107 protein-coding genes, 1 tRNA gene, 2 rRNA genes and 1 pseudogene (2 of these 111 only partly in view) are annotated in these 113,824 nt (G+C 67.0%); 67 read left to right on the plus strand and 44 right to left on the minus strand.

Translation table 11 applies throughout. The features are described 5' to 3' along the window. The 10 genes from ACW171_RS00065 to ACW171_RS00110 form a co-directional block, all read left to right on the plus strand. A 23S ribosomal RNA gene (locus tag ACW171_RS00065) occupies window positions 1-2,672 on the plus strand; it begins 110 nt to the left of the window's first position. 72 nt (window positions 2,673-2,744) lie between these two features. Then, a 5S ribosomal RNA gene (gene rrf / locus ACW171_RS00070) occupies window positions 2,745-2,859 on the plus strand. Between the two features lie 60 nt (window positions 2,860-2,919). Beyond that, window positions 2,920-2,996 (plus strand) — tRNA-Met (locus ACW171_RS00075). Window positions 2,997-3,367: 371 nt separating this feature from the next. Continuing rightward, on the plus strand, window positions 3,368-3,454 hold the full coding sequence (locus ACW171_RS00080) for a potassium-transporting ATPase subunit F (protein WP_492096566.1): 87 nt from the start codon (window positions 3,368-3,370) through the stop codon (window positions 3,452-3,454). Between the two features lie 12 nt (window positions 3,455-3,466). Continuing rightward, the gene (gene kdpA, locus ACW171_RS00085; RefSeq protein ID WP_492094784.1) at window positions 3,467-5,176 is read left to right on the plus strand and encodes a potassium-transporting ATPase subunit KdpA; all 1,710 of its coding nucleotides are present in this window, start codon (window positions 3,467-3,469) and stop codon (window positions 5,174-5,176) included. Window positions 5,177-5,195: 19 nt separating this feature from the next. Further along, window positions 5,196-7,250, plus strand: coding sequence for a potassium-transporting ATPase subunit KdpB (gene kdpB / locus ACW171_RS00090; RefSeq protein WP_492094786.1), 2,055 nt, complete (start codon window positions 5,196-5,198; stop codon window positions 7,248-7,250). An 11-nt stretch (window positions 7,251-7,261) separates the two neighbouring features. After that, a complete protein-coding gene (locus ACW171_RS00095) occupies window positions 7,262-7,420 on the plus strand; it encodes a hypothetical protein (protein WP_492094788.1) in 159 nt (52 codons plus the stop codon). 4 nt (window positions 7,421-7,424) lie between these two features. Beyond that, window positions 7,425-8,000, plus strand: coding sequence for a potassium-transporting ATPase subunit KdpC (kdpC, locus tag ACW171_RS00100; RefSeq protein WP_492094790.1), 576 nt, complete (start codon window positions 7,425-7,427; stop codon window positions 7,998-8,000). A gap of 1 nt (window position 8,001) precedes the next feature. Then, complete coding sequence (locus ACW171_RS00105) at window positions 8,002-10,704, plus strand: DUF4118 domain-containing protein (RefSeq protein WP_492094792.1); 2,703 nt, start codon at window positions 8,002-8,004, stop codon at window positions 10,702-10,704. Between the two features lie 8 nt (window positions 10,705-10,712). Continuing rightward, a complete protein-coding gene (locus tag ACW171_RS00110) occupies window positions 10,713-11,402 on the plus strand; it encodes a response regulator (RefSeq protein WP_492094794.1) in 690 nt (229 codons plus the stop codon). 55 nt (window positions 11,403-11,457) lie between these two features. On the opposite strand, the gene ACW171_RS00115 is transcribed toward ACW171_RS00110, so the two are convergent. Beyond that, on the minus strand, window positions 11,458-11,973 hold the full coding sequence (locus ACW171_RS00115) for a 2'-5' RNA ligase family protein (protein ID WP_492094796.1): 516 nt from the start codon (window positions 11,971-11,973) through the stop codon (window positions 11,458-11,460). Window positions 11,974-11,976: 3 nt separating this feature from the next. Next, window positions 11,977-12,744, minus strand: a complete 768-nt coding sequence (locus tag ACW171_RS00120) for a histone deacetylase family protein (RefSeq protein ID WP_492094798.1) — start codon at window positions 12,742-12,744, stop codon at window positions 11,977-11,979. 437 nt (window positions 12,745-13,181) lie between these two features. On the opposite strand from ACW171_RS00120, the gene ACW171_RS00125 reads away from it, so the two are divergent. Together ACW171_RS00125 and ACW171_RS00130 are read left to right on the plus strand one after the other, a co-directional pair. After that, entirely contained in the window at window positions 13,182-14,855 is a 1,674-nt protein-coding gene (locus ACW171_RS00125; RefSeq protein WP_492094800.1) for an MFS transporter, read from the plus strand. A gap of 90 nt (window positions 14,856-14,945) precedes the next feature. Then, window positions 14,946-18,332: a hybrid sensor histidine kinase/response regulator gene (locus ACW171_RS00130; RefSeq protein ID WP_492094802.1), complete on the plus strand. Its 3,387-nt coding sequence runs from the start codon at window positions 14,946-14,948 to the stop codon at window positions 18,330-18,332. A gap of 15 nt (window positions 18,333-18,347) precedes the next feature. Here the strand turns inward: ACW171_RS00130 and ACW171_RS00135 are convergent, their stop codons facing one another. Beyond that, window positions 18,348-18,965 (minus strand): response regulator, encoded by a 618-nt coding sequence (locus ACW171_RS00135; protein ID WP_492094804.1) that lies wholly within the window; start codon window positions 18,963-18,965, stop codon window positions 18,348-18,350. Window positions 18,966-19,129: 164 nt separating this feature from the next. On the opposite strand from ACW171_RS00135, the gene ACW171_RS00140 reads away from it, so the two are divergent. Then, window positions 19,130-20,476: a DcaP family trimeric outer membrane transporter gene (locus ACW171_RS00140; protein ID WP_492094806.1), complete on the plus strand. Its 1,347-nt coding sequence runs from the start codon at window positions 19,130-19,132 to the stop codon at window positions 20,474-20,476. A gap of 19 nt (window positions 20,477-20,495) precedes the next feature. Next, complete coding sequence (acs, locus tag ACW171_RS00145) at window positions 20,496-22,430, plus strand: acetate--CoA ligase (RefSeq protein ID WP_492094808.1); 1,935 nt, start codon at window positions 20,496-20,498, stop codon at window positions 22,428-22,430. A gap of 18 nt (window positions 22,431-22,448) precedes the next feature. On the opposite strand, the gene ACW171_RS00150 is transcribed toward acs, so the two are convergent. The 7 genes from ACW171_RS00150 to ACW171_RS00180 all read right to left on the minus strand — a co-directional run bounded on the left by ACW171_RS00150 (window position 22,449) and on the right by ACW171_RS00180 (window position 30,646). After that, window positions 22,449-22,883: a VanZ family protein gene (locus tag ACW171_RS00150; protein ID WP_492094810.1), complete on the minus strand. Its 435-nt coding sequence runs from the start codon at window positions 22,881-22,883 to the stop codon at window positions 22,449-22,451. 110 nt (window positions 22,884-22,993) lie between these two features. Further along, window positions 22,994-24,154, minus strand: coding sequence for a cell wall hydrolase (locus ACW171_RS00155; protein ID WP_492094812.1), 1,161 nt, complete (start codon window positions 24,152-24,154; stop codon window positions 22,994-22,996). A 92-nt stretch (window positions 24,155-24,246) separates the two neighbouring features. Further along, window positions 24,247-25,575, minus strand: coding sequence for an O-antigen ligase family protein (locus tag ACW171_RS00160; RefSeq protein WP_492094814.1), 1,329 nt, complete (start codon window positions 25,573-25,575; stop codon window positions 24,247-24,249). Window positions 25,576-25,616: 41 nt separating this feature from the next. Then, a complete protein-coding gene (locus ACW171_RS00165; protein WP_492094816.1) occupies window positions 25,617-27,893 on the minus strand; it encodes a GumC family protein in 2,277 nt (758 codons plus the stop codon). Window positions 27,894-27,927: 34 nt separating this feature from the next. Then, on the minus strand, window positions 27,928-29,229 hold the full coding sequence (locus tag ACW171_RS00170) for an outer membrane beta-barrel protein (protein WP_492094818.1): 1,302 nt from the start codon (window positions 29,227-29,229) through the stop codon (window positions 27,928-27,930). Between the two features lie 101 nt (window positions 29,230-29,330). Next, window positions 29,331-29,957, minus strand: a complete 627-nt coding sequence (locus ACW171_RS00175) for a hypothetical protein (RefSeq protein ID WP_492094820.1) — start codon at window positions 29,955-29,957, stop codon at window positions 29,331-29,333. 125 nt (window positions 29,958-30,082) lie between these two features. Then, the gene (locus ACW171_RS00180) at window positions 30,083-30,646 is read right to left on the minus strand and encodes a hypothetical protein (RefSeq protein WP_492094822.1); all 564 of its coding nucleotides are present in this window, start codon (window positions 30,644-30,646) and stop codon (window positions 30,083-30,085) included. A 160-nt stretch (window positions 30,647-30,806) separates the two neighbouring features. Here ACW171_RS00180 and ACW171_RS00185 point away from each other — a divergent pair, with 160 nt between their 5' ends. Further along, a complete protein-coding gene (locus ACW171_RS00185) occupies window positions 30,807-31,397 on the plus strand; it encodes a polysaccharide biosynthesis/export family protein (protein ID WP_492094824.1) in 591 nt (196 codons plus the stop codon). Here ACW171_RS00185 and ACW171_RS00190 read toward each other — a convergent pair. Together ACW171_RS00190 and ACW171_RS00195 are read right to left on the minus strand one after the other, a co-directional pair. After that, window positions 31,394-32,299 carry a transglutaminase-like cysteine peptidase gene (locus ACW171_RS00190; RefSeq protein WP_492094826.1) on the minus strand — a complete coding sequence of 302 codons (906 nt, stop codon included), beginning with the start codon at window positions 32,297-32,299 and terminating at the stop codon, window positions 31,394-31,396. The genes ACW171_RS00185 and ACW171_RS00190 overlap by 4 nt on opposite strands. 229 nt (window positions 32,300-32,528) lie before the next feature. Next, entirely contained in the window at window positions 32,529-32,708 is a 180-nt protein-coding gene (locus ACW171_RS00195; RefSeq protein ID WP_492094828.1) for a hypothetical protein, read from the minus strand. 197 nt (window positions 32,709-32,905) lie between these two features. Here ACW171_RS00195 and ACW171_RS00200 point away from each other — a divergent pair, with 197 nt between their 5' ends. Continuing rightward, entirely contained in the window at window positions 32,906-33,589 is a 684-nt protein-coding gene (locus ACW171_RS00200) for a sugar transferase (RefSeq protein ID WP_492094830.1), read from the plus strand. Between the two features lie 7 nt (window positions 33,590-33,596). Here the strand turns inward: ACW171_RS00200 and ACW171_RS00205 are convergent, their stop codons facing one another. Next, window positions 33,597-34,478 (minus strand): SDR family NAD(P)-dependent oxidoreductase, encoded by an 882-nt coding sequence (locus ACW171_RS00205; RefSeq protein ID WP_492094832.1) that lies wholly within the window; start codon window positions 34,476-34,478, stop codon window positions 33,597-33,599. 188 nt (window positions 34,479-34,666) lie between these two features. On the opposite strand from ACW171_RS00205, the gene ACW171_RS00210 reads away from it, so the two are divergent. From ACW171_RS00210 to ACW171_RS00230, 5 genes are all read left to right on the plus strand, one after another. Beyond that, on the plus strand, window positions 34,667-36,838 hold the full coding sequence (locus ACW171_RS00210) for a TonB-dependent receptor (RefSeq protein ID WP_492094834.1): 2,172 nt from the start codon (window positions 34,667-34,669) through the stop codon (window positions 36,836-36,838). Window positions 36,839-36,931: 93 nt separating this feature from the next. Beyond that, window positions 36,932-38,518, plus strand: a complete 1,587-nt coding sequence (locus ACW171_RS00215) for an AMP-binding protein (RefSeq protein ID WP_492094836.1) — start codon at window positions 36,932-36,934, stop codon at window positions 38,516-38,518. Between the two features lie 73 nt (window positions 38,519-38,591). Beyond that, window positions 38,592-39,296 carry a TetR/AcrR family transcriptional regulator gene (locus ACW171_RS00220; RefSeq protein WP_492094838.1) on the plus strand — a complete coding sequence of 235 codons (705 nt, stop codon included), beginning with the start codon at window positions 38,592-38,594 and terminating at the stop codon, window positions 39,294-39,296. A 57-nt stretch (window positions 39,297-39,353) separates the two neighbouring features. After that, window positions 39,354-40,700 (plus strand): spinster family MFS transporter, encoded by a 1,347-nt coding sequence (locus ACW171_RS00225; protein WP_492094840.1) that lies wholly within the window; start codon window positions 39,354-39,356, stop codon window positions 40,698-40,700. Further along, window positions 40,697-42,340, plus strand: a complete 1,644-nt coding sequence (locus tag ACW171_RS00230; protein ID WP_492094841.1) for a carboxylesterase/lipase family protein — start codon at window positions 40,697-40,699, stop codon at window positions 42,338-42,340. Before ACW171_RS00225 ends, ACW171_RS00230 begins: the two co-directional genes overlap by 4 nt. A 24-nt stretch (window positions 42,341-42,364) precedes the next feature. Here ACW171_RS00230 and ACW171_RS00235 read toward each other — a convergent pair whose 3' ends face one another. Together ACW171_RS00235 and ACW171_RS00240 are read right to left on the minus strand one after the other, a co-directional pair. Next, a complete protein-coding gene (locus ACW171_RS00235) occupies window positions 42,365-43,720 on the minus strand; it encodes a sigma-54-dependent transcriptional regulator (RefSeq protein WP_492094843.1) in 1,356 nt (451 codons plus the stop codon). Continuing rightward, the gene (locus tag ACW171_RS00240) at window positions 43,717-45,486 is read right to left on the minus strand and encodes a sensor histidine kinase (RefSeq protein ID WP_492094845.1); all 1,770 of its coding nucleotides are present in this window, start codon (window positions 45,484-45,486) and stop codon (window positions 43,717-43,719) included. The genes ACW171_RS00235 and ACW171_RS00240 overlap by 4 nt, the downstream gene beginning before the upstream one ends. Window positions 45,487-45,777: 291 nt before the next feature. On the opposite strand from ACW171_RS00240, the gene ACW171_RS00245 reads away from it, so the two are divergent. The 8 genes from ACW171_RS00245 (at window position 45,778) to ACW171_RS00280 (ending at window position 56,165) form a co-directional block, all read left to right on the plus strand. Further along, the gene (locus ACW171_RS00245) at window positions 45,778-47,136 is read left to right on the plus strand and encodes a dicarboxylate/amino acid:cation symporter (RefSeq protein ID WP_492094846.1); all 1,359 of its coding nucleotides are present in this window, start codon (window positions 45,778-45,780) and stop codon (window positions 47,134-47,136) included. A gap of 47 nt (window positions 47,137-47,183) precedes the next feature. After that, on the plus strand, window positions 47,184-50,321 hold the full coding sequence (locus tag ACW171_RS00250) for a TonB-dependent receptor domain-containing protein (RefSeq protein ID WP_492094847.1): 3,138 nt from the start codon (window positions 47,184-47,186) through the stop codon (window positions 50,319-50,321). 34 nt (window positions 50,322-50,355) lie between these two features. Beyond that, entirely contained in the window at window positions 50,356-51,693 is a 1,338-nt protein-coding gene (locus ACW171_RS00255) for an alpha/beta hydrolase family protein (protein ID WP_492094849.1), read from the plus strand. A 474-nt stretch (window positions 51,694-52,167) separates the two neighbouring features. Beyond that, window positions 52,168-53,088: a DUF4232 domain-containing protein gene (locus tag ACW171_RS00260; protein WP_492094851.1), complete on the plus strand. Its 921-nt coding sequence runs from the start codon at window positions 52,168-52,170 to the stop codon at window positions 53,086-53,088. Window positions 53,089-53,135: 47 nt separating this feature from the next. Further along, window positions 53,136-54,329 carry a glycine C-acetyltransferase gene (locus tag ACW171_RS00265; RefSeq protein ID WP_492094853.1) on the plus strand — a complete coding sequence of 398 codons (1,194 nt, stop codon included), beginning with the start codon at window positions 53,136-53,138 and terminating at the stop codon, window positions 54,327-54,329. Between the two features lie 2 nt (window positions 54,330-54,331). Further along, on the plus strand, window positions 54,332-54,652 hold the full coding sequence (locus tag ACW171_RS00270) for a barstar family protein (RefSeq protein WP_492094856.1): 321 nt from the start codon (window positions 54,332-54,334) through the stop codon (window positions 54,650-54,652). Then, window positions 54,649-55,701: an L-threonine 3-dehydrogenase gene (tdh, locus tag ACW171_RS00275; RefSeq protein ID WP_492094858.1), complete on the plus strand. Its 1,053-nt coding sequence runs from the start codon at window positions 54,649-54,651 to the stop codon at window positions 55,699-55,701. Before ACW171_RS00270 ends, tdh begins: the two co-directional genes overlap by 4 nt. Before the next feature lie 74 nt (window positions 55,702-55,775). Next, on the plus strand, window positions 55,776-56,165 hold the full coding sequence (locus ACW171_RS00280) for an opioid growth factor receptor-related protein (protein WP_492094860.1): 390 nt from the start codon (window positions 55,776-55,778) through the stop codon (window positions 56,163-56,165). Here the strand turns inward: ACW171_RS00280 and ACW171_RS00285 are convergent. Then, window positions 56,162-57,181, minus strand: coding sequence for a DNA topoisomerase IB (locus ACW171_RS00285; RefSeq protein WP_492094862.1), 1,020 nt, complete (start codon window positions 57,179-57,181; stop codon window positions 56,162-56,164). The two genes, ACW171_RS00280 and ACW171_RS00285, sit on opposite strands and share 4 nt — an antisense overlap. 4 nt (window positions 57,182-57,185) lie before the next feature. Then, window positions 57,186-57,341, minus strand: a complete 156-nt coding sequence (locus ACW171_RS00290; protein ID WP_492094863.1) for a hypothetical protein — start codon at window positions 57,339-57,341, stop codon at window positions 57,186-57,188. 85 nt (window positions 57,342-57,426) lie between these two features. On the opposite strand from ACW171_RS00290, the gene rlmJ reads away from it, so the two are divergent. Next, window positions 57,427-58,245 carry a 23S rRNA (adenine(2030)-N(6))-methyltransferase RlmJ gene (gene rlmJ, locus ACW171_RS00295; protein WP_492094865.1) on the plus strand — a complete coding sequence of 273 codons (819 nt, stop codon included), beginning with the start codon at window positions 57,427-57,429 and terminating at the stop codon, window positions 58,243-58,245. 133 nt (window positions 58,246-58,378) lie between these two features. Here rlmJ and ACW171_RS00300 read toward each other — a convergent pair whose 3' ends face one another. Further along, window positions 58,379-58,687, minus strand: coding sequence for an antibiotic biosynthesis monooxygenase family protein (locus tag ACW171_RS00300; RefSeq protein ID WP_492094867.1), 309 nt, complete (start codon window positions 58,685-58,687; stop codon window positions 58,379-58,381). A 58-nt stretch (window positions 58,688-58,745) separates the two neighbouring features. On the opposite strand from ACW171_RS00300, the gene ACW171_RS00305 reads away from it, so the two are divergent. Next, on the plus strand, window positions 58,746-59,474 hold the full coding sequence (locus ACW171_RS00305) for a type 1 glutamine amidotransferase (RefSeq protein WP_492094869.1): 729 nt from the start codon (window positions 58,746-58,748) through the stop codon (window positions 59,472-59,474). Between the two features lies 1 nt (window position 59,475). Here the strand turns inward: ACW171_RS00305 and hemF are convergent, their stop codons facing one another. Next, window positions 59,476-60,363 carry an oxygen-dependent coproporphyrinogen oxidase gene (gene hemF / locus ACW171_RS00310; RefSeq protein ID WP_492094871.1) on the minus strand — a complete coding sequence of 296 codons (888 nt, stop codon included), beginning with the start codon at window positions 60,361-60,363 and terminating at the stop codon, window positions 59,476-59,478. 103 nt (window positions 60,364-60,466) lie between these two features. Between hemF and ACW171_RS00315 the strand changes: the two genes are divergently transcribed. The 3 genes from ACW171_RS00315 to ACW171_RS00325 all read left to right on the plus strand — a co-directional run bounded on the left by ACW171_RS00315 (window position 60,467) and on the right by ACW171_RS00325 (window position 63,627). Next, a complete protein-coding gene (locus tag ACW171_RS00315) occupies window positions 60,467-60,961 on the plus strand; it encodes a hypothetical protein (protein WP_492094872.1) in 495 nt (164 codons plus the stop codon). A 59-nt stretch (window positions 60,962-61,020) separates the two neighbouring features. Beyond that, window positions 61,021-62,310, plus strand: a complete 1,290-nt coding sequence (locus tag ACW171_RS00320) for a M20/M25/M40 family metallo-hydrolase (protein ID WP_492094874.1) — start codon at window positions 61,021-61,023, stop codon at window positions 62,308-62,310. Window positions 62,311-62,379: 69 nt separating this feature from the next. Beyond that, on the plus strand, window positions 62,380-63,627 hold the full coding sequence (locus ACW171_RS00325; RefSeq protein WP_492094876.1) for a dipeptidase: 1,248 nt from the start codon (window positions 62,380-62,382) through the stop codon (window positions 63,625-63,627). Window positions 63,628-63,631: 4 nt separating this feature from the next. On the opposite strand, the gene ACW171_RS00330 is transcribed toward ACW171_RS00325, so the two are convergent. Further along, entirely contained in the window at window positions 63,632-64,096 is a 465-nt protein-coding gene (locus ACW171_RS00330; RefSeq protein WP_492094878.1) for a tRNA (cytidine(34)-2'-O)-methyltransferase, read from the minus strand. A gap of 197 nt (window positions 64,097-64,293) precedes the next feature. Here ACW171_RS00330 and petA point away from each other — a divergent pair, with 197 nt between their 5' ends. The 6 genes from petA (at window position 64,294) to ACW171_RS00360 (ending at window position 72,019) form a co-directional block, all read left to right on the plus strand. Further along, window positions 64,294-64,836 carry a ubiquinol-cytochrome c reductase iron-sulfur subunit gene (gene petA / locus ACW171_RS00335; RefSeq protein WP_492094879.1) on the plus strand — a complete coding sequence of 181 codons (543 nt, stop codon included), beginning with the start codon at window positions 64,294-64,296 and terminating at the stop codon, window positions 64,834-64,836. Window positions 64,837-64,847: 11 nt separating this feature from the next. Beyond that, window positions 64,848-66,176 carry a cytochrome b gene (locus ACW171_RS00340; RefSeq protein WP_492094881.1) on the plus strand — a complete coding sequence of 443 codons (1,329 nt, stop codon included), beginning with the start codon at window positions 64,848-64,850 and terminating at the stop codon, window positions 66,174-66,176. Between the two features lie 5 nt (window positions 66,177-66,181). Next, complete coding sequence (locus ACW171_RS00345; RefSeq protein WP_492094882.1) at window positions 66,182-67,036, plus strand: cytochrome c1; 855 nt, start codon at window positions 66,182-66,184, stop codon at window positions 67,034-67,036. Between the two features lie 147 nt (window positions 67,037-67,183). Beyond that, the gene (locus tag ACW171_RS00350; protein WP_492094883.1) at window positions 67,184-68,827 is read left to right on the plus strand and encodes a M28 family metallopeptidase; all 1,644 of its coding nucleotides are present in this window, start codon (window positions 67,184-67,186) and stop codon (window positions 68,825-68,827) included. A 945-nt stretch (window positions 68,828-69,772) separates the two neighbouring features. Beyond that, window positions 69,773-71,419: a M28 family peptidase gene (locus ACW171_RS00355; protein ID WP_492094884.1), complete on the plus strand. Its 1,647-nt coding sequence runs from the start codon at window positions 69,773-69,775 to the stop codon at window positions 71,417-71,419. Between the two features lie 102 nt (window positions 71,420-71,521). Then, window positions 71,522-72,019 carry a hypothetical protein gene (locus ACW171_RS00360; protein ID WP_492094886.1) on the plus strand — a complete coding sequence of 166 codons (498 nt, stop codon included), beginning with the start codon at window positions 71,522-71,524 and terminating at the stop codon, window positions 72,017-72,019. 6 nt (window positions 72,020-72,025) lie between these two features. Here the strand turns inward: ACW171_RS00360 and ACW171_RS00365 are convergent, their stop codons facing one another. The 13 genes and pseudogenes from ACW171_RS00365 to ACW171_RS00425 form a co-directional block, all read right to left on the minus strand. Then, window positions 72,026-72,877: a DUF6065 family protein gene (locus ACW171_RS00365; protein ID WP_492094888.1), complete on the minus strand. Its 852-nt coding sequence runs from the start codon at window positions 72,875-72,877 to the stop codon at window positions 72,026-72,028. A gap of 20 nt (window positions 72,878-72,897) precedes the next feature. Then, entirely contained in the window at window positions 72,898-73,992 is a 1,095-nt protein-coding gene (gene ychF, locus ACW171_RS00370; protein ID WP_492094889.1) for a redox-regulated ATPase YchF, read from the minus strand. A gap of 195 nt (window positions 73,993-74,187) precedes the next feature. Further along, complete coding sequence (locus ACW171_RS00375) at window positions 74,188-74,646, minus strand: copper chaperone PCu(A)C (protein WP_492094890.1); 459 nt, start codon at window positions 74,644-74,646, stop codon at window positions 74,188-74,190. Continuing rightward, entirely contained in the window at window positions 74,643-76,007 is a 1,365-nt protein-coding gene (locus ACW171_RS00380) for a PepSY-associated TM helix domain-containing protein (RefSeq protein ID WP_492094891.1), read from the minus strand. The genes ACW171_RS00375 and ACW171_RS00380 overlap by 4 nt, the downstream gene beginning before the upstream one ends. Further along, window positions 76,007-78,079, minus strand: coding sequence for a TonB-dependent receptor family protein (locus ACW171_RS00385; protein WP_492094892.1), 2,073 nt, complete (start codon window positions 78,077-78,079; stop codon window positions 76,007-76,009). Before ACW171_RS00385 ends, ACW171_RS00380 begins: the two co-directional genes overlap by 1 nt. Before the next feature lie 70 nt (window positions 78,080-78,149). After that, window positions 78,150-78,539 carry a DUF2946 family protein gene (locus tag ACW171_RS00390; protein WP_492094893.1) on the minus strand — a complete coding sequence of 130 codons (390 nt, stop codon included), beginning with the start codon at window positions 78,537-78,539 and terminating at the stop codon, window positions 78,150-78,152. 202 nt (window positions 78,540-78,741) lie between these two features. After that, window positions 78,742-79,356, minus strand: a complete 615-nt coding sequence (gene pth / locus ACW171_RS00395) for an aminoacyl-tRNA hydrolase (protein ID WP_492094894.1) — start codon at window positions 79,354-79,356, stop codon at window positions 78,742-78,744. 4 nt (window positions 79,357-79,360) lie between these two features. Then, on the minus strand, window positions 79,361-79,681 hold the full coding sequence (locus ACW171_RS00400) for a type II toxin-antitoxin system PemK/MazF family toxin (protein WP_492094895.1): 321 nt from the start codon (window positions 79,679-79,681) through the stop codon (window positions 79,361-79,363). Further along, window positions 79,678-79,917: an antitoxin MazE-like protein gene (locus tag ACW171_RS00405; RefSeq protein WP_492094896.1), complete on the minus strand. Its 240-nt coding sequence runs from the start codon at window positions 79,915-79,917 to the stop codon at window positions 79,678-79,680. Before ACW171_RS00405 ends, ACW171_RS00400 begins: the two co-directional genes overlap by 4 nt. Window positions 79,918-80,074: 157 nt before the next feature. Next, window positions 80,075-80,719: pseudogene (locus ACW171_RS00410) on the minus strand (50S ribosomal protein L25/general stress protein Ctc); the annotation flags it as partial. A gap of 147 nt (window positions 80,720-80,866) precedes the next feature. Next, window positions 80,867-81,934, minus strand: a complete 1,068-nt coding sequence (locus tag ACW171_RS00415; protein WP_492094898.1) for a hypothetical protein — start codon at window positions 81,932-81,934, stop codon at window positions 80,867-80,869. Window positions 81,935-82,069: 135 nt separating this feature from the next. Then, window positions 82,070-83,293: a hypothetical protein gene (locus ACW171_RS00420; RefSeq protein ID WP_492094900.1), complete on the minus strand. Its 1,224-nt coding sequence runs from the start codon at window positions 83,291-83,293 to the stop codon at window positions 82,070-82,072. A 78-nt stretch (window positions 83,294-83,371) separates the two neighbouring features. Further along, window positions 83,372-84,304, minus strand: coding sequence for a ribose-phosphate pyrophosphokinase (locus ACW171_RS00425; RefSeq protein ID WP_492094902.1), 933 nt, complete (start codon window positions 84,302-84,304; stop codon window positions 83,372-83,374). A 204-nt stretch (window positions 84,305-84,508) separates the two neighbouring features. Here ACW171_RS00425 and ACW171_RS00430 point away from each other — a divergent pair, with 204 nt between their 5' ends. The 6 genes from ACW171_RS00430 (at window position 84,509) to ACW171_RS00455 (ending at window position 89,691) form a co-directional block, all read left to right on the plus strand. Continuing rightward, window positions 84,509-85,369, plus strand: a complete 861-nt coding sequence (locus ACW171_RS00430; RefSeq protein ID WP_492094904.1) for an outer membrane protein assembly factor BamD — start codon at window positions 84,509-84,511, stop codon at window positions 85,367-85,369. Between the two features lie 35 nt (window positions 85,370-85,404). After that, the gene (locus tag ACW171_RS00435; RefSeq protein ID WP_492094906.1) at window positions 85,405-85,689 is read left to right on the plus strand and encodes a BrnT family toxin; all 285 of its coding nucleotides are present in this window, start codon (window positions 85,405-85,407) and stop codon (window positions 85,687-85,689) included. Beyond that, window positions 85,634-85,948, plus strand: coding sequence for a BrnA antitoxin family protein (locus ACW171_RS00440; RefSeq protein WP_492094908.1), 315 nt, complete (start codon window positions 85,634-85,636; stop codon window positions 85,946-85,948). Before ACW171_RS00435 ends, ACW171_RS00440 begins: the two co-directional genes overlap by 56 nt. Before the next feature lie 55 nt (window positions 85,949-86,003). Continuing rightward, on the plus strand, window positions 86,004-87,704 hold the full coding sequence (recN, locus tag ACW171_RS00445; RefSeq protein WP_492094909.1) for a DNA repair protein RecN: 1,701 nt from the start codon (window positions 86,004-86,006) through the stop codon (window positions 87,702-87,704). 12 nt (window positions 87,705-87,716) lie between these two features. Next, the gene (locus ACW171_RS00450) at window positions 87,717-88,526 is read left to right on the plus strand and encodes a helix-turn-helix domain-containing protein (protein ID WP_492094910.1); all 810 of its coding nucleotides are present in this window, start codon (window positions 87,717-87,719) and stop codon (window positions 88,524-88,526) included. 70 nt (window positions 88,527-88,596) lie between these two features. Continuing rightward, window positions 88,597-89,691: a serine hydrolase domain-containing protein gene (locus ACW171_RS00455; RefSeq protein WP_492094912.1), complete on the plus strand. Its 1,095-nt coding sequence runs from the start codon at window positions 88,597-88,599 to the stop codon at window positions 89,689-89,691. On the opposite strand, the gene ACW171_RS00460 is transcribed toward ACW171_RS00455, so the two are convergent. The 6 genes from ACW171_RS00460 to ACW171_RS00485 all read right to left on the minus strand — a co-directional run bounded on the left by ACW171_RS00460 (window position 89,688) and on the right by ACW171_RS00485 (window position 94,569). Then, window positions 89,688-90,089: a hypothetical protein gene (locus ACW171_RS00460; RefSeq protein WP_492094914.1), complete on the minus strand. Its 402-nt coding sequence runs from the start codon at window positions 90,087-90,089 to the stop codon at window positions 89,688-89,690. The two genes, ACW171_RS00455 and ACW171_RS00460, sit on opposite strands and share 4 nt — an antisense overlap. A gap of 79 nt (window positions 90,090-90,168) precedes the next feature. Next, window positions 90,169-91,074, minus strand: coding sequence for a cobalamin biosynthesis protein CbiG (locus ACW171_RS00465; RefSeq protein WP_492094916.1), 906 nt, complete (start codon window positions 91,072-91,074; stop codon window positions 90,169-90,171). 116 nt (window positions 91,075-91,190) lie between these two features. Beyond that, window positions 91,191-91,706 (minus strand): hypothetical protein, encoded by a 516-nt coding sequence (locus ACW171_RS00470; RefSeq protein WP_492094918.1) that lies wholly within the window; start codon window positions 91,704-91,706, stop codon window positions 91,191-91,193. Further along, window positions 91,706-92,500 carry an exodeoxyribonuclease III gene (xth, locus tag ACW171_RS00475; RefSeq protein WP_492094920.1) on the minus strand — a complete coding sequence of 265 codons (795 nt, stop codon included), beginning with the start codon at window positions 92,498-92,500 and terminating at the stop codon, window positions 91,706-91,708. The genes ACW171_RS00470 and xth overlap by 1 nt, the downstream gene beginning before the upstream one ends. A gap of 53 nt (window positions 92,501-92,553) precedes the next feature. Continuing rightward, window positions 92,554-93,435, minus strand: coding sequence for a hypothetical protein (locus ACW171_RS00480; protein WP_492094922.1), 882 nt, complete (start codon window positions 93,433-93,435; stop codon window positions 92,554-92,556). A gap of 171 nt (window positions 93,436-93,606) precedes the next feature. Beyond that, window positions 93,607-94,569, minus strand: coding sequence for a hypothetical protein (locus ACW171_RS00485; RefSeq protein ID WP_492094924.1), 963 nt, complete (start codon window positions 94,567-94,569; stop codon window positions 93,607-93,609). 167 nt (window positions 94,570-94,736) lie between these two features. On the opposite strand from ACW171_RS00485, the gene ACW171_RS00490 reads away from it, so the two are divergent. The 3 genes from ACW171_RS00490 to ACW171_RS00500 are packed head-to-tail and all read left to right on the plus strand — an operon-like array spanning window position 94,737 to window position 97,146. After that, window positions 94,737-95,831 carry an MBL fold metallo-hydrolase gene (locus tag ACW171_RS00490; RefSeq protein ID WP_492094926.1) on the plus strand — a complete coding sequence of 365 codons (1,095 nt, stop codon included), beginning with the start codon at window positions 94,737-94,739 and terminating at the stop codon, window positions 95,829-95,831. Continuing rightward, the gene (locus tag ACW171_RS00495) at window positions 95,828-96,595 is read left to right on the plus strand and encodes an enoyl-CoA hydratase (protein WP_492094928.1); all 768 of its coding nucleotides are present in this window, start codon (window positions 95,828-95,830) and stop codon (window positions 96,593-96,595) included. Before ACW171_RS00490 ends, ACW171_RS00495 begins: the two co-directional genes overlap by 4 nt. Before the next feature lie 59 nt (window positions 96,596-96,654). Further along, window positions 96,655-97,146: a GNAT family N-acetyltransferase gene (locus ACW171_RS00500; protein WP_492094930.1), complete on the plus strand. Its 492-nt coding sequence runs from the start codon at window positions 96,655-96,657 to the stop codon at window positions 97,144-97,146. Here ACW171_RS00500 and ACW171_RS00505 read toward each other — a convergent pair. Both ACW171_RS00505 and ACW171_RS00510 read right to left on the minus strand, forming a co-directional pair. Continuing rightward, window positions 97,143-97,439, minus strand: coding sequence for a HigA family addiction module antitoxin (locus tag ACW171_RS00505; protein ID WP_492094931.1), 297 nt, complete (start codon window positions 97,437-97,439; stop codon window positions 97,143-97,145). The two genes, ACW171_RS00500 and ACW171_RS00505, sit on opposite strands and share 4 nt — an antisense overlap. Continuing rightward, window positions 97,439-97,726 carry a type II toxin-antitoxin system RelE/ParE family toxin gene (locus ACW171_RS00510; RefSeq protein ID WP_492094933.1) on the minus strand — a complete coding sequence of 96 codons (288 nt, stop codon included), beginning with the start codon at window positions 97,724-97,726 and terminating at the stop codon, window positions 97,439-97,441. The genes ACW171_RS00505 and ACW171_RS00510 overlap by 1 nt, the downstream gene beginning before the upstream one ends. A gap of 128 nt (window positions 97,727-97,854) precedes the next feature. Between ACW171_RS00510 and ACW171_RS00515 the strand changes: the two genes are divergently transcribed. From ACW171_RS00515 to ACW171_RS00525, 3 genes are read left to right on the plus strand one after another with little or no spacing between them, the layout of a single operon-like run. After that, a complete protein-coding gene (locus ACW171_RS00515) occupies window positions 97,855-98,433 on the plus strand; it encodes a DUF1285 domain-containing protein (protein WP_492094935.1) in 579 nt (192 codons plus the stop codon). Beyond that, window positions 98,430-99,095, plus strand: a complete 666-nt coding sequence (locus ACW171_RS00520; protein WP_492094937.1) for a CoA pyrophosphatase — start codon at window positions 98,430-98,432, stop codon at window positions 99,093-99,095. The genes ACW171_RS00515 and ACW171_RS00520 overlap by 4 nt, the downstream gene beginning before the upstream one ends. Continuing rightward, complete coding sequence (locus ACW171_RS00525; protein ID WP_492094939.1) at window positions 99,092-100,291, plus strand: CCA tRNA nucleotidyltransferase; 1,200 nt, start codon at window positions 99,092-99,094, stop codon at window positions 100,289-100,291. Before ACW171_RS00520 ends, ACW171_RS00525 begins: the two co-directional genes overlap by 4 nt. On the opposite strand, the gene ACW171_RS00530 is transcribed toward ACW171_RS00525, so the two are convergent. Next, on the minus strand, window positions 100,266-101,219 hold the full coding sequence (locus tag ACW171_RS00530; RefSeq protein ID WP_492094941.1) for an endonuclease/exonuclease/phosphatase family protein: 954 nt from the start codon (window positions 101,217-101,219) through the stop codon (window positions 100,266-100,268). The two genes, ACW171_RS00525 and ACW171_RS00530, sit on opposite strands and share 26 nt — an antisense overlap. A gap of 67 nt (window positions 101,220-101,286) precedes the next feature. Here ACW171_RS00530 and ACW171_RS00535 point away from each other — a divergent pair, with 67 nt between their 5' ends. From ACW171_RS00535 to ACW171_RS00585, 11 genes are all read left to right on the plus strand, one after another. Further along, complete coding sequence (locus ACW171_RS00535) at window positions 101,287-101,748, plus strand: DUF4112 domain-containing protein (RefSeq protein ID WP_492094943.1); 462 nt, start codon at window positions 101,287-101,289, stop codon at window positions 101,746-101,748. A gap of 75 nt (window positions 101,749-101,823) precedes the next feature. After that, window positions 101,824-102,381: a sigma-70 family RNA polymerase sigma factor gene (locus ACW171_RS00540; RefSeq protein ID WP_492094944.1), complete on the plus strand. Its 558-nt coding sequence runs from the start codon at window positions 101,824-101,826 to the stop codon at window positions 102,379-102,381. Next, window positions 102,378-103,100, plus strand: coding sequence for an anti-sigma factor (locus ACW171_RS00545; protein ID WP_492094945.1), 723 nt, complete (start codon window positions 102,378-102,380; stop codon window positions 103,098-103,100). The genes ACW171_RS00540 and ACW171_RS00545 overlap by 4 nt, the downstream gene beginning before the upstream one ends. Before the next feature lie 276 nt (window positions 103,101-103,376). Further along, window positions 103,377-104,825, plus strand: coding sequence for a DUF2793 domain-containing protein (locus ACW171_RS00550; RefSeq protein ID WP_492094947.1), 1,449 nt, complete (start codon window positions 103,377-103,379; stop codon window positions 104,823-104,825). A 5-nt stretch (window positions 104,826-104,830) separates the two neighbouring features. Continuing rightward, a complete protein-coding gene (locus ACW171_RS00555; protein ID WP_492094949.1) occupies window positions 104,831-105,022 on the plus strand; it encodes a hypothetical protein in 192 nt (63 codons plus the stop codon). Continuing rightward, window positions 105,015-105,287, plus strand: coding sequence for a hypothetical protein (locus ACW171_RS00560; RefSeq protein WP_492094951.1), 273 nt, complete (start codon window positions 105,015-105,017; stop codon window positions 105,285-105,287). The genes ACW171_RS00555 and ACW171_RS00560 overlap by 8 nt, the downstream gene beginning before the upstream one ends. Beyond that, window positions 105,284-105,667 (plus strand): M15 family metallopeptidase, encoded by a 384-nt coding sequence (locus ACW171_RS00565; RefSeq protein ID WP_492094953.1) that lies wholly within the window; start codon window positions 105,284-105,286, stop codon window positions 105,665-105,667. Before ACW171_RS00560 ends, ACW171_RS00565 begins: the two co-directional genes overlap by 4 nt. Continuing rightward, window positions 105,664-106,107 (plus strand): hypothetical protein, encoded by a 444-nt coding sequence (locus tag ACW171_RS00570; RefSeq protein ID WP_492094954.1) that lies wholly within the window; start codon window positions 105,664-105,666, stop codon window positions 106,105-106,107. Before ACW171_RS00565 ends, ACW171_RS00570 begins: the two co-directional genes overlap by 4 nt. A gap of 442 nt (window positions 106,108-106,549) precedes the next feature. Then, window positions 106,550-107,383, plus strand: coding sequence for a flagellin (locus tag ACW171_RS00575; RefSeq protein WP_492094956.1), 834 nt, complete (start codon window positions 106,550-106,552; stop codon window positions 107,381-107,383). Window positions 107,384-107,457: 74 nt separating this feature from the next. After that, entirely contained in the window at window positions 107,458-107,787 is a 330-nt protein-coding gene (locus tag ACW171_RS00580; protein WP_492094957.1) for a flagellar protein FlaG, read from the plus strand. A gap of 138 nt (window positions 107,788-107,925) precedes the next feature. Further along, complete coding sequence (locus ACW171_RS00585) at window positions 107,926-108,762, plus strand: flagellin (RefSeq protein WP_492094958.1); 837 nt, start codon at window positions 107,926-107,928, stop codon at window positions 108,760-108,762. A gap of 3 nt (window positions 108,763-108,765) precedes the next feature. Here ACW171_RS00585 and ACW171_RS00590 read toward each other — a convergent pair whose 3' ends face one another. Next, entirely contained in the window at window positions 108,766-108,894 is a 129-nt protein-coding gene (locus ACW171_RS00590) for a hypothetical protein (protein WP_492094960.1), read from the minus strand. 130 nt (window positions 108,895-109,024) lie between these two features. Here ACW171_RS00590 and ACW171_RS00595 point away from each other — a divergent pair, with 130 nt between their 5' ends. The 4 genes from ACW171_RS00595 to ssb all read left to right on the plus strand — a co-directional run bounded on the left by ACW171_RS00595 (window position 109,025) and on the right by ssb (window position 113,676). Beyond that, window positions 109,025-111,844 carry an NHL repeat-containing protein gene (locus tag ACW171_RS00595; protein WP_492094962.1) on the plus strand — a complete coding sequence of 940 codons (2,820 nt, stop codon included), beginning with the start codon at window positions 109,025-109,027 and terminating at the stop codon, window positions 111,842-111,844. 90 nt (window positions 111,845-111,934) lie between these two features. Next, entirely contained in the window at window positions 111,935-112,636 is a 702-nt protein-coding gene (locus ACW171_RS00600) for a hypothetical protein (protein ID WP_492094964.1), read from the plus strand. After that, complete coding sequence (locus tag ACW171_RS00605) at window positions 112,636-113,073, plus strand: hypothetical protein (RefSeq protein WP_492094966.1); 438 nt, start codon at window positions 112,636-112,638, stop codon at window positions 113,071-113,073. The genes ACW171_RS00600 and ACW171_RS00605 overlap by 1 nt, the downstream gene beginning before the upstream one ends. Window positions 113,074-113,181: 108 nt before the next feature. Then, window positions 113,182-113,676, plus strand: a complete 495-nt coding sequence (ssb, locus tag ACW171_RS00610) for a single-stranded DNA-binding protein (protein WP_492094968.1) — start codon at window positions 113,182-113,184, stop codon at window positions 113,674-113,676. A gap of 22 nt (window positions 113,677-113,698) precedes the next feature. Here the strand turns inward: ssb and ACW171_RS00615 are convergent, their stop codons facing one another. Next, window positions 113,699-113,824: the 3' portion of a type II toxin-antitoxin system VapC family toxin gene (locus ACW171_RS00615; protein WP_492094970.1), read on the minus strand. It continues 267 nt past the right edge of the window; the window shows 126 of its 393 coding nt (coding positions 268-393); its start codon lies beyond the right edge, outside the window — the gene reads right to left on this strand; the stop codon is at window positions 113,699-113,701.

The following is a 113,824-nucleotide window of genomic DNA, read 5'->3' on the forward strand; positions in this document are numbered from 1 at the left end:
TTTCCGAATGGGGAAACCCACCTTTACGGTCTTCCAACTTTGCTCCCCTTCGGGGGTGCGAGGATTGGCGGATCGTTCAAAGGTATAATGACCTGAATACATAGGGTTCATTAAGCAAACCCGGGGAACTGAAACATCTCAGTACCCGGAGGAAAGGACATCAACCGAGACTCCCGTAGTAGTGGCGAGCGAACCGGGACCAGGCCAGTGCTTCTGTGACATAAAGCCGAACGATCTGGAAAGGTCGGCCATAGCGGGTGAAAGCCCCGTAGGCGTCAAACAGCAGAAGACTCGAGTAGGGCGGGACACGTGAAATCCTGTCTGAACATGGGGGGACCACCCTCCAAGCCTAAGTACTCCTCTACGACCGATAGTGAACAAGTACCGTGAGGGAAAGGTGAAAAGCACCCCGACAAGGGGAGTGAAACAGATCCTGAAATCGGAAGCCTACAAGCAGTCGGAGCCTCCAAGCGAGGTGACGGCGTACCTTTTGTATAATGGGTCAGCGACTTCATGTGTCGAGCAAGCTTAAGCCGTTAGGTGTAGGCGCAGCGAAAGCGAGTCTGAATAGGGCGCTAAGTTCGACGTATGACGACCCGAAACTAGGTGATCTATCCATGAGCAGGCTGAAGGTAAGGTAACACTTACTGGAGGGCCGAACCCGTGAATGTTGAAAAATTCTGGGATGACTTGTGGATAGGGGTGAAAGGCCAATCAAACCTAGACATAGCTGGTTCTCCGCGAAATCTATTTAGGTAGAGCGTCCGACGAATTCCTCAGGGGGTAGAGCACTGGATGGTTGCGGGCTGCGCGAGCGGTACCAATACTAACCAAACTCCGAATACCTGAGAGAACTATCGGGCAGACACACGGCGGGTGCTAACGTCCGTCGTGAAAAGGGAAACAACCCTAACCATCATCTAAGGCCCCCAAGTACTGGCTAAGTGGGAAACGATGTGGGATTGCTTTGACAATCAGGAGGTTGGCTTAGAAGCAGCCATCCTTTAAAGAAAGCGTAACAGCTCACTGATCAAGCGATCCTGCGCGGAAAATGTAACGGGGCTCAAGCCAGTCGCCGAAGATATGGGTTCACGTAAGTGAGCGGTAGCGGAGCGTTCCGTAAGCCGGTGAAGGTCAGGCGTGAGCCTGGCTGGAGGTATCGGAAGTGAGAATGCTGACATGAGTAACGATAGGAGTGTGAGAGACACTCCCGCCGAAAGACCAAGGGTTCCTGCGTAAAGCTAATCTGCGCAGGGTTAGTCGGCCCCTAAGGCGAGGCTGAAAAGCGTAGTCGATGGGAAGCAGGTAAATATTCCTGCACCAGCTGGAAGTGACGGATGGCGCAACTTGTCAGGGCTTATTGGATTGTCCTGGCAGGGAAGTTGTCCCTGGAAATAACTCCAGCAGAGACCGTACCCGAAACCGACACAGGTGGTCAGGTAGAGCATACCAAGGCGTTTGAGAGAACTATGCTGAAGGAACTCGGCAAATTGCACGCGTAACTTCGGAATAAGCGTGACTCTGCTTAGGGCAACCTTTGCAGAGTGGCACAAGCCAGGGGGTAGCGACTGTTTAGCAAAAACACAGGGCTCTGCGAAGCAGCAATGCGACGTATAGGGTCTGACGCCTGCCCGGTGCCTGAAGGTTAAAGGGAGATGTGAAAGCGTCGAACTGAAGCCCAGGTAAACGGCGGCCGTAACTATAACGGTCCTAAGGTAGCGAAATTCCTTGTCGGGTAAGTTCCGACCTGCACGAATGGCGTAACGACTTCCCCACTGTCTCCAGCATAGGCTCAGTGAAATTGAATTCCCCGTGAAGATGCGGGGTTCCCGCGGTCAGACGGAAAGACCCTATGAACCTTTACTATAGCTTCGCCTTGGCGTTAGCGACCGTATGTGTAGGATAGGTGGGAGGCTATGAAACCGGGGCGCCAGCTCTGGTGGAGCCATCCTTGAAATACCACCCTTACTGTCGTTGACGTCTAACCGAGGACCGTTATCCGGTCCCGGGACATGGCGTGGTGGGTAGTTTGACTGGGGCGGTCGCCTCCTAAAGTGTAACGGAGGCGCGCGATGGTGGGCTCAGACCGGTCGGAAATCGGTCGTCGAGTGCAATGGCATAAGCCCGCCTGACTGCGAGACTGACAAGTCGAGCAGAGACGAAAGTCGGCCATAGTGATCCGGTGGTCCCGCGTGGAAGGGCCATCGCTCAACGGATAAAAGGTACTCTAGGGATAACAGGCTGATTTTGCCCAAGAGTCCATATCGACGGCAAAGTTTGGCACCTCGATGTCGGCTCATCACATCCTGGGGCTGGAGCAGGTCCCAAGGGTTCGGCTGTTCGCCGATTAAAGTGGTACGTGAGCTGGGTTCAGAACGTCGTGAGACAGTTTGGTCCCTATCTGCCGTGGGTGTTCGAAGCTTGAGAGGATCTGTCCCTAGTACGAGAGGACCGGGATGGACATACCTCTGGTGTACCTGTCATGGCGCCAGCTGTGCAGCAGGGTAGCTAAGTATGGAATAGATAACCGCTGAAAGCATCTAAGCGGGAAACTAACCTCAAAACAAGGCTTCGCTGAGGATCGTGGAAGACTACCACGTTGATAGGCCAGGTGTGGAAGTGCGGCGACGCATGAAGCTTACTGGTACTAATAATCCGATCGGCTTGATCGTTTCTCAGCAAAACTCATTCGATATTCGAATACGACAATGTCTTCTCGCACAGTCTGATATCCGCTCGGTTGACCTGGTGGTTATGTCGGAGGTTCCCCACCCGATCCCATCCCGAACTCGGTCGTTAAGCCCTCCAGAGCCGATGGTACTATGTCTCAAGGCATGGGAGAGTAGGTCGCCGCCGGGTCTACCAAGCGGATATCAACTGTACCTCTTCTCGAACATCTTCCTTCACACTACCGTTTGCCGCGGGATGGAGCAGCCCGGTAGCTCGTCAGGCTCATAACCTGAAGGTCGCAGGTTCAAATCCTGCTCCCGCACCCAAAAATACCTCACGCCGGTGAGACACTGCAAAAGCCCCGCTGCCCCCCAGCGGGGCTTTTGTGCGTCTGTGATCCAGCCACGCTGGCGCGAGAGATCCGTAGTCCTTCAACCTGAACTTGCCCTGCTGCCCCAGCGGGTGTCGCCACGCCGCTTCTCCGTCCTAGCCGCAGCAACACTGAACCGGCGTCTTTACGCTGCCCTTATGCAGCGGCCCTCGTTCCGCATCGCGCCCTTACGGCCTTCTCTGGGAAAACTCCGGCTCGAACTGACCCCGGAGATCTCGGCATGGCCGATGTGATTTATCTGGCGATCGGCGGCGGGGCCTTTGTGGCCTTCGCCGTTCTCGCCGTTGCGCTGAACAAGGTGTGACGATGCTGCTTAATGTCCTTTGGGGCGTCGGCGCACTCGTCGTCGGCATCTACATGATCGTGGCGCTCGTGCGCCCCGAGCGGTTCTGAGGAGCCGCCGCCATGAACATTCAAGGTTGGGCCGAAATCGCCCTGACGCTGGGTCTGTCCGTCGCCATCGGCTGGCCGCTGGGTCTCTATCTGTCGCGCGTGTGGAACGGCGAGGCCACGTGGCTCGACCCGATGCTGCGTCCTGTCGAGGGCGTCTTCTACAAGGCCTCGGGCGTCGACCCGAGCCGCAGCCAAGGCTGGGTCGGCTATGCCGGTGCGCTTCTGACCTTCAACGCTGTCGGCTTCTTCCTGCTCTTCTCGATCCTGCGTCTGCAGGGCGGACTGCCGCTGAACCCGCAGGGTTTCGACGGCGTCTCGCCGCATCTGGCCTTCAACACGGCCGTCAGCTTCGTCACCAACACCAACTGGCAGAGCTATGGCGGTGAAACGACGATGTCGACCTTCACCCAGATGGTCGGGCTGACCGTGCAGAACTTCCTGTCGGCCGCCACCGGCGCGACCATCGCCGCCGCCCTGGCCCGGGCGTTTGTCGCGGATCGAGGGGAGGGGGTCGGAAACTTCTGGGCCGATGTCACCCGGACCACCCTCTACCTCTTGCTGCCGGCCTCCATCGTTCTGGCTGTCGTGCTGGCCGGTCTGGGCGTGGTGCAATCCCTCGACGCCTCGGTCACGGCGCGGACGCTGGAAGGCGCAGACCAGACCCTGTCTGTCTTTCCGGTCGCCAGCCAGCTGGCGATCAAACAGCTCGGCATCAATGGCGGCGGCATCTTCAACGTCAACTCGTCTCACCCGTTCGAGAACCCGACGGTGCTGACGAACCTCATCACCTCGGTGGCGATCAACGTGCTCGGCTGGGCCGCCTTCTTCGCCTTTGGACGCAGCGTGCTGGCCAAGAAGGAGGTGCGCGCGCTGGTCGCCGCCGCCCTGATTCTGCTGAGCGCCTGCACGGCTGGCATCTATGCGGCCGAAAGCCAGCCCGCGCCGGCGCTCGTCGCGGCGGGGATCGAGCAACCGATGAACATGGAGGGTAAGGAAACCCGGTTTGGAATTCCGTCCTCGGTCGCCTGGGCCGGACCGACGACCGGCGCCTCCAATGGCTCGGTCAACTCGATGCACGCCAGCTATATGCCGCTGTCGGGCGGTATCCAGATGTTCCTGATGCAACTGGGCGAAATCGTGCCGGGCGGGATCGGTTCGGGCATCTCGATCATGGTTGTGATGGCCGTGCTGTCGGTCTTCGTGGCGGGCCTGATGGTCGGTCGCACGCCGGAATACCTCGGCAAGAAGATCGAGGCGCGCGAGATTCAGTACGCCATGATCGCGGTGCTGGTGCTGCCGCTGGCCATCCTCGGCTTCACATCCGTCGCGGCGGTTTTCCCGACGGCGATGGAGGGGTTGCTGAATGACGGGCCGCACGGTCTGTCGGAGATGCTCTACGCCTACACCTCGGCGGCGGCGAACAACGGGTCGGCTTTCGCGGGACTGACCGCCAATGCGCCCTGGTGGAACACGACACTGGGCATCGGCATGCTGGTGGGTCGGTTCGTGCCGGCCATCGCGGTCCTGGCCATCGCCGGATCGCTGGTGAGGAAGCCCAAGCTTGCGCCGTCTACCGGCACCCTGCCGACCCACGGCCCTCTCTTCATCGGCCTGCTGATCGGGGTGATCGTTATCCTCGGCGGGCTGCAGTTCTTCCCCGCTCTCGCACTGGGACCCATCATCGAGCATTTCCAGATGCTCGCCGGTGCGGCACAGGCCTGAGCCGTCCGGACATCCTGAAATGACCTTCGCAAATCCTGAGATCGCGCCTGACAAGGCGCCGTTGGGCGGAACCCTGAACAGGGCTATGATCAGTCGCGCTCTGACCGATGCCGTCATTAAGCTGAACCCTGTTCATCTGCTGAAGAACCCGGTGATCTTCGCGACCTGGCTGGTCGCGATGCTGTCCACACTCTCGGCGGCGGTCGTCCTCGTCGGCGGCGGCTCAGCCGGATTCGCCATCCAGCTGGCCGTCTGGCTGTGGCTGACCGTCCTGTTCGCCAATGTCGCCGAAAGCGTCGCCGAAGGCCGGGGCAAGGCGGCGGCGGGCTCGCTCCGGGCCACTCGCGTCACGACGCCGGCCAAGCTGATCGATCCGGCCACCGGCGCGGTCTCATCGGTTCCAGCGAACGACCTGACGGTGGGCTCCATCGTCCTGGTCGAGGCTGGTGACGTCATTCCGTCCGACGGCGAGATCGTCGAGGGGGTCGCCTCGGTCAACGAGGCCGCCATCACCGGCGAGAGCGCGCCGGTCATCCGCGAAAGCGGCGGCGACCGTTCGGCCGTCACCGGCGGCACGACCGTGGTCTCGGACTGGATCAAGGTGCGCATCACCTCAGCTCCCGGCTCGACCTTCCTCGACCGGATGATCGCCATGGTCGAGGGCGCGAACCGGCGGAAGACCCCGAACGAATTGGCCCTTTCGGTGCTGCTGGCCGGGCTGACGCTGGTCTTCCTGATCGCGGTGGTGACTCTGTTGGGCCTCGGCGCCTATTCGGGGGTGACCCTGGATCCGATCGTGCTGGGCGCCCTGTTCATCACCCTGATCCCGACAACCATCGGAGGCTTGCTGTCGGCCGTCGGCATCGCGGGCATGGACCGTCTGCTGAAGGTCAACGTCCTGGCCACCTCGGGCCGGGCCGTGGAGGCCGCCGGCGACGTCGACACCCTGCTGCTCGACAAGACCGGCACCATCACCTTTGGCAACCGCATGGCGACCGAAGTGATCGCCGTCGCCGGGGTTCGCCCTGAAGCCGCCCTGCGCGCGGCCGTCATGGCGTCTCTGGCCGATGAGACGCCCGAAGGTCGCTCGATCGTCGAACTGGGCCGCAATGCCGGTGTCGCCGCCGAACTGCCGCAGGGCGCGACGGCCATTCCCTTCACCGCCGTGACGCGCCAGTCGGGGGTCGACGCGGGCGAGCAATCCTGGCGCAAGGGGGCGGTCGATGCCGTGCTCAAGTCGCTGGACAAGGGCGCAGTCGCACCGGTCGAGTTCACCGCCGCCGTGGACCGGATCGCCCGGTCGGGCGGCACGCCTCTGGCGGTGACTGAGAACGGCCGTCTGGTCGGGGTCATCCACCTGAAGGACGTGGTGAAGCCTGGGGTGAAGGCGCGGTTTGCCGAACTGCGCCGCATGGGTCTCCGGACCGTCATGATCACCGGCGACAACCCGGTCACGGCGGCGGCGATCGCCTCGGAGGCCGGAGTCGATGACTACCTCGCCGAGGCCACGCCGGAGGACAAGATGCGCCTCATCAAGGCCGAACAGGCGAAGGGTCGCCTGGTGGCCATGTGCGGCGACGGCGCCAACGACGCCCCGGCGCTCGCCCAAGCCGATGTCGGCGTCGCCATGCAGACCGGGGCCCAGGCCGCGCGCGAGGCCGGCAACATGGTCGATCTCGATAGCGACCCCACAAAGGTCATCGAAATCGTCGAGGTCGGCAAGCAACTGCTGATCACTCGTGGCGCCCTGACGACCTTCTCCATCGCCAACGACGTAGCCAAGTATTTCGCCATCATCCCGGCGATGTTCGTGGTCGCTCTGCCTGCGCTGGGCGCGCTGAACGTCATGGACCTGGGCTCTCCCGAAAGCGCGATCCTGTCGGCGGTCATCTTCAACGCCCTGGTGATCGTGGCCCTGATCCCGTTGGCTCTTCGAGGCGTCAAGTATCGCGCCATCGGGGCAGGACCCCTGCTGGGCCGCAACCTGCTGATCTACGGCCTTGGCGGGCTGATCGCGCCCTTCATCGGGATCAAGGCGATCGACCTGATCATCACCGGTCTGGGTCTGGCGTGAGAACCGCCGCCATGCCTCGCAAGTTAAAGGCCGCCGGTAAGAACGATCCCTGGTTCGCCCTCTTCTTCATCATCGCCATCCTGGTCGCCGCCCTCGTGCCGCACGATCGCGTCGCCGACACCTCCAGCCGACCCGCGCCGGTTCCGGCGAACGTCGCCCTCAAGGACTGAGATCATGGTCAATCAACTTCGTCCGGCGGTCGTGATGGTCGCCCTGTTCACACTGCTTCTGGGCCTGGCCTATCCTCTGGGGATCACAGGCTTCGCGCAGACGGTGTTTCCAGCCCAGGCGCAGGGTAGCCTGATCCGCGACGCCGACGGAACGGTGCGCGGCTCGGCCCTGATCGGTCAGCCCTTCGCCGAAGCTCGCTATCTGCACCCGCGTCCGTCGGCGGCGGGTGACGGCTATGACGCCGCCGGATCGTCGGGCTCCAACCTCGGGCCGTTGAACGCCGATCTGGCCACGCGGGTGGCCGTAGATGCGCACGCCCTGAGGGTCGAGGCGAATGGCGCGGCCATCCCCGCCGATGCGGTGACGACCTCGGCTTCGGGCCTCGACCCGGACGTGTCACCGGCCTACGCTCGCCTGCAGGCCGCCCGGGTCGCAACGGCGCGCGGCGTGGCGGTGAAAGAGGTGCAGGCCGTGATCGACGCGAACACCCGGCAACCGCTTCTGGGCTTTATCGGCCAGCCGCACGTCAATGTCCTGATGACCAATCGCGCGCTGGACCAGCGCGTTCCGGCCGCCTGATTTGCCAGAGCCGGACCTCTCACAGCCGACCTCGACCGCCCGACGAAAACGGGGTCGGCTGAAGGTCTTCCTCGGCATGTCGCCGGGCGTCGGCAAGACCTATGAGATGCTGCGCGCCGCCCGACGTCGAAAGGCCGAGGGCGGCGACGTCGTTGTCGGGGTGGTCGAGACCCACGGCAGGAAGGAAACCGAGAGTCTGCTGCGGGGGCTGGACGTCATGGCCCGAAATCCGCTGGAGCATCGCGACCGGACCCTGCTGGAGTTCGACATCGACGGCGCTATCGCGCGGCGGCCGGAGCTGTTGCTGGTCGATGAGTATGCGCATTCGAACGCGCCTGGATCGCGCCACCCCAAACGCTGGCAGGACGTGGAGGAAATCCTGGCGGCCGGGATCGACGTCTGGACCACGCTGAACGTTCAGCATCTGGAGAGCCTGTCGGACGTGATCCTGCGCATCACGGGCGTGCGCCAGAGAGAGGCGGTGCCCGACAGCGCCCTGAGCCGCGCCGACGACATCGAGGTGGTGGACATCACGCCCGAGGATCTTCGGACCCGACTGCAGGAGGGCAAGGTCTATGTGCCCGAAACGGCGCGGCTGGCGTCCGAGAATTTCTTCAAAATCGAGAACCTGACGGCCCTGCGAGAGCTGGCGTTGCGACGCGCGGCCCAGACGGTCGACGACCAGTTGGTGGCCACCCTGCGTGAACGGGGTGTTCAGGGGCCGTGGGCGGTGGGGGAGCGGATCCTGGTGCTGGTCGGCGGTGACGATATGGCCGGGATGCTGGTGCGGACCGGACGGCGACTGTCCGACATGATGATGGACGCGCCCTGGACCGTGGCGACGGTCGACCGGCCTTCCAGCGCCTCGGGCGACGTGGGCCGGGCGCAGAGCCTGGCCGAAGCGTTCAAGCTGGCGGAACAGCTAGGCGGACGGACCTTGCTGCTGAGCGGGGACGACGTCGTGCGGACGGTCACCGACTATGCGCACCGGAATAATGTGACCCTGATCGTGCTGGGGCGGTCGGTGGTGCAGGGCTGGCGCGCGCGGTTCAGCGAAGTGTTCGGCCGGTCGCTGGCCGCCGAACTGCTCAGGGCGGCGCAGGGTGTCGCGATCCATGTGGTCACCGATACCACCGCGCCGGAAGCCAGGCCTCGTCCCGTGACGACGCCCGGCGATTGGATGAGAGATCTGCGCGGTTATGGCATCGGCGCCGGGTTCATCGCACTGGCGACCGCAGCCGCTCTGGTGCTGGATCGCAGCTTCGAGCGTGTCGATCTGGGCGTCGTCTATATGGCGGCGGTGCTGGCCGCGGGCGTGCTGTACGGGCTGAAACCCGCGCTGGCGGCGGCGACCGTGGCCTTCTTGACCTATAACTTCCTGTTCCTGGAGCCGCGCTACACCTTTGCCATCGGCTCGCCGACCGACATCCTGACCCTGATCGTCTTCTGGGCCATCGCCACGGTGACGGGGGCGCTGGCGGGGCGGGTCAGGGAACAGGCGAGGCGAGCGCAGCGTAGGGCCTCCGCCGTGTCCGCCCTGCTGGTCGCCAGCCAGAGTCTGTCTGCCGCCGAGGACCGGGGGACCGCCGCACGGGTTCTGGGTGAACAGACGGCCGCCGCCGCCGGCGCCCGCGCCGTCGTTCTGCTGCCTGAGGGCGATGACATCGCCGTGGCCGCCATGGCTCCGTTGAAGCCCGGAAAAGCCGAGCCGCCTCTGACACTCGGCGCCGCTGAGATGGCCGCCGCACGCTGGGCCTGGGAGAAGGGTGAGGCGGCCGGCTATGGCACCGGCACCCTGCCGCAGACCCGCTGGACCTTCCGACCGCTGAACGGCGTGCGTCGCCGGTCGGGCGTCGCGGGGGTGGAGGCGGTGGGCCTCGCGCCGGGCTCCGACGAGGAACGTCTGGCATTGGCGGTCATGGATCAGGGCGCGGTCGCCCTGGAGCGGGCTGAACTGGCGGGCGAGGAACTGGAGACCCAGACCCTCAGGCGGACGGACCGGTTCCGGGGCGCGCTGATGAATTCGGTCAGCCACGACCTCAGGACACCGCTGTCGACCGTGCTGGGGTCGGCGACAACACTGATCGACTATGGAGACGCCCTGAAGCCCGAGGTGCGCGCCGATCTGTTGGGCTCGATCCGCGAGGAGGCGGAGCGTCTGAACCGCTATGTCGGCGACCTGCTGGACATGACCCGACTGGAGGGCGGCGGGTTGAACGTGAAGTCCGACTGGACCGATGTGCGCGACGTGCTGAACGCGGCGGCAGAGCGTGTCGGGCGACGTCTCGGCCAACGGCGACTGACGCGCGACTTCCCGGCTGAACTCAGTCTGGTGATGCTGGATCAGGGACTGCTGGAACAGGCCGTCGTCAACATTCTCGAGAACGCCGTCGCCTACAGCCCGGACGGCTCAACCATCGAACTGGCGGCCTATGAGGATCGGGGGGCGGTGGTGATCTCGATCGAGGACGAGGGCAGGGGCATCCCGACAGAAGCCTTGGAACAGGTGTTCGACAAATTTCGTCGCATGGACGAACCCTCTGACCGATCACAGGGCGCGGGGCTGGGCCTCGCCATCGCCAAGGGGTTCGTCGAGGCCATGGAGGGCCGTATCGCCGCCGCCAGCCCGATCCATGACGATCACGGCACGCGTATCCTGATCAGCCTGCCCAAGGCGATCGCGACGCACCACGAACTGCTCTAGAAAGTCTGATGTCCGCCAGCCGCACCTCGATCCTGGTCATTGACGACGAGCCGCAGATCCACCGGTTTCTGTCGCCGGCGTTGGACGCCGCCGGGTTTGATCCGAAGAGGGCGGATAGCGGTCAAGAAGGCCTGCGCGCCATCGCACTCTGGAACCCTGACGTCGTCGTGCTGGACCTCGGCCTGCCCGACATGGACGGCAAGGACGTCCTAGCCCGAGCGCGGGAGTTCTATGCCGGGCCGATGATCGTCCTGTCCGCCCGCGACCGGGAGGCGGAGAAGATCTCGGCCCTGGACCTGGGCGCGAACGACTATGTCGAGAAGCCCTTTGGGGTCGGGGAATTGCTGGCACGGATACGCGTCGCCCTGCGTCAGGTTGCGGGTGTAAGCGGTCCGGCCGGTCCGGTGACGACGGGCGACGTAGTCATAGATCTGGAGCGTCGATTGGTGACGCGGACGGGCGAGCCGGTCCGCCTTACGCCGAAGGAGTACGACGTCTGCGCCATGCTCGCCCGCCACGCAGGCAAGCTGGTGACGCATTCGGAACTACTGACCGCCGTCTGGGGCGCGGCCCACGTCGCGGATACCCAGTATCTCAGGGTCGTTATCGGCCAGTTGCGGCAGAAGCTGGAAGCCAACCCATCGGAGCCGACCGTCTTCCTGACCGAGCCCGGTGTCGGATATCGCCTGTCGTATTGATCGGGCGAGTGCGCCGGTCTGATCGACGATGCTGCATAGCCTTTTGTCTCCAGGCTCAGGGACCGTCGAACTCAAATCGGTCGACCAACGCCCATGGGCCTCCGAGATAACGCCAGAGCAGCAGACCTTCGGCAAAGATGTGAAAGGGCTCGAACTCCATTTGCAGGCGCTCCAGCAACAGGCGAGCGTCCTCCGGCTCGGCTTTGTTCTGGATTGTGATGTGCGGCCGATGCGGCGCCTGATCCTGACGCGTGAGCCAAGGCGAGAAAGCGGTGGCCAGCTCTTTCCGCAGATCGTCGAGCTCAGGGGAGGCAAGCCGATAGGCAACGCCTTGTCCCAATGACCAAGGGCTTCGAACCTCCATCTGGATTGGACCGCGGCATCGGCATGCCGCTTTCAGCGTCTCTACGACCACTCGCTCATGTTCGCCCGGGAGGGCGTGGAAGAGGGTGAGGTGGGCGGGCACCTTGTTTCGGTGACGCGGGAAGTGCGACTGGCGCAAATCCTCGAACCAATCGAAGGCCCCCTCATCGAGGGCGACCGTGACGATAAGGGGTGGTTGGTCAGCCATGACTCACCCGGCCCCGTGGGCCAGCCCTCTGCGCCAAGCGTCGGCGGCGGCTCGGTGCAGGATGGCATGGCGACGCGCCAACCGGTCGATGTCATCGTCGTAACCGCCGCCGATGACGCCGACGACCGGCGCGACGAGGAGGCAGGTCTCCAGAACATAGGCGTCGCGCGCGGCAAGTCCCGCGTCGCTGAGGCCGAGCCTGCCTAGGCGGTCACTTTCGTGCGGGTCGACGCCCGCGATGTAGAAGACGAGATCCGGCTGGACGCGGTGGAGCAGTCCAGGAAGGATCGCCCGCAACTCGGCCATGTAGGCGTCGTCGCCGGTGCCATCGGGCAGGTCGATGTCGAGGTCGCTCGGGCCGCGCCGCACGGGATAGTTCTTTTCGCCGTGCATCGAGAAGGTGAAGACCCGCGGCTCGTGCTCAAAGATCAGGGCGGTGCCGTCGCCCTGGTGGACGTCCAGATCGACGACGAGCGCCTGCCGGATCTCGCCGGCGTCGAGCATCACGCGACCGACCACGCCGATGTCGTTGAAGACGCAGAAGCCGGCACCGCCCTTTGGGTTGGCGTGGTGGCTGCCACCTGCGGTGTTGCAGGCCAGGCCATGGCGGAGCGCCAGCCGCGTTGCCATCAAGGTGCCGCCGACAGCCGCCTGCGCGCGATCGGAAACGCCTCGGTTCACCTGCATGCCGATGACCCGCTCCAGGTTCGGAGGCACGGCCGCGTCCAGCACCTGACGCACGTAGTCGGGATCGTGCACGGCGGCGAGCATCTCGAAGCTGGCGGGTTCAGGGGTGTGTGCAGCCCCTCTGGACCGATCAGTCCCTCTTCAGCCAGCACCTGGGCCAGCCGGGCGTACTTGGACATCGGGAAGCGATGACCCGGCGGCATCGGAGCGCTGTAGGCCGGGTGGTAGACGACCGGGGGAAGGGGGGGCGGTGTAGGCATGTTCATTATTGACAACACCTTGGCGGCTGGGCGGCTGCATTGGCCTTCCCCCTCCATCGAAATACAGCCTGGGTCACGGCGTCACGCGATCAGCCATGAAGCGCCGCCTCGGGCCAGGCCGCGGGTTGCATCATCAAGCGGGGCTTTTCGACGAAAGTCGGGCTGCCTCAAGCGAGCGATCGCTGTCACGATCGGGATCGACGCGCGTGGCCGCGGCGACAGAACGGCCGATCAACGGCCATGACTTTTGGGAGGAATTCTATGACCGACAGCACCCTGGGTGCGCCAGCGACGGATCAGAAGGCGCTCGACAAGCGATCGCGTCTCGTGATCCTCGCCTCATCCGTCGGCACCGTGATCGAGTGGTACGACTTCTATCTGTACGGCTCCCTGGCCGCGATCATCACCGCCCAGTTCTTCTCGGGCGTGAACGAGACGACCGGCTATATCTTCGCCCTGATGGCCTTCGCGGCCGGCTTCGCCGTTCGTCCTTTCGGCGCCGTCTTCTTCGGCCGGCTGGGCGACCTGTGGGGTCGCAAGAACACCTTCCTGGTCACCATGCTGCTCATGGGCCTGTCGACCTTCGTCGTCGGTCTGTTGCCGTCCTATGCCGCCATCGGCATCGCTGCCCCGATCATCCTGGTGGCCATGCGCCTGATCCAGGGTCTGGCTCTGGGCGGTGAATACGGCGGCGCCGCCACCTACGTCGCCGAGCACGCGCCCAAGGGCAAGCGCGGCTTCTTCACCTCCTTCATCCAGATTACGGCGACCGCCGGCCTGGTGCTGAGCCTGCTGGTCATCCTGGGCGTCCGTCTCGCCGTAGGCGAGGAAGCCTTCGCCGACTGGGGTTGGAGAATCCCGTTCCTGGTCTCGATCATCCTGCTCGGCGTGTCGCTCTGGATCCGCCTAATGCTGGCCGAGAGCCCGTCGTTCCAGAAGATGAAGGCCGAGGGCAAGGGTTCGCCCACGCCGCTGAAGGACTCGTTCCTGAAGTGGCCCAACCTGAAGCTGGTGCTCATCGCCCTGGTGGGGCTGACCGCCGGCCAGGCCGTCGTCTGGTACACGGGCCAGTTCTACGCCCTGTTCTTCCTCGAGCGGGTCATGAAGGTGGATTCGACCCTGGTCTACATCCTGCTGGCGATCGCCCTGATCGCGGCCTCGCCCTTCTTCATCTTCTGGGGCTGGCTGTCCGACAAGGTGGGCCGCAAGCCCGTCATCCTGGCGGGGTGCCTGCTCGCGGCCCTGACCTATTTCCCTCTGTTCCAGGCCCTCACCAACGCCGCCAACCCCGCGCTGGCTCAGGCGACCGCGTCGCAGCCGGTGACCATCTATGCCGATCCGGCCGACTGTAACGTCCAGTTCGACCCCGTGGGCAAGACGGTCTTCAACCAGTCCTGCGACCTGGCCAAATCCTACATCGCCAAGGCGGGGGTCAACTACACCAACGTGGCGGCCCCTGCGGGCACGATCGCCGAGGTCCGCATCGGCGACAGCGTGGTCTATCCCAGCTTCCGTGGCGAAGGCCTTCCGGCCGCCGAGTTCGCGGCGGCGAAGAAGACCTGGGAAGCCGGTCTTGGCACGGCTCTGGCGACGGCGGGTTATCCGGCCAAGGCCGACAGCGCCCAGGTCAACAAGCCCATGGTGGTGCTGATCCTGTTCATCCTCGGCTTCTATGTGACCATGGTCTACGGCCCGATCGCTGCGGCCCTGGTCGAAATGTTCCCCACGAACATCCGCTACACCTCGATGTCGCTGCCCTATCACATCGGCAACGGCTGGTTCGGCGGCTTCCTGCCGACCACTGCCTTCGCCATGGTCGCGGCGACGGGGAATATCTTCTACGGTCTCTGGTATCCCATCATCGTCGCCATCGTCACCGTCATCCTGGGCTTCCTGCTGGTCAAGGAAGGCAAGGACGTCGACCTGAACGTCTGATCCGACGGCAATAGGCCAGGGCAGGGGCGGGCGGATCGGCGACGATCGCCCGCCTCTGTCTCTTGCGGGGCCGGTTGATAACTCCTCTAGATGAACCCGATGTTCAGTCTGCTGATCCTGGCGATGGTCGCCGCCTATATGGCGGCGCTGTTCTTCGTCGCCTGGCGAACCGAGCGCCTCGGACCGCATGCCCCAACGCGTCGCCTCGGTCCCTGGGCCTATGCGCTGTCGTTGGCGATCTACTGCACCTCTTGGACCTATTACGGGGCGGTCGGCACGGCGTCCCGCGATGGCTGGGAGTTTCTGCCGATCTATATCGGCCCGGCCGTCGGCATCGTCGTCCTGTTCCCGATCTGGCGCCGTATCGCCGCCGCCGCCCGGCGCGAGAACATCGGCTCCATCGCCGACTTCATCGCCGCCCGCTACGGCAAGAGCCAGACGCTCGGCGCATTGGTGGCCAGCGTCGCGATCATCGGGTCGGTGCCCTACATCGCGTTGCAACTGAAATCCCTCTCCATGGCCTGGCGCCTGTTGACCGAAGGCACGCCGGTGGCGGGGTCGGAGCGGCTCACCGTCGCCGTCATCGCCTGCATCCTGGCGGGATTCACCATCCTGTTCGGCGCGCGTCGCCCGGACCTGACCGAACACAACCGCGGTCTGATCCAGGCCATTGCGGTCGAGTCGATCGTCAAACTGGCGGCTCTCGTGGCGGTCGCGATCTTCGCGGCCGTGCTGCTGTTCGGCTCGCCATCGTCAGGCGCGCTGACGATGGCCTTGAAGGATCTCGCCGCGCCGCCGGTGATCGACGCGCGCTTCATCGCCATCACCCTGCTGGCGACCCTGGCCATCTTCTGCCTGCCTCGTCAGTTTCACGTCGCCTTCGTCGAGGCGGCCGAGCCCGCGCAGGTGCGCCGGGCACGCTGGGTTTTTCCGCTCTATCTTCTGATCACGACCCTGGCCGTCGTGCCGCTGCTGGCGGCGGGCGGCCTGTTCTCAGGCATCGCCAACCCCGACCTGTTCGTTCTGGACCTGCCGTTTTCCCAGGGCGCCGCAATTCTGACCGCAGTGGTCTTCGTCGGCGGCTTCTCGGCGGCCACCGCCATGGTCATCGTGGAGACCGTCGCACTCTCGGCCATGGCCTCCAACAGCCTGATCCTGCCCCTGCTGGCCCGTGATCGCTGGAGACGCCGGGAGGATTCCTCGGACATCGCCGAAACCATTCTCCAGGTTCGGCGGATCGTGATCTGCGTGATCCTGCTTTTCGCCTGGCTCTACTTCCAGGCCATCGATCGCTCGTCCGGCCTGGCCTCGATCGGCCTGACCTCCTTCGCCGCCCTGTCTCAGTTGGCTCCCGCACTGTTCGGAGCGGTTCTTTGGAGGAACGGCCACGCGCGAGGAGCCATCGCCGGAATCATCTGCGGCACGGCGGTCTGGCTGTTGATGCTGGCCCTGCCGCAGATCGGGACCGCCCTGGGCGCCGGCGCCGTCCACCCGTTCGGTCAGGTCGATGCCTTGCCGACGGCGGTCTTCCTCAGCCTCGGTCTCAATGCCGGCGTCTACGTCCTGGTCTCGCTCGCCGCGCGGCCGCGGCTGATCGATCAGGTTCAGGCCCGGGCCTTCGTGGATCGCCTCAGCCCCGACTGGCGCGAGCGATCTTCGGCGCCGTCAGGGGCCTCCGTCGGCGACCTCAAGACGCTGGTATCCCGCTTCATCGGGGACCCGGGGGCGGAGCGGGCCTTCGCCGCCTTCGGGCGGGAGACCGGCCGGTCCATGCGGGACGCCGACCCGGCGGATGCCGGCCTGGCGCGTGCCGCTGAACGGATGCTGGCGGGCGCCGTTGGTGCCTCTTCGGCCCGCCGGGTCATCTCCGCCGCGCTCGCCGGCGGCGGGCGGGCGCCCGAGGACGTCGTGCGCATGCTGGACGAGGCGTCCCAGGCGGTTCAGTTCAATCGTGAACTGCTTCAGGCCACGCTCGACAACATCGATCAGGGCGTCAGCGTGGTCGACGAAGACCTGCGCCTCATCGCCTGGAACGCGCGTTATATCGAGCTGTTCGACCTGCCCGCAGGCTTCGTCCATGTCGGCCAGCCCGTGGCCTCGGTCTATCGCCTGAACGCTCAGCGGGGCGAGGTCGAGCCGGTGGAACTCGAGGCCTGGGTCGAGCGCCGGCTGGACGCGCTTCGACGGCGCGAGCCGCATGACCACGAGCGCGTCCAGCCGACCGGGCGAATTCTCAAATCCACCGGCGCGCCCATGTCGGGCGGCGGTTATGCGACCAGCTACACGGACATCACTGAGTTGAGACGGGCCGCCCAGGCCCTCGAAGAGGCCAATGAGCGGCTCGAGGCCCGCGTCGCGGACCGGACCGAGCGCCTGGTCGAGGCCAAACAGGCCGCCGAAGACGCCACGGCCTCCAAGACCCGCTTCCTCGCCGCAGCCAGCCACGATCTGCTTCAGCCGCTGCACGCCGCCCGTCTGTTCATCGCTGCGTTGAAGGAGGGCCCGGATGCACAGGAGCCCGAGACCCGCAGCCTAGTGGACAATGCAGACCGTTCGATCGAGTCCGCCCACGGCCTGCTGAAAGCGCTTTTGAATCTCTCGCGACTTGAGGCCGGCGGGGTGCGCCCGGCGGTGGAGGCCTTGCCGGTCGAAGCCATCCTCTCCGACATTCGACGCGAGTTCACGCCGCTGGCGATGCAGAAGGAACTGCGGCTCAGCGTCGTCCCGTCCCGCCGATGGGTCCGCTCGGACCCCGATCTTCTGCGGTCTCTGCTTCAAAATCTCGTCGGAAACGCCATCCGTTACACAGACTCTGGCCGTATCCTGGTCGGAGTCCGCAAGGAGGGCGGAACGCTCAGGATCGACGTGTTCGACACCGGCCGCGGCATCGCAGAGGATCAACAGGAAGCCATCTTCACCGAGTTCACGCGACTTCCGGGACAGGGCGGGGACGAGCCTGGCGTGGGTCTCGGGCTGGCGATCGTGCGTCGGGTCGCGCGGCTGCTCGACCATCCGCTGACGCTTCGATCTGCGCCGGGAAGAGGGTCGTGCTTTTCCGTCGCGGCGCCGCTCGCCGAGGCACGACCCGTCGCGACCGCCGTGACTCTCGCGCCTCAAAGCCTTCCCCTCGGGTTTCGCGTTCTGTGCGTCGACAACGAGCCCGCCATCCTCGAGGCCCTGAGCGTCCTGCTGTCGCGATGGGGCATGACCGTCGTGACCGCCCCGGACGCTGCCTCGGCCCTCACGCAGAAGGGGCCGTTTGACGCGGCCTTGGTCGATCTTCATCTGGGCGAGGGGGAGGATGGACTGTTCATCCTGGGAACCCTGCGATCGCGCGGTGTCGGTCACCTCGCGCTCATCAGCGCCGACGCTGACCCCAGCCTGCCGGCCAAGGCGGCCGCAACCGGTGCGATCCTGATGTCCAAGCCTGTCAAGCCGGCGATCCTGAAGGCCTTCTTGTCCAGCAAGCGAGACTGATCCGGCTCTTCCTGCTCAGATCGGGGTGGTCAGGGCCTGGGCCGCGATCACGGCCTGGGTTCGGTTCTGGACGCCCAGCTTCTTGAAAACGCCGGTCAGGTGCGCCTTGATCGTCGCTTCGGTGACGCCCAAGTCGAACGCGATCTGCTTGTTCAGTCGACCTTGTTGCAGGCCGATCAGGATCTTGAGCTGCGACGGCGTCAGGCTGGCGATCCGCGCTTCGATGGACTCGGTCGGCTCTGCCTGGCTCAGGGCCGGGAACCAGACATCGCCAGATAGGATGGCTTCCAGCGCGTCCACCATTCGCGTCAGGGTCGCCGACTTCGGAATGAACCCTGCCGCCCCGAAGGCCAGGGCACGACGAACCGTCGCATCGTCGTCGCTGGCGGAGACGATCGCCACCGGCGCGGCGGGAAAGTCTGCCCGGATACCGGCCAGACCCGCGAAACCCTCGCTGTCCGACAGTTTCAGGTCCAGCAGCAACAGGTCGACGGCGCCGGCCTCAAGGGCGTCGCGCGCCCCGGCCAGGCTGGATGTTTCCTCGATCTCAGCCCCGGGCGCCGCACGCGCGATCGCGGTCGTGAGCGCCGCCCGGAACAGGGGGTGGTCGTCTGCAATGACGATGCGGTCCATGGTCTCGTCTGCTCCCGGGCCGTGTTCTGGCGTCACGTGCCCTGCGCCATTCTGACACCCCCCGACCTTGGTCGTAACTAGACCAATGGCTAATGGCCCCAAAGTGGAACCGCGCGGAAAGTGCGCCCCGCAGGCTCGCATGAGACGCGCCCCGGGAGGACACCATGCTCAGAAACGTCTTGATGGCGGGAACAGCCGCGATCGCCCTCATCGCCGCGCCGGCCCAGGCGCAGCAAACCCAATCCGCCCTGGAAGCCCGCATCGCCTTGCTGGAAGCCCAGTTGAACGCCTTGAAGGCCGAGGTCCAGGCGTCCAGCGTTCAGCAGACGGCGCAGGCCCGCGACATCATCCGCATAGACCAGGCCGTTGCGGCGCCGCCCCCTGCGCCGACGCCCGCCGCCGCGCCGGCCGACGGCTTTCGCATCGGCAACAATGTCCTCAGGATCGGCGGATATGTGAAGGCCGATTTCATGGCCAGCCGGTATAGCGACGGAGACCCGGCGAACGGCGACGCGCTGCGCGACTTCTACCTGCCCGGCGCGATCCCGGTCGGGGGTGCCGATGAGGGAACGGCGACCGACTTCAATGCGCGCCAGACCCGGTTCTGGCTGACGACCGAGGGCATGATCGGTGGTCGCAAGGTCGGCACGCGGATCGAAATGGACTTCCAGGTCCTGCCCGGAACCGGCGACCAGCGCACGACCAGTCCTGCCACCCCGGCCTTGCGCCGCGCCTTCGTCACCATCGACAACTGGCTCTTCGGCCAGGAGTGGACGAACTTCCAGAACCTGGCCGTCCTGCCCGAGACGGCCGACTATGTAGGTCCCTCGGAAGGCACCGTCTTCAATCGCCAGGTTCAGGTTCGCTACACCCGCGGGCCGTTCTCGATCTCGCTGGAGAACCCTGAAACGACCGTCACGCCCAATCTCGCCGCGACCCGGATCATCGCCGACGACAGCAGCCTGCCGGACCTGACCGCCCGCTATGCGATCACCCGACCCTGGGGTGAAGCCTCGCTCGCCGGACTGGTGCGCCAGCTTCGGTATCAGACGACGGGGGTCGGCGCGATCGAGTCCTCGACGACAGGCTGGGGCCTGTCCGCCGCCGCCAAGATCAAGCTCGGCGCCAGTGACGATCTGCGACTGATGCTGTCCGGCGGTGAGGGGATCGGCCGTTACGTCGGCTTGAACTTCGCCAACGACGCCGTTCTCGACGCGTCCGGGGACCTTCAGGCCATCGGTCTCGTCGCAGGCTTCGCCAGCTATCGCCACGTCTGGTCGCCCCAGTGGCGCTCGAACTTGACCTGGTCGGCTCAGACCGTGGACAATGATCGCTCGATCATCGGTCTGGCGACCAACAAGTCGGCCCAGAGCCTGCGTGCCAATCTGATCTGGACGCCCATCCCGGCTCTGGATATCGGCGCCGAGCTCATGCACGGCGAGCGGGAGCTGGAATCTGGCGTATCCGGCGACATGAGCCGACTTCAGGTGTTTGCGAAATATGGCTTCTAACGCCCCGAAGAGCCCGCCGATGATCGACCAGACTCTGTATCGCGTTTCTACCGACTGGGCTGAACGCGCCCACATGGACGCCGCCGGCTATGAGGCCGCGCGGATCGCGGCGCGCGAGCGACCGGAGGCCTTCTGGGCCGAGCAGGCGAAGCGGCTGGACTGGATCACCGCGCCGACGGTGATCAAGGACGTGTCGTTCGCCAAGGATGATTTCCGCATCCGCTGGTTCGCCGACGGCGTGCTGAACGTCGCGTACAATTGCATCGACCGGCACCTGGCCGAGCGGGCCGATCAGACGGCGATCCTGTTCGAAGGGGACGATCCCTCGGTCTCGGGGTCCGTCACCTATGCGGAACTGCACCGTCAGGTCTGCCGCATGGCCAATGTGCTGAAGGATCTCGGGGTCGCCAAGGGCGATCGGGTGACCATCTATCTGCCGATGATCCCGGCCGCGGCGGTGGCGATGCTGGCCTGCGCGCGGATCGGAGCGGTGCATTCGGTGGTGTTCGGCGGGTTCAGCCCCGACAGCATCGCCGGGCGGATCGAGGACTGCGGATCGAAGATCGTCATCACGGCCGACGAGGGTCTGCGGGCCGGGAAGGCCATTCCGCTCAAGGCCAATGTGGACGAGGCCCTGACCAAGGTGGCCGTCGATCGGGTTCTGGTCATCGCCCACACCGGCGCCGATGTACCGATCGTCGAGGGTCGGGACGTGCGGTTCGAGCAGGCTGTCGCCGCCGTCTCCGACGACTGCCCTTGCGAGCCGATGAATGCCGAGGACCCGCTGTTCATCCTCTACACCTCGGGATCGACGGGCAAACCCAAGGGGGTGTTGCATACGACCGGCGGGTATCTGTTCTGGGTCTCGTGGACCCAGGAGCTGGTGTTCGACTATCGGCCGGGCGAGGTCTTCTGGTGCACGGCCGATGTCGGCTGGGTGACCGGCCATTCCTACGTTGTGTATGGGGCGCTGGCGAATGCGGCGACCACCCTGATGTTCGAGGGGGTGCCCAACTATCCGGACAACCGCCGCTTCTGGCAGGTGGTGGACAAGCACAAGGTCGAGATATTCTACACGGCCCCGACGGCGCTCAGGGCCCTGATGCGAGACGGGAACGAGCCTGTGAAGGCATCGAGCCGCAAGTCGCTTCGGGTGCTCGGCACTGTGGGCGAGCCGATCAATCCCGAGGCCTGGCGCTGGTATCACGAGGTCGTCGGCGACGGCCGTCTGCCGATCATCGACACCTGGTGGCAGACCGAGACGGGCGGCGCCCTGATCGCGCCCTTGCCCGGGGCGACGGACCTGAAGCCGGGTTCGGCGACCAAGCCCCTGCCGGGGGTGGAGCTTCAGCTGGTGGATGCCGAAGGCCTGGTCCTGAATGGCGCGGCGTCGGGCAACCTGTGCATCACCGACTCGTGGCCGGGACAGATGCGGACCGTCTGGGGCGATCATCAGCGGTTCTTTGAAACCTATTTCTCGACCTATCCCGGCAAGTATTTCACCGGCGACGGCTGTCGTCGGGACGAGGACGGCTACTACTGGATCACCGGGCGTGTGGACGACGTGATCAACGTCTCAGGCCATCGCATGGGCACGGCCGAGGTGGAGAGCGCCCTGGTCCTGCATGAAGACGTGGCCGAGGCCGCGGTGGTCGGTTTCCCTCACGACATCAAGGGCCAGGGGATCTACGCCTATGTGACGCTGAACCAGGGGGTCGAACCCACCGACGACCTCAAGAAGGCGTTGGTGGCCCAGGTGCGCCACGAGATCGGGCCGATCGCGGCGCCTGATGCAATTCAGTGGGCCCCAGGTCTGCCAAAGACACGATCGGGCAAGATCATGCGCCGGATCCTGAGGAAGATCGCGGAGAACGACCTGGGGTCGCTCGGGGATACGTCCACGCTGGCTGACCCTTCGGTCGTCGATGATCTGGTGAAGAACAGGGCAGTCTGAGGGCGGGGTCCGCCAAGCTTACGAGATCTCGACCCCGCGAGCGTGGGGCTGACTCACCTGCGCGTCCACATGCGCACCGGGCTCTGATTTCGCGTAGTGGCGGATGTGGTGGCGCAGGCGCTCGATCACGCCGGGCATGACCGCCGCGACGATGCCGACGCTGTCGGCCATCAGATCCATCATGGAGGCGCTGCGCCCGGTCAGGCCCTGAGCCAGTTCGATGGCGACACCCAGGGCCAGGGCGACCAGCGCCAGATCCGTTCGCCGCCAACGCGGAGCGATGACGAACAGACCTATGGTCACCGCGAAAAAGGCAATGGCGTGCGCCTCCTTGTCCGTCAGACCCAGGTTCCGCTCCAGACCCTGAAACGGACCGAGCAACAGCAGAGTCAGTCCAAGGCCGGTCACGACGGCCGCCAATCGAAGGATCAGGACAAGGCGGTTCGGTGTCATCGACGGTTCCGGAGCGAGAGGAACCCTCTTGGGGCCTTCCGCGCCAAAACCCGGTGAACCGATGTGGTTTGCCAAACCTGAATTTAAGCCTGCCGCCTTGTCTCGAGGCTTCACCAGCCGGAAGGCGCGGCGATCCTCTGGCGTTGACGGGCCGGCGGCGCGGTCGGGCTGGCCATAGGGTCGGCCATGATCGGCACATCCCTCTGGATCACCGGGGCGACGCGGACGGGCGCCGCGCTTTCCGGCGCCGCTTCGGTCGTCGGATCCAGTGTCTCCGGTTCGGATCCCGTCGCGATCGTGATGGGAACGACAGCCGTGAGACGTGGCGCATTCTCCGGAATTACGGTTGTCCCGATGTCGGAGAGGGCTAGCACCTCGGCCGGCGGCAGGGCGGAGATCGAGGCCAGGCTCGCCATCTTCGGAATGACGGGCTCAGCGCCGGAATAGGCGCCGGTGAAGGCGGCCGGCAGACCCCAGGCGCCGTTCCAGCGATAGAAGATGTGGGTCCCGATTTGGACGATCTTGGACAGGCGCGGCGCCCAGTACGGCGCGACCCAGTCGGTATGATAGTGGGTGGCTGTGCCCACGCCCGCGACGACGGTTCCGTTGAGCGCTGCGGAGGCCACGGCCCGGGCGCGCGCCCAGCCGGCCGGGGACGGAACGCGCGCCATGGCGCCGTCGCAGGTGAAGCTGAACTGGCAGCCCGTGGTCCGCTCCGAGCCCTGGAACACCACGCCGCAGACGGTGCGGGGATAGGCGGGATGTCGCGCCCGATTCAGCACGACCTGGGCCACGGCCGCCTGTCCCTGAGGTGTTTCGGAGGCGGCTTCGTAATAGACGGCGGCGGTCAGGCAATCGACCGCGCGGCTATAGGCCTCGATATCGGTGGTCGGCGCGATCAGGGCGGCTGCTGGTCGGATGGGCGCTGTCGAGAAGGGGAGGGCGGCGTTCCACAGACGCGCCTCTGCGTAGTCCATGTCCTGAATGGCCTCGGGAGCCAGGGTGAAATCGACGAGGTCGGCCTGAGGCGTGAGTGTCGCCGAAGGCGCTGTCGCCTGGCCTGCCGTCAGGGTCGGCGCCGCCGCGTTCAGACGCGGCAGAATGAATGCCGCTCCCGCGATCGCCAAGGCCATGACCGCCAGAACGCAGATGATGATCCAGCCGCCGATCTCCGTGGACGCCCAGGCCCGGATCGCCGCGCCCATCAGGACGATACGCCGCCGAAGGGTCAGCGGACCATCGGTCTCAGCCGAGAATTTTTCAACGGTCATGGACGCGCCCGACAGACTGGATGGTGCGGTGCACGCCTAGCATGTCGAGCGCGGGTCTCCGAGTCCGGACAACCCTCGAGCGTGCCACGAGATCAACCCGCCCTTCGCGGCGCCTGGGACAGAGCAAAGCCCATGCCCAGAAGCAGGGCCCAGAAGGCCTCGAAAGACGGGGTGTTGAGCGAGACATCCACGGCGGCGTGAAGCAGGACGACCACCGACGCGGCCAGCAAGCCCATGATCAGCGTCCGGTTTCTCTTTCGCTGAAACGCGCGCCACGCCGTCGTCCCCAGGATGACCCCGATCAAGGCGAACATCGGCAGGGCGCCGACGATGCCGGCCTCTTCGAGCCATTGCAGATAGGCATTGTGCTGGATGACGCTGACCGCCAGTGCGTCGGCATTGGAGACGGTCATGATCTGGTTGTTCACCTCGGGATAGCTGCCGAGGCCGTATCCGAAGAGCGGGGAATCGAGGAAGGCCCGCCAGTGGGCGGCAGCGACGGCTTCTCGTGTCGCATCGCCTTCGGCTAGGCCGCCGAACCGGTCGGCGAACAAGGTGTTGCCCTGCACGATCAGCACGGCTGCACAGGACAGGATAATGCCGCCACCGACCATCGGCAGCCACTTGGATCCACGGTTGTCCAGCGCCGCCCAGCCCAGCAGCAGGCCTGCGCCGGCCACGGTCGAGACGATTGCGGCGCGCGACGCGGTCAGCAGCAGGCAGGCGACGAAGAGAAGCAGGACGGCGATGACCGGCGCCAGCTCGATGATCCGGGTAACCACCGTCTCGCGCGTCGCCTGTCCCCAGCCCCGGATCAGCCAGGCGGTGGCGAGCATGGTCAGGACGCCGAACTGGGTGCCTGCGATATTGGCGCTGAAGAAGCCGCCAGCCAGCCGGCTATTGCCCGCGGCGATCTGCCCGCCACCCAGAAACAGAAGGAGGCTGACGCCGGCGTAGATGCCGCCGAGGGCCAGCAACATCACCATGACCTCCCGCGCTCTTTCAGCGCGGGCGCCGAGGAGGCAGCCCAGCACGAACACCGACGCCAGCCCGGACAGCTTGATGATCTCGACGATCGTGGCCGAGCGGTTCAGCGTCGCCGCGGGCGGCAGGCCGGCCCAGGACCAGATGGGCAGGGGGCCGCCGGGAACGGCCGGGGTCAATGTGAGGGCGGCGATCGCGACCACGCAGGCGAAAAGGCCGAAAAGGACGGCGCCGGACGACAGTCGCTCGAGTTCGGCCCGCGCCGACGACCTGATGAGGGCGACGACGAGCGCACCCGAGAGGACCGCGAACATCGTCAGGGCGGGCAGGTCCAGGGTCGCCCCGTAGAAGAAGTGCGCGCAGAAGATCAGGGCGGGAACGACCCCGAGGCCCCCGAACCGCGCCGCCTTGCGAGGCCAGGCTTCCCGACGGCGCACGCCTGCCTCGCCCACCGAGCGGACCCGAGAGCCCGACGAACTCACGCGGTGTAGTATTGTTTGTAAGCGCCGTAGTAGTGGCCGGCGTCGCCATAGCCGTAACGGGCCTGGGACTTCATATCGACCTGGACCAGGGCGACGCCCGCGATATGTGCACCCGCGCCGTCGAGCAGCTTGAGGGCGTTGGTGATCGCCTTCTTCGGCGTGCTGCGCCAGCGCGTCAGGAACACGACAGTATCGGCCTTGGCCGCGAGGATCCGGGTGTCTGCGACGGCCAGGACCGGGGCCGTATCGAGAATGACCAGGTCGAAATTGCTGCGCAGGGTTTGCAGCAGCGTGTCCATCGCCTGGGAGCCGAACACATCCTTGGGCGTGAAGCTCGTGTGAGTGAGCGGCAGGACATAGGCACCCGACGGTTCATCGAGGTGCAGTGCGGCCTCAAGCGTGGCGGCGCCGTTCAGAACTTCCAGCAGGCCGTTTTCCGGCTCGATGTGGAACAGGCGGTTGACCGCGCGACGACGAAGGTCGCAGTCGACGATCACGACACGCTGGCCGGCCTGTGCGGCGGAGCGCGCGAGACAGACGGCGGTTGTCGTCTTGCCTTCGCCGGGCAGAGTCGAGGTGACGGCGATCAGGCCCACGCCCTGACCGACGCGAGAGAAGAGGATCGAGGTACGCAACGCGCGGACGGCTTCGGCGAATGCCGACAAAGGCTTCTGCAGAAGGAAGTCGGCGGGCTCCAGGCGCCGATCCGTGCCGTCAGCGATGGACGAGACGAGCGGGATGGAGCCGATGTTGGGCAGACCGAGCTTGGATTCGACGTCCTCGCTCGTCGCCAGACCCGCGTCGAACATCTCGGCCAGGACCACACCGGCGATGCCGGCGCCCACAGCCAGCACCAGTCCGAGAGCGAGGTTCAGCGGGACGTTCGGCGAACTCGGCGCGCTCGGGATCACCGCTCGTGAGACGATCCGGGCGTCCGATTCTTCCAGGCCCTGTTGGCTGGAGGTTTGTTTAAAGCGGTCCAGCAGCCCTTGGTAGAGGGTCTTGGAGGCCTCGGCATTACGCTGCAGTTCGTTCAGGCGGACGCCGGCGTTGTTGTTCGCCGCCAGGGTGCCCCGGGCGCCGGAGAGGCTGCCCTGCATCGAGGCGGTGCGCTGACGGGCCACCTGAACCCGGGCCTCAAGATTGGAGACGATACGGCCGATCTCGGCCTGGATCTGACCGTCGATATCGGCCAGCTCGCGTTCGGCCCGCAGCATGTCGGGGTGGCGCGGACCGTACCGGCTCGACAGGTCTGCAACGCGTCCGCTGACTTCGGCACGGCGAGCGCGCAGTTGTTGAACGACCGTCGAATCCAGGGCCTCGCCCAGATCGCCGCCACTGGATCCCCGAGCCAGTTGCGCGCGCGCAGTGGACAGTCGGGCTTCATCCTCGGCCTGTGCCGCGCGAACGGTCGCTAACTGAGTGTTGTAGGTCGAGATTTCCTGCTCGGTCAGCGTGGCACCCGAGGCGCTCAGAAGGTTGTTCGCGTTGCGGTACTGTTCGACCGCCGCTTCGCTCTGGATCACCTCGGCACGCAGATCGTTCAAGCGCGTATTGAGCCAGGTATTGGCTTGGGCTGTCGCGTCGAACTTCGCTTGGAGCTGCTCGAGGAGGTAGTTCTGAGCGAAAGCGTTGGCGATCGTCGACGCCTTGCGAGGGTTCGGAGACGTGAAGCTGACCCCCATCACATAGGTCAGGCCGACGCGATTGATCTTGAGGCGCGACCGTACGGTGTCCACCACCTGTTCGCGCTGCTTCTGCGCTTCGAGGTCGCTGAGGGTGCGGAGCGCACGGTCCGGAGCCGCGGCGCCGAACAGGCCGCCGATCCCGTCGCTGATCTGCCGGCCCAGCCCGGGTTTGGCCAAGGCGCTGTTGAACTCGGGATCCTCTTCGAGCTTGAGCGCTGCGACCACGCGTTCAGCGAGCTGACGAGAGCGCAGGACCTCGACTTCGGTGTCGACGGTCGCGGTGTCCGCCGGAAGGCCGGAAAGAACGGCCTGGGTATCGACGACCTGTTCGGTCCGGTTGTCGATCATCACGCTGGCCGTCGCCGTATAGAGCGGCGTCGCCTGGATCGTGAAGACCAACACGACCACGAAGACGAGCAGCGCCAGCGCCAGGAAAAGCTTCAGTCGCCGGCGGAATGTGGCGAGCAGGGCGTGCGGATCGAAGGCGCGCGCGAAGCCGTCCGCTCCCCACCCACCTTGGCCGAAGCCCCCGTCATCCCCGTGCGGCTGATGGGAAGGGCCGTGAGGGTCGTGGGCTTGGGTCATCGGACGCGTTCACTGTTGCAGGCGAGTATAGAAATCAGAACTGTGCGACCAGGGCGATGGCGAGCCTGTTGACCGCGAAATCCTGATCGCGCTGGGCGCCGTCGGATTGGGTGTCGAGCGTGGACAGGGTCGCGTTCACACCGAAGTTGCGATTGATCAGATAGGTGCCGCCGAGGTTGAAGCCGACGCGAGTGTCCTCGCGATCGATGCCTTCGTAGTCGTCGCGGCTCAGCGTCACCCGTGCGTTCAGGATCACGTTGCGAAGCAGTTCGTGATCGATCCCGATGCTGGCGTTGTTCGATATGAAGCCGCCGGTGCCGGCCGTGGGCGTATCCTCGACTGTCCGTCCGCCGGCCAGGGTCACGGTGGTGAGCTCGCTCGGGAACCACTCGACCTGGGCGCGGGCACCGAAGCCCGACACGTCCTTGAAGGCCGCCTCGTCGAAATTCTGTTCTATGTAGCCGACGGCGACTTCACCCCGCGCAAGCGCGCCGGCCTCGAAGCTGGCGCCGATCAGATATTCCGAGCCCGAGGAGTTGCGGTTGGGGACCAGGGTCGTCGATGCGATGTCGTACTCTCTGGCGTTGCCCGTGGCCTGGAAGAAGAAGGCCGTCTCCGGGCTGACCGCCACATCGGCGCGACCGGAAATGCTGACCACGTCGCGATCGCGGTTGTCCTGGTCGATGACCGTTCCAGCGCCGGTTCGGCCGTCTTCGTAGTCGAACGATCGGTAGTCCGCCCGGCCGGACAGCTTCACGTAGCCGGCGGCGCGTGACGCGCTGACATAGGCCTGAACGGTATCCAGCGCGGTCGGCTCGACCGCGTTACGCGCGGCCGAAGGTGCCGTGCGAGGCTCGAAAGAGCTCGTGTAGTCGCCGCCGAAGCCGATATTGGCCTGACGCGAGACGTCGATCCGACCCGCCGTACCCACGCCGAACTCTTCGGTGTTCTCATCTTCGTTGTCGCTGTAGCGATTGATCGAGCCGCGCGCATAGGCCGACAGGAAGTTCGACGACCAGTCGGACTCGATGGCGATCTCCGGACGCACATGGGCGATGGTGTCGTCGATTTCGCCCGTTGCGGTCGCGTAGATGTTGTCGTTGCGCTCGGCCGAGACTTCCAGGCGCGGATACACCAGGAAGGCACCGCTACGGATGCCGGGCGCCTCATAGTCGGGGCGCGCACGCTGCTGAACCGAGGTGTTGCGATTGCGCGAGAAGTTGTCGACGCCGGCTTCGGAGGCTCTTGCGATCTGCTGAGCGGAGGCCGCGCCGCTGACCAGGGCCAGCGACCCTGCGGAAACCGAGATTACGAGACGTTGGAGAACGCTGACCATCAGAACCTCGGAAAGTTTGGGACCGGCCAAGCTCGGATTGCGGACGCAGTGATGCGCGCTCGAACCAGACGGAACGGGAATAAAAAGAAGTGAGTTACTGATTAGCCGCGGTAGACGACAGTCACGACCACAGGCGGCGGGGCCGTGGTTGTGGTCGTCGTCGTAGAAGCAGGTGCCGTGTTCGTGGTCGGCGGGGCGGCGCTTGCTACTGCTGCCGTGACCGCGCTGCCGGCGGCCGCAGCCGCGCTGGCGGTGACCGCAGCCGCTGCGGCCGGAGACACGGCCGCCACTGAGGCAGTGATCGCCGGGGAGGAGGCCAAGGTGGTCGCCGCGCTGGCGGTGGCCGCCATGGCCGTGGCGGCGCTGACGCCAGAGCTGCTGATCGTCGCTGCGGTCGCGGTCTGAATGGCGGTCTGGACAGCGGCCGTGATCGCGGCCTGCACCGCCAGCTGAACGGCGGCGGCGATCTGTTCGGGTGTCGATCCGGGTGCCGCATCGGCGATCGCCTGGGCTTCGGCCGCAGCTTCGACGGAGGCGAGATCCAGGCTCGCCACGGCGGCTTCCGATGCCGCGACGATCGCGGATGCGAGTTCCGCCACAGTCGTCGTGCTCTCTGCGCCTGTGGTCGTGTTGCCGACTACGCTCGCCTGACCGAAGGCGACGCCACTTGCGGCTGCGAGTATCGCGGCGGCTGCGACGGCCGACAGTTTAATCGCCTTGCGGTTCATGATGAGCTCCCTCTGACAGCGAAGGTTAACTCACCTAACGGCGGTTTCAAACCCTTTGATAACCAGTTTGGGTGCGAAGCAGCATCGGCACTCGCAAGCGTTGCGAAAAAGAGACTCAAGGGAGATCAGCGTTCGGCCTCCAGCCGAGCTGATATCGTCGAGGATGTCAGGCTCAAAGCCAGATAGCCCGCGGGGTCCGTGACGTCCTGCCTGAGCTTTGCAACCTTGGGAGACCGCTGCGCTGCAATATAGGACAGTTCCTCCAAGGCCAGCCTCCGGTTTGCAACGGTGAGGGCGGACCAATGATTGAAGGCGAAGGCAAGGCGCCATTCGGTGTCGTCCGGACCATAGGGCGCCACTGAGAAGGACCGCGACAGAGCGGTGTTGGCTCGTGCACCGAAGCCCTCCGGCGAAACACTGTCCAGATAGGCGAGGCGCAGCCAGGCGGTCGAATTCGCCGGGGCCTGCCGCAAGGCCAGGACCGTTTCGGTTCTGGCCTTGTCCAAGTCGGCCTGGGTCGCGGACTTGGCGAACTGTGTGGCGCGCGCCTCATGGGTCTGGGCCAGGCCTAGGCTATTCGCGAAGGCGCTCTGCGGAGAGGCCAGGGCCATGGCGACGACCGTGCTCGCCGTGCACGCCGCCACCGCCAGTCCGCCTATGAGCGCGCCCTTGATCGGTTTCCCCGGCATGGCTGTCTCCCGTCCGGGGCCGACCCTACACGCCGCGGTGCAACCGCGACAACCGGTCACGACCCTGGGACCGTCGCGACGAGAATTCCGGCCGCCAACTTTTGGCAGTGGCGACCGTCGTTCGGCCACTGTAAGCTTGGGCGTCTTCTGGAGAGTGTCGATGTTGCGTGCGCTTTGGGCATTGGTGTTGAGTGCCATGTTGGCCGTGGTGCTGGCGTCCTGCGCGCAGGGCGTCATGGCGTCGGGCGAGCCGGTTGGCGACGACGGTGACGCCAGTGTCAGCCGCATACTGGACGAATACCGTCTCGGCGTGGCGGACAAGGTCCGCGTCAACGTCTTCGGCGAGGCGGCCCTGACCGGCGAGTTTCTTGTCGGGGGAAACGGAAAGATCTCTCTGCCCTTGATCGGCGAGACCCAGGCCAGCGGCCTGACGATCTCGGAGTTCCAGGCCGAGGTCGCCTCGGCTCTGCGCGACGGCTTCATCACCGAACCGCGCGTGAGTGCCGAGGTCCTGAACTATCGGCCCTTCTATATTCTGGGGGAAGTCAGTACGCCCGGCGAGTATCCCTATACTAACAGCCTGACCGTCTTGAACGCCGTCGCCACGGCGGGCGGCTTCACCTATCGGGCAGACAATCGTCGCGTCTTCATCAAGCGCGCGGACGCCGATCGGGAAGAAGAGTTTCAGCTGACGACGTCGACCCGCGTCGCGCCGGGCGACACCATCCGGATCCGCGAACGCCTGTTCTAGGCCGCGGATCTCGCATCGACGAGGTCGGCGCGCACCCAGGTCAGGTTGGATCCGGGGGCCTGGCGCTCCAGCCATTCGTAGGGGGCCGCGTCCCAGCGGATGACCCAGGGACTGAGGTTGTCGAGCACATATTCGCCATCCTCGGTGGCCGCCAGCAGCACGGCGTGGGCTTCGCCGCGTCGGGTCCTGACCAGGGCGATCGACAGGGACGCCGGGTTCACGCCCGCTTCGATCAAGGCTCTCCGCTTGGCCAGAACATAGTCTTCGCAGTCGCCTCTGGCTCGCGGCCCCACCGCCGCCTGCCAGACATCGGCCTGGCCGAACGCGTCCTGGTCGCTCGATCGACGGACGGCGCGGTTGATCTGTCTGTTCACGCCTTGCAGGATCTCGACCGTCGGATGCTCTGACTGCGTCGGGGTCGGCGCCTGGGGGATACTAAGTGGCGGAGTGCCGGAACGGGGTGCGGATGCGGGCAGGGCGGGAGCGACGCGGCCGTCCTTCATCCTGCGCTTTCTGGGACTCGCCTGAACCTTTCGCGCCGCGTCCTTTTGCGCCCGCACCTCGTCACGCGCGTTCGATCCCTTAATCGACGCCGGTGCCGTGGCCGGATGATCGACGGCGACCGTCTGAGGGCTCGCGGTCGACAGCCCGGCGGCGGCGAACACCTGGGACCAGCGTGTCTGCGCCGCCCAGGATCTGACCGCCGTCAGCGTCTGGGGTGACCGATCGGCGCCGGCACAGTCCACGGGACTGGCCTCGCACAGGGCGATGAACCCGGACGGCGCGGCGACGGTCCGTCCGATCGGCATGGCGACGTCCCGGGTCTGGGCCTGGACGGCTCCCGAGAACGTCAACAGCCCGGCCATGACGGGGGCCAGGGTCAGCAATGTGGAATGACGCATGTCTCGCCTCTTCATCTGAGGCGAATACTGTCATGTTGTCTCTAATATAGAGGATACAGCTATAGTAACGAATACGACTACAGAACTAGTTGATCCTAAGGTAAGGATAATGGCCAGTAACCATGGTTCTGTGATCTGCCGATGCGGCTTCGTCCGCCCCGCCAGAGCGACGGGTTACGGCCTTGTGGTCCATAGACAGGGGATCGGGTGCGCCGAGGCGCGGGGCATCTCAGCCGATGACGGCGGATGCGAGCGAATAGACCATGACCCAGATCGCCATCGAGACGCCGCCGGCCAAGCTATAGCCGGCCAGGATGCGCAGTCGCCGCGAAGCAGGAGCACGCTCCGCAGTCCATCGCGGACGTGCGCAGGTCGTCTGGGTCAGAGAATGCGCGGGGATTTTCGCCATGACCCCACCGTGACGCAAACCCATCAGCGATCCGTGAAACGACGCAGTTAATTGTTTCTCGGTAAACGCGAGACTGTGTCCGTACGGCAACCTTCACCCCTTCCCAGCGAACACGGGTCGGATTCGTGTTGCATCGCGGCATGGGTTTGAGTTTACCTCTCATTAAGGGCGATTTCCTCGTCCTTTGGGGGCGTTCCATGTTCGACAGCTATCCGGGAGGATCAAGCGTCGCCGCGCGCGCGAAGCTGAGCGCGACCGTGGGCTGGAATCCGATCTTCGGCCGCACCTCGGCCTGCGCCGTCCTGAAGCGAACCTTCGATATCGTCATCGCGGCGACGATCCTTGCGATCTTCGCCTGGGTCTATGTCCTGATCGCCCTGGCGGTGGTGGTCGAGAGCCGCGGACCGGTGCTGTTCCGTCAGCGTCGGACCGGCCGCCATGGTAAGGTCTTCACCATCTACAAGTTCCGCAGCATGTCGGTCACCGAGGACGGCGACGTCATCGCCCACGCCACCCGCGACGATCAGCGCGTGACGCGAGTCGGCGCCTTCATCCGCGAAACCAGCCTGGACGAACTGCCCCAGCTTCTGAATGTCATCCGGGGCGACATGTCCCTGGTCGGTCCACGGCCTCACGCCCTGGCTCATGATCTTCACTATGGCGCGCTGCTGCCTCGATACGCCCAGCGGTTCGAGGTCCGTCCGGGCCTGACCGGTCTGGCCCAGGTGCAGGGGCATCGCGGCGAGATCCACCAGCTCGAGTGCATGGCGCGACGCGTCGATGCGGACGCCGACTATGCGGCTGGGTGGTCGTTCGTCGACGACCTCGTCATCGTCGCCCGGACGGTTCCGCTCCTGGTCGCGCGCACCAACGCCTACTAGAGCCGCCTCAAACCAGCGCTCGTCCCGGATGCGCGACCTCATGGCCGTATTGAGCCGATCCGCTTTCCGGAATGATTTCGCCGGCGCGGTCGCTGACTGCTGACCACCCTTGTTCGATCAGATCTGCCGCGTCCGAACGGTCGCCGATGAAAACGCCCTGCGTCATGGTGACGTGCGCCTGTTCAAAGGCTCCGGCGCCGGCGAGGAGGATGGTGCGGGTCGGGGCGTTTTCGCTCGCCAAGGCGACGACGCCGGGGCTCACCAGGTCCGTGGACAGGCCCCGCAGATCGTCCTCGGAATAGAGACCTTCGGTCATCTGCGTCGCGGCGCTCGGCGCCAGGCAGTTGACGCGGATGCCGGACTTGGCTCCTTCGAGCGCCAGCGTCTGCATCAGACCGACCAGGCCCATCTTGGCCGCGCCGTAGTTGGCCTGGCCGAAGTTGCCGTAGAGGCCCGACGAAGAGGTGGTGAAGATCACCCGGCCATAGCCCTGCTCGCGCATGTGCGACCATGCAGCCTTGGTCACGTTCACCGAGCCCATCAGGTGGACCGTCAGGACCCGTTCGAAATCGTCCAATTCCATCTTGGCGAAGGTGCGGTCGCGCAGGATGCCGGCGTTGTTGACCAGGATGTCGATGCGACCCCAGCGCGCGATCACGCCTTCGATCATGGCGAACACGCCCGCGCGGTCGGTGACGTCGCAGGCCCAGGCCAGGGCCGCGCCGCCCCCCGCGACGATCTCGGCCGCCACCGCGTCGCAGGCCGGGACCGCCAGATCGTTGACCACGACCTGCGCGCCACGCTTGGCCAGAGCTAGCGCGTGGCTGCGGCCAAGTCCTCCGCCGGCGCCGGTGACGATGGCCACGCGGCCGGTGAGATCGATGGTCATGTGGTCATCCTCGCCCTGTCGCGGACCTTGCCGCCTGCCCCGTTCGGGTGAGGGCATCTGCACGCATCCTCGCCGAAAGGTCAATATTCACTAGCCGACCGGTTAGGATTGACGCGCGTCAGAATCAGTGAGACGGTCAGGGCATGACGCCGCCAGAGCGTCAGAGGAATCATCAAGGGAGGAAGACCATGGGGCGCAAGCTCTGGCTCACCACATCCGCCGTCGCCCTGCTGTGGGCGGGATCGGCCCAGGTCCAGGCTCAGGCCCCGTCGCAACAGGCGGATGATCAGGACGCGACGTCGCTGGGCGAGGTCCTGGTCACGGCCGAGCGCCGGACGACCAATCTGCAGGAGACGGCCGTCGCCGCTACCGTGCTGTCAGGCGAAGCCCTCGAAGATCGCGGCGTCTTCTCTCTGGAGCAGCTCCAGTTCGTCGCTCCCTCGACCACGGTCCAGAACTTCGGCCAGGGCAACTATTTCAACGTCCGCGGCATCGGCAAGTCGGAACCCACCACGGCGATCGGCGTGGGCGTGACCACCTATCGCGACGGCGTGCCGGTCTTCCCCGGCTATTTCCAGACCGAGCCTTACTACGACATCGGCAGTGTCGAGCTGCTGCGTGGCCCCCAGGGCACTTTCGCCGGAACCAACGCGACCGGCGGCGCGGTCTTCATCACGTCGAAGAACCCCGACTTCACCGGTGTAAACGGCTACGTGATGGGCCAGGTCGGTAACTACAGCAACGTCAAGCTGCAGGGCGCGGTCAATGTCCCCCTGTCCGAGACCCTTGCAGCCCGCTTCGCGGTCAATCACGAAGAGCGCTCCAGCTTCCACGAGATCGCCGGCAACTATCGCGGCAGCCCGGGTGACGTGGACATGAACAGCGTGCGCGCCAGCGTCCTGTGGACGCCGACCCCAGCGCTGCGGGTTCTGCTGAAGGGCGATTACAACGACCTCGACTTCGGCGGCTATCCCGCAGACCCGTCGCTCGCCACGAACGATCCCTTCGAGATCACCGCCAACGGCCCCCACTCCGGGCATGACGAGACGGCGCGCGTGTCGTTGAACGTCAGCTATGTGCTCGATAACGGCATCACCCTGCGCTCGATCACCGGCTATCAGGACGGGATCAGCGAGTTTTCGACAGACCTCGACGGCACCAGCACCCTGAACAACACCTTCTATGATCGGGTCGAGGAAGACGTCTGGTCCCAGGAGCTCAACATCGTCTCGCCGGACGACCAGCGCCTGACGTGGCTGCTGGGCGCCTTCTGGCAGCAGGACAATGTGACCTTCCCAGTCACCACCTTCCCCCAGGGCGCCTATCATGTCGGCTTCCCGGAGGGCGTGGTCGACTATTATATCTTCGGCGACACCCCCAAGGAGACGAAGGCGGTCTTCGGCCAGATCAGCTACGACCTGACCGATCGGCTGCAGATCCAGCTCGGCGCCCGGTGGTCCGAAAGCACGTCCACCAACGACGACGTCTACACGACCTACCCCGCCTTCGGCCTGACCCTATTCCAGGATTCGGAGGTCACGGCCGAGAAGACGACCGGCAAGCTGAGCGTCAACTACAAGGTCGACGACAACAACTTCGTCTACGGCTTCGTTGCGACGGGCTTCAAGATGGGCGGGCTGAACGCGCCGAACTTCTACGTGCCGCCTCGCAGCTTCGGCCCGGAGGACGTCACGGATTACGAGATCGGCTGGAAATCCACGATGCTGAACGGCCAGCTGCGCACACAGCTCGGCGCCTATCACATGACGTACGAAGGCTTCCAGGTCGCGATCGGCGATCCGGAATATCCGCTCTTCTCTTCGATCCTGAACGTCCAGGACGAGACGGTCCTGATGGGTATCGAGGCCTCGGCCCAACTGCGCATGGCCGAGTGGACGGTGGACATGGGTGCGGCCATTTCGAAGTCGGAACTTGGCACCTTCTATGCCGCCGATCCGCGCCTGACGCGGACGGGCCTATGCGACGCCGAGACCGGCCCGACCAGCGCGAACTGCCAGAACCTGACCGGCAACAGCCAGAGCTATGCGCCCGAGCTGACCTTCAATGTGGGCGTCCAGTATGACTTCACCCTGGGCAATGGCGCGACCCTCTCGCCGCGCATCGACTACGCGCACATCGGCCGGTCCTTCACGACCATCTTCAACAACGCGGCATTGGGCGACGAGTTGGAGGCCCGCAATCTGGTGAACCTGCTGCTGGCCTACAAGACCGACAACTGGACGGCCTCGGCCTACATGCAGAACGCCACCGACCAGACCTATATCGCCGCGGTCAACGCCGGCCTGCGCTACGCCGGGCCGCCGCGTCAGTTCGGCGTGAACGTCACCCGGACTTTCTAAGCCGACTGGAGGCGGCGCGATCCCGGTCGCGCCGCCTCTTTTCCTGGGTTGGTTCGCCGGCCCTCAAGTAACCGCATGGATTTCCGCTCAAGGATGACTGTCTCCCTCGACCCGATGCAGGACTACGCCCTGACCGTCGATCGTTTCCTCGATCACGGCGCGAAGTGGCATGGCGACGCGCGGGTGATCACGGCGGTCGGGGAGGGGGACGACGACAGCCTGGGCTATGCCGCAGTGCGTGAGCGGGCCAATCGCCTGTCGGGCGCCTTGCTCGACTTGGGTTTGCAGCCCGGCGACAGGATCGCCACCCTGGCCTGGAATACGCGCCACCACGTCGAGGTCTGGTTCGCGACCATGGGCGTGGGGATGGCCTGTCACACCCTCAATCCCCGTCTGACCCTGCCGCACATGATTGCGATGGTCGATCAGGCCAACGACCGGGTCCTGGCCGTGGGCGCGGGGCTTCGCGGCGTCGCCGACGCCCTGATGGCGTCCTGTCCGAGCCTCGAGCGCCTGATCCTGCTCGACGGAGAGACGGCCGAGACCCGGGGCGACGATATCTTTGAGTTGGAGACCTTGCTTTCTGCTCAGGGCCGACCTGTCGCCTGGGGCCAGTTCGACGAGCGGTCGCTGGCCGGCCTCTGCTTCACCTCGGGCACGACGGGGGCGCCCAAGGGCGTCGGCTACACCCACCGTTCCAACTATCTGCACACCATCCGGGGGCTTCAGGCCGACGCCTTCGCCCTGACCGCCGACGACGCGGTCCTGGTGGCCGTGCCGATGTTCCACGCCAGCGCCTGGGGACTGCCCTTCGCGGCGCCGGCGGTGGGCGCGGACCTCATCCTGCCGGGCCGGGTCACGGACGGCGCCAGCCTGGCGCGTCTGATCGAGCGGCACGGGGTGACCGTGGCGGTGGGCGTGCCGACCGTCTGGCTGGGCCTGCTCGACCATCTCGATGCGACGGGTGGGCAGACGCCGGCGCTGGAGCGCATCATCATCGGCGGTTCGACCTGCCCCGACAGCCTGCTGCGACGCATGGAGGACCGCCTCGGCGTCACCGTCCAGACCAGCTGGGGCATGACCGAGCTGTCTCCGCTCGGGGCGATCTCGCCGCGCAGCGAGCGGCCGGGCGCCGCGCGCGGGTCGGGTCGACCGCCCATGGGGCTGGACCTTTTGTTGACCAGTTTGGACGGCACCTCCCTCCCGGAGCAACGCAACGTCGTCGGTCACCTGAAGGTCCGGGGCCAGAGCGTCGTGAACGCCTATTTCGGCGCCGACGCCCCCGCCGTGGACGCCCAGGGCTGGTTCGACACCGGCGACCTGGCCAGTCTCGATGACGCCGGCAACCTGACCCTTGCGGGCCGGTCCAAGGACCTGATCAAGTCGGGCGGCGAGTGGATCAATCCGGTCGAGATCGAGGAGATCGTCGGCGCCCTGCCGTCCATCGGACTGGTCGCCGTCATCGGTCGCGCCGATGCCAAATGGGGCGAACGCCCGCTGATGGTCATCGAACCCGCGCGCGGCCAGGACATCGACGACGCCGACCTGAAGGCGACGCTCAAGGGCCAGGTCGCCGACTGGTGGATCCCCGACCGCATCGTCCGCGTCGAAACCATGCCTCTGGCCGCCACCGGCAAGATCAACAAGACCCAGCTTCGCGCCACCTATGGAGGCGCATAGGATGGACGCCGTCTCCATAATCGAGTCGGCGTACCTCCGCACGGGCATGCCAGACCGCCCCGAGGTTCAGGCCATGACAACCCCGCCCCCCCGCAAGCCCCGCCGCAAGGCCGAACAGCGTGCCGAGAGCCTGGAGCAGCTGCTGGACGCGGCCGAGGAGCTGTTCTCGCGTCACGGCTTCTACGGCGTCTCGATCCGCGACATCGCCGAGAAGGTCGGCGTCCACAAGTCGCTGATCCACTACTATTTCACCGACAAGCAGGAGGTGTTCGACAAGGTCATGGCCCGCCGCGCGCCGGTGACAAGCGGACGTCGGATGGAGGCGCTCGACGCCTACGAGGTCGCCGCGAACGGCAAGCCGACCGTCGAGGGCGCCCTGCGGGCCTTCCTCGACACCGACCTCGACACCTATTCCAACGGCGGCGACGGCTGGCGGCATTTCGGCGCCCTCAGCGCCCAGATCAACAACACTCCCGCCTGGGGCGCCGAGGTCATGGACCGGCTGTATGATCCCGTCGTGCTGCGGCTGATCGGCTTGTTGAAACAGGCCATGCCGGACGCCGCCGAGGAAGACATCTTCTGGGGCTACCACTTCGTCACCGGCGCCCTGACCCTCAGCCTCGCACGCACCGGCCGGATCGATCACTTGTCGGGCGGAAAATGCAGGTCGGACGACTTCGACGCGATCAAGGAACGGATGGCGGCCTTCATGGCCCACGGCTTCATCGGCATCTGCCGCGACCGCGTCGCCGAACGTCAGAGACAGGCCCGGGAATGACCCGGCCGGATCTCAAGAACTAGACGGGCCCAAGGTCCGCGCCCCGAGGAAACGACCATGAGTGAGACGACGATCACGTCCGGAGCTCCGGCTGCCGGCGCCAAGCCCTCGGTGGGGCGAAACGCCTGGGTCGCCCTCAGCGTCCTGTGGTTCATCTATGTGCTGAACTTCCTTGACCGCCAGTTGCTGTCGATCCTGGCCAAGCCCATCCAGGACGCGATGAACATCACGGACGGCCAGTTGGGCCTCCTGGGCGGTCTCTATTTCGCATTCTTCTACTGCTTCATCGCGATCCCGGTCGGCTGGCTGGCCGATCGCACCAACCGGGTCTGGGTCGTCTCCGTCGCCTGCGGCATCTGGAGTGCGGCGACCATCGCCTTCGGTCTGTCCAAGACCTTCGGCCAGCTGGCCGCCTCAAGGATGAGCGTGGCCTTCGGCGAGGCCGGGGGCGTGCCGCCCTCCTACGCCATCATCACCGACTATTTCCCGCCCGGTCGTCGCGGCATGGCTCTGGGAATCTACAATCTGGGACCACCCGTCGGCGCGGCCCTGGGCATCGCCTTCGGCGCCTCGATCGCGGCGGCCTTCAGCTGGCGTGAAGCCTTCGTCGCCATCGGCGTCGTCGGCGTCGTCGTCGCCCTGATCACCCCATTCGTGGTCAAGGAGCCCCGGCGCGGCGGCCTCGATCAGTCCGCCGTCGCTCCCACCGATGCCCCCTTGGCGCCGGCGACGGTGATCCCGGCCAAGGCGTCCTTCTGGGGTACGGCCAGGAACTTCTTCGCAAACCCCATTCTGGTCCTCGCCGCGCTGGGGAGCGGGGTGACCCAGATCGTCACCTATGGCCTCGGCAACTTCGCCGTCCTCTTCTTGATGCGCGAGAAGGGCATGCAGCTGAACGACGTCGCGCTCTGGTACGCCCTGGTGGTGGCCGTCGGCATGGGCGGCGGCATCTTCGCCTCCGGCTATCTGATCGACCGCTACACCCGGAGATCGAAGACCGCCTACGCGTTGCTGCCAGCTCTCTCCCTGTCGCTGGCCCTCCCGTTCTACATCGCTTTCGTCTGGGCGCCCTCCTGGCCGCTGGCGCTGGTGCTGATGCTCGGACCGAACTTCCTCAACTACTTCTACCTGTCGTCCTCGGTGGCCCTGGTGCAGGAAGAGGTTCGACCGAACCAGCGGGTCATGTCGGGCGCCCTCCTGCTGCTGGTGATGAACTTCATCGGTATGGGCTTCGGCCCGACCTACGTCGGAGCGGCCAGCGACTGGTTCCGCGCGGCCCATCCCGAGAACTCGCTCCAGATCGCCCTCTACACCCTGATCCCGGTCTATCTGGTCGCGATCGCCCTGTTCCTTTGGCTGTCGCGTGTGATCGCCCGACGGATCCACACGGAGGCCGCCCGATGATCCGTCTGCGTCACCTCCTGGCCGGAGCCTGCGCCGCCTCGGTCCTCATGGCCTGTGCGACCGCCCCATCGACCCAGACCGCGCCCACGGTCGATGCCCCCGCCGGGTCTCTGCGCGGCGAGGTCGTCGGCGACATCTCGACCTTCAAGGGCATTCCCTACGCCGCCCCGCCGGTGGGTGAGATGCGCTGGCGCCCGCCCGCTCCGCCCGCCCGCTGGCAGGGCATCCGCGACGCGACTCGATACGGTGCCGCCTGTATCCAGCCGACGCCGGTCATCCAGACCATCTATTCGGCCGACATCGGCGCGACGAGCGAGGACTGCCTCACCCTCAACATCTGGACGCCGTCCACGACCGGCAAGGCGCCGGTCATGGTCTGGATTCACGGCGGCGCCCTGGTCTCCGGCTCCAGCAAGGAGGGGCTCTACGACGGCGCGCGGATCGCCCGCGAAGGCGTGGTCGTCGTCTCGATCAACTACCGCCTCGGCGTCCTCGGCTGGCTCGCCCATCCGGACCTCAGCGCCGAAAGCCCGGCCCATCTCTCCGGCAACTACGGCCTGATGGACCAGGTCGCCGCCCTGGAATGGGTGAAACGCAACATCGAAAGCTTCGGCGGCGATCCCGACAACGTTACGATCGCGGGCGAGTCCGCTGGGGGACTCAGCGTCCTCTATCTGATGGCGTCCCCGATCGCGCGCGGCCTGTTCGATCGCGCCATCGCCCAGAGCGCCTACATGATCTCGACGCCCGAGCTGACCGAGGCCCAGCATGGCTCCCCCGCCGCCGAAACCGCCGGGGCGACCCTTTCCCGCGTGCTTCAGGCGCCCAGCCTTCGCGTCCTGCGCGGTATGGATCCCCAGACCCTGACCGACCGTGCGGCCATGAGCGGTTTCGCCAGCTTCGGCGTCGTCGACGGTGCCGTCCTGCCGCGCCAGATCGTGGAGACCTTCGATCGCGGCGAACAGGCCCCGGTCCCGGTCCTCGCCGGCTTCAACACCGGTGAGATCAGATCCCTCCGCATGCTGGCCCCCGCCGCCCCCGCCGGTTCCGTCGACTACGAGCGGATCATCCGCGAACGCTACGGCGACCTGGCCGACGCCTTCCTGCGTCTCTACCCCTCGTCGGACATTGGCGAGAGCATCCTGGCCGCCAGTCGAGACGCTCTCTACGGCTGGACCTCCGAACGGCTCGTCCGTTCCCAGACCGAGGCTGGCCAAGCCTCCTTCCTCTATCTCTTCGACCACGGCTACCCGGCCGCCGACGACGCCGGCCTTCATGCCTTCCACGCCTCGGAACTCCCCTACATGTTCGGGACGCTTGAGCGGACGCCGCCTCGCTGGCCGGCCATCCCCGACACGGTCGAGGAGCGTTGCCTGTCGGACGCCATGGTCGCCTACTGGACCAGCTTCGTGCGCGACGGCCGGCCGGTCGCGCCGGACGAACCGTCATGGGCACCCTATGGCTCTGATCGTCGGGTGATGACCTTCAGGGTGATGCCTGTGCCCGCGACCGGTGTCTCACCGGGCATGTTCGAACTCCACGAAGCGGCAGTTTCCCGGCGTCGCCAAGCGGGCGATCAGCCCTGGAACTGGAACGCGGGGCTCGCCTCGCCTGTGTTGCGATCCGTGCCGGCCGATTAAGAGACCTCGCTCCAGGTATTAGCTCTAGCCGCCCTCGCGCGCGCGGAAGTCGCCGGGGCGCAGGTTGTGGCGCCGGAACTTGTCGTACAGCGTCTTCCTGGGAATTCTCAGCGCCTCCGTGATGGCGACGATGTCGCCCGCGTGGCGGTACAGCGCCTCTTCCAGAACCGCCTTCTCGAACCGCTCCAGCCGATCCGTCAGGCCCGCACCCGCCTCCTCGCCCGAGCCGAGGCCTGCGGGGGCGTCGATGTCCATCGCCACTCGCTCGGCGAAGTGGGCCAGTTCGCGGACATTGCCCGGCCAGTCGTGCTCCATCAGGGTCCGCCGGACGGCCGTGCTCATCGGTGGCGGCGTCCGTTGATGCTCGCCCGACGCCCGCGCCAGGAAATGGGCGAACAACAGGGGCACATCCTCGCGCCGCTCCCTCAGCGGCGGCACCCTGAGTTTCAGCACGTTCAGCCGATAGAACAGATCCTCGCGGAACTGCCCCCGCTCGATCGCCAAGGCCAGGTCGATCTTGGACGAGGCCAGGATGCGCAGGTCGAGCGGACGCGGGCCGGCGGCCCCGAGCGGCTGAATCTCCCGCTCTTCCACCACCCGCAACAGGGCGACCTGAGCCGAGATCGGCATGCTCTCGATCTCGTCCAGGAACAAGGTCCCGCGATGGCTCTGCTCGATCAGGCCGACCCGCCGTTTGACCGCGCCGGGAAAGGCTCCGGGTTCGTGGCCGAACAGTTCGCTCTCGATCAGACCGGCGGGCAGGGCGCCGCAGTTGACCGCCACGAACGGGTGCACCCGCCGCCGCCCGCTGTTGTGCAGAGCCCGCGCGACCACCTCCTTGCCGACCCCGGTCTCGCCCTCGATCAGAACGTCCATCCCCGCGTCGGCGACCTGTTCAATGACCGTCCGCAGCCGGGCGATGGCCGGGCTCGACCCCAGCAACGGCAGGTCCGGCGTCACCCGCGACACAGCCGCCGACAGGGCGCGGTTGTCGAGCACCAGTCCGCGCTTCTCCAGCGCCCGGTTCAGGCTGTCGGCAAGCCGCCCGAAATCGAAGGGCTTGGCCACGAAGTCATAGGCGCCGTTCCTCAGCGCATCGACCGCGTCGGCGATGTCGCCATGTCCCGTGATCATCACGACCGGCAGGCCTTCGTCGAGCGCCTGCAGCCGGGACAACAGTCCGCGTCCGTCCATGCCCGGCATGCGCAGGTCGGAGACCACGACACCCGGATAGTCTGCGCCGAGGACCTTCAACGCCGCCTCGGCCGAGGCGAAGGCCTGCACGTCCAGATCCTCAAGCTGAAGCCGCTCCAGAAGCGCGTTCCGGAAATCGTCGTCGTCGTCGATCAAGGTGACGGAGCGGGGGCGGGAGAAGTTCACGCGGCGAGCCTCAACGAAATCACGAACTGGGCGCCGCCTTCGCCTGGCCGCAGGCTGAGCTCTCCGCCGAAGCCGGCGACGATGTCGCGACAGATGACGAGACCCAGGCCCAACCCAGACGCCTTGGTTGTCACGAAGGGCGTGAACAGGTTGGCGGCGACGGCCGGATCGACGCCGGGGCCGTTGTCGCCGATGACGATCTCGATCCGGCGACCCTTCTTCACAACATCGATGGTCAGCTGCGGCTCCAGCGTTCCGGCCTCCGTCATCGCCTCGAACCCGTTCTGGAGAAGGTTGACGACCACCTGTTCCAACCGGATCGGCTCGGCCTGGACCCTCAGAGCGGGATCGCCGCTCCTCACGAGTTCGATCCCACCCTCGCGCAGCCGCCCGCCGATCAGCAACAGGGCGCCGTCGATGGCGGCGGCGGGGGAGACGGCGGACATCGCCTGGCTGCTCTTTCGCGAGAAGGCCCGTAGCTCGTCCGTGATGACGCCGATCCGCCCGGTCAGTTCGGCGACACGCCCAAGGCTTCGCCGCGCCGCCTCCGGGTCGTCGCGGTCCAGATAGGCGTTGGCGGTGTCGGCATGGGTGCGGATGGCGGCGACGGGCTGGTTGATTTCGTGCGCCACCCCGGCTGCGATCTGTCCGAGCGTCGCCAGCTTGTTGGCCTGGACCAGTTCCTCGCGCAGCACCTCGCGGCTCGCCTCGGCGCGGCGGCGCTCGTCGATCTCGCGGCTCAGCTTGCCGTTCGTGGCGCGCAGCTCCCGGGTCCGTTCGTCGATGCGGCGTTCCAGCTCGGCGCGCGCCTGTTCCTCGGCCTCGGCCCTGGCCATCGCCTGCTGGCGACGCCTCAGCAGGACCCCGGCGCCGACCGCGAGCAAGGTGGCCAGCAGGCCCGCGACCGCTCGCGCGCTCATGACATTGGCGACGATGGCCCCGCCGATCGGATCGAGCAGATGTAGGGTCCAGCCCGGCGTGTCTGTGGCGGTGTGCGACAGGATCCAGTCTCCCGCCGGCCCGCCGGCCGCGACTCGGACGACACGGCCGGCGCCCGTGGTTTCGCTGTCGAAGGGCAGTGGGGCCAGCGCCTGACCGGTCAGGGTCTGGTCCTGCAGGATCGCATCGCGCTCGGCCGGGGTCAGGGTCCGGCTGCGACGGAACCGCCATTCCGGAACGCTGGTCACCAGCACGACCCCGCGTGAATCGGTGACGTAGGCGGGCTCGCCCGAGCTGCGCCAATCGGCCTCCAGCGCGTCGAATTCGACCTTGACCACCACGACGCCGAGCGGCCGTTGCTCGGTCCCGATAAGGCGCGCGAGATACAGCCCCGGCCGTCCGCTGACCGTGCCGAGCGCGAAGAACTCCGCCGCACCGTTCCGCATCGCATCCCGGAAATAAGGACGGAAGGCGTAGTCGGAGCCGACGAAACTGGTCGGCTCGCGCCAGTTGCTGGCCGCCCGGGCGACGCCGTTCCGGTCCAGAACATAGATGGCCGCCGCCCGCGTCTGGCCGGACAGGGTCTCCAGCTTGGCGCTGACGACATCGCCGCTGGCGCCGCTCCCTGACAGCAGGGCGACAACCTCCGGGTCCTGCGCCAGGACGACGGGCAGTGAGCGATGCTTTTCCAGTTCGCTTCGCAGGACCGCCGCGTGCAGCGCCGCTGCCGCTTCCGCCTGCCGCGCCAGATCCGCCTGCGCGTCTCGCCGCGCCACCTCGCCCGCTGCCGCCATGCCCAGGACGCCGACCACCAGCCAGCCGAGCACCAGAGCGATCCAGGGCCGAGCGGCGGGACGCCGGACCCTGTGGGCGAGTCGATGAAGCGGCTGCGAGAACATCCTTCGACTATGCGGAAATCCGCACAGTTTGGCCACACGACAGGCTGATATTTCGGACCATCTCTTGGAAGGGAGGCGAGAACTCAATCAAAATCAGCGCTTTGTTATCGACGGTCCTTCGCTTTGCTCCGGTGAGGATCACGGCCAGAATAGGGCTTCGGACACACGGCAGTCAGACCGTGAGACAACAAGGCGGCCACGGTCGCAGGGGAGAGCGGATTGCAGCTTACGAGCGATCACGGTCATGCGTCCGGCGCGCCGCGCGCCTGGTATCGGCACCTGTATGTCCAGGTCTTGGCCGCGATCCTGCTCGGCGGGCTGATCGGTCACTTCTGGCCCGAGTTCGGGGAAAGCCTGAAGCCGTTGGGTGATGCCTTCATCAAGCTGGTGAAGATGGTCATCGCCCCGGTGATCTTCCTGACCATCGTCACGGGCATCGCCGGGATGCGCGACCTGGGCCGCGTCGGCCGCGTCGCCGCCAAGGCCTTCGCCTACTTCCTGTTCTTCTCGACCCTGGCCTTGATCGTCGGTCTGGTCGTCGGAAATCTGATCCAGCCCGGTCGTGGCCTGAACATCGATCCCGCGACGCTCGACGCCGGCGCCGTGGCCCAATATTCGACGGCCGCCCACGAGACGACCATTATCGGCTTCCTGCTGGGCATCATCCCCGACACGGTGGTCAGCGCCTTCTCGACCGGCAACATCCTTCAGGTCCTGTTCGTCTCGGTCCTGTTCGGCATTGCGCTCGCCTCCATCGGCGACATCGGCAAGCCGGTCCTGAACTTCCTGGAATCGGTCAGCGCCGCCTTCTTCAAGCTGGTCGCCATCGTGATGAAGGCGGCGCCCATCGGGGCGTTCGGCGCCTTCGCCTTCACCATCGGCGCCTACGGCATCGAGACGGTCGCCAACCTGATCGCGCTGGTCGCAACCTTCTATCTGACGGCCGCCATCTTCGTTATCGGGGTTCTGGGGGCGGTCGGCATCGCCAACGGCTTCTCGATCTTCAAACTGATCCGCTACCTGAAGGAAGAGCTGCTTCTGGTTCTCGGCACCTCGTCGTCCGAGGCCGCCTTGCCCAGCCTGCTGCAGAAGATGGAGCAGGCGGGCGCGTCCAAGTCGGTCGTCGGCCTCGTCGTCCCGACCGGGTATTCGTTCAATCTGGACGGCACCAATATCTACATGACCATGGCCGCCCTGTTCATCGCCCAGGCGCTGAACATCGACCTGACGCTGGAACAGCAGATCCTGCTGCTGCTGGTCGCCATGCTGAGCTCCAAGGGCGCGGCGGGCATCACCGGCGCCGGCTTCATCACCCTGGCCGCGACCCTGGCCGTGGTGCCGACCGTGCCGATCGCCGGCATGGCCCTGATCCTCGGCATCGACCGCTTCATGAGCGAGTGCCGGGCCCTGACCAACTTCATCGGCAATGCGGTCGCGACCCTCGTCGTTGCGCGCTGGGAGGGGGAGCTTGACCGCGATGCCTTGAACGACGCCCTCAACGGCTCGCCCCGCCCGCTGGCGGCCCAGCCCGACCCCGCCGCCGGCCCGGGTGACGACCTCGTGGTCGCCCGCGACTGACCTGATCACGACGTGCCTGAAAACAAAAAGACTTTGGGAGGATGACCATGAACACCAACAAGACCGCGATGCTCGCGACCACCGCCGCCGCAGCCCTGCTGAGCCTCGCGCCCGCCGCCTGGGCCCAGACGCAGACCCCGGCCCCCGTGCCGTCCACCACCCAGCTGTCGCAGGCCTCTCAGGCCATCGCCGACCAGGCCGAGGCCGACGGCCAGGACGCCTCGTCCGTCGATGACATCGTCGTCGTCGGCTCCCAGATCCGCGGCGCCGACGTCACCGCCGCCCTCCAGGTCACGGTGCTGAGCGAGGAGCAGATCCTGGCCACCGGCGCCGTCTCGGGCGACGACCTGCTGCGCTCGATCCCCCAGATGGGCGACGTGCTGTTCAGCGCGGCCAACAACCCCCAGACCTCGAACGCGGCGCGCGGCGACGTGAACTCGGTCAACCTGCGCTCGCTGGGCGTCGGCAACACCCTGGTCCTGCTCAACGGGCGCCGCATCGTCCAGCACCCGACCAGCCAGGGCACCTCGGACACCGGCACCGTCCCGGTCCTCAGCTACAACTCCAACGCCATCCCTGTGACCGGCCTGGAGCGGCTCGAGGTCCTGCTGGACGGCGCGGCCGCCATCTACGGCGCCGACGCCGTGGCCGGGGTGGTCAACACCGTGCTTCAGGACGACTTCGACGGCCTGAAGATGAACGCCCAGTACGGCGGCGCCGAGGGCACCCACCTGCGCGAGTTCAACCTCGGCGTCTTCGCCGGCAAGGACTTCGAGCGCGGCAACATCTCGGCCTACATCGACTACACGGATCGCCAGGCGCTGCAGGCCGAGGATCAGGACTTCACCGCCACCGACAACCTGCGCCCCCTGTTCGCCGGCTATCCCGACTTCGCCTCCAGCCTGACGCCCGACGCCCGTAACACCCGCGGTCCCTGGGCCAATCTGGCGGTCATCGGCGCGACCGGCGCGGTTCGTCGCGGAACCCAGGCCCTGACCACGGCTGCCGGCGCCTTCCACATCCAGCCGACCACCCTGGCGGGCTGCCTTGTTCCCAACGCCAATGACGCCGGCGTCTGCCTCGGCTCAGGCGCCCTGAACTTCAACAACGCCCAGCGCGATCTGCGCTTCGACACCGCGCCGGGCACCACCATCCAGCCGGACACCCAGCGCCTGAACGTCTTCGTGCAGGGCCACTACGATGTCAGCGACACCGTCACCGCCTTCGGCGAGCTCGGCTACTACACCGCCGACACCCAACGGATTCAGCCGCCGGTGATCAACCTCAACACCCTGACCATTCCGACGACCAACTACTGGAACCCGTTCGGTCCGGTGACCTTCGCCGACGGCCGCGTGAACCCCAACCGGATCGCGGGTCTGACCAATGTTCCGGTCACCGGCCTGGCCGTCACCCTGAACCAGTACCGCTTCGTCGATGCGGGCTATCAGGAGGTCAATGTCACCAACTACCAGGCCCGCGCCCTGGGCGGCCTGCGCGGCGAATGGCGCGGCTGGGACTGGGAGACGGCGCTCCTCTATTCGGAAGCCGAGGCGGTCGACGAGTCTCTCGCCGTCAACACTCAGGCCCTCCAGGCCTCGCTCGCCCTGTCCACGCCCGACGCCTACAACCCCTTCAACGGCGGCTGCATCGCCCAGACCAGCTTCGGCGACTGCACCCCCAGCTCCCAGACCGCGATCGACGCCATCACCTTCACCCTGAAGCGTGAGAGCAGGACGACCCTGGCGCTGTACGACTTCAAGGTTTCGCGCGGCGACCTGTTCAGCCTGCCGGCCGGCAATGTCGGCGTCGCCTTCGGCTTCGAAGCCCGCAAGGAGACCCAGAACGACGACCGCGATTCCAACCTGGACGGTTCCAATCCGTTCCGCGACACGGTCACCGGCGCGACCCAGCTGTCCAACGTCATCGCCGTCAGCCAGAACCCCGACACTCACGGTGAGCGCACCGTCACCTCGGCCTATGTCGAGTTCGCCATTCCGGTCGTCTCGCCCGAGATGAACATCCCCCTGGTCCATAATCTGGAGTTCCAGATCGCCGGCCGGGCCGAGCACTATTCCGACTTCGGCGACGTCGCCAAGCCCAAGATCGCCGGCGCCTGGGACATCGTCGACGGCCTGCGCATCCGTGGCTCTTATTCGGAAGGCTTCCGCGCACCCAATCTGGAACAGACCAACGCAGCCACCTACGGCCGTCTGTCGACCAACCCCGACTATATCCGCTGCGAGGCGGATCTGCGGGCCGGCCGCATCGCCACCTTCGGCGCCTGCTCGCGCTCGATCGGCGCCTCCCTGCTGGTCTCCGGCAACCCGGACCTAGAGCCGGAAGAGAGCCAGAACCAGTCCTATGGCGTGGTCTTCCAGCCCCAGTTCATCCCGGCCGAGTGGGGTGACTTCACCTTCACCGTCGATCGCTGGAGGATCCAGCAGGAGAAGATCGTCGGTCTGTTCGGCGGTCGCAACGCCGTGGTGCTGGACTATGCCGAGCGGGTCGGGGGCGGTTCCAATCCGCTGGTCACCCGCGCTGCGCCCAACGCGGATGACATCGCCCTGTTCGCCGGCACCGGCATCGCCCCCGTCGGGCAGATCCTCTCGATCTCCGACCGGTTCGTGAACCTGCTGCCTCAGGACGTGGAAGGTCTGGACATCGGCTTCAACTGGCGTCTGCGCGACACGCCCTGGGGCAGCTTCCGCGTCAACATCGACGCCGCCAAGCTGATCAAGTTCGGTCGCGAGGCCGGTCCCGCAGTCGACGCCCTGTATGAAGCCCGTGAAGCCGGCATCATCAACGCCGCCACGCCGCTTCCGGATTCCAGCGACCTGTTGGCCCAGAACGGCCGGCCGGAATGGCGTCTGTCCGGTTCGCTCACCTGGAGCCAGGGTCCGTGGCAGGTCGGTGCCTTCACCCAGTACATCTCGGCGGTGGACGACACCGACCTGCTGAGCGCCGCCGGCGACGCCTGGGAGGTCGAGAGCCAACTCACCGGCAACCTCTATGCCCAGTACGAGTGGGAAGAAAACGCAGGCTTCGCTTCCAACAGCCGTATCCGGGTCGGCGCGCGCAACATTACCAATGAGGCGCCGCCGCTGTCGTCCTCGGGCTACCTCGGTTCGCTGTATCGTCCCTACGGCCGCTACTGGTACGTCTCGATGGCCAAGGAGTTCTAAGCCTTTGCGACGGTCGGAAAGACGGAGTGGGACGATGCGTCCAGTAGTTTCGATCTCTCTTCTCAAGGTCTGGGCCGTCGCAGGCCTGACCTGGGCCGGAGCGGGTTTCCATGACCCCGTTTCGGCCCAGAACCAGTCGCTTACCATCGCCCCCGAGCCGGCGACCTGTCCCGCCGCCCTGCCTGCCGGAACGACCTGTTCCTCGGGTCGGTCGGGGGACGGCGCCTGGTACTGGACCGCCTATCCGCGCGACTGGAACGGGACCCTGATCGTCCACGCCCACGGCGGCCCCCGCACCGCCGAGCCGCAACGCGAAGACCCTGTCGAAGACCTCGAACGCTTCTCCGTCATGGTCTCTGAGGGCTACGCCTGGGCCGGCTCTACCTACCGTCGCGGCGGCTACGGCGTGCGCATGGCCGCACGTGACACTGACGACCTGCGCCAGATCGTGTGGGACGCCTTCGGCAAGCCGAAACGCACCCTTCTTCATGGCCAGTCCTGGGGCGGCAACGTCGCCGCGAAAGCCGCCGAACTCTACGCCGTCTCCGCCGACGGGACGCGAAACTACGACGGGGTCATCCTGACCAGCGGCCTGCTCGCCGGCGGGTCCCAGGGCTACGCCTTCCGCGCCGACCTGCGCGCCGTCTATCAGTTCTATTGCCGGAACCACCCGCGCCCGACCGAGACCCAGTACCCGCTTTGGCAGGGCCTTCCCGAAGGCGCCTCAATGCCCCGCGCCGACATCGCCGCCCGTGTCGAGGAATGCACCGGCCTCAGCCTCGCGCCCGAAGCCCGCACCCGCGCCCAGGCCGACGCGCTGAGGAATATCCTGTCGGTGGTCGGGGTGACCCAGGACAGCCTGGTCGCCCACCTCGCCTGGGGCACCAACCTGTTCCAGGACATGGTCTGGAAGCGGCTGGACGGTCGCAACCCCTTCTCCAACGCCGGGACCACCTACCAGGGCTCCGACGACGACGTCGCCCTGAACCAGGGTGTCGAGCGGTTCCAAGCCGACCCCGCCGCCGTCGCCGCCCTGGCCTACGACGCCGACCTGACCGGGAACATCCTGGTGCCGACCCTGACTATGCACGCCCGCTACGACCCGACGGTCTTCGTGTCTCATGAGGCAGCATATGCCCAGACCGTCGCCGACGCCGGCCGCTCCGATCTTCTCAGCCAGGTCTTCACCACCGAGGCCCTGCACAGCCAGCTCAGCATCCCCCAGTACGCCGGCATGCTGATCGCCCTGACCCACTGGCTGGATACCGGGGAGAAGCCGGACGCCGAGGATGTGCTGGAGGCCTGCCGATCGCGCGCAGCGACCTACGGCCAACCCTGCCTCATCGACCCGGACTTCGTGCCGACACTCTAACCGCTCTCCCGGCGGGAGAGGGCTTGAGGCCCGCAGAGCGATAGCGATGCGTCTTGGCCGAAAGGGTGAGGGACGCGCCCTCACCGGTTAGCGCCACCCGCTGACCCCTTCGCGGAACTCCGATCGTCCCGAGACGGGCTCCCGGGCGCCAAGCCTTCTGGCACCGGGAGAAGGGCTAGACGAAGGAACTTATTCTTCAGCCGCCCTTGTGCCGATGATCCCGCGCCACCACCTCCCGCGTCTGATCTTTGACACCGTCGGCCCGCCTCCCGGACTTGATGCACGCTTGGCATGACCCCGTGCACGCATCGGACCTAGTGGACTCAGTGTACGCTTCGGACGCTTCGGACGGTGTTTTCGAGTGCAGGGTGTCCGTCGTGCCCCGGCGACAGCAGGCCCGGCCAGGATCGACACAGAAGCGAGGAGCCAATCGCACCGAACAGCGTTAACCTTGAGCATTCACCGGGGATCGACATGAGCCTGAACCGCCTTCTCGCCGCCGCCGTCATCGGCGCGATGTCCGTTTCCGCCTGTACGCGGGAGGCGGAAACGCCTGCGGAACCCGTCAATCAGACGCCTCCGGTCGCCCAGCCGACGGCTCCGGCCGCCCCCGCCATCGGCTATGCCTGCGAAAGCGGACAGACGGTGTCGGTCCAATATCCCGACACCGCCACGGCCTCGGTCGCCTACAAGGGTCAGACCTATGCCCTTCGTCTGGTCCCGTCCGCCTCGGGCGCCCGCTATTCCGGCTCGGGCGTCGAATGGTGGATCGCCAGCCGCGAAGGATCGGAGAGCGCGACCCTCAGCCGCCTCGGTCCGAACGACGATGTCGGCGTCGCCGTGCTCGAACGCTGCAGTCGCCCGTCGGCAAACCCGGCCCTGCCGGTCCCCGGCCAGCCGATCGCCCCCCAGCCCGCGCCCGGCGGCGTCCTTCCGGCCTCCGCGCCGTGCCGCGCGGCGAACCTGCGCCTGAGCTCCGAAACAGGCGACGCCGGCGCCGGCGGCCGCACGAACGTCTTCGCCCTGACCAACGCCGGGACCGCGCCTTGCAGTGTCTCGGGCTATCCGGCTGTCAGCCTCTTGGACGGTCAGGGACGTGGCCTGACCGCGATCCGCTCGGACCAGAATCCCAACACGGCGACGCCCGTGAACATCCCGGTCAGCGGCAAGGCCTTCTTCGACATCCATTGGACGGTGGTCCCGAACGAGGGCGCGGGCGAGCGGGTCTGTCCCTCGGCGGCCCGCGTCCGCGTGTTGATCCCCGGCGATACGGCGGCCCTGGCTGTTCCACTGGCCTTCACCCCATGCGGCGGCCGCATCCGCGTCAACCCGTTCCGGAGCGCGATCGAGCCGGGCGCGGCTCCTGCCTCGGTCCCGGCCGCGTCCTCGATCTGATCGCCGCGCGGGTGGAAATGCGTTTCGAAAGGGCGTAGCTGCGCGCCATGCAAACGACAGCCTTCCACGACCGCGTCGCGGCCGAGCTTTCCGATATCGACGCTCAGGGCCTGACCAAGCCCGAACGGGTCATCGAGTCGCGCCAGGGGCCGGTGATCGAGGTCGGGGGCCGGAAGGTCCTCAACTTCTGCGCCAACAACTACCTGGGCCTCGGCGGTGACGACAGGGTCGTGGCAGCGGCCAATGCGGCCTCGGAAAAGCGCGGCGCCGGCACGGCCTCGGTCCGCTTCATCTGCGGCACGCTCGATATCCACAAGCAACTGGAACGGGCCATCGCCGACTATCTCGGCTTCGAGGATTCGATCCTGTTCGCCGCCGCCTTCGACGCCAACGGAGGCCTCTTCGAGCCCCTGTTCGGGGCTGAGGACGCCATCGTCTCCGACAGCCTGAACCACGCCTCGATCATCGACGGCGTCCGCCTGTGCAAGGCCAAACGCTACCGCTTCGCCAACTCCGACATGGCCGATCTGGAGGCCCAGCTGAAACAGGCCCGGGCCGACGGCGCGCGGGACATCATCATCGCCACCGACGGCGCCTTCTCGATGGACGGCTACATCGCCAGGCTGGACGAGATCCGCGCCCTGGCCGACCAGTACGGCGCCCTGATCATGGTCGACGACTGCCACGCCACCGGCTTCCTGGGCCCGCAGGGTCGCGGCTCCTACGCTCACCATGGCGTCAAGGTCGACTTCGTCACCGGCACCTTCGGCAAGGCCCTCGGCGGTGCCATGGGCGGCTTCATCTGCGCCACTTCGGCGGTGGTTCAACTGCTGAAGCAGCGCGCGCGGCCCTACCTGTTCTCCAACGCCCTGGCCCCCTCGATCTGCGGCGCAAGCCTTGAGGCCATCCGCATCGCCCAAGGCGAGGAGGGCGACAAACTCAGGGCCCAACTGACCGCCAACGCGGCCCGCTTCCGCAATGCGATGACCGAGGCCGGCTTCGACCTGCTGCCCGGCGAACACCCGATCGTCCCCGTCATGCTGGGCGACGCCAAGCTGGCCCAGACCATGGCGGCGCGGATGCTGGAGCTCGGCGTCTATGTTATCGGCTTCAGCTTCCCGGTCGTGCCACGCGGCGCAGCCCGCATCCGCACCCAGATGTCCGCGGCCCACACCTTCGACCACATCGACCAGGCGGTCGCGGCCTTCACGACCGCCGGCAAGGAACTGGGAGTGATCTGACCGTGACCGAGGCGGCGCACACGGTCCGGATCGACGGTCGGTCGGTCCTCAATCGCGCCGACTTCTATGCCGCGATCGAAGGGGTTGAGGGCACGCCGGACTGGATGGGACGCAACCTCGACGCCCTGTTCGACGTGCTGGTGGCGATCTGGCCCAAGCCGACGGTCCTCCAGTGGACCCATGCCGTCGCGTCTGCTGCGGCGATGGGGCCGGACTTCGAAATCATCACAGGCGTGCTACGAGACGCCCAAACAGAGCCCCGGTCGCGATTCACCTTTCAGGTCTTCGACGGCGAGGCCGACATTCAGGAGCAAGCGCAATGACCGACACCATGAAGGCCCTGGCCAAGACCGCCCCCGGCATCGGCCTGGAGCTGATCGATGCGCCCATCCCCGTAGCCGGACCCGAAGACGTACTCATCCGCGTGCATCGCACCGCCGTCTGCGGCACCGACATTCACATCTGGAATTGGGACGAGTGGTCCCAGAAAAACGTGCCGACGCCGATGATCACGGGCCATGAGTTCTCGGGCGAGATCGTCGCCATCGGCAAGGATGTAAACCGCCCGCTGAAGATCGGCCAGCGCGTCTCGGCCGAGGGTCACGTCATCGACCTGAACTCCGAGGCCGCCCGCGCCGGCCACTTCCACCTCGACCCGCACACGCGCGGCATCGGCGTGAACCGCCAGGGCGCCTTCGCCGAGTTCGTCGTGGCCCCTGCCTTCAACGTGATCGAGCTGCCCGACGACGTCTCCTACGAAGTCGCCTCGATGCTCGACCCGTTCGGCAACGCCGTTCACACGGCCCAGCAGTTCGACCTCCTGGGCGAGGATGTTCTGGTCACGGGCGCGGGTCCCATCGGCATGATGGCCGCCGCCGTCGCGCGCCACGCCGGCGCGCGCACCGTGGTCCTCACCGACATCAACGACTTCCGCCTGGACCTGGCCCAGAAGGTCGCGCCGGGCGTACGGACCGTGAATACCACCAAGGAAGACCTTCACGACGTGATGAAGGAGCTCGGCCTCAAGGTCGGCTTCGACGTGGCCTTGGAGATGTCGGGTTCGCCCATCGCCTTCAAACAGTGCGTCGACACCCTGATCATGGGCGGCGGCATGGCGCTATTGGGCATACCGTCCAAGCCGATGGAGACCGACTGGGGCGCCATCATCCTCAAGGCCCTGACCATCAAGGGCGTCTATGGACGCGAGATGTTCACGACCTGGCGCAAGATGCTGGGCCTGTTGAAGGCCGGGCTGGACCTGGAGCCCCTGATCACGCACCGTCTGGCCTATGACCAATACCGCGAGGGATTCGACGCCATGCGGTCGGGCCAGTCGGGCAAGGTCATTCTGGACTGGGACAAGGCCGCCTGAGGCCTGAAGGGGGCCCGCTGAGCGCGATCGTCGACTTCCTGAAGGGGGCGGGAACCGACGGCGCGGGCCGGACGGTGTTCGAGGTCGTCGCCATGGGCGATGAGGATCTGGAGCGGCATCACGACTTCATCCAGTGGCTGTTTCCCCTGGCTGCCCCTTCCGGGGCCAACCGACGCGCTCCCGTCCTGAGCGCCGACGACGTGACCGAGGTCCACGCCTCCGGGATGGCCCAGATCGCTCTGGCGGCCGCGACCGATCGGATGGCGGTCTTTTATCTGCGGAACGGCCACTGGCTGACGCCCTATGATCACAACCACCTGCGGATCACGCGGATCATCAAGTCGCTCGGCCTCCTCCGGGGACCCGGCGAGGCAGAAGATTTCCGCCAGATCATCCTCAGACGAGACGCAGAAGCCGGACGTCCCGTCAGCGCCGGCAGCCGCCAGCACTGGATCGAGGCTTAGCTCTTCAGGAGTTTGATCAGCGCTGGCTCGAACCCCTTGGTCTCCGAGCCCGGCAGAACACCGGCGATCTCCCCGCTCTCGTAGAGCTCCAACACCGCCGGGTGGACATAGGATGATCGGCAGACTGTCGGCGTGTTGCCCAACAGCCCGGCGACGGCCTTCACGCAAACGGTGATCTTCCTTTTCGCATCGGTCGGCGAGGTGGGGGCCTCCATGTCCCGCAGAGCCCGGGCCGCCGAGACGGTGCCAGCCCAGGTGCGGAAGTCCTTGGCCGAGAACTGGTCACCCATGGCGTCGCGGATGTAGGCGTTCACGTCATCGGACGTTATCGGACACAGATCGCCGTCCGCGTTTCGATACTTGAACAACTGCTGGCCAGGCAGATCTCGCAGGGATCGCACGACAGCGGCCAGACGGCGGTCGCGGACGCTGACCTTATGATCGACGCCGCTCTTGCCTCGGAACGCAAAGCTGAGCGCCGCTCCGTCCATCTCCAGATGGCGCTTGTTCAGGGTGGTCAGGCCGTAGCTGCGGTTGGTCTTGGCATATTCAGCATTGCCGACACGGATCAGGGTGATTTCCAGTAGGCGAACGGCGGTGGCCAGGACCTTTCCGCGATTGGCGCCGCAGGTCCCGAGATCATGCTCGACCTTCTCGCGAAGCTTCGGCAAGGCGCGGGCGAAGGTCGGAAGCTTGTCGAACTTGTTCTCGGACCGGTGGCTGCTCCAGTCGTTGTGGTAGCGATACTGTTTTCGCCCTTTCGCGTCGCGGCCTGTCGCCTGGATATGGCCAGAGGCGCGCGGGCAGATCCAGACATCGGTCCAGGCCGGCGGGATGGCGAGCATGCGGACACGGTCGAGCACCTTCGCGTCCTTGATCGGCTTTCCGTGGCCGTCGCGGATCGAGAACCCCGAGCCCGAGCGAACGCGCGTCAGGCCGGGGTGGGCGTCGCTGCAGTAGGTCAGGCCCTTGGGGACCTCCACATCGGCGACGAAGGCGTGGCTGCCGTCCGGCATGGGGTCAGGGCACCACGCCGGTCTGCGGGCCTACCCCGTCTTCGGGAATGTCGTCCTCGTCGGGGATGGCGTCGTCGTCTTCGGCGCGCTGTTCCAGGGCGTCAGCCTCGTCTTCCAGCTTTTCGATCTCTCGCTGCGAGGGCGTGGGGGTGTCGGGCATCATAATCTCCGGTCTCGATGCTCAAGTCGTTGGCGGGGCGGGCGTTCCCTCTTGACCCGAACTGTCGGGGAGGGGACGGAACGGGATGAACTATCGCCACAGCTTCCACGCCGGGAATTTCGCCGATCTGGTCAAGCACGCGCTCGTGTTGTGGCTGCTGAAGACGAGGCAGAGCGCCGGGCCGGTGACGGTGCTGGACACCCATGCGGGGGCGGGGCTGTACGACCTGACCGGCGACGCAACGCGGTCACGCGAGGCCGAGGCGGGGATCGCGCGGCTGATGGCGGCGGCGGATCGGCCGCCCCTGATCGAGGCCCTGGCTGCGGAGGTGGCGATGCTGAACCCGGACGGCGGCGTGCGCTTCTATCCGGGCTCGCCCGTGCTGGCGGCGCGGGCGCTGAGGGCGTCGGACGCCTATGTCGGGTTCGAACTGCGAGAGGAGGTCGCGGGTCTCCTGCGCGAAAGCCTGTCGGGCTTCGCCAATGCGCGTGGCGAGATCGGCGACGGCTACGACCTGGTGTTGGCGGAAGCGCGGCAGGCCGGTGGATCCCTGGTCCTGATCGATCCGCCGTTCGAGCGGCCGGACGACTATCTGCGTGCGGCCGATACGGCGGCGGCGATCGTCCTGGCGGATTCGACTGCGGTGGTCGCGATCTGGACGCCGCTGAAGGATATGGAGACCTTCGACGGCTTCCTGAGGCGGCTGGCGTCAGGGACCGAGGCGTCCACGTTGGTGGCCGAGGCTCGCCTCAGGCCGCTGACCGATCCGATGAAGATGAACGGCTGCGCCATGGTGGTGGTCAACCCGCCGGTTGGCGCGGATGCGGCGGCGACCGAGATTTGCGGCTGGGTAACGGGAAAACTCGGTGACGTCGGCGCTAAGGCCGAGGTCTGGCGCGCCTGATGCGACTCCAAAAATAGAGTCTACAGAGTCTACAGAGTCGCGCTTTTGGACTGAAAATTGAGCCTGTCAGCGATGTCAAAGACCGTCGTCGGTCGGTCATAACATGCCGCTACGTCAGTCGCGGACGTAGCGGCTACTCGATGACCTCGCCCGCCTCATATAGATTGGGTTCGAACGTCGCGATGGCCATGATCGGCAGCATTGCGTCAGACACCCCGTCGTTGCGCGTCATCGCCTTCCAGTCCGCCACCGAGCGCCAGACGGCCTGGTTGACGACGGTCTTGCCGTTCAGACCGCGATGCAAGGTCGCGGAGACGAAACCGGGCAGGCCAACCTGGGCCCGCGTCAGGCCCGCCAGAAGCTCAAGCAGCTCGTCCTGCTTGTCTGGTTGCACCTTGAAGGTGTTGATCAGCACCACGGGGACAGTGTCGGCGTCGGTCATGGGCGGGCTGTAGCGCCTTTGCCCTTGTCCCGCCATGCCGGACCGGTCCCTATGGGGCATGAAACCGATCGCGATCCTGGAAACCGGCAAGCCGCCCGAGGCGCTGAAAGACGCGTTCGACGACTATCCCGCACGCTTCCGCGCCCTTCTCGGCGAGAGCGTGAAGACCGTCCGGTTCGATGTTCAGGCGGGACGTCTGCCCGACGATCCCGAGGCCTTTCAGGGGGCCATCGTCACCGGGTCGGCGGCGGGGGTCTATGACGACCTGCCGTGGATCGCGCCTCTGATCGACTGGCTGCAAAGCGCGCGGGGGCGGACGCGACTGGTCGGCATCTGCTTCGGCCATCAGGTCATGGCCGCAGCCTTCGGAGGCGAAGTCGCAAAGTCGGACAAGGGCTGGGGCGTGGGCCTTCATCGGTATCAGGTCATGGCCGAGGAGCCGTGGATGTTCCCGCGCGCCGCCTCAATCGCCATTCCGGTGTCGCATCAGGACCAGGTGCTCATCCCGCCCGCCGACGCGCGCGTAATCGCGGCGAGCGACTTCACGCCCTACGCCGGTCTGGCCTGGGATGACGCCATCTCCTTCCAGTGCCACCCGGAGTTTCAGCCCGAGTATGCGGCCGCCCTGGTGGAGAGCCGGCGGGGGACGCGCATACCCGAACCGCTCGCGGACGAGGCCCTGGCCAGTCTGGCGCAGGCCAACGACAGGGCGGTGCTGACGGCCTGGATCCGCGCATTCCTGATGCTGACACCGCCCCCCGTCGAGGGCGAGGGGAGCGGGATCTGACCTAGGGCCACTTCACCACGGGCGGCATCGAGCTGAGGATGGAATCAACATTGCCGCCGGTCTTCAGGCCGAACATCGTGCCGCGGTCGTACAGCAGGTTGAACTCGACGTAGCGACCACGGCGGACCAACTGTTCCTCGCGCTCCTCCGGCGTCCAGGCCTCGGCCATGCGGCCTTCGACGATGGCGGCGTAGGTCGACAGGAAGGTCTCGCCGACGTCGCGGGTGAAGGCGAAATCCTTGTCATAGTCGCCGCTGTCGTGGTGGTCGTAGAAGATGCCGCCGGTGCCGCGCGGCTCGTTCCGGTGCGGCAGGAAGAAATAGTCGTCGCACCAGACCTTGAACTTCGGATGCCAGGTCGGGTCATGCCGGTCGCAGGCCGCCTTCATTCCGGCGTGGAAGGCGACCGTATCCGGCGCCGCCTGATCACGATCGAGGTCGAGCACGGGCGTTAGGTCGCCGCCGCCGCCGAACCAGCTCTTCGTTGTGGCGATGAAGCGGGTGTTCATGTGCACGGCCGGGATGCGCGGGCTGACCGGGTGACAGATCAGGCTGATGCCGGTGGCGAAAAAGCGCGGGTCTTCGTCCGCGCCGGGAACCGACTTCGCATAGTCCGCCGGGAACTCGCCATGGACGGTCGAGACGTGGACGCCGACCTTCTCGAACAGGCGGCCGTGCATCATGCCCATGACGCCGCCGCCGCCCGCCGGGCGCTCCCAGGGCGTGCGGACGAAGCGGCCGGGTTCGCCGGGGAACAGATCGGCCGAGGCCGCGTCCTCCAGCGCCTCGAACCGGGCGTGGATGCGGTCGCGCAGGGTTTCGAACCAGGCGCGGGTCTCGACCTTCTTCGGGTCCAGTGGATCGGCGTCGGGGAGGGGGGCGTGGCTCATAGGCCGCGTTCAATCACGTCTCGCCCGCGACGTCACGCAGAGGGGAGTGAACCGCGCCGGTCCGCAGCCGTTGGCCTGATGGGCTGTTTGGAGATTTTCTGCGATGCGAACCCTGTTGATCCCGACCCTGATGATCGGACTGTTCTCGGCGGGCCCCGCGCCGGGGCAGGAGCTAACCGCCTCCGACGCGGCGGCGCCGAACACGGGCGTGTTTCGAGAAAGCGATGAGAGCCTCACCTGCGCCCGTATCAGTGACGAGGCGGCGCAACTGGGCGAGTCCATGGGCGAAAGCACCCCCCAGGGCGGCTGGCTGAGTTCGCTTGGCGGCATCGCCCGTTCGGGCGCCGCGATGCTCGTCCCCGGCGGAGGTCTCGCCATGGCGGGCGTGGACGCCGTGCGACAGCCGACCCGCGACCGCGATGAAGCCCAACAGGCGGCGGTGCAGAACCGCTGGTACTATCTGAACGGCCTGCATATCGGGAAGGGATGCCGCGAGCCGGCCACCGTTCCGACCCAGGCTCCCGCTCAGACTCCGGTCGAGGGGAGAGCTCCGGCAATCCAGCCGGTCGCGATGGCTCCAGCGCGGAGCGACCGCTAGCCGCGCTTTACTCGCCGAGCGGCCTCGGTCGCGGTCGCGACTTCACAGCGAGTGTTCTCATGCGTCTGATCCTGCCCGCCCTGATGGGGCTTGTCCTGACCGCGCCAGCGATGGCCCAGACGCCGGCCGCCGAACGCACCATCATGGCGACGGTCGTCGCCGAACAGGACCGACACATCGATCTGCTGGAGCGGCTGGTCAATGTGAACTCCGGCACGCTCAACCTCCAGGGCGTGACGCGCGTCGGCGAGATGGTGCGCGCCGAACTGGAGCCTCTCGGATTTCAGGTTCGCTGGATCGACATGGCGGAGACCGGTCGCGCCGGGCATCTGATCGCCACGCGCGACGGCGGTGGAAAGAACGTCCTGCTGATCGGTCACCTCGACACGGTGTTCGAGGCCGACAGCCCCTTTCAGGTCTTCGCCCGCGAAGGCGCGCGCGCCACGGGCCCCGGCATCGGCGATGACAAGGGTGGGGTCGTGGTCATCATCGGCGCCCTGCGCGCCATGCAGGCGGCGGGGACGCTGGAAGGGTCGAACATCACCATCGTCCTGACCGGGGACGAGGAGCGTCCGGGCGCGCCTCTGGAGATCGCCCGGCGCGACCTGATCGAGGCCGGTCGTGTCGCGGACTACGCGCTTGAGTTCGAAGGTCTGGCGGTCGAAGGCGGCGAGGAGTTCGGCACGATCGCCAGACGTAGTTCGTCGAGCTGGACCCTGACCACGGGCGGGACGACCGGCCATTCCAGCGGCGTCTTCGGCGAGGCGCTGGGCTATGGGGCGATCTATGAGATGGCCCGAATCCTGGACACATTCCGGCGCGAGCTGCCGGAGCCGAACCTGACCTACAACGTCGGGGTCCTCGCGGGCGGGACGCCGGCGGAGATTGACGCCGCAGGCTTCCGCGTCACCGCTTCGGGCAAGACCAATATCGTGGCGGAGGCGGCCGTGGCGCGCGGCGATCTGCGCACCCTGACGCCGGAGCAGGATGCGCGGGTGCGCGAGCGGATGGCCGGGATCGTGGAGGAACACCTGCCCAGAACCACGGCCGAACTGAGCTTCGCGCCGGACGGCTACCCGCCGATGGCGCCGACGCCGGGCAATGAGGCTCTGCTGGAGCGGCTGAATGCCGTCAATCGCGACCTGGGTCTGGCCGAAATGGCGCCCTACGACCCGGCCAAGCGCGGGGCGGCAGACTCCGGCTTCGTCGCCGCCGATGTCGATACCCTCGGCGGCATGGGCATGGCGGGACTCGGCGCCCATGCGGTGGGCGAATCCGTCGATCTCGACAGCATGGTGCGCCAGGCGCAGCGTGCGGGCGTTCTGATCGGACGGCTCAGTCTGGAGTGACCACAAGTCACTGGCGCTGCGGGACCCTGGTCTGTCAGAGTTCAGGCATCATCGTTTTCGGAGGTCGCCATGATCCGCCCCTGCCTGCTCGCCGTCTCCATACTGGCCTTGGCCGTTCCCGCCGCGGCCCAGGACGGGGAGGCGAGGGCGCGGGAGATCCTGCGGACGACGCCGCTGATCGACGGGCACAACGACCTGCCGTGGGCGCTGCGCCAGGGCTTCGGCAATGATCCCCATGCGGTGGACCTGTCGACCAATCTCGATGCATCCACGGCGCTGCACACGGATATCCCACGCCTGCGGGCCGGGGGCGTCGGCGGCCAGTTCTGGTCGGTCTATGTGCCTGCGAGCCTGACCCCGACGGAGGCGGCGCGCGAGACCTTCGAACAGATCGACACGGTCCGTCGCATCGTCGCCGCCTATCCGGACGTGTTCGAGCTGGCCACCGCCGCCGACGACGTCGAGCGCATCCATGCCGCCGGCAAGATCGCCAGCCTGATCGGTATGGAGGGCGGCTATTCGATCGACGATTCGCTGGGCCTGCTGCGCGAGTTCCACGAGGCGGGCGCGCGCTACATCACCCTGACACATTCGAAGACGACGACCTGGGCCGACAGCGCCACTGACGCGCCGAAATGGGGCGGGCTGTCGCCGTTCGGCGAAGAGGTGGTTCGCGAGATGAACCGCATCGGCATGATGGTCGATCTCAGCCATGTCTCCGAAGAGACCATGATCGACGCCATGCGGGTGTCCGAGGCGCCCGTCATCTTCTCCCATTCCTCCGCGCGGGCCGTGACCGACCATCCGCGCAATGTGCCCGATAGCGTCCTGTCGCAGATGGACGAGGACGGCGGCGTGGTCATGGTCACCTTCGTGCCGGGCTTCATCAGCACGGCGCAACTGGACTGGACGAAAGCGGCTGAGGCCGAAGCGGCGCGGTTGGGCGTCTCGGCCAGCGCGGGTCCGCCGGACCCGCGTCTGACCGCCTGGGCCGAGGCCAATCCGCGTCCGAACGCCACGCTCGCCGACGTCGTCGCCCACATCCAGCATGTCCGTCAGGTGGCCGGCATCGACCATGTCGGTCTGGGCGGAGACTTCGACGGGGTTTCCAGTTTGCCCGACGAGGTTCAGGGCGTGGACGCCTATCCCCGCATCCTGGCGGCGCTGATGGCGGCAGGCTGGACCGACGGCGACATCCGCAAGCTGGCCGGCGAAAACGTCCTGCGCGTCATGCGTGCCGTCGAGGCGGTGGCGGCGTCAAAGGCGGATGAGCGTCCGAATCTCGCGGTGATCCCTGTCGTCGGTTCTCCGGATTAAGGGATCAGCCGCGCGGGACCGAGGTGGCCCCGTTCGTCTGTCTCAAGCCCTCGAACAGGCCGACGCCGGCGCTGACCGCCAGGTTCAGAGACCGCGCCTCGGGCAGGATGGGGATGAAGACCCGCGCGTCCGCGGCGTCGTGGACATAGTCTGGTGCCCCTGAGCTCTCGGAGCCGAACAGAAGGGTGTCGTCGGGCTGGAAGACGAAGTCGGTCAGGGGCGTCGCGCCCTTGGTCGTGAACAGGCACAGTCGTCCCTGCCGTCGCGCGGCCTGGAACGCGTCCCAGTCGGCGTGTCGCGTCATGTGCGACAGGGGGCCATAGTCGAGCGCCGCCCGCTTCATCGCCCGGTCGTCGAACAGAAAGCCCGTGGGCTCGATAATGTGCAGTTCCACGCCGAAACACGCCGACAGCCGGATACAGGCGCCCACGTTCTGGGGAATGGCTGGTTGAAAAAGGGCGAGACGCATTCTAAGGCCCTCCATACGCGCGGGCAGGGGTCTTGTCGCGGTCAGAATTGCGAGTGGTTCTCAAGTAACCTCAGCAAGTTGCGGCGACAAGCCGCAAACCCTGACCGGGTCGGAATCTTCTCTTCACGCTAAGGACATTTCCTCGACAGCGGGCCGTCTTCCCACGGGCCGCGATGCGAGTTTTACAGAGGTGAGACGTGGCCGAATCGGTCGTGACCGAACATCCCGAAGGTGAAGCCACCCGCCGGGACTTCATCCACATCGCGGCCGGCGCCGCGGCCGTCGGCGCGGGCGTCATGGTGGTTTGGCCGCTGGTCAACTCCATGAACCCCGCCGCCGACACCCTGGCCCTGTCGACCGTCGAGTTCGATACGTCCAAGGTCGCCGAGGGCATGCAGATCGTCATCACCTGGCAGGGCAAGCCGGTGTTCGTGCGCAACCGCACCGCAGCCGAGCTGCAGCGTGTGATCGCCGACAACGATGCCTCGGACCTGAAAGAGCCGCAGACGGATCAGGAACGCACCAAGCCGGGCCACGAGCCGATGCTCGTCGTGATCGGCTCCTGCACCCACCTGGGCTGCATCCCGACCTTCGGTTCGGGCGACTTCGGCGGCTGGTTCTGCCCCTGCCACGGCTCGCACTACGACGCCTCGGGCCGCATCCGTAAGGGTCCGGCGCCGGCCAATCTGGTCGTGCCGGAATACGAATTCACCGCCGGCTCCACCATTCGGATCGGCTGAGAGCGAACAAGATGAGCGGACACGAATCCACCTACGTTCCCAAGACCGGCGTCGAGAAATGGCTCGATACCCGGCTCCCGATCGTGCGCTTCGGCGCTGACTACCTGTCGCTGCCGACGCCGAAGAACCTGAACTACTGGTACACCTTCGGCGGCATCCTGACGCTGTGTCTGGTCACCCAGATCGCGACCGGCATCTTCCTGGCCATGCACTATCAGCCGAACACGGCGATGGCCTTCGCCTCGGTCGAGCGGATCATGCGCGACGTCAACGGCGGCTGGCTGATCCGCTACGTCCACGCCAACGGCGCGTCGATGTTCTTCATCGCCGTCTATATCCACATGCTACGCGGTCTCTACTACGGCTCCTACAAGGCGCCGCGGGAGATGATCTGGATCCTGGGCTGCGTGATCTTCTTCCTGATGATCGCCACGGCCTTCCTCGGTTACGTGCTGCCGTGGGGCCAGATGTCCTACTGGGGCGCGGAGGTCATCACCAACCTGATCGGGGCCATCCCGGTCATCGGCGAGCCCGTCCTGATCTGGCTGCGCGGCGGCCCGGCCATCGACAACGCGACGCTGAACCGCTTCTTCTCGCTGCACTACCTCTTGCCGTTCGTGATCTTCGGCGTGGTGGTGCTTCACCTGTGGGCCCTGCACACGGCCGGCCAGAACAACCCGGTCGGGATTCTGATCCCCAAGGATCGCGAGGCCAAGGACACCGTTCCGTTCCACCCCTATTACACGGTCAAGGACGGCTTCGCGGTCATCCTGTTCCTGATGCTGTTCGCCGTCTTCGTCTTCTTCATGCCGAACGCCCTGGGTCACGCCGACAACTACATCCCGGCCAACCCGCTGCAGACGCCGGCGCACATCGTGCCGGAGTGGTACATGCTGCCGTTCTACGCGATCCTTCGCGCGGTTCCTGACAAGTTCGGCGGCGTCGTCGCCATGTTCGGAGCCATCGGCGTGCTGTTCATCCTGCCGTGGCTCGACACGTCCAAGGTGCGTTCGATGCGCTACCGCCCGACGATGAAGATCTTCTTCGTGATCTTCGTGGTCGTGGGCCTGATCCTGGGCTGGTGCGGCGCGCAGCTGCCCGACGCCCCGGTGGTCCCCGGCATGCCGAGCTTCACCCTGATCGACGGTCAGCTGAACTCCTATCTGTGGCTGACCCGCCTCGCGACCCTCTACTACTTCGCCTTCTTCTTCGTGATCATGCCCTTCGTAGGCCTGAAGGAAACGCCGCTGAAGATCCCTGCGTCCATCTCCGAGCCGGTCCTGTCCGGGCCCTCCGCGATGACCGCCGCCGCTCCTGCCGACGCCGAAAAGAAGGGCTGATCGCGATGACGATTATTCGCAAACTGGCCCTCTCCCTGGCCGCCGTGATGGCGGTCGGTGCGGCCTCGCCGGCTCTGGCCGAGGGTGGATCGCTTCACCCCCGTTCGGGCGGCTTCAGCTTCGAGGGTCCTTTCGGCACCTTCGATCAGGGCCAACTCCAGCGTGGCTACAAGGTGTATCGCGAGGTCTGCGCGGCCTGCCACTCGATGGACCTGCTGCACTTCCGCACCCTGGGCGAGAAGGGCGGACCCTTCTACGATTCGCACGCCGAGAACCCGGCCCAGAACCGGTTCGTGCGCGCCCTGGCCGCCGAGATCGAAGTGGGCGACATCGACACCGAGACCGGCGAGGCGATCATGCGTCCCGCCACTCCGGCCGACAAGTTCCCGAACCCCTATCCGAACCGCACGGCGGCCGCCGCCGCGAACGGCGGCGCCATGCCGCCGGACCTTTCGGTGATGGCCAAGGCCCGTCACGACGGGGCAAACTACATCTACTCCCTGCTGTCGGGCTACAGCGCTCCGCCGGCCGGTCTGCGGATGTCGGCGACGCAGCACTACAACCCCTATATGGCGGGCGACATGACCCCGTTCTGGGACGGTGATCCCGAGCACGTCCCGCCGGGCGGCTTCATCGCCATGCCCGCGCCCCTGGCCGCCGGTCAGGTCACCTTCGACGACGGCACCGAAGCCACCGTCGACCAGATGTCCAAGGACGTCGCCGCCTTCATCGCCTGGGCGTCCGAGCCCAAGGCCGTCGAGCGCAAGCAGGCGGGTATCGGCGTTCTGGCCTTCCTGGCCATCTTCGCCGGCATCACCTACGCCAGCTACCGCCGCATCTGGAAGGGTGTGGCCCACTAAGGCCCCCGCCGTCCGCGACGGACAGAGATCAGCCCGCCGGTTCTCCCGGCGGGCTTTTTCGTGGGCGCGATGTCGCGGGCGGCGAACGTCGACAGGGACGCGACGGCCCCCTAACCTCCGGCGATATTCCGTTGCCTGAGGATCTTCATGCGTACGTTCACCGCCGCCGCCGCGCTTCTCGCGGGCCTGTCCCTGTCGTTCTCGGCGAGCGCCCAGGAGCCGACATTCGACGCGGCTCGCCTGTCCGAACACATCCGCATCCTCTCGGCCGATGATTTCGAGGGCCGCGGCATCGCCACCCCGGCGGAACAGAAGGTCATCGACTATGTCTCGGGCCAGTTCGAAGCGGCGGGTCTGGCGCCCGGCGGCGACAACGGCGGCTGGACCCAGGCCGTGGCCCTGAACCGGTTCACGGCCTCGAACGTGCAGGCCGCGCTCGGCGTCGGGGACTGGCGGCTGCCCCTGACCCAGGGCGAGCAGATCGTCGTCTCGACGCGGCGTCCGGGCGAGAGCCACGTCATGCTGATGGACGCGCCCCTGGTCTTCGTCGGCTACGGGATCAAGGCGCCGGAGCGCGACTGGGACGACTTCAAGGGCCAGGACATGACCGGCAAGATCCTGGTCGTCCTGGTCAACGACGCCGACTTCGAGGAGCCGGCGCTGGAGACCTTCGGCGGCCGGGCGATGACCTACTACGGCCGCTGGACCTACAAGTACGAGGAGGCGGCGCGTCAGGGGGCGGCGGGCGTCATCATCGTTCACGAGACCGATCCGGCCTCCTATGGCTGGGCCACGGTTCGCAACAGCTGGGGCGGGGCCCAGTTCGACATCGTGCGCGAGAACGCGAACGAGCGTGTGCCGGTCGAGAGCTGGATCCAGCGCGACGTCGCCGTGCAACTGTTCCAGCAGGCCGGTCTCGATTTCGAGGCCCTGAAGGTCCAGGCCCGCAGCCGCGACTTCCAGCCGGTGACGCTGGAGGGCGCCGAGATGGACGTGATGTTCGACGTCGCCTCCGAGCGGATCGAGACCCACAACATCATCGGCCGGCTGGAGGGCTCCACCCATCCGGACGAGACCTTCCTCTACACCGGTCACTGGGATCACATCGGGGTGGGTACCCCGGATGCGAACGGCGACGCCATCTTCAACGGCGCCGTCGACAACGCCTCGGGCATCGCCGGGATGATCGAACTGGCGCGCGCCTATGCCGCCGGTCCGCGCCCCGAGCGGTCGGTGGTCTTCATCGGCTTCACCGCCGAGGAGAGCGGCCTTCTGGGCTCGGAATACTATGCCGCCAATCCGATCTATCCCCTGGCGACCACGGTCGGCGGCGTGAACATGGACTCGGCCAACGTCTATGGCCGGACCGAGGCCTTCAATGTGGTCGGCTTTGGCCAGTCGAACCTGGATGAGCGGATCGCCGGTTTCGTCGAGGCGCAGGCGCGTGAAGTCCGGCCGGACAGCAACCCGGCGTCGGGCGTCTATTTCCGGTCGGACCATTTCCCCCTGGCCAAGCGCGGCGTGCCGATGGCCTACGGCGCCTCGACCGGCGCCTTCGTCGACGAGCCGATCGCCGATCGGACGGCGAACCGACAGGCTTACGGCGCCAATCGCTATCACCAGGCGGATGACGAGTGGTCGGCCGATTGGGACTATTCGGGTCAGATCCAGGATCTCCAGGTCTACTACGGCGTGGGCGCCGCCCTGGTGAACACCCGCGACTGGCCGGAATGGAAGGACGGGTCCGAGTTCGGACCCGCGCGGGCAGCGAGCGCGTCGGAGCGGGACTGATCTTCGACCGTGACTTGTCCCTCCCTCGCGGGGGAGGGGCGTCGCGCAGCGACGGGGTGGGGACGGCGGGGTGATACGGATGCAGGCCTGTGGTGGCTTGCCTTGCCGTCCCCACCCGACCTCGCTTCGCTCGGCCACCTCCTCGGATCGCATGCGATCCTTCGTCGACCCCCGCAGGGGGAGGGAGAGGAATCTCGCCAGACACACGTCATCGTCCTTCCGCTGCGAACGGGTATGGGGAAGTCGACGGAGCCTGGGCGTTCGCCCGGAACCGGAGTGGCCCCCTGCTTTCGCGTTACGGGGACCCTGTGATTGTTGTTTTCGGCTCGCGCCGAAGGCTCCGTCCCCGACCGGGTCCGCGAGCGTCGCCCAGCGGGTTTACGGACACCCCGGGGGGGCCTGCATCCCCGCCTCGGCGAAGACCGGCCACGAATCCCGAGTCCTTTGGACCCTCAGGCGATAGGCCCGCGACGGGCGGCAGGCTCAGGCCCGCCGGGCTCCGAGGTTTCACGCCCCTCGAACAATCCCGCTACGATCGGTCCCGCCGCACGTCCGGGTCCTGGGCCCAGGACGCCTTCCCCCACGACGGGATGGCTCCCATCATAAGGCATGTCCGAGGGGGCGCCGGTTCGGAGGGGTCTTAAAAGTTCGGGGCGTTGGAATCGTTGGGGGATTTGGGGCGTACTTGGCCAAACTTGGACGTCCTTATCCGTGCACCCCGGCGAAGGCCGGGGTCCAGATCAAGCGCCCAGGCGGCCGGGATGGGGCGTCGGCGTGCTGCTTGGACCTTTGGTGACCTCCATCTGGACCCCGGCCTTCGCCGGGGTGCACGGAGAGAGAGAGGGGGGAGAGGGGACGGGAAGCCCCGGATCACATGACGAATCTGTAATGTCGCTCTCGGCCCGTGCGCTTCTATGGTCCGCGCAAATGGCGAGGAGAGCCCAGATGTTGCGTGCGTTGTTCGGCGGTGCGGCCGCTATGGCCCTGATCCTGTCGGCGGGACTGGCCCAGGCCCAGGACTTTTCGGCAGAGCGGATTTCCGACGAGATTCGTCACATCTCTTCCGACGATTTCATGGGCCGCTATCCGGGGACCGAGGGCGAGCGGATGACCCTGGCCTGGCTGCAGGCGCAGTACGAGGCGATGGGGCTGGAGCCGGGCGGCCCGAACGGTCAGTGGCTGCAGGACGTGGTGCTGAAGCGCTTCACTCCGGTGGAGGGGGCGGCGGCGGCCAGCTGGACCGGACCCGACGGCGTGGTTCACCCGATGGCGGTCGGAACCGACATCCTGCTGCGCGCCGCGACAAATGACGGCAAGGCCGATGTCGCGAACGCGGGCCTGGTCTTCGTCGGCTACGGCATCACGGCACCCGAGCGCGACTGGGACGACTACGGCGACATCGATGTGCGCGGCAAGGTCGTGATCGTCCTGAGCGGCGAGCCGACCGCTGAGGCCGTGACCGAACGCTTCAACGGCGTCTATCCGACCGGCTACAACAGCGGCGCCGCCAAGGCCGATGAGGCCTTCAAGCGCGGAGCCGTGGGCGTCATCACCCTGGCGATGGTGCCGGCGACCGACGCGGGCTGGCTGCGCGGCGCTCAGTTCGGCAACCGCCAGCGCACCCTGACGCCGGGCGCCGCCGATCTGGAGTTTTCGGGCGCGATCAACCATGACATCGGCATGGCCTGGGCGACCGCCGCAGGCGTGGACCCGGCGACCCTGACGACGGTCGAAAGCGGAAGCTTCAAGGCCGTGGCGCTCGACGGCGTCACCCTGTCGGTGAAGCAGGAAGAGACCATCGACACCCTGACGACCCACAACCTGCTGGCCAAGATCCCCGGCACGGAACGGCCGAACGAGACCATCATCTATTCGGCGCACTGGGACCACGTCGGCGTCGGGGCCGACCACGTCAGCCCCGTCTCGACGACCGAGGACAACATCTACAACGGCGCCTGGGACAACGCCTCGGGCACGATCGGCGTGCTGGAGATGGCGCGTCAGATCAAGGCGGCGCCGCAGCCCGAACGGACGATCGTCTTCGCGCACATGGCGGCCGAGGAGATGGGCCTGCTGGGGTCCTATGGATACGCCGCCAACCCGGTCTATCCGCTGGAGACGACCGTCGCCGACATCAACATCGACATGCTGCCGTTGTCGCCTCCGACGCGCGACGTGGCGATCTTCGGCAAGGGCCAGAACACCCTGGAAGACGATCTGGCCGTGCTGGCCGCCGCCGAGGGCCGGGTCGTCACGGACGATCGACAGCCGGAACAGGGCTTCTACACCCGCTCGGACCATTTCCCGTTCGTGCGCATGGGGGTGCCGGCCCTGATGACCTGGCACGGCGTGGACTGGGACGAGGGCGGCGTGGAGGCAGGGCAGGCGGCCTGGACCGCCAAGTTCGGCGCCGATTACCACAAGCCGTCGGACGAATGGTCGGCGGACTGGGACCTGCGTTCGGCGGTCGAGAACCTGACGCTGCTGTATCGCCTGGGTCTGCAACTGGCCAACGGCGACGAGTGGCCGAGCTGGAAGCCGACGTCGGAGTTCGGCGCTCGCCGTGCGGCCAGCGACGCGGCCCGCCAGTAGGGCTTTCGCCCACGGGCATGCGAAGGGGCGGCGGTTTCGCGACCGCCGCCCTTTTCAATTTCGCGGGCTGAACCTTGGCGAGGCGAAGGGCGTTGACGCCTTATGGCTCTGCTTATCCGAACACTGATCATGCCCGGCCTGATGCTGTCGCTGGGCGCCTGTGGGGACAACGGCCCGGTGAACCCGCCGACCGAACCGGCTGCCGCCGTCACGACCGAGGACCCGTCAGCGCCCGCCGCGCGGGGCCAGACCTCCATGCTGCCGGGGCGCGGTGCGACCAGTTTCGTCGGACGCTGGGCGGCGGACGTCAGTTGGTGCGCGGCGCCGCAGGGGGCGAACCGACCGATCGAGATCACATCGACCCGGTTCGAGGGGTATGAGAACTCTTGCGGGATCGCGGCGGTGGAGGAGGTCGCGGACGGCTATGTCGCGACCCTGGCCTGCGTGTCGGAGGGGACTGCTCGGTCCGAGCGGGTCCGGTTCCAGGTCACCGGCGACCTCATGCGACTGACCTATTTGGACCGGAGCGGCGATCCGGTCGAACTGCACAAATGCACGACGCTGGCCGACACGGCGACCACACCGCCGATCGCGCCCTGACCGAGGTCACCCGTCCTTGCGGTCCTTGGCGTGATCGACCGGACATACGCGGCGCGAGCCCGTCTGGCGAAACGGGGCCAGTCGGAGCTTGGATCCGTGATCGGGCGGACCCGCCTGACCGTCGGGGTGCAGACCGCGATAGTAGAGCTTCTGCCACTGGTCGGCGGGATGGGGCGGCTGGGTCTTCTTGACCCACTCCTGAAACTCCGCCCGGGCCACGCGCCAGTCGTCGAACGACCTCAGCAGCTCGGGCTCGTCCTCCATGGGGCGGAGCTCCGGCTTCACCCCGTCCAGCACCCCGCGCGGGGTGGGGAAGAAGAAGCAGAAGGGCTCGTTTTCCTCGAACCGGATCCAGACGTCCGGGCGGGTGAAGCGCCAGTTCATGGTGAAGGTGTAGGGCGCCCAGTCGGTCTCGATCACCCCGCCCATCGGGGCGATGCCGTCCTTCATGGCGTTGGGTGGGCCGCCGACCCACAGGTTCCAGCCCTCGGACGTGCGGATGATACCGTCGACGTGGAAGGTCAGGGTCCCGCTGCCGAACAGGGAGATGGGGGCCTTCTTGGGGTCCGCGCCTTCGTCGAGCACGATCTCGACCGAGCGGGCGTCCACCCCGCCGTGCCAGCGGGCCTTGAAGCCGACGGGGCTGAGCATGTCCCAGCCATGGGCGTTGGCGATGGCCAGCGGCAGGCAGCGATAGGCGAAGCTTTCGGGCGTGTCCGTCATCCACTGGCGCTTGCCCGAGGAGGGCGCGATGCGCGGAGCCCAGCCCTCGCGGACGTAGCAGATCAGGTCGGTCTCGGCCGCCCGGACGGGCGCGGTCTTGGGACGGACGGGGGCGGATCCTTTGAGTTTCTTCATGGCCCGTCCCCGCGCTCAGGTCAGTTGAACAGGAAGTTCATCACGTCGCCGTCCTTGACGACATAGGATTTGCCCTCGGCCCGCAGCTTGCCGGCCTCGCGGGCCTTGGCCTCGCCCTTGAGGGCGACATAGTCCTCGTAGGCGATGGTTTCGGCGCGGATGAAGCCCTTCTCGAAATCGGTGTGGATGACGCCGGCGGCCTGGGGCGCGGTGTCGCCGATGTGGATGGTCCAGGCGCGGGCCTCCTTCGGACCGACCGTGAAATAGGACTGCAGACCCAGCAGGGCGTAGGCCTCGCGGATCAGGCGGTTCAGGCCGGGCTCTTCGAGACCGAGGCTCTCGAGGAACTCGGCCTGTTCGGCGGCGTCGAGGACGGCCAGTTCGGAATCGATCTTGGCCGAAATCACGACGGAGTTGGCGTTGTCCTCGGCGGCGCGCTTGGCGACCAGGTCGGACAGTTCGTTGCCCTTGTCGGCCGAGCCTTCGTCGACGTTGGAGACGTAGAGGGCGGGGAGCGAGGTCAGCAGCTGGAGCATGTGCCAGGCCTTTTCGTCCTCCTTGGACACCTCGACGACGCGGGCGGGCTTGCCGGCGCGGAGCGGGACGAGCGCGGCGTTGATCAGCTTCAGCGTCAGCTGGGCGTCCTTGTCGCCGCCCTTGGCCTTCTTCTCGACGTTGACGACGCGCTTCTCAAGGCTTTCGAGGTCGGCGAGCATCAGCTCGGTCTCGATGATTTCGAGGTCACTGATCGGGTCGATGCGGTTTTCGACGTGGGTGATGTCGTCGTCGACGAAGCAGCGCGCCACGAAGGCCACGGCGTCGCAGTCGCGGATGTTGGCCAGAAACTGGTTGCCCAGGCCCTCGCCCTTCGACGCGCCGCGCACCAGGCCGGCGATGTCGACGAAGGTGATGCGCGAGGGGATGATTTCCTTCGACCCGGCGATCTCGGCCAGGGCGTCCAGACGCGGCTCCGGCACGGCCACGTCGCCGGTATTCGGCTCGATGGTGCAGAACGGGTAGTTGGCCGCCTGGGCCGCCGCCGTCTTGGTCAGGGCGTTGAACAGGGTGGACTTGCCGACGTTGGGCAGGCCGACGATCGCGACTTTAAGGGCCATGGTATTCCTCGTGAGGCGCGAGCCTTTAGACGGTTCGCAAGCGTTTGTCAGGCTCCACCCCATCTCCGTGCACCACGGCGAAGGCCGGGGTCCAGATCACAGGCCGCAATGGCTGGGATCATGCGGCTTGCTTACTGCTCCAACCACAGAGACCGCCATCTGGACCCCGGCCTTCGCCGGGGTGCACGGAGAGAATCAGGCGGGCGGCTGGCCCACGGTCGCGGTGATCTCGACCGGGGCGGCCGTGGCGAAGGTCAGGGTCAGGGGAACGGTGTCACCGGCCCTCAGGGGTTCGGTCACCCCCATCAGCATGATGTGGTTGCCGCCGGGGGCAAGCGACACGGCCTGGCCGGCGGGCAGGGGCAGGCCAGCCTCCAACTCCCGCATCATCATCATGTTGCTCTCCATACGCATCTCGTGGACCTGAGCGAGGGCGGCGACGGGCGAGGCGACGGAGACCAGGGTGTCCGCGACGGGTGCGGTCAGGGTCAGGTAGCAGCCTGTGACCTGACGGCCTTTCGGGGTGGGACGGCACAGAGCGTCGGAGACCGCGACGGGTCCGGCGGCGCCGGTCTTGTCGGAGGGACCGGACTGGCCGCAGGCGGCGAGGGTCAGAGCCGACAGGGCGGCGACGAGGATGAGGGGGCGGGTCAAGACATCTGTCCTTCAGGTTCGCGGCGCGACAGCAGGGCGACCGCGCGATCCAATAGGACCGCGACGATCAGGCTGAGGCCCGTGAGGGGATACAGGATCGCCAGGGGCAGGACGATGGCCAGAACGGCGGCTTTTGCGCGCGGTCCAGGCGGGGCGACGGGGGCGGCGAGGCGTCCCTTTGGACGACGCTTCCACCACATGACCACCGCGCTGATGCCCAGCAGCCAGATGGCGATGCAGCCGCCCAGCATCAGGTAGCGATTGATGAAGCCGTACTGGGTTCCCTGATGGGTCGCGATGCCCCATTCGATGGCCTTGGCGCCCGGTCCGAACTGACCGTAGCCGATGTCGGCGCGGACGGCGCCGGTGGCTCCGTCGATATAGAGGGCGCGCGTGTCCTCGACCTGCGTCACCTGTCGCGAGACGGTGAAGGCCAGGGTGGGGTCCGCCGGAATCGATACCTGATAGGGCCGCGCCAGCCCTTGCGCCTCCGCCGTGGCGATGACGGTGGACAGGCGGGCCGGCGCGACGTGATCGGACGGCATGACCATCCCCTCCATCGTCCAGCCGACGCCGGACGGCGCATCGGCGGCGTGTTCTGCGTGGGCCCAGGGACTGGCGGCGGCGGGGGCGGGCGGACGGCCCAGGCCGTTGGCCCTGACCCAGTCTCCGACGGCGTCGCCCCAGACCACCGACCACGGCATGCCCGTGACCGCCAGGAAGAGGATGACGGCGCCCGCATAGAGGCCGGTCAGGGCGTGCAGATCGCGCCAGAACGGCCTGCGCCCCGTCTCCGTGCTGCTCAGCTTGACCACCCCGACCGCCCGCCTGCGTGGCCACCAGAGGAAGATGCCGGTGGCGACCAGGATGATGGTCCAGCCCGCGACGATCTCCACAATCACATTGGCCCAGGTCCCGATCAGTACGAGGCTGTGCAGGTGTTTGACCGTCTCCATGACGCCGCCGAACGGGGTGACGCCGGTCACACGCGCATCTGCCGGATCGACGAAGACCGTGCGCTTGGTCGCGTCTTCCAGGGTGACGCCGAAGCGGACGGCGCGATCAGCGCGGGCAGGCATCAGGATGCTGGACGCCGTGCCGCCGGCCGCCTGTTCGGCCGCCGCGCGCCACTGGTCCGGCGAGGCGGGGCTGGCGGCCGGCGTGACTTGGGCCATGCCGCGATAGACGGCGTCGTCGATCTCGGACTTGAACAGATAGAGGCCGCCGGTCAGGGCCATCAGCATGAGGACCGGCAGGACCAGCAGGCCCGCATAGAAATGCCAGCGCCAGACGGTTCGATAGGCATCTGAGAGGAGGCCGGGAGCGGCCGGAGCCGCTCCCGTCTTGATGGTTTGGGTCATCAGTAGGCGAACCTGAGGCCGACGAAGGCCGAGACGCCTTCGCCCGGCCAGAAGACGGCAGTCGAGGCGGTTCGGGCGTCGGTCACCGCGCTGAAGTTCGAGACATAGCGCTCGTCCAACACGTTGCGGGCGTCGACGAACAGGCTGGCCCGCTCGTCGAGCCTGTAGCCGAGACCCAGGTTTACGACCGTGTAGCCCGGCGCCTTCAGGGTGTTCATGTAATCGACCCAGGTGTCCGACGGCGTCCATTCGACCGAGGGGGCGACGAACCAACCAGCCGGGTGATCGTAGCGCAGCTCAGCCCGATAGACATGGGGCGGCACCAGCGGCAGGTCGTTGTCGCCATAGGCACGGTCGCCGTCGAAGGCGAAGTCCGAGAAGGTGTAGGTCTGGCGCAGTCGCCAGCCCCCTCCCAACAAGTTTTGCGCGAACCGCCAGTCGAGACCGGCCTCGACGCCCTGGTGGACCGTCTTCTCGGCATTGAAGGTCGCGGCGGGGATGCCGAGCGCCGGGTTGACGACGAAGTTCAGCAGCTCTCCGTCGAGGTTGGCGCGATAGACGGCGACGTCCCACGAGAACTGGGCAGTGCGTCCGCGTAGACCGGCTTCATAGGTCCAGGCTTCCTGAGCCTCGACAGGCGCGAAGCCGCCCGCGGTCGGCGAGAGGGAGCCGAAGTTTGGGGGTTCGACCGAGCGGGTCACGTTGGCGTAAGCCTGCGCACCCGATGGGCTCTCCCACAGGATGCCGAGCCGGGGGGCGAACCAGTCGTAGTCCTTGCCGGTGGTCAGGTTGAACGTGGTCGGGCTGACGGCGAAGCTCTGGTAGTCCCGCTCGGCGCGGCCCCAGGCGCCGCCGGCGACCAGGGCCACGCTGTCGGTGACGAACAGCCGACCCTCGGCGAAGACGTCGAGCGCCTTTCCGTTCTGGCGCGCATTGGCCGTGCGGGCACCGCTGGAGCCGCGCACATTGATGAACTGCTGGGCGTCGAGATCACCCGAGCGATACCAAATCCCGCCGAAGGCGTCGGCGCGCAGGCCGAACACCTGGCCCTCCCAATCGATACGACCGAAGGCGCCGTAGTTGCGGCTCTGCTGGTCGATGACCTGGAAGATCGGGTGATGCAGGTCCTTCCAGGTGCCGTAGACAGCGCCCTCGAACAGCAGGCCCGGGCTCAGCCGCCAGCGGCTCGACAGGGTGGTGCGAACCGAGGCGTAGTCGCGCTGATAGTCATTGGCGACGTTGGCGGCGGCGGCCGTGACCGGGGTGTTCAGCGCCTGGGCCAGGGTGAGGGAACCGGGGATCTGCTGATGGATGTAGGCGCCTTGGACGATCAGCCGGGCCTCGCGATCCTCGCCGAAGCTGCGGCCGATATTGGCGGTGATGTACTGCTGCTGGCCGTCCGAATGCTGGCGCCAGCCTTCGGCGGTTGCGCCGGTCACGCCGATGAAGCCATCCCAGTCGCCGTGGACGCCGCCGACCTCGGCATGGAGCCGACCGGTGCGCCAGGAGCCGAAATCGGCGCGCAGGCTGGCGGTTTCGCCCGAGGTCCGACCATTGGGGGTGACCAGGTTGACCGCCCCGCCCAGAAGGGCGCCGCCGAAGCGCAGGGCATTGCCGCCCTTGTAGACCTCCGTGAAGCGGGCCAGCAGCGGATCGACCATCTGGACGTCGCCGAAGCCGTCGGCCTCGTTGAACGGGATGCCGTCCTGGGCGACGAACAGGCCGCGGAGGTGGTTGGCATTGCCGATGCCCGAGCCCCGGATCGAGATGCGGACATCGCCGCCCCACTTCTTCTGGGCATAGACGCCGGGCACGTCGCGCAGGACGTCGGCCATGTTCGGGGCGTAGCGGCTCTGGAGGCTTTCGGCGGAGACGACGGCGACGGAGCCGGGCGTGCGGGACAGGCGCCGGCGGGCCTCGGCGACGGCGGGCGGGTCCTCGGGATTGCGAGCGCCGGTGACGATGACCTCCCCGAGATCGACGGCGTCCTGTGGGACGGTCTGGGCGAAGGCGGGAGTGCTCGCGGCGGCGAGCAGCAGCGCCAAGGGCGCCACGGTGGTCTTGAGCAACATGGGATTTCCTGAATCAGGGACAGTCGAGCGCAGCCCCGTCAGGGGCGCGCAGGCGAAAGGTCGGTCTGGTTCAGGCGTGAGGGGGAGCGGTGGAGGGCGGGCGCGGCGGACCGCGCGCGGGCGGCGGTGCGGCCTCGTGCTGGACGACGAAGACAGAGGCCGGACGGGTCGTCGCGACCTTCGCCGGCTGCAGGACCGGCGGATCGGGCAGGGCGGCCGCGAAGGCGAGGACGCAGGCGGCGCATTTGGCCCCGGCCATGCCCTTGCCGGAGTCCTGACCGTCCACGCCGATGGCGATGGTCTGGGGCCCCTCGGTCGAGCAGATGACCATAGGGTGGCCCGGCGTCGAAGCCGCCAGGGCCGCGAACGGCAACAGGCTTCCGAACACGATGGCGAAGGTCGCGGCCAGGAAGGCCAGCGAACGCGCGGTCGACCAGGATTCGGCCTGAGAACGGGTCACGGAGCGGCTCTATCCCAGTGCGAGCAGGATGAGAAGCGCGTCAAAGTCTCCTCCCTGTTCGCCGCTTGGCGAACGGGGAGGTGGCTCGGAGCACAGCGGAGAGACGGAGGGGTTCTTTGCGCGCGCACGAAGAACCCCTCCGTCAGCTCGCGAAGGGCTCGTTGCCACCTCCCCATCTGCGATGGGGAGGAGACTTCGAGGGTTACTCGCCCTTCGCGGCCTGCGCCGCCTGGCGCGGGCTGAACTTGGGTGCCGGGGCCAGGCGCAGGACCTCGCCCTGATAGCGCTCGTCCTCGCCCTTGACGGCAAAAGGCAGGGCGTCGGCGCAGGCGTTCAGCATGGCGTCCAGCCACGGCTGCTCGGCCTTGTGGAAGTCGCCCAGCACATGGGGCATGACCATCGATGGCTCCCCTGGGTGGCCGATGCCCATGCGGGCGCGGCGGAAGTCGGCCCCCAGCTGGCTGATCAGGCTGCGCACCCCGTTCTGGCCGGCCGCCCCGCCGCCGGTCTTCATGCGGAAGCGGCCGGGGGCCAGGTCGATCTCGTCGTGGAAGACGATGACGTTCGCCGGCGGGATCTTGTAGAAGCGCGCCGCCTCGCCGACGGCGTTGCCGGAGTTGTTCATGAAGGTCTGGGGCTTCATCAGGAGGATCTTCGTCCCCTCGATCTCGCCTTCCGAAATCACCGACTGGAACTTCGCCCGGTCGGAGCCGAACCGCCAGCGGCGCGCGATCTCGTCCACGGCCATGAAGCCGATGTTGTGGCGGTTCTTCTCGTATTTGGGGCCCGGGTTGCCGAGGCCGGCGATGATCAACATGGGTTCAGTCGCCGAGGCCGAGGACGAAGGTCAACTGGCGGTCCAGGCGACGCATTTCTAAGGCGCTCAGGCTTCCGATCGTCGCGCCGATCTTGGAGTGGCTCACGGCATGGATCTTCTCGGTCATGATCAAAGACGGGCTGCGCAGGCCGTTCCGGATGTTGGGGTCTAGCAGCAGTCGCTGCCTTGCCTGCTTTTCCACATCGCTTGTCAGAAGGCAGACCAAGGATGAGCCCACGCCTTGGAGCACGTCATTCTGAATGACGACCGCTGGTCTAGACTTGTCACCGGCGATAGCCACGGCGACGATGTCTCCGCGGGTCAATAGGCTTCCGCCTCGGCCTCGTCGGCATACTGATCGGCCATGAGGGCTTCGCCGAATTGGAGAGCTTCCCGTTCGGATTCGCTGTCGCGGATTCGCTCAAGCGCGGCGGAGAGTTCCTCCTTGAACCCAGGGAAATCGGGATCGAGGGTCCACAAACGCACTTCCTTGTAGCCGGCCGCCTTCATGCGGGCACGAAAGGTGTCGTCGCTTTCGCCGTGATGTTGTTGCCGATCCATTCGCATAAGCTAACGCGGAGCACTGTTTCAGGCAAACAAAAGCCCGCCGGGCCGGAGCCGGGCGGGCCAATGTTCAACGGTGATCCGAAGATCAGCCTTCCGACTTCTCGCCGTCTTCCGCAGCGGCGTCTTCGTCGCCCTGTTCGGTGGCGGGAACCTCGCCGGCCTCGATGGCGGCGGCTTCGGCCTCGGCGTTCTCTTCGGCGATGGCTTCTTCGATCTCGTCAGCGGCCTTGGCGGCCGAAGAGGTCTTGATCGAGGCGATCACGAAGTCGCGGTCGGTGATGGTGGCTTCCACGTCCGAGGGGACCTTGACGTCCGACCAGCGGATGGTGTCGCCCAGCTTGTGGCCGGCCAGGTCGACGACCAGGTCTTCCGGGATGTGGTCGGCGCGGACCAGAATCTCGACCGAGTGACGGACGATCTCGAGCGAGCCGCCCTGACGGAAGGCCTTGCACTGGTCTTCGTTGATGAAGTGGATCGGCACTTCGATCTTGATGGTCTGCTTCGCATCGACGCGCATCAGGTCGAAGTGCAGCGGACGGTCCGACACGGGATCGAACTGGACGTCCTTGGCGATGACGGGCTGGGTTTCCTCGCCGTACTTCAGCGTGACCAGGTGACCCAGCAGCTTGCCGGTGTACAGCTTCATGCGGAAGTCTTTCTCGTTGACCGAGATGGCCACCGGAGCCTTGTCGCCGCCGTACAGGACGCCGGGGACAGTGCCCGACCGACGAGCGGCGCGCGCGCCGCCGGTGCCGGTGTTCTCGCGGACGTCCACGTTCAGAATGATCTCGGCCATCTGGCTCGCCTCAACAACAAAAACGCCTGCGCAGACTTATCTGCCCGCGCGGCGGGGTCATGGACCCTCGAATTCAAGAGCGCGGGTCATTACACGCAAGAGGCCGGGTGTGCAACGGCCTTGGAGTCGAGTTTTGGACGCGAGGCTTCAGTTGGCGGCAGGCGCCGGCGCGGACAGGGCGGCCGTGGTCGCTTCCACGGCCACCGGCGTGACCTCGGCCGTCGCGGTCGTGGGCACGACCGAAACCGGGATCGTCGCCGCCGTGGCGCAGGTCGCCAGGTCGCGAACGATGTGACGGCCCAGGCAGAACATGTCCTCGTAGCTGGGACGCGCGGCGGCCAGGCACTGGAACAGGTTCAGCTTGGACATATCCAGGCAGAACTGGGCGTTGGTCTCGATCGACAGGGCTTCGGTGTTGGCGCGCGCGTCGTCGCCCGCCGCGCCCATGGCCGCCAGGGCCGCGATGGCCAGGGCGTTGACCACCGCCGGGGTGTAGGGAGGCCCGTTGTTGGCCGTCGCCAGATTCAGGCCGGAACCGCTGTTGGCCGCGGTGAACAGACGCGCCGATTCCTCCGCCGAGGGTAGCATCTGGATGGCCGAGATGGTCTTGACCGATTCGAGGCGGACCTCGCGGCTCGGGATCGGGGTCACGGCCCACCGACGGCGCGGGTCGCGGCGCTCCTGGATCGTATAGGCGTCCGCCTCGACTCCGTCGGCGATGGCGGTCAGGGCGACGATGTCCTGGTTCAGGGTCGAGATGATCAGGCCGGCGGCGACGTCGGCCCCGGGCAGGGTCGCGGCATAGGCCGGGTCGCGGATGATGTTGGCGACCACTTCGGCGCGCTGCTGAGGATCATCGGCGAAGGTGCGCACGCCAGCCACGAACTCCGGCGACTGCAGGGCGAGGATCGAAGCATAGGCGATCATGCCGCGTGACAGGGTGGCCGGATCATAGGCCGCGCCCTTGCGCATGGCGGCCTGGATCGATTCGGCGTCCTGGAAGCCGCCGGCCTGGATGGTGCCGACGTCGCGGATGAAGGTGACGTAGATGGAGGCGGCCTGGGCGACGCCTTCGTTCAGGGTCACCGGCGGGGGCGGCGGGGGCGGCGGCGGGGGCGCGACCGGCTCTGGTTCAGGGGTGCTGCAGGAAGCCAGAACGAGGGCCGCGGCAGCCGCGGCGATGGCGAGACCGCGATGCGGAAGGGCCAGACGCATGGTGATTTTCCCCACAAGGATACAGCGACGCTCTGACGGCGTCGTGGTCGTGTCGGCTTATAAGCCTTCCCTAAGGTTTTCCGATCGTTAATCGCCTGAAAGGCGTTCAACTCTCCGGCGCCGCGAGGGGCGAGCTTAGCCGTTTGGCCCGGCGTTCAGCCGCTGCGTCGGCGTCAGGGCGGAGGAAGGCGGGACCGGAGCAGAGGAGGGGCTCGGCAGAGGCGCGGGCGTGATGGTCGGCTCGCGCGCCGGCGTCTCGAGCGAGGGTGTCGGGAGCGGCTGGGGCTCGATCGCGGGCGAGCGCGTCGGGGCCGGACTGCGCCCACCGCTCTGGGTCGGGTTGCCGACGGTGATGATGGCGGTCGGCAGGGCGGCGCCCCGCGCGCAGGTCGACAGGTCGCGGATCACATGGCGACCGAGGCAGAACATGTCTTCGTAGGCCGGACGGGCGGCGGCCATACACTGGAACAGGTTCAGTTTGGAACTGGCCAGGCAGTCCTGGCTGGCACGGTCGTATTGCAGGGCGTCGGTGTTGGCGACGGCGTTGTCACCGGCCGCGCCCAGGGCCGCGAGGGCGGCCATGGCCAAGGCGTTGGTGACCGAAGGGGCATAGGGGGCGCGACGGATCCGGCCAGCTGTGACACCCAGGCCCGTTCCACCGTTGGAAGCCGCGTAAAGGCGCGCGGTCTCCTCCGCCGAGGCCAGCACGGGCCGGCTCAGGTCCTTGACGGCCTGCAGGCGGGCTTCGCGGTTGTCCGCAGTGGCGCGGCCCCAGCCGTTCCGCTGATCGCCGGCATACTGGATGTTGTAGGCGTCGCTTTCTACCGAATCGGCCGCAGTCGACAGGGCGACGATGTCGGCTTCGAGCACGCCGATCACCAGGCTGGCGGCGGCTTCCGCCCCCGGCAGGGTCGAGGCGTACTCGGGATTGGCGACGATGCGGTTGATGATCTCACGACGCGTGGTCGGATCGGCTCCGACCTGCCGCACGCCCGATACGAATTCGGGCGACTGCAGTGCCAGGATGGAGCCGTAGGCCACCAGGCCGCGCGAAATCTGATCCGGATCGTAGGACGCGCCGCGCCGCAGGGCCTCTTGGACCGCCGCCGAACTGGCGAAGCCGCCCCGGAGCGTGGCCATGTCGCGCGTGAAGGTAAGATAGACGGCGGCCGAACGGGCCACGCTGTCATTCAAGGCCACCGGCGGCGGCAGGCGGGCGGCGATGGCCGCCGCCTCGATCGCCGCGATGCGCATCTCCTCGGCCTGAAGCTCGGCCTGGCTGGGCCCGCAGGCGGACAGCAGGCCTGCCACGGCGAGGGCGACCAAGGCTGGGCCGCGGCTAAGGATGTTGAGACGCATGGAGATTCCCCGAAAGCATGGCCCGACTGAAAGGTCCAGTCCGGCGGTTTTGAGGCAAGTCGGCCGACGTTTTCGTGATCAGTCGAAGAGTTTGGAGACCGATTCCTCGTTGGCGATTCGACGGATGGCCTCTCCGATCAACGGCGCGACGGCCACCGTGCGGATCTTGGAACAGGCCAGAACCTCGTGGGGCTGCTCGATCGAATCGGTGATGACCAGTTCCTTCAGCGGTCCGTCGGTGACGCGCTGCACCGCCGGACCCGAAAGGACGCCGTGGCTGATGTAGGCCGAGACCTCGGTCGCGCCCGCCTCGATCAAGGCCTTGGCCGCATTGACCAGTGTGCCGCCCGAATCGACGATGTCGTCGAACAGGATGCACTCGCGTCCCGACACGTCGCCGATGATGTTCATCACTTCGCTCTCGCCCGCCTTGGGGCGGCGCTTGTCGACGATGGCCAGATCGATATTCAGTCGCTCGGCCAGGCTGCGCGCCCGCACCACGCCGCCCACGTCGGGTGACACGATCATCAGGTTGCCGCGCTGGTAGTTTTCCTTGATGTCCTGAACCAGGACCGGCGTCGCCACCAGATTGTCGGTCGGGATGTCGAAGAAGCCCTGGATCTGGCCCGCGTGCAGATCCATCGTCAGGACCCGGTCGGCGCCCGCGCGGGTCAGCATGTTGGCGACCAGCTTGGCCGAGATCGGCGTGCGTCCGCCGGTCTTCCGGTCCTGACGCGCATATCCGAAATAGGGGATGACCGCCGTGATCCGCCGCGCGGACGCTCGCACAAGGGCGTCGATGCAGATCAACAACTCCATCAGGTTGTCGTTCGCGGGATAGGAGGTCGACTGGATGACGAAGACATCCTCGCCGCGCACGTTCTCCTCGATGACGACGAAGACCTCGTTGTCGGCGAACCGCTTCACCTGAGCCTTGGTCAGGGGCATGTCGAGATGATCGGCGATGGCCTGGGCGAGTTGCCGGTTCGAGTTGCCAGCGAGCAGCTTCATCCGGTCATCCTTTCGCCGTCATCGAACCGCCAATGACGTCTGTTCCGTACAGGCGCGCTCTTTAGCAGCGCGTCGGCCCGTATCAAGCCGTGATTGCCCTTATCGGCGCATGGCGCGTTGCGAGTGCCGATGTTAGAGAACGCGATCTTGATACCCGGGGGCCGGCCATCGCGCCGTCCGGGCGGCGTGTGATGAGGTTCCAGGTTGCTGACGTCCTTTCAGTCTTCGTCCGTTGTGCGCCGGGGCGGCGTGGTTGTTCTGGTCGCAGTCGCGGCCCTGACCGCCGCTGCCTGTAACGGCGGCGGCAATCGCCCGCGCCTCGCCTATGAGGAGCGCCCGGTCGAGCTGCTCTACAACACAGGCTACGAGCGGCTGCAGCGCCAGCGCTGGTCAGATGCGGTCGATTATTTCCAGGAAGTCGAGCGTCAGCACCCGTATTCGGAATGGTCGCGCCGCGCGATCCTGATGCAGATCTACGCCTACTACCAGAACGGCAATTATCCGGAATCGATCGCCGCTTCGGATCGGTTCATCCAGCTGTTCCCGGGAAGCCCGTCGGCGGCCTATGCCTTCTACATGCGCGCCACCTGCCACTTCGAGCAGATCGTGGACGTGGGTCGCGACCAGGGTCAGGCCGAACAGGCCCTGGCCGGTCTGCGCGATGTCGCCCGCCGTTATCCGGGCTCGTCCTACGCGACCGATGCCACGGTCAAGATCGACATGGTCAACGACCAGTTGGCCGGCAAGGAAATGAATATCGGCCGCTACTACCAGCGCGCCAACCAGCCGCTGGCCGCCATCGGCCGCTACAAGGCGGTCATCGACAACGAGGCCTTCCAGCGCACCTCGCACACCCCCGAAGCCCTGTATCGCCTGGTCGAGGTCTATCTGACGCTAGGCCTGAAGGACGAGGCGGAGCGCAACGGTTCGGTGCTGGGCTTCAACTATCCCGGCAGCCCCTGGTACGCACAGGCCTATGCCCTTCTGACCGAGGACGGCCTGCGGCCTGAAACCGCACCGACCGGTGAGCGCGAAAGCTGGCTGCGGCGGATCATCCCGGGCTGACGATCTTGTCGGCGATCATTTTTGTAGCTACATAAATGATCGAGTTCGACCCGGAGAAAGACGCCGCGAATATCGCCAAACATGGCGTGTCTCTGAAGCTCGCGGAACGAATGAACCGCGAAGAGGCAGAAGTGGTTGTCGATAGTCGTCACGACTACGGCGAACCGAGGTGGATCGCGTTTCAGGAGATCGATGGCCGCCTCTACGCCTTCGTCTTCACCGTAAGGGTTGATGTGATCCGGGCGATCAGCGTGAGGAAAGCCAATGACCGAGAGAAAAGAGCGTTCGACAGACGACGGTCTGGAGGAAGCCCGTCGTGAGTTCGTGTTCGACGATGACGACGCGCCTGAGCTCACCGAGGAACTCGCGGCTAAGCTGAGACCTGCCCATGAAGTCCTGCCCGAATACATCCTCGCCCAGTTTGCTCGCTCGCCGGGCCGTCCGCGTGCGCCCTCGCCCAAGGTTCAGACCACGTTGAGACTAGATGCCGAGGTCATCGACTTCTACAAGGCCGGCGGGCCCGGCTGGCAGTCGCGGATGAACGCCGCCCTTCGCAAGGCCGCCGGATTTACCGACTAACCGTTCCTGCCCTGTTCTGGTCTAGAGTGTCGGCGATGCCGAATCATTGTGCGCGATGCTGACCAGTCTTTCGATCCGCGACGTGGTGCTGGTCGACGTCCTCGATCTGGAGGTCGACGAGGGCCTGACCGTGCTGACCGGGGAAACCGGGGCCGGCAAGTCGATCATCTTGGACGCCCTGGGGCTTGCTCTGGGCGGGCGAGGGGAGGCGGGCCTGGTCCGCGCCGGCGCCAAACAGGCCGTCGCCACAGCCGTCTTCACCGCTCCCGACGACGATGACCTGCTGGAGCTGATCCGCGACAAGGGGTTCGACGTCACGCCGGGCGAGGACCTGATCCTGCGCCGCGTGGTCTCGTCGGACGGCCGCAGCCGCGCCTATGTCAACGATCAGCCGGCCGGGGTCGCGGCCTTGCGCGAGATCGGCGCCCGCCTGGTCGAGGTGCACGGCCAGCACGAGACCGTGGGACTGCTGGACTGGAAGACCCATCGCGGCCTGCTCGACGCCTATGGCGGCCTGGCGCCTCAGCTGGGCGGGGTCGCCTCCGCGTCCGAGAAATTGAAGGCCGCCGAGGCGAAGCTGGAAGGGCTCCGGGCCGCCGCCGCCGATGCCGCCGCACGCCTGGAAGAGATCAGCCTGAACCTCGCCGACCTCGACGCGCTCGACCCGCGCGAGGACGAAGAGACCGAACTGGCCGGCGAACGCGCCGTCCTGGGCGCGGCGGAAAAGGCCGTCGCCGACCTCGCCGACGCCCGCACCAACCTCGGCGGCGACAAGCTGAGCCAGAAACTGTCCGCCGCCCTGCGTGCCGTCGAACACGCCCGCCAGCGCGCGACCCAGGCCGGGGTCGAGGCCGATCATCCGGTGCTCGCCCGCCTGACCAGCGCCGCCGAGGCCATCGACCGCACCATGGTCGAGGCCGCCGAAGCCATCGCCGAGGTCGATGCCGCCGCCAATGCCTTCGACTTCGAGCCTGGCCGCCTCGACAAGGCCGAGGAGCGGCTGTTCGCCCTACGCGCCGCCGCCCGCAAGCTGAACACCACCGTCCACGCCCTGCCTGCGCTCCGCATCTCGCTGCGGGAACAGTTGCGGCTCATTGAGGACGGCGCCGAGGCCATGACCGTCGCCGCCCGCGAGGTCGCCGTGGCGCGCGAGACCTATGACATCACGGCCTCCCTGCTTAGCTCCGGTCGCGAGGCCGCCGCCGACCGGCTGTCGAAGGCGGTGATGGAAGAGTTGGGCCCGCTGAAACTCGACCGCGCCCGGTTCCGTGTCGCCCTCGAGCCCGTCGCCGACGGGCGTCGTGGTCCTCTGGGTGTCGAGACCGCACGCTTCGAGATCGCCACCAACGCCGGGACGCCGTTTGGGCCGCTCGACGCCATTGCGTCCGGCGGCGAACTGGCCCGTTTCGCCCTGGCCATGAAGGCCGCACTGGCCGGCCGCGAGGATCAGCGCCAGCCGGTCATGATCTTCGACGAGGTCGATCAGGGTGTCGGCGGCGCCGTGGCCGAGGCCGTGGGCCAACGCCTCAAACGCCTCTCCACCGGCGCCCAGGTTCTGGTCGTGACGCACAGCCCCCAGGTCGCCGCGCGGGGCCACGCCCACTGGAAGGTGCGCAAGGCCGACGCTGCCGGGGTCACCACGACCACCGTCGATACGCTGAGCGCCGAAGCCCGGCAGGAAGAGATCGCCCGCATGCTGTCGGGCGCGACGATCACCGAGGAGGCCCGCGCGGCCGCCCGCTCCCTGATCGGCTAGCGGGCTGAAGGAATGGCGCCCTCATCCCTCCCGTCCGGCGCCTTTCTGGGCCAACGTTCGACGACGGCGACGGTCGCCGGGTTCAAGGCCGGGCTGTGGCGAGCGAGCGTGCCGCCCGAGGGCGTCCACACCCACACCCACGAAGACGCCCATTTCGTCCTGGCCCTCGACGGCGGCTATCACAGCCTCGCCCATGACCGCGAGACGCCCAGGGGCCAGGGCTTTGCGGCGGGGGCGCTGATCTGGAATCCGCCCGGCGTCGAGCATCGCGACAGCTTCGAAACCCCCGGCGGACGGTTCCTGTCCGTCAGCTTCATGCCGCCGAAGGGCGCGATCAGGGGCGAGCCCATCCGCCTGCGTCGTCCCGTTGCCGAGGCTGCGGCACGGCGACTGGTCGGGGCGGTGGCGAGCCAGCGGGAGGCCGACGCGGTCAAGCTGGAAGGCCTGCTGCTGGACATGGCGTCCGCCGTCCTGTCGCCCGCCGAACTGGACGAGGATCCTGCGCCGCAGTGGCTGCTGCGCGCCGACCAGGCCTTGCGCGATCTGTGCCGACAGCCGGGTCTGGAGGTGCGGGACCTGGCGAGGATCGTCGGCGTCCATCCGGTGTCGCTGGCGCGGCGCTATCGCCGCCATTTCGGCATTTCGCCCGCCACGGCCATTCGCCGTGCGCGTGTCGATCGGGCGCTGGCGGATCTGGTCGTGGGCATGGATCTGGCCGAGCTGGCGGATCGCGGCGGCTATGCGGACCAGAGCCATCTGACACGCGAGTTCCGCGCCCTGTATGGCGTGACGCCCGGCGGATACCGCGCCCTGTTCGGCTGACCGGTTTCATCTGTTCAAGAAAGCTTTGCCGTAACCTGCGACAGCTCGGGCCTTATCCTGAGGACATCGAATGTACCGACTTCTGCTGGGGGCGCTCAGCCTCGCTCTGGTTTCCGGCCCGGCCCATTCCGAGGTCGACTGGCCCGTCGCCGCGCCAGCCAGCCAGGGCGTCTCGGCCGAGCGGCTGACGGCCATGGATGCGACCGTTCGCGCCGGCGAGTTCCAAAAGATCACCAGCGTCCTCATCGCCCGCCACGGACAGTTGGTGCACGAGGCCTATTTCGACGACGGCGGTCCTCAGGCCCGTCGCAACACCCGCTCCGCGACCAAGACCGTCACCGCCATGCTGATCGGCGCCGCGATCGCAGAGGGCCGGTTGTCGGGCGTCGATGCGCCGGTGATGCCCTTCGTCGCCGATAGCGGTCCCTTCGAGAACCCCGACCCGCGCAAGGACCGGATCACCGTCGAGGACCTGCTGACGATGAGTTCGTTGCTGGAGTGCAACGACGACAACGAGTTCTCGCGGGGCAATGAGGAGCGGATGTACCTGATCGAGGACTGGGCGGGCTTCGCTTTCGACCTGCCGATCCGGGGCTTCCCCGTCTGGGCGCCGCGTCCCGAAGCGTCGCCCTATGGACGGTCCTTCAGCTATTGCACTGCCGGTGTGGTGACCCTGGGCGCGGTGGTTCAAGGCGCGGTCGGTCGGCCCCTGCCGGAGTTCGCGCACGACGCCCTGTTCGGCCCGCTGGGCATCGACGGTGAGGAGTGGCAGATCTCTCCGACCGGCCTGGCCATGGGCGGCGGCGGTCTGGGGCTGACCAGCCGCGACCTGCTGGCGTTGGGCCAGCTTCTGCTGAACCGGGGACAATGGGACGGACGACAGGTGCTGCCCGCGGCCTGGGTCGAGGCCATGACGACGCCTCACTCGAGCGTCGGCGAAGGGCGCGGGGACTACGGCTATCTGGTCTGGCTGCCGACCTTCCAGGCGGCGGGGGCGCCGCACGCCGCCTGGATGATGTCGGGTTCCGGCGGCAATAAGGTGATCGTCGTGCCAGACCTCGACGTCGTGGCGGTGATCACGACCACGAACTTCGGTGTCCGCGATTCTCACGGCATCTCTGATCGTCTGATCGTCGAACACGTCCTTGCGGCGATCGCTCCCTAGCGGGCGCAGATCGGGGAGGGGCCGTCCGTCGTGGTGATCCAGCAGGCGCGATCGCGCGGATTTCGGATGTAGGTTCCGCCGACGGGGACCCGGCGTTCGGGGCTGAACACCTCGAACAGGCTGCCTTCGCCGTCGATGATGATCATGCGGACGGCAATGTCGGGGCCGTCCAGCTGGAAGCTGCCGTCATTGAACAGGGGGGTGAAGGTGCAGGCGGTCTCGGCCATCTGGCCGACGCTGCAGCGGATCTGGCGCGACCGGCCGGACCGCTCGTCGGGAGAGACCGGGATGACGGTGTAGGCCTGGGCCTTGGGCGCGGCCTTCGAGACGTCGGCCATGGCGCCGGTGGCGGCGAAGACGGCGGCTGCGGTCACGGCAGCAATGACGATGTTGACCATTCGAAACCCTCCCGACGCCCACCGCGTCAACGAACGAGAGCTAGCGGCAGTGGGAAGCCGGCGTCCAGCACCCACGGGTCTATACGCCCAGAATCCAGCCTTCTTCGCCCTCGACCTGGGCGATCAGGGCCTCGTCGGTGCCCTTCTTGGGTCCGAAGGCGGTCGACAGCTCGCCGCGCTCATCCATCAGGGCGAAATGCTCGGCGGTGGTGCGGACCTGGGCCTGGTCCTTGAACTCCCCTTCGGCAGGGGTGATCGGCCACATCGACGGCCAGACCTCGGCGACCAGGACCGACAGGGGCTCGACGTCGGCGGCGTCCAGGGCTCGCCAGCCGGTGCCGAGGGGCCAGACGGCGCCGGACGAACCGAGGCTCTCCAGCAGTCGACGTACCATCGGGATACCGACCAGGGTCTGGCCGCCGACGGCGCCGGCGCCATGCATCTGCCAGTTCGACTTGGGCTGCAGCTTGCCCTTGCGCACCGCGTTCTCGGTCGCCCGGAACTCGGGGATGTCGCCCGTTCCCTGCGGCGGCTTGGTCGTGGTCAGCCAGCGTTGCGCCTGCTTGGCCGGCGCCCCCCACAGGGGCCAGGCCTCGTCGGTCATCAGCCGGTTCATCTTGGCCGCGACCTGATAGCGGTTGTTGGTGTTGTCGGCCTTGTCCACGATGTTCGAGGCGATGAATTTCCACATCGCCGACCAGGCCGGGGTGTCCGCCAGCCCGAGGCGAGCCGCAGTCCCGACCGGATAACCCAGCGAGAAATCGAAGCCGACGAAGACCCGGTCGCCGCGCTTCTTGTGGTCGGCCAGGATCGTCTTCAGCAGCGCCTCGCCCTCGGCGCGCGTCGCGACGTTATGGGTCTCGGTATAGAGGCGGAAGCGCACGTCGCGTTTGGCCACGCCGATCCACACCGAGTTCTCGCCCAGTTTCTTGCCTTCGGCGGCGGTCCAGTCGGCAATGACATAGGCGTCGAACAGGCGGGCCACGGCGGGCTCCTTTGGAATACGCAAACAGAGAGGGTGGGGGCTTCTACCTCTCCTGCCGGTGAGGCGGCAATGGCGCCGGTCGTCTCCTCCCCATCTGCGATGGGGAGGAGACCGTTTCACCCCTTCAGCAGCGCCTCAAGGTGCGACAACCAGCGCCGTCCCAGCCGCATGGCCTCGGGCGGGGAGCCCGCATGGCCCGGCGCCATGGCGTTCCACAGAGCGAGTTCGAACTCGGGATAGCGGGCGTCCGCGAACAACAGCCGCAGGGTCACCAGCTCCGCATCCGGCGCCATGACGTCCAGCGCCTTTCGCTGTTCACCTCGCCGGACCCGGGCCACGACATGGCCGTCGACGATGATCTCGCCGCCCTCGACCTCTTCGAAGCTGTAGACCAGTCCGTGCGCACCGCGATTCCACAGCACGGCGATCTGGCCGCCTTCGAAATCCAGCCCCGCTGCGCGGCCTTCGTGGGCGGAGATGGCCTCGGCCTCGGCGACGGCGCCCAGGGACTTCAGCATGGCGCGACGCAGGCGGCGCTCCGGCTCCATCCACCAGTTCAGTGTCAGGGCGCCCGTCGTCAGGGCCGCCGCGGCCAGCGCCACCAGAAGGATGACGCGAAACGCCTCGGCCATCAGTCGGCCAGCTCGATCACCACCGGCACATGGTCCGACGGCTTGTCCATGTCGCGCGCGTCGCGATGGGTCTCGACCCCGACGAAGCGGTCGGCGGCCTGGGGCGACAGCAGGTGGAAGTCGATGCGGATGCCGTGGTCGCGCTGCCAGGCGCCGGCCTGATAGTCCCAGAAGGTGTAGGTCCCCGGCGGCTGGCGGCCCAGTTCGCCCGCTTCGTAAAGACCCAGCCCCTTCAGCGCCCGGAAGGCGGCGCGACTCTCGGGCTGGAACAGGGCGTCGTTGACCCAGGCGGCCGGGTTCTTGGCGTCCTCGGGCAGGGGGATGACGTTGTAGTCGCCGCACAGGGTGAAGGACTCTTCCAGCGCCAGCAGGTCGCGCGCATGGGCGTTCAGCCGCGCCATCCAGCGCATCTTGTAGTCGAACTTCTCGGTTCCGATCGGATTGCCGTTAGGCAGGTAGAGGCCGCCGACCCGCACCGGACGAGGAGCCTCGATGATCGCCTCGATATAGCGGGCCTGGTCCTCGGCGCCCTCTGTCAGAAGATCCTCGCCGGGCAGACCGCGCCGCACGTCCGAGACCGGGAATTTCGAAAGCAGGGCGACGCCGTTGTACGACTTCTGGCCGTGGACCTCGACGTTGTAGCCCAGGCTCTCGAACGCCTCCCGGGGGAATTTCTCGTCGACCGTCTTGATCTCCTGGAAGCAGACGACGTCCGGCTGGGCCGCCTCCAGCCATGCGAGCACGCTCGGCAGGCGGGCGTTGACGGAGTTGACGTTCCAGGTGGCGATGCGCATCGGCCGGACGCTAAGCGGCGTCGGTCACTGGAGCAAGCGCCGGTGAACGCCCTCTAAGGCGCCGGCGCGACCGCGGCCGCGACAGTCGTCAGGCGGCAACCGCCACCGATCCGCTGGGCCTGGTCGCAGGGATAGACGTTCAGCGGCTCGAAGCGCGGCGAGAAGATCACGACATAGCCGCCGCCCGCACCGCATTTGGCCTCATAGACCCGGTTGCCGCTCGCCGAACCCATATAGCGGCTGGCGGTCACGTCGCACTCCGACGCCGGGCTTCCGACCAGCCGAGTCTTCAGCGTCGCAGCCGCTTCTTCGGGCGTGGAGAACCGGCATGTCGCATTCTGGCTGGCCACGATCGCGCACTCGGTCGCGGTCCAGCCTGTGGCCGCCTTCTCGATCCGATAGCCGTCCAAGCCGGCGCAGCCGACCTCGTAGATCAGGGTGTTCTCGGCCGTCCGTCCCAGGGGCGCGCCCTGGTCGACGGTACAGGTGATGCCGGCCTCGGTCGCATAGCCGGCGACAGCGCGGGCGATGTCCTTGTTCTGGGCGATGACGCACTGAACGCCCACGTCGGCGTTCGGGTTGGCGGCACGCTCGGTCTCGGCCTGACCGGCCAGCAGGACGCAGTCGCGCGCCTCGGGCGGGATGGAGTTGACCAGGATATAGCCGGGCCCCGTCGCACAGGCGGCCTCGTAGGTGACGCGCTGACGGTCGGTGGTCTGGCCGATCACATTGGCCTCGGTCACCCGACAGGTGATCCCGGCCGCCGTGGCGATGCGCTGGGCGGCCATGGCGGCGGCGGGGCCGGAGGTGGCCAGGGGCGTGGAGGCGGAGGGGGCGGCGTTTGTGCTTTCCGTCGTCGCGGGCGCGCTCGGGTCCTGCATGTCCTGGGCGGAGGCGGCGACTGGGCTCAGGCAGACCGCGAGGGCGACGGTCAAGCTTGCGATCATAACGGATTTCGACACGGTACGGCTCCACTTCCCCAATGCCGGGGAAGGCGAGCGTGTGACCTGTCGCGCGCCCGGGTCAAGCCTTCCGGCGACCGAAAAGAAAGAACCGGCGGACGATGTCTCGTCCGCCGGTTCGGCAGGCTTAGTTTTTCGACAGTCTTACTGAGGCGTCGCGGCGGCCGGGGCTTCCGGCACGATGGTCAGGCGGCAGCCGCCGCCGATGCGCTGGGCGGTTTCGCAGGGGTAGACCTGCTGCACGGCGTATTCCGGGTTGAAGCGCACGATCACGCCGTTGCCGGCGCCGCACTTGGCCTCCCAGAAGGCGCCGTTGGCGTTGGCGCCCATGTATCGACCCTCGGTCACGTCGCAGGCGGCGGCTTCGGAGCCGGCGATGCGGGTCTTGAAGGTGGCGACCGTTTCGGCGGCGGTGGTGTAACGGCAGGTGGCGTTCTGCGTCGTCACGATAGCGCATTCGGTGGCCTTCCAGCCGTCGGCCAGCTTCTCGATCCAGTAGCCGTCGGCGCCGTTGCAGCCGATCTCGTAGATCAGGTTGCCCTCGCTGGACTTGCCGATCGAGGCGCCCTGATCGACGGAGCAGCGCACGCCGGCTTCGGTCGCATAGGTGGAGATGACGCGCAGGACGTCGGCGTTCTGCGGGATCACGCACTGGGTGCCCAGGTCGGCGGCAGGGTCGCGGGCACGGTCGATCTCGGCCTGACCGGCCAGGAGTACGCAGTCGGCCGCCACGGGCGGGGTCGAGGCCATGAGGATGTAGCCGGGACCGGTCGCGCAGGTCGCCTCATACGAACGGGAGCCGTCCGGGGTGAGACCCAGGAAGTTGGCGGCGCTGACCTGGCAGGACACCGAGGCCGAGGTCGCGATGGCTTGAGCTGCGGCGATATTTTCTTCCGGGGTCGGCGGAGCCGGTGCGCGCTCGCGCTCCTGACGTCGCGGGGTCCGGCTGGGGGTCACGCGCGCGGCCGGAGCCGTCACGGTGCCTTGAGGGTTGGCCGTGCCGAAGCCGGTGCCACGGTCGTTTGGGTCTTGCGCCGAGGCGGGCGAAAAGGCCGCCAAAGCCATGATTGCGGCGCCGCCGACGGCCGCCAGGGTTTTGATGAACACGGACGCTCTCCTTGGAAACTGGTCCTGAAAGCCTTGGCGAGGTGTCAGGATCAGGTCAAGGCTGACGTGGGGCGCTTCGGCATGATGGTCTGGCTCGGCGAGGGAGCAGGCGCTGGACGTCGCCGTCTTCCCCGGCCTATGGTCGCGCGTTGCATTTGGAGACGGACTTGGCCGACGGCGTCATCACCAGCGAAGGCGAGATCGAGCCAGGCGCGGACACCCTGCGCGGCTTGACCTATCCGCTGGGCACGCCTCCGGCGCCCGGCGAGGCGATCCAGGCGGCGCCCGGCGTGCTCTGGCTGCGCATGCCCCTGCCGATGCAGCTCAATCACATCAACGTCTATGCCATCGAGGACGGCGACGGCTGGGCCGTCATCGACACAGGCATCCGAACCCCGGACACGATCGAGGCCTGGGAGGCCGCTCTGTCGGGCCCGCTGGGCGGCAAACCCGTCACCCGCGTCATCTGCACCCACATGCACCCCGACCACATCGGTCTGGCCGGCTGGCTGTGCGAGCGGTTCGACGCGCCCCTGCTGATGACGCAGTTGGAGTATGTCACGGGCCGGATGCTGGTCGCCGACACAGGCCCGGCGCCGGAAGCGGGCGCGATCTTCTGGAAGGCGTCGGGCTGGACCGAAGATCAGGTCGAAAACTACCGCACCGGCTATGGCCGCTTCACCAAAGGCGTCTGGCCCATGCCGATGAGCTACGAGCGCATCGGCGAAGGCGACCTCCTGTCCATCGGCGGCCATGACTGGACGATCGTCGTCGGCAACGGCCACAGCCCCGAGCACGCCTGTCTTTGGCGCAAGTCGGATGGCGTCTTCCTCTCCGGCGATCAGATCCTGCCGCGCATCTCGTCCAACATTTCCGTCTGGCCGACCGAGCCCCTGGCCGATCCGCTCGACGACTGGATGACCTCGCTGGACCGGCTGGGCGACCTGCTGCCGGCCTATCTGCTGGTTCTGCCGGGTCATGGCGATCCCTTCACCGGCGTCCTGCCGCGCATCGAGGCGCTCAAGCGCGGCCATGCTGTGTCGTTGAAGCGGCTGGAGCGGACCCTGCGCGAGCCGAAGCGGGCCGTGGATGTCTTCGCCTCCCTGTTCGCCCGCCCGGTCGGCGACGGCATTCTGGGGATGGCCACGGGCGAGGCCATCGCCCACCTCAACTATCTGGCCGGTCAGGGCCGCGTGCGCCGCGAACGCGACGCCGACGGCGTGGACTGGTGGACCCTTAACGAACCGGAGCCCGCCGCATGAGCGACCCCATCCGTACCGATCTCGCCGATGGCGTGCTGACCGTCACCTTCGCCCGCGCGGACAAGAAGAATGCCATCACCCAGGCGATGTATTCCCTGCTGGCCGAAGCGACCAACCGCGCCCGCACCGACGACGCCGTCCGCGTCCTGCTGTTCAAGGCCGAGGGTGACAGCTTCTCGGCGGGCAACGACATCGCCGACTTCATCTCGATCGCCCAGTCGGGCGGCGGCCAGGTGACCGACGCGCCGGTGTTCCAGTTCCTGAAATCCCTGGCCGAGATGGACAAGCCGGTCGTCGCCGCCGTGCGCGGCCGGGCGGTGGGCATCGGCCTGACCCTGCTGCTCCATTGCGACATGGTGGTCGTGGCCGAGGACGCCCTGTTGTCGGCGCCCTTCATCAACCTGGCCCTCGCGCCCGAAGCGGCGTCGTCCCTGTTGCTGCCCATGGCCATCGGCCACCAGCGCGCCTTCGAAATCTTCGCGCTGGGCGAGCCGATCGACGGCAAGACCGCTCTGGCCTGGGGGCTCGCCAGTCGCGCCGTCCCCGCTGCCGAGGTCGATGCGACCGCCGACGGCCTCGCCGCCAAGCTCGCCGCCCGCGCGCCCAACTCGTTGAAGAAGACCAAGCGCCTGATGCGCGACGCCGAACAGCTCTGGGCCCTGATGCAGCGCGAGGGTCAGGCCTTCGGCTCCCAGATGACCAGTCCCGAGGCCATGGAGGCCTTCATGGCCTTCACTCAGAAGCGGGCGCCGAACTTCGGCTAGGGCTCTGGAAACAAGCCTTGCCTTGATCCCGCCCCCCATTGCCCCTAAGCGCCCGCGCCATGAGCGCCGCGCCTATCCTTTCCACCGGCTTTCGGATCATGCCGGAGACCGCCGCCGACCGTGACGAGGTCGACGGCCTGGTGCTGGCCGCCTTCGGTCCGGGTCGTTTCGCCAAGACCGCCGAGCGGATCCGCGAGAACGCCCGCATGGCCGCCGCCTTCGTCGCGCGCGAGGACGGTCGCCTGACCGGCTCGGTCCGGCTGTGGGCGATCGCCATCGACGGTCTGGACGCCCTTTTCCTGGGTCCCATCACCGTGGCCCATGACGCCCGTCGCGGAGGCCTCGGTGCCGATCTGGTCGGCGCCTGTATCGGCGAGGCCCAGCATCGGGGCGTGGCCGGCGTCCTGCTCGTCGGCGATCTGCCCTATTTCTCGCGGTTCGGTTTCGAGCCCGCCCCCGACGTCCGCCTGTCCGGCCCCGCCGACCCGCGCCGCGTCCTGTGGCTCCCGATCACCAACGCTGCGCCGTCGGGCCTGGCGGTTCCGGCTTAGGCGGCAAACCGCTCCACGCGGATGTCGCCGGCATGCGCCCGGGCCTGCGCCAGATCGTGCGCCGCCTGCATTCGCATCAGGGTCTCGGCTTTCAGTCCAAACCCTTTCTCGAAGCGGATCGCCATCTCCGCCGACAGCCCCGCGCGCCCATTCAGCAGGCCGCTCATCGCCTGACGGGTGACGCCCAGACGCTCGGCAAGGTCGGTGACGCTGACCCCGCGTGGCTCGACGATCTCGGCGCGCAGCCACGCGCCGGGATGAACCGCGAAGCTGGAGTGAAGGGTGATCGCCATCAGTGGTAGTCCTCCAGGTCCATGTCGACGATCGCTTGCACGTCATCCAGACGGAACGTCAGCCGCCAGTTCTTCGTAACCGTCAGCGCCCAGGTTCCAGCCCGGTCGCCCTTCAAAAGGTGAGCGCCGAAGTTGGGCGGGATGACCAGTTCGGCAGTCGTTTCGATGGCCATAAGATAGGCCAGCATGTTTCTAAGTCGGTCGGTCACCCCCGCCGGCAGGCCACGAGCAGCGCCCGTCTCGGCGAACCGACGCAGCGCCTTGTGACGAATGCTTTCGATCTCCACTCGTCAATATCGAAGCTGACTTAGAAGATGTCAAGTGTCGCTTTACGGGCGACGATCGTGAACCGTATCATCGACGGATGGGTTTTGTCTCTGGACCCCAGCCTTCGCTGGGTTGAAGGGTAAACCGAATGACAGCCACGGACTCGAACAACGGCCTCGCCACCATAGCTGCTGCCGCCAAACAGGCACCGGTTTCCGATCAGGGGGGCCGAGGCCTGCCGCCGGTCCACCTGTGGCATCCGGCCCATTGCGGCGACATCGACATCGTCATCCGCGCCGACGGCGTCTGGATGCACGAGAACTCGCCCATCGGTCGCGCCGAACTGGTACGGCTCTTCTCCACCGTCCTGCGTCGCGACCCCGACGGCTATCACCTCGTCACCCCGGTCGAAAAGTTGCGGATCGAGGTCGAGGACCTGCCGTTTCGCGCTGTGACGATGACCCGCGATGGCGACGACCTGGTCTTCATCACCGATGTCGGCGACGAGACCCGCGCCGGCCCCGACCATCCCATCACCGTGGAGACCGACCCCGTGACAGGCGAGCCCGCGCCGCGCGTCCACGTCCGCGCGGACCTCGAGGCCCGCATCGTTCGCACCGTCTTCTACGACCTCGTCGAGATGGCCCAGGAGCGGGACGGACAGCTCCAGATCCAGTCCGGCGGCGTCTGGTTCCCCCTCGGCCCGCCGGGAGCCGGCGTCGAATGAGCCACGGGACGCTGAAGGACCGGCTTTCCGAACGACTGGCCCCGGTCGACGGCTGGCGGGCGGAGGCGCGCGCTGTCCGCTCCGACTTCGACCTCAATCCCGGCATGACGCCCTGGGCGAAGGGACCGCTGAAACCGGCCGCCGTCCTGATCCCCATCGTCGCCAATCCCACCGGCGCCTGCGTCCTGCTGACCCGCCGCGCCGACAGCCTGGCGTCTCACACGGGTCAGGTCGCCTTTCCCGGCGGTCGCCTGGACCCCGGCGAGACCGCCGTCGCGGCGGCGCTGCGCGAGGCGAGGGAGGAGGTCGATTTGGACCCGGCCGCCGTCACCGTCCTGGGACTGTCGGACGCCTACCAGACCGGCACGGGCTATCTGGTCACACCGGTGATCGGCTGGATCGACACCTTGCCGCCGCTGAAGGCTTCGCCCGACGAGGTGGCCGAGATCTTCCAGGCCCCGTGGGACTTCCTGATGGACCCGACCAACCACGCCCGCGACCATCTGGATGCGCCGGAGGGGGTAAAGCGCTGGTTCTGGTCCATGACCTGGGGCGAGCAATATATCTGGGGCGCGACGGCCGGGATCATCCGCGCCTTGCGGACGCGCCTGTACGGTGACGAGCCCAACCTGCCGGCCTCGGCCGCCGAGGACGCGGCGTGACCCGGCTCGAGAATCAGCCCTGGTTGACCAGCCCCGCCACCGTGGCCGTCTTCGATGCTCTGGAAGCGGTGGGCGGTCCCGACTGCGCCCGCTTCGTCGGCGGCAGCGTGCGAAACGCCCTGGTCGGTCGCCCGGTCGACGATTTCGACATCGCTACCCGGCTGAAACCCGATGAGACAATGGCCGCGCTGAAAAGGGCCGGGATCAAGGTCGTCCCCACCGGCCTGGCCCACGGCACGGTCACCGCCGTCTCGGGCAAAAAGCCCTACGAGATCACCACCCTGCGCCGCGACGTGGAGACGGACGGCCGCCGCGCCGTGGTCGCCTTCACTGACGACTGGGCCGAGGACGCCGCCCGTCGCGACTTCCGCCTGAACGCCCTCTACGCCGACCGCACCGGCGTCATCTTCGATCCGACGGGGCAGGGGGTGGCGGACGCCCTGGCCGGTCGCGTCGTCTTCGTGGGCGATCCCCGGACGCGGATCGAGGAGGACTATCTCCGCATCCTGCGCTTCTTCCGTTTCTTCGCCTGGTACGGCCGCGCCGGGCCCGACCCGGACGGCCTCGCCGCCTGTGCCGCCCATGCCGAGGGCCTGACGCGGCTGTCGGCCGAGCGGGTGTCCAAGGAACTGCTGAAACTTCTCGCCGCACCCGACCCGCGACCGGCTGTCCATGCGATGGCCCAGGCCGGTGTGCTGGTGAGCCTTCTACCCGCCGTCGCCGACCTGACCGCTTTCCACGCAATTTGCGCGGCGAGCGACGACGCGGTTCTGCGCCTGTCCGCCCTCCTGCCCGACAACCCGAACGCCGTTGCCGAGATCGCGCGCGGTCTGCGGTTGCCGAGGGCCATCGAACGCCGGCTCGCCGAGGCTGCTGTCGGACCACTCGATCCCGCCACCGACCCCCGCGCACTCCGTGCGCTGATCTACCGAGAGGGTGCCCAGGCTGTCCGCGATCGCATCCAGCGTGGCGCAGCCCTCAGCCCCGGTTCGGATCCCGCGGCGGCCCTGATCCTCATTGACGGCTGGCCCATTCCTCGAATGCCCGTGGGTGGTCGCGATCTAGCGAAGATCGGCCTCGCGCCCGGCCCCGAGCACGGCCGCATCCTGAAGGCTTTCGAGGCCGAATGGATCGCCGAGGACTTCCCCGTCGACGGCCATGTCGACCGGCTCAAACGGCTGGCGGCTCGGCCCTGACGAAGCGGCTGATGACCGGTCGGTGGTCGGACCCGGTCGGCCGCCCCAGGGTCCGCTCGACCAGAGCCAGTTCCGGCGAACGATAGACCTGATCGATGGTGATGCCGGCAGCGGCGGGCAGGCGCGTCGGCCAGGTCCCCGGCCAGCCGGGCGCCGGGATCAGTCCGCCGTCATCCTTGACGATCCCGCCGATGCGGGCGCTGGAGACGCTGTTGAAATCGCCCGCCGCGATCACCGGCCCCTCGACCGATCGCGCCCATTGCGCCAGCCCGTTCGCCTGTCGGATCTGCTCCCACTGGATCTGGTACGGCCAGGGTCGCGTCATGTGCACGCCCGCAATAGTCACGGGCCCCAGGGGCGTCTCGGCCACGGCGCCGACCACGGACAGGACCGGAACCCTCATTTCGATGTCGCGAAGAGGCCGTCGGGAGGCGATCAGGGAACGGCCGCCGCCGCCTGTGTTGACGACCCGATACGGATAGCCGGCCAGGATTGTGTCGATCGCCTCGACCGCCGCCTGCCCGACCTCCACCAGGACGACCACATCGGCCTCTGACGCGGCGATTGAGGCCGTCATCGCACCCACGTCGTCGTTCCGGACCAGAAGGTTCGCGGAATAGAGTGTGAACTCTGGTGACCCGTCCTGCGGCTCCCCGCGCGGCGTCGCCCATTGCCGCGACCCGGACGCCAGCACCAGAATGCAGACCACGACCGCGCCGACGACCACGCTCCGCACCCGCGACAGCACCGCCGCCGCCAGGCCCAGCCCCGCCGCGACCAGCGCCGGCCCGGTGAACTGCGCCAGGATATCGACCCACCGGTGGCCGATCCCGCTCAGGCCCGCCAGGGCGATTACGAGGGGCGCGAGCAAGGCCAGCGCGACCAGCACGGCCGCGACCCTTCGGATAGGTGAGCGCCTGTCGGTCACGAAGACTTGCTATCCTTGTTGAACACGGGTCGAGTTGGGGCGTTGACCGGTCGCTTGGAGGGCGAAAATGGCGAAGCGGACCATCGGCGATATCGAGAAGATCTGGTCCAATGTCGAGGGCGTCAAGAAGCTCTCCGACCGGGCCGTGGGCATTGGGCCGTTCGGCATCGGCATGGATGGTCTGCTGACCTGGATCCCGGTCGTCGGCTCGGTCTATTCGGTGGGAGCGGCCGGCTGGCTCCTGACCCAGGCCGTGCGCGCCAAGGCCACGCCGGGGACCATTGCCCGCATGGTCGGCTATCTCGGCGTCGACGTCGCGACCGGGGAGGTGCCCGTGGCCGGCGATGTGGTCGACTTCTTCTTCCCCGGCCACCTGATGGCGGCCAAGGCGCTGCAGAAGGACATCGAATCCACCCACTGGGTCGAGGCCAACGAGCGGGAATCCCGCGCCTCGGGCGATCATGACCGCCACGTCGCGACCATGAAGGCCGATCCGAAGAAGCGACGGATTGTCTATCTGCACGACTGAAGCCGCTGTTTCGCTTGACGAAGCGCGCGCGGCCAGCCCTAGTCGACCCTTAATGACCGCCCCCGGACGTGCCGAATGACGCCCATGCTCACGCGAGACGAACTGGCCCTGGCCCTCGGCCAGGCGGGCGGAGGCGACCGGGCCGCCTTCAAAATCGTCTATGAGGCGACATCGGCGAAACTGTTGGGAGTCTGCCTGCGTATCTTGGCTGACCGCCAATTGGCCGAGGACGTCTTGCAGGACACCTATCTTACAGTCTGGAGGAAGGCCTCGACCTTCGATCCCTCGCGCGCCAGCCCCATCACATGGCTGGTGACGATCGCGAGGAACCGGTCGATCGATCGCCTGCGGTCCGGCGCCCCGATGCGCAAGACCACCCCGGTCGAGGACGCTTACGACCTCGCCGACGCCGCGCCCCTGGCCTCCGACATCATCGAGACGACCGATGAGGTGGGCCGTCTGAACGCCTGCCTCGACACCCTGGAAGACAAGGTCCGCGGCGTGATCCGCACCGCCTTCATGGACGGGATGACCTACGACGCCCTGGCGACGCGCGAGAACGTGCCGCTCGGGACGATGAAAAGCTGGATCCGCAGGGGGCTGTTGAGGCTGAGGAGTTGCCTCGAGACATGACCGACGCCCTTCACCCCGAAGACGAAGACCGCGCCCTGGCCGGCGAACTCGCACTGCGCGTCCTGTCGCCCGCCGAGGAGCGCGCCGCCCGCGCCCGCGAAGCCTCCGATCCGGCCTTCGCGGCCGAGGTCGAGACCTGGAACGAGCATCTGGCTAGCTTCATCGCCGAGATTCCCGGCGTCGAACCGTCGCCCCGGGTCTGGCCCCGCGTCGAGGCCGCCATCTCCCCGGCCGCCAACGACAATCGCGCGGGATTCTGGCGCGCCTGGGCCCTGGGTTCGACCGGTCTCCTGGCCGCCAGCCTGGTGGCTGTCGCCGTCCTCGTGTCGCGCCCGGCGCCCACGCCGATCGTGCAACAGGCCCCGGTCGGCGGCGTGACCCGTGTCGCCACCATCGCCATGACCGACGGCGGGGCCCCTGTGGTCGCCCTCGCCTACGATACCGCGACGGGCAAGCTGTTCGTCGCGCCCATGGGCCAACTCGCGACCGGCGAGGCCGTGCCGCACCTGTGGCTGGTCAGGCCCGATGATGCGGGCGTCCAGTTGATCGGCGCCATCGACGGTTCGACCGCCTCGCAGCGTCAGTTGAACGAGGTTCTCGCCTCCACCGCGGGTCAGGCCGTCGCCGTCGCCATCTCGATGGAGGCGCCGGGCCACACGCCCGCCGCGGACAAGCCTGACGGCCCGGTCGTCGCGACCGGCGAACTTCAGGCGCTCTGACAGCGCATCCGGGCGGCCGTCGCCTCCGTAGTTGCACTGATCGGATCGCATCGGCGTCGCCCTGCGGCGTCGTGGGTCCTGACAGCCGCGATCCGGTCAGCGGGGAGGCCACCCAGCCCTTCCAAGGTCTCCCCGCACACCCTTTCCAGCGTCCGAGTTGGCAAAGGATCGGCCCAGGACCCCAATGAATTCAAAGGTCCGAACTTTTAAGAGCCTTTGATCCGGCGCCCCCTCTCGGCGCCCGCACACTGATCTCCGCTTTCCACGGAGATCGACATGCCTTCGAACCACAGCGCGCGGCTGGACCTGCCCTATCTGGCGGCGGGTCAATTGCAGAAACACGTCACCCTCAACCAGGCCCTGACCCGGCTCGACGCCTTGGCCCAGACGGCGGTGGTCAGCCGCAGCGTCGCGACCCAGCCCGCCGACCCTGACGACGGCGATCTCTACATCCTGCCCGCCGACGCGACCGGCGTCGTCTGGGCCGCCTGGAACGAGGGTGATCTCGCCCGTGCGGAGCTCGGCGGCTGGACCCGCGTCCCGACGCCTCGGGGCACGCTCGCCGTGGTGCTGGATGAAGGCGATCTGGTTGTGCGCGGCGAAGACGGCTGGAGCGCTTTCCCGTCGCAACTTCAGTCCATCGAGCGCTTCGGCCTCGCCACCACGGCCGATGCCGACAACCCCTTCGCGGCAAAACTCAATAAGGCCCTGTGGACCGCCCGGCCGACCGGCGAGGGCGGCGACGGCGACCTGCGTTTCACCTTCAACAAGGACGGCGCTACCGACGTCCTCTCCCTGCTGTTCCAGAGCGGCTACGGAGGCCGGGCGGAACTCGGCTTGATCGGCGACGACGACCTGACGCTGAAGGTCAGCCCCGACGGCGAGACCTGGCGCGAGGCCCTGAGGATCGACAAGGATGACGCCCGCATCTGGTTCTCGCGCGGCGCCGCCCGCGCCGAGACCGTCCGCCTGACCGCCGGCAGCGACTTCACCCCGCCTGACTGGGCGCGCCTCCTGATCGTCACCGCCATCGGCGGCGGCGGGGGCGGCGGCTCCGGCTCCTCGGGCGCAAGCGGCCTCCGTCCCGGCGGGGGCGGCGGGGGCGGGGGCGGCATGTCCGGCGCCATCTGGCGTGTCGAAGACCTCCCCGGTGATCTGACCGTCGTCATCGGCGCGGCCGGAGCCTCCGGCGCGGCGGGCGGAGACACCGTCATCACCGCATCCGGCACCGCCCTCCTGACCGCGCGCGGGGGCCAGCCCGGCGCGGACGGCTCGGTGGGCGGAGCAGGGGGCGCGGCCGGCGCCGGCATCGACGGCGGCAACCCCGGTGGTGCGACCTCCACCACGGCCACGGCCGAAGCGGGCCGCAGTCTGACCAGCCCCGGTGCACCGGGCGGCGGCGGCGGTGGGGGCGGTCTCAACGCGGATGGCGTGGCCCGCACAGGCGGCGCGGGCGGTCCCGGCGGCGTCCTCGCCTCTCCGGCCACGGGCGGATCGGGCGGCGTCTCGGCCGCCGGATCGCCCGGCGCGAACCCATCCTCATACCTCTCGGCCTCGGGCGGCGGCGGCGGTGGCGGGGGCGCTGTCACATCTGGAGCAGGCTCGGCGGGCGGCGCGGGCGGAGGTCACGGCGCGGGCGGCGGCGGCGGTGCGGCGGGTGTTTCGTCCGGCGGAGCCGGCGGTCCCGGTTCTGCCGGCGTCGTCGTCATCCTGATCCAGGGCTGAGGTCGATGCTGCGCCTGACCGACGATCGCTTCTTCTCCGACCCGGCCTTCACCGGCGAAGGCCCGATGCTGGACCTCGACGCGATCGAGGCCTTCGAGGCGCCGCGCCGGATGTCCCGCGACGAAGGCCGCGCCGCCGCCGGACCGGACTGGTCCTGGACCCACCTCCCGTTCGACGAGGAGACCGAGAATGATTGATTCCCATACCCAACCCCCGACGCCGGCGCTCGCCGAAGCCCAATGGCTGTGGCGTCGCCTCTATGTCTTCGCCGCCAGCTTCGCCCTGTGGCGATCCCTGTCCGCCGTCGTCGACCGCACCGAACCCGACGCCCTGCCGACCTTGGCCTCGGGACTGATGTCGCTGCTGGCCCTGACGCTAATTCTCTATCTGGTCGCGCCGACGGCCCAACAGTTGGTCGCCCTCCTGGCCGATCTGCGCCTGCGTCTCGGAGGTCCGAAATGACCTTCCGTCTCTCCACCCGGTCCCGCGCCCGGCTGAAGGGTGTTCATCCGGCCCTCGTCGAGGTGATCGAGGCGGCCATCCTGACCACGCCCGTGGACTTCATGGTGACGGAGGGGCTCCGCACTGCAGCGCGTCAGGCTTCCCTCGTGAGGGCGGGCGCAAGCCGAACCCTGAACTCCCGCCACCTGACCGGCCATGCGGTCGACATAGCCGCCGTGGTCGAGGGCGCGGTCCGATGGGACTGGCCCCTCTATCCGCGCATCGCCGACGTCATCAAGGCGGCCGCCAAGGCCAAGGGGGTGGCGCTCGTCTGGGGCGGCGACTGGCCGCGCCTGCGCGACGGTCCGCATTTCGAGCTGGATCGGAGGGTCTATCCATGACCCCGCCGGCCCTTCGCACCCTTGCCCCGCTCGGCTGGCTCGCCCTGGGTCTGGCGGCCCTCACTGCAGTCGCCCTGATCCTCGGCGGCCTCGGCTTCCGTTGGGATCCGTTCGACCTTGCGCGTCGCCGGGCCGACCGCGCCGAACAGGTCGCCGCCGTCGCGACGGCCCAGGCCACCGCCCGCACCGCCGAAGCCGAAGCTCAGGCCGCCCAGGTCGTCCGCCTCGACGCCGCCCTTCAGTCCGCCGTGGCCCTGGAACGCGCCACCAACCGATCCATCCAAGAGACGAGAAACGCGAATGACGCCTCCACGCCCCTCGATCCCCATCGCGCTGATCGCCTGCGCGACCATGACCGCCAGCTGTGCCGCCACGCTCCCGACCTCGGCGGTTGCGCCGCCGCGCCTGATCCTGCCGACGGTGGCGAGCCGGTCCTGTGAACTGCACCGCCTGCCGTCATCTCCCACGCACGGTGATCTGGAGGCCGGCTACATGATCCGGGGCCGCCAGATCGCCGACTGCGACACCGCCCGCCGCCTCGCGGTCGAGACCTTGCTGGCCGAACGCAGGGCAGGGGAGGCGGCCAGGCGGTGACCCGTTCGTCCGTTTCGTCCGTTTTGTCCGCTGTTTCTCGTCCGGACGGATCGGACGACCCGGCAAAACCTGCCGGGTGCCCGGCAGATCCTGCCGCCTGTGCGTGAAAACGGCAAAACCTGCCGGGTGGGTGGCGTGGTTAAGGTAAGGTACCAGTGCAATTTCAATGGCTTGGCCTCATGTCGAAATAACGACGGTTGGCCCGCGCATTGCTTCTTGGGTCCCTGAGCAAAATGCTCCCGACGGTCAAAATGACGGTCGGACCCTTGAAAATAAGGACTATCGGTCATGGCTTTGAATAGCGTGAACACGAACTCGGGCGCCCTCGTCGCCCTGCAGAACCTGCAATCCACGAACAACGAACTGGGCGTCGTCCAGAGCCGCATCAACACCGGCAAAAAAGTCAACTCCGCCAAAGACAACGGCGCGATCTGGGCTATCGCTCAGGGCCAGCGTTCGGAAATCTCCGCCCTGGGCGCCGTCAAGGACAGCCTGGCGCGTGGCACCTCGGCCGTCGACGTCAGCCTCGCCGCCGGCGAATCTGTCTCCGACCTGCTGATCCAGCTGAAGGAAAAGGCTCTGGCCGCGACCGACAGCTCGCTGTCGACCGCTGCTCGCGGCGCCCTGAACGAAGACTTCAAGGCTATCCGTGATCAGATCACGACCGTGGTCGACAACGCCTCGTTCAACGGCGTGAACCTGCTGGACGGTTCGACCGGCACGGCCGGCTACAAGGCCCTGTCGAACACGGCCGGCTCCACCATCAAGGTGGCGGGTGAAGACCTGTCCCTGGGCGGTTCGGCCGTGACCGTCGCGACCACCACCACCATCGGCACGGCCACCCTGGCCGGCACGGCCCTGACGGCTGTGAACGCCTCGATCGACAACGTCTCGGCTTCCCTGGCTCGCCTGGGTACCGGCGCCAAGTCGCTCGACACTCATGCGACGTTCGTCGGCAAGCTGTCGGACGCCCTCGAGAACGGCGTGGGTAACCTGGTCGACGCCGACCTGGCCAAGGAAAGCGCCCGACTGCAGTCCCTGCAAACCAAGCAACAGCTTGGTGTGCAGGCTCTGTCGATCGCCAACCAGTCGAGCTCGATCCTGCTCGGCCTGTTCCGATAAGCCAATGGAAGGGCGGGGCTTCGGTCCCGCCCGACCGTTCCCAAGGGACGCCGGGAACCCCGGCGTGAGGAGCCATGGACACCAATGCGAAGCCTTTCAGCTTAAGCGTCGTCCCGCCCGCCTCCGTTCCGCCGGTGGCGGAACTGCCTGTTGCGGTCCCTCCTGTCGCGGTGTCGGTCGACACCGGTGCGACATCGGATCGGGATCGTGCCGCAAAGCAGGCCGAAGACGCCGCACGGTATCGCCTCATCATCGAGGAAGGCCCCACCCAGGGAACCTTCGTCTACAAGACCCTGGACAGCTCCACCGGAGAGGTCGTCCGTCAGTTTCCCCGCGAGCAGGTCCTTCGAATGGCCGACAGCGGGGGTTACTCGGCCGGGGGCTTGATCGACACCAGCGTCTGATTTTTCGGACGCCGGCCTGATCCATCGAACCGCTCGGGACCGCCCGACGCGGTTAATCGTCGTGGTTTACCGCCGTTAACCATACGGGAACCGTTACAGTCATAGCCTCTCGGCGAACATCCCGGGGCTAGAAGACCTATGACGACCAACAGCGTTCACACAAATGCCGCCGCCGCGATCGCGCTGCAGAACCTGTCTCGGACGAACGACACACTGACCGGGGTCCAGAACCGCATCTCCACGGGCCTGAAGGTCCAGGGCGCCAAGGACAACGCCGCCATCTGGGCGATCGCCCAGGGCCAGCGCGCCGACCTCGGCGCTCTCTCCGCCGTTAAGCAGAGCCTGGACCGCGCCACCTCCATCGCCGACGTCGCCATGGCTGCGGGCGAATCGATCTCCGACCTCCTGAACCAGCTCAAGGAAAAGGTGGTCGCCGCCAAGGACGTCTCGCTGAAGACCCAGTCGCGCGAACTTCTGGACGCTGATTTCAAGGCCCTGCTGCGCGCCATCGGTTCTGCGGTCGACAACGCCTCCTTCGACGGCGGCAATATCCTGAACGGCTCGCTGACCAACGGTCTGAGGTTCCTGGCCAACGCCGGCGCGACCCAGTTCGTCACCCTCTCCGGCAAGGACCTGTCTCTCTCGGGATCGATCATCTCGCTCAGCCTGACCGACAGCCTTCTGACCGCGACGGGTTCGAACCAGGCCCTGACCCGCTTGGACGCGTCGATCACCAATCTGAACAAGTCGCTCGGCGACATCGGCGCACAGGCCAAGCAGATCTCGTCGCACAACACCTTCGTCTCGAAGCTGTCGGACACGATCGAATCAGGGATCGGCAATCTCGTCGATGCCGATCTGGCCAAGGAAAGCGCCCGCCTCCAGGCCCTGCAGGTCCAGCAGCAGCTGGGTGCCCAGGCCCTGTCGATCGCCAACCAGGCACCGCAGATCATCCTCAGCCTGTTCCAGGGCTAAGGTTCAGAAGCGGCCGACATTCTGGTGGTGGCCGATCGTCACGGGGGCGGGGCGGCGGCGTTGCGGGTGTGACCGGTCGCCGAAGCCGTACAGGGCCAGCAGGGACTGGATAAGCGACTTCGGGAAGATCATGGCCTCGCTCCTGTCTGGACAAGAGCACAACACGATTCGCATTCCGTCGTTCCCTACCCGGACGTTAATCTCTGCGAGCCGTTAATCTCGCATTGAGTCTGACCCTCTAGAGTTCTTCCCGGAGGACTGTGTGGCCATCAGCAACAGCTATCTTCTGGGTCTTTACGGCGGGTCATACGACGCCTCGACCACCTCTGCCCTGACCGCACTCACCACCAAGAAGGCCCAGCCGACCGCGCCCTGGAGCACGGCGGCCCAGGCGACCGCCGTCAAGCCCGACGCCCTGGTCCGCGCAGCCCTCGCCGGCCGCGCCTTCGTCAACGAAGACGCCGCCCAGCTGGACGTGAAGGGCGCGTCGGCCGACTACAAGAAACTGTTCGCCCTGTATAAGGGTCTGGAGACTTTGAACGCCCTGGCCAACCGTTCGGCCGTCCCGGGGCTGACCTCGACAGACCTCGCCCTGACCCAGAAGCGGTTCGCCTCGGGCCTGGCGGAGATCGGCTCCTATCTCACCAAGGCTGAGTTCGACGCCCTGCGCCTGGTTCAGGGTTCCTCGTCGGTGACGTCCAAGACCACGGGCGCCGTGCCCCGCGACAGCTCCAACTCCATCACCGGTCCGGTCCACGAGGGCTCGCTGGACACCCCCGTCGCCGCCTTCCAGGGCGACACGAAGTTCAACATCACCATCAAGGTCCCGGTCGGGATCTCCGGGTCCCAGACCACGGCCATCCCCATCGACCTGGCAGAGATGGGCTCCACGCCCCGGACGATGGACAACGTCCTCAGCCACATCAACGGCAAGCTTGAGGCCGGCGGCTTCCAGACCCGCATCGGCCGTGATCAGATCAAGTCCGAACCCCAGACGGTCCAGGTCGCCGGCAAGCCGGTGACCCTCCCGGCCGGTCCCGACAAATGGGCGCTGGCCATTCGTGGCAGCTCGACCGAGACCGTCGGCTTCACGGCCTCGGAGACGTCCGACGCCGTCTATGTGGTTCAGTCGGCCGGAGCGGCCGCCGTCACCAAGACCACCACCGTCAACGGCGTGACCACCACCAAGACCACCACCCCGGCCACGACGACCAACCAGATACTCAAGTTCCAGAGCGACGGCGGTGCGGCACCTGAGCCCACCGGCGGCAATGTCGGCGAGACCCAGTGGGTCGACGGACGTCTGTCACAGGAGAAGCTGCCCGAAGGCGTGACCACCGTTCGCGCCAGCGCGGTCGGGCCCGACGGCTCCCTCTGGATCGTGGGCGACGTCACCACCGGTGGTGCCAATCAGCCGATCAAGGGCGTCCAGGACGTCGCCTTGATGAAATACGATTCGGCCGGTCGGCTTGTCGCGACCCGCACCCTCGGCGCGGCGTCCACCGCCAGCGGCTATGCCATCGCCATCGACGACAACGGCGACGTCGCGGTCGCCGGCTCCGTCACGGGCGCGCTCGGCACCTCGACCACCGACGCGGGCAAGACGGGTGAGGTGGCCAACGTCGCCGACAGCTTCGTCACCGTGTTCAACAAGGACGCCGAGGAGCTGTGGACCCAGCGTCGCGGCGCGCGCGCCGCAGACGAGGCGACCAGCGTCAGTTTCGGCGAGGATGGCCTCGTCTATGTCGGGGGCCGCGCCAAATCGGCGATGACCGGGTCCGTGTCGATCGGCGGCTGGGACGGCTATGTTCAGGCCTTCAAGGCGGGCGAACCCTATCCGACGGCCGGCATCACCGTGAAGTCCATCGGCCAGACCCAGTTCGGAACGGGCGGCGACGACACCGTCGACGCCATGACCATCGACGGCTCCAACCTCTATACTGCAGGCGTCGAGGACGGCCGCGCGGTGGTGCGTCAGTTCACCCTGGATGCGGCCGGCGTGCCTACCCTGGCCGCGACGCGCGACCTCGGCCCCATCTCGGGTGAGATCGCGGGGGTGGCCGTGTCGAACGGCAAGGTCATCCTGACGGGGACCAGCCGAGACAGCGGTCTGTCGGCGGGGACCACCACCGAAACCCATTCGGGCGGCAAGGATGTTTTCGTCGCCACCCTGTCGACCGGCCTGACCGCCGCCGGGACTGACAGCCTGAACTGGTACGGCGGCGCAGGCGACGACACGGCCGCCGACGTGAAGGTCCACGACGGCAAGGTGTGGATCACCGGCATCGCCGACCGCGATCCGGGCGCCCTGGCCACCGATCCGACCAGGGCCTTCCTGACACGGCTCGATCCCGTGACCGGAGCCGTGGAATACACCCGTACCTGGTCCGGAGACGGCGATCAGGCCAAGCCGATGACCCTGGCTGTCGCGTCCGGCGGGGCCAGCGTTCTGGATCGCCTCGGCCTGCCCCAGGGCGAGATCGACCAGAGCGATTCCAAGAGGCTGATCGACGCCACCTCGCTGCGCGTGGGCGACCGCTTCTATGTCCAGTCGGCGGCCGGCGGCCGGGCGGCGGCCGTGACCATCGACGCCAAGGATACGCTGGCCACCCTGGCCCGAAAGATCAGCGTCGCGTCGGGCGGCAAGCTGAGGGTCACCGTGGCGTCCGAGGGCGGCGCCGTGACCGGCAAGGACGGCGAGACCACGACGACCACGGGCGGAGTCCAGCGCCTCTCGATCATGGCGAAGGACGGCAAGACCGGCGCGATCTTCACCTCCGGCGAGACGGGCAGGGACGCCTTGCTGGGCCTGGGTCTGTCGGCCGGCTACGTCGGCGCGGCGTCGGCCGATCCTTCGGTGAAGACCTTCGGCCTCGGCCTGCCCAGCAACCTCAATCTCAACAGTACGGCCTCCATCACCGCCGCGGGCGAGAAGATCCAGGGCGCGCTGAAGGCCATTCGAGACGCCTATCGCGGCCTGTTGCCAGAGGACAAGACCGCCGCCGCTTCCGGTCCGGTCCCGGCCTACCTGACCAATCAGCTCGCCAACTACCAGGCCGCACTGGCGCGTCTCGGCGGATAGCCGGGGGCCGTTTCGCTTCGCGGTTGACGTCATGGGGCGGGGAGGGGTTATTGAGACCTCCAAGGCCCGACGCCGCGCGAGCTCCGCTTCATGCAACTGCCCAACGACAATCGCGTCATCATCGCCATCGGTGTCGGTCTCGCCGTTCTGGCCGCCGTCGTGCTGGCCCTGATGTTCAGCGGCGGCCGTGAGGCTGCTGCGCCCAGGACCCAGGAATCCGAGGAAGGCCCCGGCGGCCTGCAGGTCGATCTGGCCGATGCGCCTGCTCTGGAGCCGACGCGACAGCTGCGGTGCTTCGTCGATGGCCAGTTCGTCGGCATGGCGACCCTGGCCGACTGCGCTCAGCGCAATGGTCTGGCCACAGACGCCCTCGACGTCGGCCTGGACGAGACCGGCAATCTCGCCGCCGCCCCGACCGCCGCCTTCGCCCCGCCGCCGGCCTTGCCGACCGAAGTGGACATGGCCCAGACGGATCCCGCCTATGGGGACACGCCTCTGCCCGAACAGCCCCAGTCGCCGGCACAGCAGCCCCGCGTCGAGCGGGCGTCCGGCGCCTCCTGCCTGCGCTTCACAGGCTCGGATTGGCGTGAGCTCGGCCAGATGAGCTTGAACCAGTGCGTCCAGGCGCTTTACGCCGGCACCTGTGTTCGCCCGGGCGACGCCCAGTATGGCCGTCACGGCTCGGTCAGCCTGCGTCTGGTGCCGCGTCGGGTCGAGCAATCCAACGACAACCGGCGGTTCCGCATCCTCGCCGACCAGGATCGCAACTGCCAGTTCCCGGGCCTGAACTGATGCTCCGCCCGCTCCTGATCGTCGCAACCCTGTCCGTTCCTTTGCTGGCCGCCTGTTCGCAATCGGTGAAAGCCCCGACCGACACCGGCGTCTGCTATGCCGTTGAGGCGCCGGAAGGCGAGCCGACCTTCAATGTCGTCGCCCGCGAGCAGGTTCAGATCGAGAACTGCGCTGCCCGGCTGGAGGAGATGCGCCTGCGTTTCCGTGGTCTCGGCAGCACCCGCCAGGAGGTGACCGGTGCCTACCAGGGTCAGTTCATCTTCGTCGATCGTCGCGGCGTCTCTTTCGCCCGCACCCTCGAAGGCGCGCGCTTCTTCGCCCTGGCGCGCACTGGCGATGGTCGTCTGGCCGTGCCGGGCGCCATCGAGCGGGAAGGCATCACCGACCTCGGCGTCGTCGTCGAGGAACGTGCGCCTCCATCGTTCCCGGGACAGTAGAACAAACTCGGAACACGTGTTAACGGTTTCGCGGGGTGCGCCTCGCGGAATCAGGATTTCAGCCCGGACGCACAGTCGCGCCGGAGCGATAAGAGAAAGAATTTCATCATGGCGGGTAGCGTCAACAAGGTCATCCTCGTCGGCAATCTGGGTCGCGATCCCGAGATACGCTCCATGCCGAACGGCGACCGTATCGCCAACTTCTCCCTGGCCACCTCGGAGACCTGGCGCGACAAGTCTTCGGGCGAGCGCAAGGAAAAGACCGAATGGCACCGCGTTTCGGTCTTCAACGACAACATCGTCAAGGTCGTTGAAAACTATGTGAAAAAGGGTTCGACCGTCTATGTCGAAGGCTCGCTTCAGACGCGCAAGTGGACCGACAAGGACGGTGTCGAGAAATACACCACCGAGATCATCATCGGCCGCTTCAACGGTCAGCTGACCATGCTGGGCGGACGTGACGGCGGCGGGGCGTCGCAAGGCGGCGGTTCGGGCGGTCGCTCCAGCGACGACGACTATTCCTCGGGCTTCTCGACCGGCGGCGCCAACAAGCCGTCCGGTCCCAAGGAGTCCTACGACCTCAACGACGACATCCCCTTCTAGGGCGACACCCGCAAGGACGCCGTCAGTCCCAGACGGCGTCCTTGAAGTGGGCGCGGATTTTCTCGTCGGCGGTCACCAGCTTGGCCCGGTCCGCGATCGCGCACGCGACGATCAGCCGGTCCATTGGATCGCGCGTCCAGCCAATGCC

The organism is Brevundimonas sp. FV1ye28 (assembly GCF_058681135.1).

Coding starts and splice junctions, on each gene's coding strand:
- xth (WP_492094920.1), bottom strand. CDS start 92,500: ATGCGCATCGCCACCTGGAACGTCAACTCCGTCAACGCCCGCCTGCCG.
- ACW171_RS00605 (WP_492094966.1), top strand. CDS start 112,636: ATGCTCCGCCCGCTCCTGATCGTCGCAACCCTGTCCGTTCCTTTGCTG.
- rlmJ (WP_492094865.1), top strand. CDS start 57,427: ATGAACTATCGCCACAGCTTCCACGCCGGGAATTTCGCCGATCTGGTC.
- ACW171_RS00225 (WP_492094840.1), top strand. CDS start 39,354: ATGAGTGAGACGACGATCACGTCCGGAGCTCCGGCTGCCGGCGCCAAG.
- ACW171_RS00540 (WP_492094944.1), top strand. CDS start 101,824: ATGACGCCCATGCTCACGCGAGACGAACTGGCCCTGGCCCTCGGCCAG.
- ACW171_RS00450 (WP_492094910.1), top strand. CDS start 87,717: ATGGCGCCCTCATCCCTCCCGTCCGGCGCCTTTCTGGGCCAACGTTCG.
- ACW171_RS00180 (WP_492094822.1), bottom strand. CDS start 30,646: ATGCCGGGGAAACCGATCAAGGGCGCGCTCATAGGCGGACTGGCGGTG.
- ACW171_RS00115 (WP_492094796.1), bottom strand. CDS start 11,973: ATGGCTGACCAACCACCCCTTATCGTCACGGTCGCCCTCGATGAGGGG.
- ACW171_RS00250 (WP_492094847.1), top strand. CDS start 47,184: ATGAACACCAACAAGACCGCGATGCTCGCGACCACCGCCGCCGCAGCC.
- ACW171_RS00460 (WP_492094914.1), bottom strand. CDS start 90,089: ATGGTCAACATCGTCATTGCTGCCGTGACCGCAGCCGCCGTCTTCGCC.
- pth (WP_492094894.1), bottom strand. CDS start 79,356: ATGTTGATCATCGCCGGCCTCGGCAACCCGGGCCCCAAATACGAGAAG.
- kdpA (WP_492094784.1), top strand. CDS start 3,467: ATGAACATTCAAGGTTGGGCCGAAATCGCCCTGACGCTGGGTCTGTCC.
- ACW171_RS00200 (WP_492094830.1), top strand. CDS start 32,906: ATGTTCGACAGCTATCCGGGAGGATCAAGCGTCGCCGCGCGCGCGAAG.
- ACW171_RS00425 (WP_492094902.1), bottom strand. CDS start 84,304: ATGAAGCTGCTCGCTGGCAACTCGAACCGGCAACTCGCCCAGGCCATC.
- ACW171_RS00300 (WP_492094867.1), bottom strand. CDS start 58,687: ATGACCGACGCCGACACTGTCCCCGTGGTGCTGATCAACACCTTCAAG.
- ACW171_RS00590 (WP_492094960.1), bottom strand. CDS start 108,894: ATGATCTTCCCGAAGTCGCTTATCCAGTCCCTGCTGGCCCTGTACGGC.
- ACW171_RS00125 (WP_492094800.1), top strand. CDS start 13,182: ATGACCGACAGCACCCTGGGTGCGCCAGCGACGGATCAGAAGGCGCTC.
- ACW171_RS00130 (WP_492094802.1), top strand. CDS start 14,946: ATGAACCCGATGTTCAGTCTGCTGATCCTGGCGATGGTCGCCGCCTAT.
- ACW171_RS00305 (WP_492094869.1), top strand. CDS start 58,746: ATGAAACCGATCGCGATCCTGGAAACCGGCAAGCCGCCCGAGGCGCTG.
- ACW171_RS00585 (WP_492094958.1), top strand. CDS start 107,926: ATGACGACCAACAGCGTTCACACAAATGCCGCCGCCGCGATCGCGCTG.
- ychF (WP_492094889.1), bottom strand. CDS start 73,992: ATGGCCCTTAAAGTCGCGATCGTCGGCCTGCCCAACGTCGGCAAGTCC.
- acs (WP_492094808.1), top strand. CDS start 20,496: ATGATCGACCAGACTCTGTATCGCGTTTCTACCGACTGGGCTGAACGC.
- ACW171_RS00555 (WP_492094949.1), top strand. CDS start 104,831: ATGCTGCGCCTGACCGACGATCGCTTCTTCTCCGACCCGGCCTTCACC.
- kdpB (WP_492094786.1), top strand. CDS start 5,196: ATGACCTTCGCAAATCCTGAGATCGCGCCTGACAAGGCGCCGTTGGGC.
- ACW171_RS00360 (WP_492094886.1), top strand. CDS start 71,522: ATGGCTCTGCTTATCCGAACACTGATCATGCCCGGCCTGATGCTGTCG.
- ACW171_RS00565 (WP_492094953.1), top strand. CDS start 105,284: ATGACCTTCCGTCTCTCCACCCGGTCCCGCGCCCGGCTGAAGGGTGTT.
- ACW171_RS00365 (WP_492094888.1), bottom strand. CDS start 72,877: ATGAAGAAACTCAAAGGATCCGCCCCCGTCCGTCCCAAGACCGCGCCC.
- ssb (WP_492094968.1), top strand. CDS start 113,182: ATGGCGGGTAGCGTCAACAAGGTCATCCTCGTCGGCAATCTGGGTCGC.
- ACW171_RS00600 (WP_492094964.1), top strand. CDS start 111,935: ATGCAACTGCCCAACGACAATCGCGTCATCATCGCCATCGGTGTCGGT.
- ACW171_RS00560 (WP_492094951.1), top strand. CDS start 105,015: ATGATTGATTCCCATACCCAACCCCCGACGCCGGCGCTCGCCGAAGCC.
- ACW171_RS00175 (WP_492094820.1), bottom strand. CDS start 29,957: ATGAACCGCAAGGCGATTAAACTGTCGGCCGTCGCAGCCGCCGCGATA.
- ACW171_RS00470 (WP_492094918.1), bottom strand. CDS start 91,706: ATGGCCGAGGCGTTTCGCGTCATCCTTCTGGTGGCGCTGGCCGCGGCG.
- ACW171_RS00520 (WP_492094937.1), top strand. CDS start 98,430: ATGAGCCACGGGACGCTGAAGGACCGGCTTTCCGAACGACTGGCCCCG.
- ACW171_RS00215 (WP_492094836.1), top strand. CDS start 36,932: ATGACTGTCTCCCTCGACCCGATGCAGGACTACGCCCTGACCGTCGAT.
- ACW171_RS00205 (WP_492094832.1), bottom strand. CDS start 34,478: ATGACCATCGATCTCACCGGCCGCGTGGCCATCGTCACCGGCGCCGGC.
- ACW171_RS00315 (WP_492094872.1), top strand. CDS start 60,467: ATGCGAACCCTGTTGATCCCGACCCTGATGATCGGACTGTTCTCGGCG.
- ACW171_RS00330 (WP_492094878.1), bottom strand. CDS start 64,096: ATGCGTCTCGCCCTTTTTCAACCAGCCATTCCCCAGAACGTGGGCGCC.
- ACW171_RS00500 (WP_492094930.1), top strand. CDS start 96,655: ATGAGCGCCGCGCCTATCCTTTCCACCGGCTTTCGGATCATGCCGGAG.
- ACW171_RS00550 (WP_492094947.1), top strand. CDS start 103,377: ATGCCTTCGAACCACAGCGCGCGGCTGGACCTGCCCTATCTGGCGGCG.
- ACW171_RS00110 (WP_492094794.1), top strand. CDS start 10,713: ATGTCCGCCAGCCGCACCTCGATCCTGGTCATTGACGACGAGCCGCAG.
- ACW171_RS00140 (WP_492094806.1), top strand. CDS start 19,130: ATGCTCAGAAACGTCTTGATGGCGGGAACAGCCGCGATCGCCCTCATC.
- ACW171_RS00155 (WP_492094812.1), bottom strand. CDS start 24,154: ATGACCGTTGAAAAATTCTCGGCTGAGACCGATGGTCCGCTGACCCTT.
- ACW171_RS00440 (WP_492094908.1), top strand. CDS start 85,634: ATGACCGAGAGAAAAGAGCGTTCGACAGACGACGGTCTGGAGGAAGCC.
- ACW171_RS00405 (WP_492094896.1), bottom strand. CDS start 79,917: ATGGATCGGCAACAACATCACGGCGAAAGCGACGACACCTTTCGTGCC.
- hemF (WP_492094871.1), bottom strand. CDS start 60,363: ATGAGCCACGCCCCCCTCCCCGACGCCGATCCACTGGACCCGAAGAAG.
- ACW171_RS00220 (WP_492094838.1), top strand. CDS start 38,592: ATGACAACCCCGCCCCCCCGCAAGCCCCGCCGCAAGGCCGAACAGCGT.
- ACW171_RS00545 (WP_492094945.1), top strand. CDS start 102,378: ATGACCGACGCCCTTCACCCCGAAGACGAAGACCGCGCCCTGGCCGGC.
- ACW171_RS00580 (WP_492094957.1), top strand. CDS start 107,458: ATGGACACCAATGCGAAGCCTTTCAGCTTAAGCGTCGTCCCGCCCGCC.
- ACW171_RS00350 (WP_492094883.1), top strand. CDS start 67,184: ATGCGTACGTTCACCGCCGCCGCCGCGCTTCTCGCGGGCCTGTCCCTG.
- ACW171_RS00325 (WP_492094876.1), top strand. CDS start 62,380: ATGATCCGCCCCTGCCTGCTCGCCGTCTCCATACTGGCCTTGGCCGTT.
- ACW171_RS00385 (WP_492094892.1), bottom strand. CDS start 78,079: ATGTTGCTCAAGACCACCGTGGCGCCCTTGGCGCTGCTGCTCGCCGCC.
- ACW171_RS00355 (WP_492094884.1), top strand. CDS start 69,773: ATGTTGCGTGCGTTGTTCGGCGGTGCGGCCGCTATGGCCCTGATCCTG.
- ACW171_RS00135 (WP_492094804.1), bottom strand. CDS start 18,965: ATGGACCGCATCGTCATTGCAGACGACCACCCCCTGTTCCGGGCGGCG.
- tdh (WP_492094858.1), top strand. CDS start 54,649: ATGACCGACACCATGAAGGCCCTGGCCAAGACCGCCCCCGGCATCGGC.
- ACW171_RS00415 (WP_492094898.1), bottom strand. CDS start 81,934: ATGCGTCTGGCCCTTCCGCATCGCGGTCTCGCCATCGCCGCGGCTGCC.
- ACW171_RS00575 (WP_492094956.1), top strand. CDS start 106,550: ATGGCTTTGAATAGCGTGAACACGAACTCGGGCGCCCTCGTCGCCCTG.
- ACW171_RS00495 (WP_492094928.1), top strand. CDS start 95,828: ATGAGCGACCCCATCCGTACCGATCTCGCCGATGGCGTGCTGACCGTC.
- ACW171_RS00210 (WP_492094834.1), top strand. CDS start 34,667: ATGGGGCGCAAGCTCTGGCTCACCACATCCGCCGTCGCCCTGCTGTGG.
- ACW171_RS00265 (WP_492094853.1), top strand. CDS start 53,136: ATGCAAACGACAGCCTTCCACGACCGCGTCGCGGCCGAGCTTTCCGAT.
- ACW171_RS00080 (WP_492096566.1), top strand. CDS start 3,368: ATGCTGCTTAATGTCCTTTGGGGCGTCGGCGCACTCGTCGTCGGCATC.
- ACW171_RS00535 (WP_492094943.1), top strand. CDS start 101,287: ATGGCGAAGCGGACCATCGGCGATATCGAGAAGATCTGGTCCAATGTC.
- ACW171_RS00165 (WP_492094816.1), bottom strand. CDS start 27,893: ATGACCCAAGCCCACGACCCTCACGGCCCTTCCCATCAGCCGCACGGG.
- ACW171_RS00505 (WP_492094931.1), bottom strand. CDS start 97,439: ATGGCGATCACCCTTCACTCCAGCTTCGCGGTTCATCCCGGCGCGTGG.
- ACW171_RS00195 (WP_492094828.1), bottom strand. CDS start 32,708: ATGGCGAAAATCCCCGCGCATTCTCTGACCCAGACGACCTGCGCACGT.
- ACW171_RS00340 (WP_492094881.1), top strand. CDS start 64,848: ATGAGCGGACACGAATCCACCTACGTTCCCAAGACCGGCGTCGAGAAA.
- ACW171_RS00435 (WP_492094906.1), top strand. CDS start 85,405: ATGATCGAGTTCGACCCGGAGAAAGACGCCGCGAATATCGCCAAACAT.
- ACW171_RS00230 (WP_492094841.1), top strand. CDS start 40,697: ATGATCCGTCTGCGTCACCTCCTGGCCGGAGCCTGCGCCGCCTCGGTC.
- ACW171_RS00255 (WP_492094849.1), top strand. CDS start 50,356: ATGCGTCCAGTAGTTTCGATCTCTCTTCTCAAGGTCTGGGCCGTCGCA.
- ACW171_RS00120 (WP_492094798.1), bottom strand. CDS start 12,744: ATGCTCGCCGCCGTGCACGATCCCGACTACGTGCGTCAGGTGCTGGAC.
- ACW171_RS00290 (WP_492094863.1), bottom strand. CDS start 57,341: ATGCCCGACACCCCCACGCCCTCGCAGCGAGAGATCGAAAAGCTGGAA.
- ACW171_RS00150 (WP_492094810.1), bottom strand. CDS start 22,883: ATGACACCGAACCGCCTTGTCCTGATCCTTCGATTGGCGGCCGTCGTG.
- ACW171_RS00260 (WP_492094851.1), top strand. CDS start 52,168: ATGAGCCTGAACCGCCTTCTCGCCGCCGCCGTCATCGGCGCGATGTCC.
- ACW171_RS00190 (WP_492094826.1), bottom strand. CDS start 32,299: ATGCGTCATTCCACATTGCTGACCCTGGCCCCCGTCATGGCCGGGCTG.
- ACW171_RS00515 (WP_492094935.1), top strand. CDS start 97,855: ATGACAGCCACGGACTCGAACAACGGCCTCGCCACCATAGCTGCTGCC.
- recN (WP_492094909.1), top strand. CDS start 86,004: ATGCTGACCAGTCTTTCGATCCGCGACGTGGTGCTGGTCGACGTCCTC.
- ACW171_RS00285 (WP_492094862.1), bottom strand. CDS start 57,181: ATGCCGGACGGCAGCCACGCCTTCGTCGCCGATGTGGAGGTCCCCAAG.
- ACW171_RS00095 (WP_492094788.1), top strand. CDS start 7,262: ATGCCTCGCAAGTTAAAGGCCGCCGGTAAGAACGATCCCTGGTTCGCC.
- ACW171_RS00380 (WP_492094891.1), bottom strand. CDS start 76,007: ATGACCCAAACCATCAAGACGGGAGCGGCTCCGGCCGCTCCCGGCCTC.
- ACW171_RS00345 (WP_492094882.1), top strand. CDS start 66,182: ATGACGATTATTCGCAAACTGGCCCTCTCCCTGGCCGCCGTGATGGCG.
- kdpC (WP_492094790.1), top strand. CDS start 7,425: ATGGTCAATCAACTTCGTCCGGCGGTCGTGATGGTCGCCCTGTTCACA.
- ACW171_RS00570 (WP_492094954.1), top strand. CDS start 105,664: ATGACCCCGCCGGCCCTTCGCACCCTTGCCCCGCTCGGCTGGCTCGCC.
- ACW171_RS00185 (WP_492094824.1), top strand. CDS start 30,807: ATGTTGCGTGCGCTTTGGGCATTGGTGTTGAGTGCCATGTTGGCCGTG.
- ACW171_RS00170 (WP_492094818.1), bottom strand. CDS start 29,229: ATGGTCAGCGTTCTCCAACGTCTCGTAATCTCGGTTTCCGCAGGGTCG.
- ACW171_RS00455 (WP_492094912.1), top strand. CDS start 88,597: ATGTACCGACTTCTGCTGGGGGCGCTCAGCCTCGCTCTGGTTTCCGGC.
- ACW171_RS00320 (WP_492094874.1), top strand. CDS start 61,021: ATGCGTCTGATCCTGCCCGCCCTGATGGGGCTTGTCCTGACCGCGCCA.
- ACW171_RS00420 (WP_492094900.1), bottom strand. CDS start 83,293: ATGCGTCTCAACATCCTTAGCCGCGGCCCAGCCTTGGTCGCCCTCGCC.